This is a genomic window from Aeromicrobium phoceense (assembly GCF_013868155.1).
GTDB lineage: Bacteria > Actinomycetota > Actinomycetes > Propionibacteriales > Nocardioidaceae > Aeromicrobium > Aeromicrobium phoceense.
Map to the genome: position 1 here is coordinate 328,817 of NZ_JACEOG010000002.1, position 111,964 is coordinate 440,780.

At 72.0% G+C, this 111,964-nt stretch carries 106 protein-coding genes, 3 tRNA genes, 1 other RNA gene and 1 riboswitch (2 of these 111 cut by a window edge); of the genes, 70 read left to right on the plus strand and 40 right to left on the minus strand.

Going from position 1 to position 111,964, the window contains the following annotated elements:
• The 8 genes from H1W00_RS14925 to H1W00_RS14960 all read left to right on the plus strand — a co-directional run.
• Window positions 1–411, plus strand: the final stretch of a protein-coding gene (locus H1W00_RS14925) for a DNA polymerase Y family protein (protein ID WP_181756603.1). Its footprint begins 1,161 nt before the window's first position; the window shows 411 of its 1,572 coding nt (coding positions 1,162–1,572); its start codon lies beyond the left edge, outside the window; it ends in the stop codon at window positions 409–411.
• A 153-nt stretch (window positions 412–564) separates the two neighbouring features.
• Window positions 565–3,936: an error-prone DNA polymerase gene (locus H1W00_RS14930; protein ID WP_181756604.1), complete on the plus strand. Its 3,372-nt coding sequence runs from the start codon at window positions 565–567 to the stop codon at window positions 3,934–3,936.
• Window positions 3,937–3,958: 22 nt separating this feature from the next.
• Window positions 3,959–4,846: a GNAT family N-acetyltransferase gene (locus H1W00_RS14935; protein ID WP_181756605.1), complete on the plus strand. Its 888-nt coding sequence runs from the start codon at window positions 3,959–3,961 to the stop codon at window positions 4,844–4,846.
• A 65-nt stretch (window positions 4,847–4,911) separates the two neighbouring features.
• On the plus strand, window positions 4,912–5,553 hold the full coding sequence (locus H1W00_RS14940; RefSeq protein ID WP_181756606.1) for an NUDIX hydrolase: 642 nt from the start codon (window positions 4,912–4,914) through the stop codon (window positions 5,551–5,553).
• Window positions 5,550–6,794, plus strand: coding sequence for a quinolinate synthase NadA (gene nadA / locus H1W00_RS14945; protein ID WP_181756607.1), 1,245 nt, complete (start codon window positions 5,550–5,552; stop codon window positions 6,792–6,794). The genes H1W00_RS14940 and nadA overlap by 4 nt, the downstream gene beginning before the upstream one ends.
• A gap of 1 nt (window position 6,795) precedes the next feature.
• Window positions 6,796–8,310 (plus strand): L-aspartate oxidase, encoded by a 1,515-nt coding sequence (gene nadB / locus H1W00_RS14950; protein ID WP_181756608.1) that lies wholly within the window; start codon window positions 6,796–6,798, stop codon window positions 8,308–8,310.
• Entirely contained in the window at window positions 8,303–9,139 is an 837-nt protein-coding gene (gene nadC / locus H1W00_RS14955; protein ID WP_181756609.1) for a carboxylating nicotinate-nucleotide diphosphorylase, read from the plus strand. The genes nadB and nadC overlap by 8 nt, the downstream gene beginning before the upstream one ends.
• On the plus strand, window positions 9,136–10,251 hold the full coding sequence (locus H1W00_RS14960) for an aminotransferase class V-fold PLP-dependent enzyme (RefSeq protein ID WP_181756610.1): 1,116 nt from the start codon (window positions 9,136–9,138) through the stop codon (window positions 10,249–10,251). Before nadC ends, H1W00_RS14960 begins: the two co-directional genes overlap by 4 nt.
• A gap of 16 nt (window positions 10,252–10,267) precedes the next feature.
• On the opposite strand, the gene H1W00_RS14965 is transcribed toward H1W00_RS14960, so the two are convergent.
• From H1W00_RS14965 to H1W00_RS14975, 3 genes are read right to left on the minus strand one after another with little or no spacing between them, the layout of a single operon-like run.
• Window positions 10,268–10,858 (minus strand): hypothetical protein, encoded by a 591-nt coding sequence (locus H1W00_RS14965; protein ID WP_181756611.1) that lies wholly within the window; start codon window positions 10,856–10,858, stop codon window positions 10,268–10,270.
• A 2-nt stretch (window positions 10,859–10,860) separates the two neighbouring features.
• A complete protein-coding gene (locus H1W00_RS14970; protein ID WP_181756612.1) occupies window positions 10,861–12,849 on the minus strand; it encodes a DUF6571 family protein in 1,989 nt (662 codons plus the stop codon).
• A gap of 9 nt (window positions 12,850–12,858) precedes the next feature.
• Window positions 12,859–13,203 carry a hypothetical protein gene (locus H1W00_RS14975; RefSeq protein ID WP_181756613.1) on the minus strand — a complete coding sequence of 115 codons (345 nt, stop codon included), beginning with the start codon at window positions 13,201–13,203 and terminating at the stop codon, window positions 12,859–12,861.
• Window positions 13,204–13,406: 203 nt separating this feature from the next.
• Here H1W00_RS14975 and H1W00_RS14980 point away from each other — a divergent pair, with 203 nt between their 5' ends.
• From H1W00_RS14980 to H1W00_RS14990, 3 genes are all read left to right on the plus strand, one after another.
• Window positions 13,407–13,712 (plus strand): WXG100 family type VII secretion target, encoded by a 306-nt coding sequence (locus tag H1W00_RS14980; protein ID WP_181756614.1) that lies wholly within the window; start codon window positions 13,407–13,409, stop codon window positions 13,710–13,712.
• Between the two features lie 63 nt (window positions 13,713–13,775).
• Entirely contained in the window at window positions 13,776–14,351 is a 576-nt protein-coding gene (locus tag H1W00_RS14985; RefSeq protein ID WP_181756615.1) for a DUF6318 family protein, read from the plus strand.
• Window positions 14,321–15,280, plus strand: coding sequence for a hypothetical protein (locus H1W00_RS14990; protein WP_181756616.1), 960 nt, complete (start codon window positions 14,321–14,323; stop codon window positions 15,278–15,280). Before H1W00_RS14985 ends, H1W00_RS14990 begins: the two co-directional genes overlap by 31 nt.
• Before the next feature lie 27 nt (window positions 15,281–15,307).
• Here the strand turns inward: H1W00_RS14990 and H1W00_RS14995 are convergent, their stop codons facing one another.
• On the minus strand, window positions 15,308–15,544 hold the full coding sequence (locus tag H1W00_RS14995) for an Lrp/AsnC ligand binding domain-containing protein (protein WP_181756617.1): 237 nt from the start codon (window positions 15,542–15,544) through the stop codon (window positions 15,308–15,310).
• An 81-nt stretch (window positions 15,545–15,625) separates the two neighbouring features.
• Between H1W00_RS14995 and H1W00_RS15000 the strand changes: the two genes are divergently transcribed.
• Window positions 15,626–16,570: a thiamine-phosphate kinase gene (locus H1W00_RS15000; protein ID WP_181756618.1), complete on the plus strand. Its 945-nt coding sequence runs from the start codon at window positions 15,626–15,628 to the stop codon at window positions 16,568–16,570.
• 30 nt (window positions 16,571–16,600) lie between these two features.
• Here H1W00_RS15000 and H1W00_RS15005 read toward each other — a convergent pair whose 3' ends face one another.
• Entirely contained in the window at window positions 16,601–18,010 is a 1,410-nt protein-coding gene (locus H1W00_RS15005) for an amidase (RefSeq protein ID WP_181756619.1), read from the minus strand.
• 111 nt (window positions 18,011–18,121) lie between these two features.
• Window positions 18,122–18,307, minus strand: coding sequence for a 50S ribosomal protein L28 (rpmB, locus tag H1W00_RS16660; RefSeq protein WP_078701430.1), 186 nt, complete (start codon window positions 18,305–18,307; stop codon window positions 18,122–18,124).
• Window positions 18,308–18,416: 109 nt separating this feature from the next.
• On the opposite strand from rpmB, the gene H1W00_RS15015 reads away from it, so the two are divergent.
• From H1W00_RS15015 to coaD, 4 genes are read left to right on the plus strand one after another with little or no spacing between them, the layout of a single operon-like run.
• Window positions 18,417–20,012: a DAK2 domain-containing protein gene (locus H1W00_RS15015; RefSeq protein WP_181756620.1), complete on the plus strand. Its 1,596-nt coding sequence runs from the start codon at window positions 18,417–18,419 to the stop codon at window positions 20,010–20,012.
• The gene (locus H1W00_RS15020) at window positions 20,009–22,186 is read left to right on the plus strand and encodes an ATP-dependent DNA helicase RecG (RefSeq protein ID WP_181756621.1); all 2,178 of its coding nucleotides are present in this window, start codon (window positions 20,009–20,011) and stop codon (window positions 22,184–22,186) included. The genes H1W00_RS15015 and H1W00_RS15020 overlap by 4 nt, the downstream gene beginning before the upstream one ends.
• A 34-nt stretch (window positions 22,187–22,220) precedes the next feature.
• Window positions 22,221–22,760, plus strand: a complete 540-nt coding sequence (rsmD, locus tag H1W00_RS15025) for a 16S rRNA (guanine(966)-N(2))-methyltransferase RsmD (RefSeq protein WP_181756622.1) — start codon at window positions 22,221–22,223, stop codon at window positions 22,758–22,760.
• Between the two features lies 1 nt (window position 22,761).
• Window positions 22,762–23,238 (plus strand): pantetheine-phosphate adenylyltransferase, encoded by a 477-nt coding sequence (gene coaD, locus H1W00_RS15030; protein WP_181756623.1) that lies wholly within the window; start codon window positions 22,762–22,764, stop codon window positions 23,236–23,238.
• 12 nt (window positions 23,239–23,250) lie between these two features.
• Here the strand turns inward: coaD and dinB are convergent, their stop codons facing one another.
• Window positions 23,251–24,441, minus strand: coding sequence for a DNA polymerase IV (dinB, locus tag H1W00_RS15035; RefSeq protein WP_181756624.1), 1,191 nt, complete (start codon window positions 24,439–24,441; stop codon window positions 23,251–23,253).
• A gap of 173 nt (window positions 24,442–24,614) precedes the next feature.
• Here dinB and H1W00_RS15040 point away from each other — a divergent pair, with 173 nt between their 5' ends.
• The 9 genes from H1W00_RS15040 (at window position 24,615) to H1W00_RS15085 (ending at window position 31,151) form a co-directional block, all read left to right on the plus strand.
• Window positions 24,615–25,133 carry a YceD family protein gene (locus H1W00_RS15040; RefSeq protein WP_286929072.1) on the plus strand — a complete coding sequence of 173 codons (519 nt, stop codon included), beginning with the start codon at window positions 24,615–24,617 and terminating at the stop codon, window positions 25,131–25,133.
• A 2-nt stretch (window positions 25,134–25,135) separates the two neighbouring features.
• Entirely contained in the window at window positions 25,136–25,321 is a 186-nt protein-coding gene (gene rpmF, locus H1W00_RS15045) for a 50S ribosomal protein L32 (RefSeq protein ID WP_181756625.1), read from the plus strand.
• A complete protein-coding gene (gene rnc, locus H1W00_RS15050; RefSeq protein WP_338072921.1) occupies window positions 25,299–26,063 on the plus strand; it encodes a ribonuclease III in 765 nt (254 codons plus the stop codon). The genes rpmF and rnc overlap by 23 nt, the downstream gene beginning before the upstream one ends.
• A complete protein-coding gene (mutM, locus tag H1W00_RS15055) occupies window positions 26,047–26,892 on the plus strand; it encodes a bifunctional DNA-formamidopyrimidine glycosylase/DNA-(apurinic or apyrimidinic site) lyase (RefSeq protein ID WP_181756626.1) in 846 nt (281 codons plus the stop codon). The genes rnc and mutM overlap by 17 nt, the downstream gene beginning before the upstream one ends.
• Window positions 26,893–26,927: 35 nt before the next feature.
• Window positions 26,928–28,136, plus strand: a complete 1,209-nt coding sequence (locus H1W00_RS15060; RefSeq protein WP_181756627.1) for a deoxyguanosinetriphosphate triphosphohydrolase — start codon at window positions 26,928–26,930, stop codon at window positions 28,134–28,136.
• A 62-nt stretch (window positions 28,137–28,198) separates the two neighbouring features.
• Window positions 28,199–30,082, plus strand: a complete 1,884-nt coding sequence (dnaG, locus tag H1W00_RS15065; RefSeq protein ID WP_181756628.1) for a DNA primase — start codon at window positions 28,199–28,201, stop codon at window positions 30,080–30,082.
• Window positions 30,083–30,409: 327 nt separating this feature from the next.
• A complete protein-coding gene (locus tag H1W00_RS17200; RefSeq protein ID WP_420826887.1) occupies window positions 30,410–30,949 on the plus strand; it encodes a sigma factor in 540 nt (179 codons plus the stop codon).
• A tRNA-Asn gene (locus H1W00_RS15080) sits at window positions 30,912–30,984 on the plus strand. Before H1W00_RS17200 ends, H1W00_RS15080 begins: the two co-directional genes overlap by 38 nt.
• Window positions 30,985–31,074: 90 nt before the next feature.
• Window positions 31,075–31,151, plus strand: a tRNA-Met gene (locus H1W00_RS15085).
• A 21-nt stretch (window positions 31,152–31,172) separates the two neighbouring features.
• Here the strand turns inward: H1W00_RS15085 and H1W00_RS15090 are convergent.
• Window positions 31,173–32,372 carry an RtcB family protein gene (locus tag H1W00_RS15090; RefSeq protein WP_181756629.1) on the minus strand — a complete coding sequence of 400 codons (1,200 nt, stop codon included), beginning with the start codon at window positions 32,370–32,372 and terminating at the stop codon, window positions 31,173–31,175.
• A gap of 141 nt (window positions 32,373–32,513) precedes the next feature.
• On the opposite strand from H1W00_RS15090, the gene H1W00_RS15095 reads away from it, so the two are divergent.
• Together H1W00_RS15095 and H1W00_RS15100 are read left to right on the plus strand one after the other, a co-directional pair.
• Window positions 32,514–32,960 carry a phosphatase domain-containing protein gene (locus H1W00_RS15095; RefSeq protein WP_181756630.1) on the plus strand — a complete coding sequence of 149 codons (447 nt, stop codon included), beginning with the start codon at window positions 32,514–32,516 and terminating at the stop codon, window positions 32,958–32,960.
• Between the two features lie 160 nt (window positions 32,961–33,120).
• Window positions 33,121–33,591: a DUF3145 domain-containing protein gene (locus H1W00_RS15100; RefSeq protein WP_462564493.1), complete on the plus strand. Its 471-nt coding sequence runs from the start codon at window positions 33,121–33,123 to the stop codon at window positions 33,589–33,591.
• A 7-nt stretch (window positions 33,592–33,598) separates the two neighbouring features.
• On the opposite strand, the gene H1W00_RS15105 is transcribed toward H1W00_RS15100, so the two are convergent.
• On the minus strand, window positions 33,599–34,111 hold the full coding sequence (locus H1W00_RS15105; RefSeq protein WP_181756632.1) for a hypothetical protein: 513 nt from the start codon (window positions 34,109–34,111) through the stop codon (window positions 33,599–33,601).
• Window positions 34,112–34,170: 59 nt separating this feature from the next.
• Between H1W00_RS15105 and H1W00_RS15110 the strand changes: the two genes are divergently transcribed.
• Window positions 34,171–35,142, plus strand: a complete 972-nt coding sequence (locus H1W00_RS15110) for an alpha/beta fold hydrolase (RefSeq protein WP_181756633.1) — start codon at window positions 34,171–34,173, stop codon at window positions 35,140–35,142.
• On the opposite strand, the gene H1W00_RS15115 is transcribed toward H1W00_RS15110, so the two are convergent.
• Window positions 35,079–36,164: a phosphatase PAP2 family protein gene (locus H1W00_RS15115; protein ID WP_181756634.1), complete on the minus strand. Its 1,086-nt coding sequence runs from the start codon at window positions 36,162–36,164 to the stop codon at window positions 35,079–35,081. The genes H1W00_RS15110 and H1W00_RS15115 overlap by 64 nt on opposite strands.
• A gap of 57 nt (window positions 36,165–36,221) precedes the next feature.
• Window positions 36,222–38,981, minus strand: a complete 2,760-nt coding sequence (gene aceE, locus H1W00_RS15120) for a pyruvate dehydrogenase (acetyl-transferring), homodimeric type (protein WP_181756635.1) — start codon at window positions 38,979–38,981, stop codon at window positions 36,222–36,224.
• A gap of 117 nt (window positions 38,982–39,098) precedes the next feature.
• On the opposite strand from aceE, the gene H1W00_RS15125 reads away from it, so the two are divergent.
• From H1W00_RS15125 to H1W00_RS15170, 10 genes are all read left to right on the plus strand, one after another.
• Window positions 39,099–39,485, plus strand: a complete 387-nt coding sequence (locus tag H1W00_RS15125; RefSeq protein WP_181756636.1) for a DUF3052 domain-containing protein — start codon at window positions 39,099–39,101, stop codon at window positions 39,483–39,485.
• A complete protein-coding gene (locus H1W00_RS15130; protein WP_181756637.1) occupies window positions 39,482–39,946 on the plus strand; it encodes a peroxiredoxin in 465 nt (154 codons plus the stop codon). Before H1W00_RS15125 ends, H1W00_RS15130 begins: the two co-directional genes overlap by 4 nt.
• Window positions 39,947–40,127: 181 nt before the next feature.
• Window positions 40,128–40,204, plus strand: a tRNA-Val gene (locus H1W00_RS15135).
• A gap of 19 nt (window positions 40,205–40,223) precedes the next feature.
• Entirely contained in the window at window positions 40,224–40,823 is a 600-nt protein-coding gene (locus H1W00_RS15140; protein ID WP_181756638.1) for a VOC family protein, read from the plus strand.
• Window positions 40,820–41,152 (plus strand): TfoX/Sxy family protein, encoded by a 333-nt coding sequence (locus H1W00_RS15145; RefSeq protein WP_181756639.1) that lies wholly within the window; start codon window positions 40,820–40,822, stop codon window positions 41,150–41,152. Before H1W00_RS15140 ends, H1W00_RS15145 begins: the two co-directional genes overlap by 4 nt.
• A 47-nt stretch (window positions 41,153–41,199) precedes the next feature.
• The gene (locus H1W00_RS15150; protein WP_181756640.1) at window positions 41,200–43,305 is read left to right on the plus strand and encodes a RecQ family ATP-dependent DNA helicase; all 2,106 of its coding nucleotides are present in this window, start codon (window positions 41,200–41,202) and stop codon (window positions 43,303–43,305) included.
• 17 nt (window positions 43,306–43,322) lie between these two features.
• Window positions 43,323–44,192 carry a murein hydrolase activator EnvC family protein gene (locus H1W00_RS15155; RefSeq protein WP_181756641.1) on the plus strand — a complete coding sequence of 290 codons (870 nt, stop codon included), beginning with the start codon at window positions 43,323–43,325 and terminating at the stop codon, window positions 44,190–44,192.
• Window positions 44,193–44,217: 25 nt separating this feature from the next.
• Window positions 44,218–45,342 carry a Nif3-like dinuclear metal center hexameric protein gene (locus tag H1W00_RS15160; protein WP_181756642.1) on the plus strand — a complete coding sequence of 375 codons (1,125 nt, stop codon included), beginning with the start codon at window positions 44,218–44,220 and terminating at the stop codon, window positions 45,340–45,342.
• 10 nt (window positions 45,343–45,352) lie between these two features.
• On the plus strand, window positions 45,353–46,093 hold the full coding sequence (locus H1W00_RS15165; RefSeq protein WP_181756643.1) for a zinc ribbon domain-containing protein: 741 nt from the start codon (window positions 45,353–45,355) through the stop codon (window positions 46,091–46,093).
• Window positions 46,054–47,265, plus strand: coding sequence for a bifunctional RNase H/acid phosphatase (locus H1W00_RS15170; protein ID WP_286929047.1), 1,212 nt, complete (start codon window positions 46,054–46,056; stop codon window positions 47,263–47,265). The genes H1W00_RS15165 and H1W00_RS15170 overlap by 40 nt, the downstream gene beginning before the upstream one ends.
• Window positions 47,266–47,369: 104 nt before the next feature.
• Here H1W00_RS15170 and H1W00_RS15175 read toward each other — a convergent pair whose 3' ends face one another.
• Together H1W00_RS15175 and H1W00_RS15180 are read right to left on the minus strand one after the other, a co-directional pair.
• Window positions 47,370–48,113, minus strand: a complete 744-nt coding sequence (locus H1W00_RS15175) for a peroxide stress protein YaaA (protein ID WP_181756644.1) — start codon at window positions 48,111–48,113, stop codon at window positions 47,370–47,372.
• A 14-nt stretch (window positions 48,114–48,127) separates the two neighbouring features.
• Window positions 48,128–48,688 (minus strand): TMEM165/GDT1 family protein, encoded by a 561-nt coding sequence (locus H1W00_RS15180; protein ID WP_181756645.1) that lies wholly within the window; start codon window positions 48,686–48,688, stop codon window positions 48,128–48,130.
• A 236-nt stretch (window positions 48,689–48,924) separates the two neighbouring features.
• Here H1W00_RS15180 and rnpB point away from each other — a divergent pair.
• From rnpB to H1W00_RS15195, 3 genes are all read left to right on the plus strand, one after another.
• An RNA gene (gene rnpB / locus H1W00_RS15185) (RNase P RNA component class A) lies at window positions 48,925–49,301 on the plus strand.
• 59 nt (window positions 49,302–49,360) lie between these two features.
• A complete protein-coding gene (locus H1W00_RS15190) occupies window positions 49,361–49,555 on the plus strand; it encodes a hypothetical protein (protein ID WP_181756646.1) in 195 nt (64 codons plus the stop codon).
• On the plus strand, window positions 49,552–51,048 hold the full coding sequence (locus H1W00_RS15195) for a hypothetical protein (protein WP_181756647.1): 1,497 nt from the start codon (window positions 49,552–49,554) through the stop codon (window positions 51,046–51,048). Before H1W00_RS15190 ends, H1W00_RS15195 begins: the two co-directional genes overlap by 4 nt.
• A gap of 3 nt (window positions 51,049–51,051) precedes the next feature.
• Here H1W00_RS15195 and H1W00_RS15200 read toward each other — a convergent pair whose 3' ends face one another.
• Entirely contained in the window at window positions 51,052–51,942 is an 891-nt protein-coding gene (locus tag H1W00_RS15200; protein WP_181756648.1) for a sunset domain-containing protein, read from the minus strand.
• Between the two features lie 75 nt (window positions 51,943–52,017).
• Window positions 52,018–53,142 (minus strand): alpha/beta hydrolase-fold protein, encoded by a 1,125-nt coding sequence (locus tag H1W00_RS15205; RefSeq protein ID WP_181756649.1) that lies wholly within the window; start codon window positions 53,140–53,142, stop codon window positions 52,018–52,020.
• A 44-nt stretch (window positions 53,143–53,186) separates the two neighbouring features.
• Here H1W00_RS15205 and H1W00_RS15210 point away from each other — a divergent pair, with 44 nt between their 5' ends.
• Window positions 53,187–53,888, plus strand: coding sequence for a FadR/GntR family transcriptional regulator (locus H1W00_RS15210; RefSeq protein ID WP_181756650.1), 702 nt, complete (start codon window positions 53,187–53,189; stop codon window positions 53,886–53,888).
• Here the strand turns inward: H1W00_RS15210 and H1W00_RS15215 are convergent.
• From H1W00_RS15215 to H1W00_RS15245, 7 genes are all read right to left on the minus strand, one after another.
• Window positions 53,812–54,654, minus strand: coding sequence for an ABC transporter ATP-binding protein (locus tag H1W00_RS15215; RefSeq protein ID WP_181756651.1), 843 nt, complete (start codon window positions 54,652–54,654; stop codon window positions 53,812–53,814). The genes H1W00_RS15210 and H1W00_RS15215 overlap by 77 nt on opposite strands.
• Window positions 54,651–55,625, minus strand: a complete 975-nt coding sequence (locus H1W00_RS15220) for a FecCD family ABC transporter permease (protein WP_181756652.1) — start codon at window positions 55,623–55,625, stop codon at window positions 54,651–54,653. The genes H1W00_RS15215 and H1W00_RS15220 overlap by 4 nt, the downstream gene beginning before the upstream one ends.
• 110 nt (window positions 55,626–55,735) lie before the next feature.
• Window positions 55,736–56,731: an iron chelate uptake ABC transporter family permease subunit gene (locus tag H1W00_RS15225; RefSeq protein ID WP_206680093.1), complete on the minus strand. Its 996-nt coding sequence runs from the start codon at window positions 56,729–56,731 to the stop codon at window positions 55,736–55,738.
• A gap of 4 nt (window positions 56,732–56,735) precedes the next feature.
• Window positions 56,736–57,521: a hypothetical protein gene (locus tag H1W00_RS15230; protein ID WP_181756653.1), complete on the minus strand. Its 786-nt coding sequence runs from the start codon at window positions 57,519–57,521 to the stop codon at window positions 56,736–56,738.
• Complete coding sequence (locus H1W00_RS15235) at window positions 57,518–59,155, minus strand: hypothetical protein (protein WP_181756654.1); 1,638 nt, start codon at window positions 59,153–59,155, stop codon at window positions 57,518–57,520. The genes H1W00_RS15230 and H1W00_RS15235 overlap by 4 nt, the downstream gene beginning before the upstream one ends.
• Window positions 59,103–59,795 carry a hypothetical protein gene (locus H1W00_RS15240; protein ID WP_181756655.1) on the minus strand — a complete coding sequence of 231 codons (693 nt, stop codon included), beginning with the start codon at window positions 59,793–59,795 and terminating at the stop codon, window positions 59,103–59,105. The genes H1W00_RS15235 and H1W00_RS15240 overlap by 53 nt, the downstream gene beginning before the upstream one ends.
• Window positions 59,792–60,775, minus strand: a complete 984-nt coding sequence (locus H1W00_RS15245; protein WP_181756656.1) for an ABC transporter substrate-binding protein — start codon at window positions 60,773–60,775, stop codon at window positions 59,792–59,794. Before H1W00_RS15245 ends, H1W00_RS15240 begins: the two co-directional genes overlap by 4 nt.
• Before the next feature lie 157 nt (window positions 60,776–60,932).
• Between H1W00_RS15245 and H1W00_RS15250 the strand changes: the two genes are divergently transcribed.
• Both H1W00_RS15250 and H1W00_RS15255 read left to right on the plus strand, forming a co-directional pair.
• Window positions 60,933–63,419 (plus strand): NHL repeat-containing protein, encoded by a 2,487-nt coding sequence (locus H1W00_RS15250; protein ID WP_181756657.1) that lies wholly within the window; start codon window positions 60,933–60,935, stop codon window positions 63,417–63,419.
• A gap of 88 nt (window positions 63,420–63,507) precedes the next feature.
• Window positions 63,508–64,347 carry an aldo/keto reductase gene (locus tag H1W00_RS15255; RefSeq protein WP_181756658.1) on the plus strand — a complete coding sequence of 280 codons (840 nt, stop codon included), beginning with the start codon at window positions 63,508–63,510 and terminating at the stop codon, window positions 64,345–64,347.
• An 18-nt stretch (window positions 64,348–64,365) separates the two neighbouring features.
• Here the strand turns inward: H1W00_RS15255 and panB are convergent, their stop codons facing one another.
• Window positions 64,366–65,217, minus strand: a complete 852-nt coding sequence (gene panB, locus H1W00_RS15260) for a 3-methyl-2-oxobutanoate hydroxymethyltransferase (RefSeq protein ID WP_181756659.1) — start codon at window positions 65,215–65,217, stop codon at window positions 64,366–64,368.
• Between the two features lie 84 nt (window positions 65,218–65,301).
• Between panB and H1W00_RS15265 the strand changes: the two genes are divergently transcribed.
• A complete protein-coding gene (locus H1W00_RS15265; protein ID WP_181756660.1) occupies window positions 65,302–66,996 on the plus strand; it encodes a hypothetical protein in 1,695 nt (564 codons plus the stop codon).
• Window positions 66,997–67,002: 6 nt separating this feature from the next.
• On the opposite strand, the gene H1W00_RS15270 is transcribed toward H1W00_RS15265, so the two are convergent.
• Window positions 67,003–68,754 (minus strand): NAD+ synthase, encoded by a 1,752-nt coding sequence (locus tag H1W00_RS15270; RefSeq protein WP_181756661.1) that lies wholly within the window; start codon window positions 68,752–68,754, stop codon window positions 67,003–67,005.
• A 91-nt stretch (window positions 68,755–68,845) separates the two neighbouring features.
• On the opposite strand from H1W00_RS15270, the gene H1W00_RS15275 reads away from it, so the two are divergent.
• The 3 genes from H1W00_RS15275 to H1W00_RS15285 are packed head-to-tail and all read left to right on the plus strand — an operon-like array spanning window position 68,846 to window position 74,026.
• On the plus strand, window positions 68,846–70,183 hold the full coding sequence (locus tag H1W00_RS15275) for a glutamine synthetase family protein (RefSeq protein WP_181756662.1): 1,338 nt from the start codon (window positions 68,846–68,848) through the stop codon (window positions 70,181–70,183).
• A gap of 5 nt (window positions 70,184–70,188) precedes the next feature.
• Complete coding sequence (locus H1W00_RS15280) at window positions 70,189–73,080, plus strand: bifunctional [glutamine synthetase] adenylyltransferase/[glutamine synthetase]-adenylyl-L-tyrosine phosphorylase (protein WP_181756663.1); 2,892 nt, start codon at window positions 70,189–70,191, stop codon at window positions 73,078–73,080.
• Between the two features lie 52 nt (window positions 73,081–73,132).
• Window positions 73,133–74,026 (plus strand): DUF3152 domain-containing protein, encoded by an 894-nt coding sequence (locus H1W00_RS15285; RefSeq protein ID WP_181756664.1) that lies wholly within the window; start codon window positions 73,133–73,135, stop codon window positions 74,024–74,026.
• A 27-nt stretch (window positions 74,027–74,053) separates the two neighbouring features.
• On the opposite strand, the gene H1W00_RS15290 is transcribed toward H1W00_RS15285, so the two are convergent.
• From H1W00_RS15290 to H1W00_RS15305, 4 genes are all read right to left on the minus strand, one after another.
• Window positions 74,054–74,596 carry a hypothetical protein gene (locus H1W00_RS15290; RefSeq protein WP_181756665.1) on the minus strand — a complete coding sequence of 181 codons (543 nt, stop codon included), beginning with the start codon at window positions 74,594–74,596 and terminating at the stop codon, window positions 74,054–74,056.
• A gap of 86 nt (window positions 74,597–74,682) precedes the next feature.
• Complete coding sequence (locus tag H1W00_RS15295) at window positions 74,683–76,077, minus strand: DUF6801 domain-containing protein (RefSeq protein ID WP_181756666.1); 1,395 nt, start codon at window positions 76,075–76,077, stop codon at window positions 74,683–74,685.
• A gap of 374 nt (window positions 76,078–76,451) precedes the next feature.
• Entirely contained in the window at window positions 76,452–77,729 is a 1,278-nt protein-coding gene (locus H1W00_RS15300; protein WP_181756667.1) for a fatty acid desaturase family protein, read from the minus strand.
• A gap of 11 nt (window positions 77,730–77,740) precedes the next feature.
• The gene (locus H1W00_RS15305; protein WP_206680094.1) at window positions 77,741–78,832 is read right to left on the minus strand and encodes a ferredoxin reductase; all 1,092 of its coding nucleotides are present in this window, start codon (window positions 78,830–78,832) and stop codon (window positions 77,741–77,743) included.
• A 171-nt stretch (window positions 78,833–79,003) separates the two neighbouring features.
• On the opposite strand from H1W00_RS15305, the gene H1W00_RS15310 reads away from it, so the two are divergent.
• The 4 genes from H1W00_RS15310 (at window position 79,004) to H1W00_RS15325 (ending at window position 82,632) form a co-directional block, all read left to right on the plus strand.
• On the plus strand, window positions 79,004–79,630 hold the full coding sequence (locus H1W00_RS15310; RefSeq protein ID WP_181756668.1) for a TetR family transcriptional regulator: 627 nt from the start codon (window positions 79,004–79,006) through the stop codon (window positions 79,628–79,630).
• 35 nt (window positions 79,631–79,665) lie between these two features.
• A complete protein-coding gene (locus tag H1W00_RS15315; RefSeq protein WP_181756669.1) occupies window positions 79,666–80,370 on the plus strand; it encodes a GTP pyrophosphokinase in 705 nt (234 codons plus the stop codon).
• Window positions 80,371–80,418: 48 nt separating this feature from the next.
• A complete protein-coding gene (locus H1W00_RS15320; protein WP_181756670.1) occupies window positions 80,419–82,212 on the plus strand; it encodes an acyl-CoA dehydrogenase in 1,794 nt (597 codons plus the stop codon).
• A gap of 249 nt (window positions 82,213–82,461) precedes the next feature.
• Window positions 82,462–82,632 (plus strand): hypothetical protein, encoded by a 171-nt coding sequence (locus tag H1W00_RS15325; RefSeq protein WP_181756671.1) that lies wholly within the window; start codon window positions 82,462–82,464, stop codon window positions 82,630–82,632.
• Here the strand turns inward: H1W00_RS15325 and H1W00_RS15330 are convergent, their stop codons facing one another.
• Window positions 82,633–83,178 carry a MarR family winged helix-turn-helix transcriptional regulator gene (locus H1W00_RS15330; protein ID WP_181756672.1) on the minus strand — a complete coding sequence of 182 codons (546 nt, stop codon included), beginning with the start codon at window positions 83,176–83,178 and terminating at the stop codon, window positions 82,633–82,635.
• 48 nt (window positions 83,179–83,226) lie between these two features.
• On the minus strand, window positions 83,227–83,820 hold the full coding sequence (locus H1W00_RS15335; protein WP_181756673.1) for a TetR/AcrR family transcriptional regulator: 594 nt from the start codon (window positions 83,818–83,820) through the stop codon (window positions 83,227–83,229).
• A 187-nt stretch (window positions 83,821–84,007) separates the two neighbouring features.
• Here H1W00_RS15335 and H1W00_RS15340 point away from each other — a divergent pair, with 187 nt between their 5' ends.
• Together H1W00_RS15340 and H1W00_RS15345 are read left to right on the plus strand one after the other, a co-directional pair.
• The gene (locus H1W00_RS15340) at window positions 84,008–85,120 is read left to right on the plus strand and encodes a ScyD/ScyE family protein (protein WP_181756674.1); all 1,113 of its coding nucleotides are present in this window, start codon (window positions 84,008–84,010) and stop codon (window positions 85,118–85,120) included.
• Between the two features lie 132 nt (window positions 85,121–85,252).
• Complete coding sequence (locus H1W00_RS15345) at window positions 85,253–86,965, plus strand: AMP-binding protein (protein ID WP_181756675.1); 1,713 nt, start codon at window positions 85,253–85,255, stop codon at window positions 86,963–86,965.
• Between the two features lie 127 nt (window positions 86,966–87,092).
• Here the strand turns inward: H1W00_RS15345 and H1W00_RS15350 are convergent, their stop codons facing one another.
• Entirely contained in the window at window positions 87,093–87,830 is a 738-nt protein-coding gene (locus tag H1W00_RS15350; RefSeq protein WP_181756676.1) for an MBL fold metallo-hydrolase, read from the minus strand.
• A gap of 114 nt (window positions 87,831–87,944) precedes the next feature.
• Here H1W00_RS15350 and H1W00_RS15355 point away from each other — a divergent pair, with 114 nt between their 5' ends.
• Both H1W00_RS15355 and H1W00_RS15360 read left to right on the plus strand, forming a co-directional pair.
• Window positions 87,945–88,781 (plus strand): sulfurtransferase, encoded by an 837-nt coding sequence (locus tag H1W00_RS15355; RefSeq protein WP_181756677.1) that lies wholly within the window; start codon window positions 87,945–87,947, stop codon window positions 88,779–88,781.
• Between the two features lie 61 nt (window positions 88,782–88,842).
• Window positions 88,843–89,817: an NAD-dependent epimerase/dehydratase family protein gene (locus H1W00_RS15360; RefSeq protein ID WP_181756678.1), complete on the plus strand. Its 975-nt coding sequence runs from the start codon at window positions 88,843–88,845 to the stop codon at window positions 89,815–89,817.
• A gap of 6 nt (window positions 89,818–89,823) precedes the next feature.
• Here H1W00_RS15360 and H1W00_RS15365 read toward each other — a convergent pair whose 3' ends face one another.
• The gene (locus H1W00_RS15365; RefSeq protein WP_181756679.1) at window positions 89,824–90,660 is read right to left on the minus strand and encodes a glycosyltransferase family 2 protein; all 837 of its coding nucleotides are present in this window, start codon (window positions 90,658–90,660) and stop codon (window positions 89,824–89,826) included.
• Window positions 90,657–91,613, minus strand: a complete 957-nt coding sequence (locus tag H1W00_RS15370) for a glycosyltransferase family 4 protein (RefSeq protein WP_181756680.1) — start codon at window positions 91,611–91,613, stop codon at window positions 90,657–90,659. The genes H1W00_RS15365 and H1W00_RS15370 overlap by 4 nt, the downstream gene beginning before the upstream one ends.
• Window positions 91,614–91,712: 99 nt before the next feature.
• On the opposite strand from H1W00_RS15370, the gene H1W00_RS15375 reads away from it, so the two are divergent.
• Genes H1W00_RS15375 through H1W00_RS15410 form a run of 8 tightly spaced genes read left to right on the plus strand, consistent with a single transcriptional unit; the run spans window position 91,713 to window position 100,645 of the window.
• Window positions 91,713–93,341: a carbamoyltransferase family protein gene (locus H1W00_RS15375; RefSeq protein ID WP_181756681.1), complete on the plus strand. Its 1,629-nt coding sequence runs from the start codon at window positions 91,713–91,715 to the stop codon at window positions 93,339–93,341.
• On the plus strand, window positions 93,338–94,810 hold the full coding sequence (locus H1W00_RS15380; RefSeq protein ID WP_181756682.1) for an HAD-IIIA family hydrolase: 1,473 nt from the start codon (window positions 93,338–93,340) through the stop codon (window positions 94,808–94,810). The genes H1W00_RS15375 and H1W00_RS15380 overlap by 4 nt, the downstream gene beginning before the upstream one ends.
• On the plus strand, window positions 94,807–95,877 hold the full coding sequence (locus H1W00_RS15385; RefSeq protein WP_338072922.1) for a glycosyltransferase family 9 protein: 1,071 nt from the start codon (window positions 94,807–94,809) through the stop codon (window positions 95,875–95,877). The genes H1W00_RS15380 and H1W00_RS15385 overlap by 4 nt, the downstream gene beginning before the upstream one ends.
• The gene (locus H1W00_RS15390; RefSeq protein ID WP_181756683.1) at window positions 95,874–97,070 is read left to right on the plus strand and encodes a glycosyltransferase; all 1,197 of its coding nucleotides are present in this window, start codon (window positions 95,874–95,876) and stop codon (window positions 97,068–97,070) included. Before H1W00_RS15385 ends, H1W00_RS15390 begins: the two co-directional genes overlap by 4 nt.
• Window positions 97,067–97,654: a D-sedoheptulose-7-phosphate isomerase gene (locus tag H1W00_RS15395; RefSeq protein ID WP_181756684.1), complete on the plus strand. Its 588-nt coding sequence runs from the start codon at window positions 97,067–97,069 to the stop codon at window positions 97,652–97,654. Before H1W00_RS15390 ends, H1W00_RS15395 begins: the two co-directional genes overlap by 4 nt.
• Window positions 97,651–99,024, plus strand: a complete 1,374-nt coding sequence (gene rfaE2 / locus H1W00_RS15400; protein WP_181756685.1) for a D-glycero-beta-D-manno-heptose 1-phosphate adenylyltransferase — start codon at window positions 97,651–97,653, stop codon at window positions 99,022–99,024. The genes H1W00_RS15395 and rfaE2 overlap by 4 nt, the downstream gene beginning before the upstream one ends.
• Before the next feature lie 34 nt (window positions 99,025–99,058).
• Window positions 99,059–99,739 (plus strand): SDR family NAD(P)-dependent oxidoreductase, encoded by a 681-nt coding sequence (locus H1W00_RS15405; RefSeq protein WP_181756686.1) that lies wholly within the window; start codon window positions 99,059–99,061, stop codon window positions 99,737–99,739.
• A gap of 3 nt (window positions 99,740–99,742) precedes the next feature.
• On the plus strand, window positions 99,743–100,645 hold the full coding sequence (locus H1W00_RS15410; RefSeq protein WP_181756687.1) for a glycosyltransferase family 9 protein: 903 nt from the start codon (window positions 99,743–99,745) through the stop codon (window positions 100,643–100,645).
• Here H1W00_RS15410 and H1W00_RS15415 read toward each other — a convergent pair.
• Complete coding sequence (locus tag H1W00_RS15415) at window positions 100,636–101,997, minus strand: aldehyde dehydrogenase family protein (RefSeq protein ID WP_181756688.1); 1,362 nt, start codon at window positions 101,995–101,997, stop codon at window positions 100,636–100,638. The two genes, H1W00_RS15410 and H1W00_RS15415, sit on opposite strands and share 10 nt — an antisense overlap.
• A 68-nt stretch (window positions 101,998–102,065) precedes the next feature.
• Here H1W00_RS15415 and H1W00_RS15420 point away from each other — a divergent pair, with 68 nt between their 5' ends.
• Window positions 102,066–102,653, plus strand: a complete 588-nt coding sequence (locus H1W00_RS15420; RefSeq protein WP_181756689.1) for a UdgX family uracil-DNA binding protein — start codon at window positions 102,066–102,068, stop codon at window positions 102,651–102,653.
• A 44-nt stretch (window positions 102,654–102,697) separates the two neighbouring features.
• A complete protein-coding gene (locus H1W00_RS15425; protein ID WP_181756690.1) occupies window positions 102,698–103,174 on the plus strand; it encodes a TspO/MBR family protein in 477 nt (158 codons plus the stop codon).
• Between the two features lie 32 nt (window positions 103,175–103,206).
• On the opposite strand, the gene H1W00_RS15430 is transcribed toward H1W00_RS15425, so the two are convergent.
• From H1W00_RS15430 to H1W00_RS15450, 5 genes are all read right to left on the minus strand, one after another.
• Window positions 103,207–103,509, minus strand: a complete 303-nt coding sequence (locus H1W00_RS15430) for an addiction module antidote protein (RefSeq protein WP_181756691.1) — start codon at window positions 103,507–103,509, stop codon at window positions 103,207–103,209.
• Window positions 103,493–103,858 carry a type II toxin-antitoxin system RelE/ParE family toxin gene (locus H1W00_RS15435; protein WP_194956562.1) on the minus strand — a complete coding sequence of 122 codons (366 nt, stop codon included), beginning with the start codon at window positions 103,856–103,858 and terminating at the stop codon, window positions 103,493–103,495. The genes H1W00_RS15430 and H1W00_RS15435 overlap by 17 nt, the downstream gene beginning before the upstream one ends.
• A gap of 78 nt (window positions 103,859–103,936) precedes the next feature.
• Window positions 103,937–105,001 carry a helix-turn-helix domain-containing protein gene (locus H1W00_RS15440; RefSeq protein WP_181756692.1) on the minus strand — a complete coding sequence of 355 codons (1,065 nt, stop codon included), beginning with the start codon at window positions 104,999–105,001 and terminating at the stop codon, window positions 103,937–103,939.
• Between the two features lie 106 nt (window positions 105,002–105,107).
• A complete protein-coding gene (locus H1W00_RS15445; RefSeq protein ID WP_181756693.1) occupies window positions 105,108–106,157 on the minus strand; it encodes an FUSC family protein in 1,050 nt (349 codons plus the stop codon).
• Window positions 106,158–106,218: 61 nt separating this feature from the next.
• Window positions 106,219–107,175 (minus strand): alcohol dehydrogenase catalytic domain-containing protein, encoded by a 957-nt coding sequence (locus H1W00_RS15450; RefSeq protein ID WP_181756694.1) that lies wholly within the window; start codon window positions 107,173–107,175, stop codon window positions 106,219–106,221.
• Window positions 107,176–107,263: 88 nt separating this feature from the next.
• Between H1W00_RS15450 and H1W00_RS15455 the strand changes: the two genes are divergently transcribed.
• The 4 genes from H1W00_RS15455 (at window position 107,264) to H1W00_RS15470 (ending at window position 110,980) form a co-directional block, all read left to right on the plus strand.
• A complete protein-coding gene (locus tag H1W00_RS15455; protein ID WP_181756695.1) occupies window positions 107,264–107,902 on the plus strand; it encodes an alpha/beta hydrolase family protein in 639 nt (212 codons plus the stop codon).
• A 36-nt stretch (window positions 107,903–107,938) separates the two neighbouring features.
• A riboswitch (TPP riboswitch) is annotated at window positions 107,939–108,031 on the plus strand.
• Entirely contained in the window at window positions 108,022–108,831 is an 810-nt protein-coding gene (thiM, locus tag H1W00_RS15460) for a hydroxyethylthiazole kinase (protein WP_181756696.1), read from the plus strand. It overlaps the preceding riboswitch by 10 nt.
• A 20-nt stretch (window positions 108,832–108,851) precedes the next feature.
• Entirely contained in the window at window positions 108,852–109,478 is a 627-nt protein-coding gene (thiE, locus tag H1W00_RS15465) for a thiamine phosphate synthase (RefSeq protein ID WP_206680095.1), read from the plus strand.
• Window positions 109,475–110,980 (plus strand): bifunctional hydroxymethylpyrimidine kinase/phosphomethylpyrimidine kinase, encoded by a 1,506-nt coding sequence (locus H1W00_RS15470; protein WP_181756698.1) that lies wholly within the window; start codon window positions 109,475–109,477, stop codon window positions 110,978–110,980. The genes thiE and H1W00_RS15470 overlap by 4 nt, the downstream gene beginning before the upstream one ends.
• Here the strand turns inward: H1W00_RS15470 and H1W00_RS15475 are convergent.
• Window positions 110,975–111,964, minus strand: the 3' portion of a protein-coding gene (locus tag H1W00_RS15475) for an FtsX-like permease family protein (protein WP_181756699.1). It continues 1,449 nt past the right edge of the window; 990 of the gene's 2,439 nt are visible here — the last part of the coding sequence; the start codon falls outside the window, past its right edge; its stop codon occupies window positions 110,975–110,977. The genes H1W00_RS15470 and H1W00_RS15475 overlap by 6 nt on opposite strands.

Here is a 111,964-nt window from a genome sequence, read left to right on the forward strand (position 1 = left end):
GTGCAGGGCGGCCGGGGACCGTCCGACCGCCGGCTGTCGGCCGCGTGGGGCGAGCGTCCCGTCGCCCAGCGGCCCCGCGACCGGCCGTGGCCGGGCAGCGTGCCGCCGCCGGCGCCGGCCACGGTGTTCGCCGAGCCCGCGCCCGCGCAGGTGGTGGGCGCCGAGGGGATGCCGGTCAGCGTCAGCGGGCGGGGCGCGCTGTCCGGACGGCCGGCGCGCTTCCGGGCCGGCGTCGACGCCGCCTGGCAGCCCGTGGCGGCCTGGGCCGGGCCGTGGCCGGTCGACGAGCACTGGTGGGACGAGGCCGCCGCCCGGCGCGTCGCCCGCTTCCAGGTCGTCGGCGTCGACGGCAGCGCCTGGCTCATGGTCGTCGAGAACGGCCACTGGTGGACCGAGGCCCGCTATGACTGACCGGGTCGGCGGTGGGCTCGCGGGAGGGTCGGGAGCGGTGGTTTCGATACGCGGCTCCTTCGTCGCCTGCTACTCAACCACCGGGCGCGCTGCCGGTGATCGAGTGACGGCGAGCGCAGCGAGACGTCGTATCGAGATCATGGTGGTCCACTGATGGGCTGGAACAACCCCGACATCTCGTGGCGTGAGCTGGAGGCGCGGCTGTCGGGCCGGTGGCGCGACCCCGCGCAGCCGCTGCCCGACGGCGGCGACGGTCCGGCGTTCTCGCGCAAGCGCGGCGCGTACCAGGCCCCCGAGGTGCCCGCCGCGCCCGATGCGGTGGTCCCGTACGCCGAGCTGCACTGCCACAGCAACCACAGCTTCCTCGACGGGGCGAGCCACCCCGAGGAGCTCGTGCGCGAAGCGGTGCACCTGGGGCTGTCGGCCCTCGCGCTCACCGACCACGACGGCTTCAGCGGCGCGGCCCGGTTCGCCGAGGCGGCCCAGCTGCACGGCCTCCGCACGGTCTACGGCGCCGAGCTGTCGCTGGGCCTGCCCGGGCCGCAGAACGGCGTCCCCGATCCCGAGGGCGACCACCTGCTGGTGCTGGCGCGCGGCGTTCAGGGCTACCACGCGCTGGCCTCGGCGATCACCGAGGCGAACCTCGCGGGCGACGAGAAGGGCCGGCCGGTCTACGACCTGCCCGAGCTGGCCGAGCGGGGCCGCGACCAGTGGGTCGTGCTCACGGGGTGCCGCAAGGGCTGGGTCCGGCGCGAGGGCATCGCGGGCCTGCACAGGCTCGTCGACCTGTTCGGGGCCGAGCACGTGGTCGTCGAGCTGACCGACCACGGGGGGCCCGGCGACGGACCCGCCAACGACGCGCTGGCCGGGTGGGCCGCCGACCTCGGCCTGCCCACCGTCGCCACGGGCAACGTCCACGCGGCCCGGCCCGCCGACGCCCGGCTGGCCCAGGCCTTCGCCGCGGTCCGGGCGCGCCGCAGCCTGGCCGAGCTCGACGGCTGGCTCGCCCCGCCGGCGTTCCTGCGCTCCGGTGCCGAGATGGCCCAGCGGTTCGCGCGGTGGCCCGGGGCGGTGGCCCGCTCGGTCGAGATCGCCGACGCGTGTGGCTTCGACCTGCGCAAGGCCCCGCCGCGGCTGCCCAAGCAGCAGGTGCCCCGGGGGCCCACGCCGATGACGTGGCTGCGCGAGCTCGTGCGTCGCGGCGCCGACCGCCTCTACGCCGCCGACCGCGACACCGCCGAGGCCCGGCTCCAGCGCGAGCTGGCGGTCATCGAGGAGAAGGACTTCGCCGGCTACTTCCTCATCGTCCACGACATCGTGGCGTTCGCCCGCAGTCGCGGGATCCTGTGCCAGGGCCGGGGCTCGGCGGCCAACTCCGCGGTCTGCTACGCCCTCGAGATCACGGCGGTCGACTCGATCAAGTACGGCCTGCCCTTCGAGCGCTTCCTGTCGGCCACCCGCGACGAGGAGCCCGACATCGACGTGGACTTCGACTCCGACCGGCGCGAGGAGGTGATCCAGTGGGTCTACGAGAAGTACGGCCGCCGCAACGCCGCCCAGGTCTGCAACGTCATCAGCTACCGGCCCAAATCGGCCGTGCGCGACATGGCCCGGGCCCTGGGCCACTCGGTGGGCCAGCAGGACGCCTGGAGCAAGCGGATCGACTCGTGGTCGTCCGTCCGCACCGACGCCCCCGAGCAGGAGGCCGACGCGATCCCCGAGCCGGTGGTGCGCCTGGCCGAGCAGGCGATGAAGTCCCCGCGCCACCTGGGCATCCACTCCGGCGGCATGGTGCTCACCGAGCGTCCCGTCGGCGAGGTCGTCCCGATCGAGCGCGCCCGGATGGAGGGCCGCACCGTGCTGCAGTGGGACAAGGACGACTGCGCCTACATGGGCCTGGTCAAGTTCGACCTGCTCGGGCTGGGGATGCTCGGCGCCATCCAGCACACCTTCGACATCGTCGCCGAGCGCGTCGGCGAGCGGTGGAGCCTGGCCACGATGCCCAAGGAGGAGCAGGGCGTCTACGACATGCTGTGCCGGGCCGACTCGATCGGGGTGTTCCAGGTCGAGAGCCGGGCCCAGATCGGCACCCTGCCGCGGCTGCGGCCGCGCCGGTTCTACGAGCTGGTCATCGAGATCGCGCTGATCCGCCCGGGCCCGATCCAGGGCGGCGCCGTGCACCCCTACATCCGGCGCAAGCTCGGCGAGGAGCCGATCACGTACCCGCACCCGGTGCTCGAGCCCGTGCTGGAGCGCACGCTGGGGGTCCCGCTGTTCCAGGAGCAGCTCATGCAGATCGCGATGGTGCTCGGCGGCTGCACCGGCGACGAGGCCGACCTGCTGCGCCGGGCCATGGGGTCCAAGCGGGGGATCGAGAAGATCGACCGTCTCCGCGACCAGCTGTACCGGGGGATGGCCGAGAAGGGGATCACCGGCGACCTCGCCGACGACATCTACGGGCGGATCCAGGCGTTCGCGAACTTCGGGTTCGCCGAGAGCCACGCGATCAGCTTCGCGCTGCTGGTCTACGCCAGCAGCTGGCTCAAGCTGCACCACCCGGCGGCGTTCCTGGCCGGACTGCTGCGCGCCCAGCCGATGGGGTTCTACTCGCCGCAGTCGCTCGTGGCCGACGCGCGCCGCCACGGGGTCGAGGTCCGCCGTCCCGACATCGTGCGGTCGGGCGTCCACGCCGACCTCGAGCCGCTCGGCGACCCGACCGGTCCCACCGGCCGCGCGTCGTGCGCGCATCCTGAGCAGCCGCCGGTGGGGGAGTTCGACCCCTCCGCCGCCCCCGACTTCGCCAATCACCGGCGCGACGGTCACCACGCGGTGCGCCTCGGGCTGACCTCGGTGCAGGGGATCGGCTCGGCCGACGCCGAGCGGATCGTGGCCGCGCGCGAGGAGCGCCCCTTCGCCGACATGGCCGACGTGGTGCGGCGGTGCGGTCTCACCCGGGCCCAGCAGGAGCAGCTGGCCACCGCCGGCGCCTTCGACGACTTCGGCCTCACCCGGCGCCAGGCGATCTGGAACGCGGGCTACACCGACGGCCAGGACAGGCTGCCGGGCACGGCCATCGTGGCGCCGCCGCCGATGCTGCCGGGGATGAGCGACGTCGAGCTGACGCTCGCCGACCTCGAGTCGACGAAGATCTCGCCGAGCGAGCACCCGTTCGCCCACCTGCGCGCCATGCTCGACGCCGCAGGAATCCTGGCGGTGAGCTCCTTGGCCGATCACGAATCGGACCGCAGGATCAGGGTGGCAGGACTGATCACCCACCGCCAGCGGCCGTACACCGCCGGGGGCGTCACGTTCCTCAACCTCGAGGACGAGACCGGGATGCTCAACGTGGTGGTGTTCGACGCCGTGTGGCAGCGGCACCGCACCGTGGCGCGGTCCAGCGCCGCCGTGGTGATCCGCGGCCGCCTCGAACACCAGCAGGGCGCGGTCAACCTCGTCGCCGAGACCCTCGAGCGGCTGATCGACCCGGCGGTGCCGAGCGGCCACCGGTCCCGCGACTATCGCTGAGTGCTCGCCTAGGGTCGGGTCCATGGACATCCGCAGACTGACCGAGGACGACCGCGACGCGCTGGTCGCCGTGCGACTTCCGGCGTTCGGGACGGCGACGCTGGGTGGCGACCGGGTCGAGGACCCGGCGTACGAGCGTTGGGGGCTGTTCATCGACGGGCGTCTCGCGGCCACCACCACGCGCAAGCCGTACGCCTCGTGGTTCGGAGGGCGCGAGGTGCCGACGTGCGGCGTCGGCGGCGTCGCGATCGCGCCGGAGTTCCGCGGGCGCGGCCTGCTGCGTCCGCTCATGGAGCGCCTGCACGACGACGCCCGGTCGCAGGGTGACGTCGTCGCGACGCTGTTCGCCAGCGCCCCCGGGATCTACGCGAGCCTGGGGTACCGGACGGTCGGCGCGATGGACACGATCGAGGTCGACGCGTCCACCCTGCACCGGTTCGAGCGGCGGCACGAGCTGCGACGGGCGACCACGGACGACGTGCCGACGCTCCAGCGGATCTACGCCGAGTGGGCGAGTCGCCATGACGGTCCGCTCACCCGCACGTCGGTGGAGTTCGACCACGACGCGTGGCTGGACGACGCCACGGGTGTCACGCTGGCGCTCGACGAGGGCGGTCGTGCCGTCGCGTACGGCGCCTGGAACCGGTCCGCGGGGGTCGGCGGGGACGCCCACGTCGAGGTCGAGGACCTCGTGTGGACCGACGACGCGGCGCGCGACTCGCTGCTGTGGATGTTCGGCACCTTCTCGAGCGTGACCCCGACGATCCGCTTCGACACCTCGGGCACCGAGCTGACGGACGTCCTGCCCGAGCACCGCGTGCGCGAGCACCGTCCCTACGACCTGCTCGTCCTGCAGCCCGAGGCGTTCGAGCCGCCGTCGGGCCCGGTGCTCATCCGCGACTACTTCTGAGACTTAGGGTTGACATGACCATAACCACCCCTTAGTGTCGCACTGACCCTAAGGAGGTGGGTGTGATGGAGCAACGCATCGAGCTGGCCGTGTCCACGGTGATCTTCGCGCTGCGCCCGCACCCCACCACGGGGCGCGACACGCTGTGGCTGCCGCTGGTCAAGCGCATCCGCGAGCCGTTCCTCGGCCAGTGGGCGCTGCCCGGTGGCCCGCTCAAGCCGGCCGAGGACCTCGTCACGTCGGCGCGCACGACCCTGCGCCGCACCACCGGGCTGGAGCCGTCGTACCTCGAGCAGCTCTACAGCTTCGGCGGCATCGACCGCTCGCCCGACCGGGTCGTCTCGATCGTCTACTGGGCGCTCGTGCGGCCCGACGAGGACGCGCGGGCGATCGACGGCGAGAACGTGGAGTGGTTCGTCGCCGACGAGGTTCCCGCCCTGGCCTTCGACCACAACGCGATCGTCACGTACGCGCTCGACCGCCTGCGCGCCAAGATCACGTACTCCGACATCGCGCACGCGTTCACGGGCGAGGAGTTCACGATCGCCCAGCTGCGCGAGGTGCACGAGGCCGTCCGCCAGGTGCGCCTCGATCCCGCCAACTTCCGCCGTCAGGCACTCGCCCACCCGCGCATCGTCGCCACGGGCCGTCACGTCACCGGCACCAGCCACCGGCCGCCGGCGCTCTACCGACTGGAGACAGCATGACCCTCTCGATCAACGACCTCATCGTCACGGCGCCCGGCGACACGTGCGACGCCGAGCTGGCGAAGCAGCCGTGGGAGTTCGACCGGTTCCCGGGCTACGGTCCGGGCGCGTCCGAGGACGACGTCATCCCGGCTCCGGTCACCCGCCCGGGCCAGCTGCCCGCGGCGTACCAGCGCATGCCGGAGGCCGAGCTGCACGCCCGCATCCGTGCCGCCAAGGAGACCCTGGGCGACCGCCTGGTCATCCTCGGGCACTTCTACCAGCGCGACGAGGTGGTCCAGTACGCCGACTTCGTGGGCGACTCCTTCCAGCTGGCCAACGCCGCGCTGACCCGCCCCGAGGCCGAGGCGATCGTCTTCTGCGGCGTGCACTTCATGGCCGAGACCGCCGACATCCTGGCCCGTCCCGAGCAGCGCGTCATCCTGCCGAACCTCGCGGCGGGCTGCTCGATGGCCGACATGGCCGACGAGGAGTCGGTCGAGGCGGCCTGGGAGGCGCTGACCGAGTTCTACGGCGACGACGACACCGTCCCGGTCACGTACATGAACTCCTCGGCCGCGCTCAAGGCGTTCTGCGGCCGCCACGGCGGGATCGTGTGCACCTCGTCCAACGCCTCCACCGTGCTGGAGTGGGCCTTCGAGCAGGGCCGCCGCGTGCTGTTCTTCCCCGACCAGCACCTGGGCCGCAACACCGGCAAGGCCATGGGCGTGCCGCTGGAGCAGATGCCGATGATCAACCCGCGCCGTCCCGGCCTCGGGGTGGAGGAGGACGTCCTGCGCGACGCCCGCGTGCTGCTGTGGCCGGGGTTCTGCTCGGTGCACAAGCGCTTCACCGTGGCCCAGATCGAGCAGGCCCGCGCCCAGCACCCGGGCGTCCGCGTGATCGTCCACCCGGAGAGCCCCATGGCCGTGGTCGACGCCGCCGACGCCGCCGGGTCGACCGACGCGATCAGGAAGTTCGTCGCCGCGGCGCCCTCCGGCTCGGTCATCGCGATCGGCACCGAGATCAACCTCGTCAACCGGCTGGCGGCCGAGCACCCCGACAAGACGGTCTTCTGCCTCGACCCGGTCGTGTGCCCCTGCTCGACGATGTACCGGATCCACCCGGGCTACCTCGCGTGGGTCCTCGACGGCCTGGTCGAGGGCGAGGTCCGCAACGAGATCGTGGTGACCGACGACGTCGCCGTCCACGCCAAGATCGCGCTCGAGCGGATGCTCGCCGCCCTCCCGAAGGCCGACTGACATGACGCACGTCGTCGTCGTGGGCAGCGGCGTCGCGGGACTGACCACGGCGCTCGAGCTCGTCTCCCGTTCGGGCGTCGAGGTGACGCTCGTGGCCAAGGCCCGGCTCGACCAGTCCAACACCGCCGTCGCCCAGGGCGGCGTGGCGGTGGTGACCTCGGCCGAGGACACCCTCGCGTCGCACGTGGCCGACACGCTCGTCGCCGGAGCCGGCCTGTGCGAGGAGGACGCGGTGGAGGTGCTGTGCGCCGACGGGCCCTCCGCGGTGGCCGCGCTCATCCGGCGCGGTGTGCCGTTCGACCGCGCCGGTGGGAAGCTGGCCCTCGGGCTGGAGGCCGCGCACTCCCACGAGCGGATCCTGCACTCCGGCGGCGACGCCACCGGTGCGGCGATCGCCTCCGCCCTCATCGCCCGGCTCGCCGACTCGCCGGTCGCCGTCCGAGAGAACACCACGGTCGTCGACGTCGTGGTCGAGTCGGACCGGGCCACCGGCGTGCGCCTCCTCGGCGGCGAGGTCCTGTCCGCCGACGCCGTGGTCCTGGCCACCGGAGGCGCGGGACAGCTGTTCCCGTGCACCACCAACCCCGCCGTCGCGACCGCCGACGGTGTCGCCATCGCGCTCCGGGCGGGTGCCGTCGTCGCCGACCTCGAGTTCCACCAGTTCCACCCCACGTCGCTGGCCACCCCGGGCAACCACCTGGTGTCCGAGGCGGTGCGCGGCGAGGGCGCGGTCCTCGTCGACGCCGCGGGCCACCGGCTCATGACCGACGTGCACCCCGACGCCGAGCTGGCACCGCGCGACGTGGTGGCCCGGGGGATCGCCGAGCAGATGCAGCGTCAGCGCGGGGCCCCGGTTCGTCTCGACGCCACGCGGCTGGGCGCCCGGTTCCTGGCCGAGCGCTTCCCGACGATCGACGCCGTCGTGCGGTCGCAGGGCCTCGACTGGTCGCGCGACCCGATCGAGGTCACGCCCGCGGCGCACTACGTTATGGGCGGCGTGCGCACCGACGTCTGGGGCCGCACCAGCGTCCCCGGCCTGTATGCCGTGGGCGAGGTCGCGTGCAGCGGACTGCACGGCGCCAACCGGCTGGCGTCGAACTCGCTGCTCGAGGGCGCCGTCTACGGCAGTCGCGTGAGCGAGGCGATCCTCGGACGCGCCGAGGCGCTGGCGGACTTCGACAGTGACTGGGCCGAGCCGATCGCGCTCGATGTCGAACCGGGTGACGAGGCGTTCGGCCGCACCGACCTGCAGCAGCTCATGTGGGACTCCGCGGGCCTGTCGCGCGACCGTGCCGGTCTCGAGGACGCGGCCGCGGTGCTGGCCGCCTGGGCGCCGCCGGCACCGATCGACGCCAAGTCCGCAGAGGACGCGAACCTGTGGTGGGTGGCCCGGGCGGTGGTCGCCAGCGCCCTGGCCCGCGAGGAGTCGCGCGGCGGGCACTTCCGCCGCGACTTCCCCGAGACGCACCCCGTTGAGGCGCGCCACTCCACGCTCGTGGCGGTGCGCCATGCTTGAGCGCCGCCAGATCCTGCGCGTCGTCGAGGCCGCCCTCGACGAGGACGCCCCGCACGGCGACCTCACCTCCGAGGTCTTCGTCCCGCGCGATGCCACCGCCACCGCCGACCTCGTGGCCCGCGAGCCGGGCGTCTTCGCCGGCGGGGAGGTCGTCGAGGTCGCGATGACCGCCCTCGACCCCCGGGTCGAGGTCACGCTCCACCTCCGGGACGGTGCCCGCTTCGCCGCCGGCGACCGCCTCGCCACGGTGCGCGGCAACGCGCGCGCCGTGCTGCGCGGCGAGCGCATTGCGCTGAACCTCGTGCAGCGGATGTGTGGCATCGCCACGCTCACCGCCGCCTATGTGGAGACTGCGGGACCCGGAGTGCGGGTGGTCGACACCCGCAAGACCACGCCGGGCCTGCGCGCGCTCGAGCGCCACGCCGTGCGGTGCGGCGGCGGCCACAACCACCGCTTCAGCCTGTCGGACGCCGTCATGGCCAAGGACAACCACCTGGCGCTCGTCGACGACGTCACGGCCGCCATCCGCGCGGCCCGTGAGAAGCTGCCGCACACCACCCACCTCGAGGTCGAGGTCGACCGGATCGACCAGATCGAGCCGGTGCTGGCCGGGGGAGTGGACACGATCATGCTCGACAACTTCGCGCTCGACGACCTGCGCGCCGGGGTGGAGCTGGTGGCGGGTCGGGCTCTCGTCGAGGCCTCGGGCGGTGTCGACCTCAGCACGATCGCGGAGATCGCGAAGACGGGCGTCGACGTAATCAGCGTCGGGGCGCTGACGCATTCGGTCAGCAACCTCGATCTCGGCCTGGACGTGCGGCTCTCGTGATCTACCTCGACCACGCCGCCACGTCGCCGGTGCGCCGCGAGGTGCTGGAGGCGATGTGGCCGTTCCTGACCCGCGATTTCGGCAACCCGGCCAGTCACCACGAGGTCGGGGCCACCGCGCGCCGGGCTCTCGACGACGCGCGCCGTCGCGTGGCCTCGGTGCTCGGGGCCCGGTCCGGTGAGGTCACGTTCTGCAGCGGCGGCACGGAGTCCGACAACTCGGCCATCAAGGGCATCGCCCTGGCCGACCCGCGCGGACGTCACGTCGTGGTCAGCGCCGTGGAGCACCCGGCAGTGCTCGAGTCCGCCGCCTGGCTCGGCCGGCTCGGTTTCGAGGTCACGCAGTTGCCCGTGGACGCCGACGGGCTCGTCGATCCGGATCAACTCGGCGCGGCCCTGCGCGACGACACCACCCTCGTGAGCATCCAGTACGCGAACAACGAGGTGGGCACCGTCCAGCCCATCGCCGCACTGGCGGCCGTCGCCGCCGAGCGGGGCGTCCCGTTCCACACCGACGCGGTGCAGGCGGCCGGCTGGCTCGACCTCGACGCACGTGCCCTCGGCGTCACCGCCCTGAGCCTCAGCGGGCACAAGCTCGGCACGCCCAAGGGCGTCGGGGTGCTGTGGGTCGACCGGCGCCAGGCGTGGGAGCCGCTCGTGCACGGCGGTGCGCAGCAGGACGGCCGGCGCTCCGGGACCGAGGACGTCGCCGCCGCCGTCGGCATCGCCACCGCGCTCGAGCTCGGCCACGGCGATCCGGTGGAGGTCGCCGCGCGACGGGATCGCTTCGTCGCGCTGGTGGAGGAGCTCGTCCCGGGCGCGGAGCTCACCGGCCACCGCGAGCACCGCCTGCCCGGTCACGCGTCGTTCGTCCTCACCCAGTCACCCCGTAGCGGCGAGTCGATCCTGGTCGATCTCGACGCGCGGGGAATCGTCACCTCGAGCGGCTCGGCGTGTGCCGCCGGCAGCGACGAGCCCAGCCACGTGCTCACGGCGATGGGCCACGACCGCGAGACCGCCCAGACCGCGGTGCGCTTCACGTTCGACGCCTCGGTGGACGACGACGCGCTTCACACCGCAGCCGAGGAGTTCGCCCAGGTGGCGAAGGCCTGACTGAGTCCTGCCTGACTCAGCCCTGGGCGCGCTGCACGGCCTGCGGCAGCAGCTCGGCCGCCGTGACCGACGGCTCGCCCTCACCGACGTGGTCGACGGTGACCACGACGGCCGTGTCGTCGTCGGCCGGGGCGTAGACGCGCTCGGTGGTCTGCGGGCCCTCGGACGTGTCCTGGACCGTGCGGAACCCGATGGCGCCGTGCGGCAGGCCCTCGATGCGCTCGAAGCTCCCGCTCGGGATCTCCGCGGTCAGGCACTCGGTGATGGCCGTGTCGACCTGGTCGATCGTGCGATCGATCGTGGTCTGGTTCTGCGCGGGTCCCTGCAGCGACGACCTGACCTGGTCGCCGTCGGCGAGGACGTAGAGGGCGCTGACGTCGTCGGAGTCGGTGATGGTGAGGTTGTACTCGCCCTCCATCGCCGCGCAGTTGGTCTTCGTGAGCACCGACCGGTCGTCGGTGGAGACCTTCTCGACCTCCGGCAGGTCCTCGCGCTGGAGCAGCGTGGCAGGCACGTCGTCGCGGTCGGTGCCGCCCTCGGGCTCCTCGTCGGCGCAGCCCGCCAGGAGGGCGGCGGCCGCGACGGCGCCGATCAGCAGTCGTCGCACCGTCACTCGCCCGCCGGCCCGTAGTACTCGAGGAACTCGTCCCGGTAGGGGCCCTCGAGGTCGTTGTTCGACGCGTAGGAGCTGACGCCCGACATCGCGGACTGGGCGTAGCTGGACATCTCGTCGGCCGGGATGTCGCCGGCGTTGATGAGCCGCCCGTTCTCGAAGAAGCTGTCGGGCACCTCGTCGCGGGGGATGACCCCGGACTCGACCAGCGCGAGGTAGGCCTGGATCTTGACCCGGTTCGTGCCGGCCGCGGCACGGTCGTTGGCGTTGTCCGTGGCAGCCGCGCCCTCGGAGGTGAAGGCGTCGCCGCCGGCGTCCTTGCCCAGGTCGACCGCCTGGCTGTAGCCGAAGTCGATCAGCTTGCTGCCCCAGTCGCCGACGACGTCGGCCCCGGGCAGCGGGACCATGCCCGCGGCGTCGCCGACGAGGTCGATGAACGCCTGGCGCTGGGCGTCGCGGCTCTCGGCGCCCTCGATCTCGACCTGGCCCACGGAGTACTCGGCGAAGCCCTGCAGAGCGGCCGAGCGCTGGAGCACGTCGCGCAGCTGCATGCGCAGGTCGGGATCGTCGGGGTTGGCCTCGAGCGCCGCGGCGATGTTGTTGACCTGGGTCTGCTGGTAGGCGCCCGTGCCCTCGGCGATGCTCTGCATGCCGTCGGGCGTGCCCATCGCCACCTGCATGAGCGAGTCGAGGTCGTCGCTGAACAGGATCGGGTAGTGCTCGAACGTGCCCAGGTTGTCGATCGTGAGGCTCTTGGAGCCGCCGTCGCCGTCCTCGTTCGGGAAGCGCAGCGCGGTGTCGACCGCCGGCATGTAGAACTTCAGCAGGTCGGCGATGTGCGGCGACGCGGCCTTGGCGTCCTCGGGGTTGAAGCCGTCGCTGTTCGCCACCTGGTCGAGGAAGCGCGAGACCAGGCCCGTGGTGGCCTCGGGATCGCTCGTGAGGTTGGCCTCGGAGGTGCCGATGCCCTCGACGGCGTGCGAGATGCCGCCGTAGCCGTCGGCCTTCCACTCGCGGTCGTTGAAGTAGTAGGTCTGGCGGTTCCAGCCGTCCTCGGTGGGCTCGGTGAAGAAGGTCAGGCCGGCCTCGGGGTTCTCCCCGAAGTTGTGCATGATCGCGGCCATCGGGTCGTCGTACCAGCCGTCGTACTCGTCCTTCGTCGGCAGCGGACCGTGACCGTTGTGGTTGTACCAGTCCTGCGCGGTGAGCGGGCCGTCCTGCGCCATGCGCTCGAACCCGTCGAGCGTGCGCGCCGCACCGAGCAGGAAGTCGTCGTCGTAGGTGGTGTCCTGCATGAGGTACGTGAGGATGTTGGCGCCGTTCATCCCCATGCCGAACTCCTCGGAGAAGGCCTGCTGCTCCTCGTCGGTGAGCAGGGGAGCGCAGCTGTACCGCACGATCTCCTCGCCGAACGACTCGGCGGGGAAGCCGGGCGCGTTGGAGGCGGTGGACAGGCCGGTGCGGAACTCCTCGGCCAGCGAGGTGTACTTCTCGGGGTCGGCGACGCCGCCATAGCCCATCGCCGAGGAGATGTTCGCCATGAAGCCGACGGTGCCGTCGGGCCCGAGCTCGGTGAACATCGCCGCCATGACGTCGGGATCCTCGTTCCACGTCTCCAGCAGGCCGGCGATGTGGTCGAGGTCCTCCTCCTCGGAGTTGGCATCGATGTCGGCAGCCGCCGAGGCGAGCTCCTGGCCGAGCATCTCCTTGACGCTGGAGAGCGTGTCGCTGGTGACCGAGTAGGTGGCCGAGCCGGTGCCCTCGCGGTCGAGCAGGATCGCCAGGTCACGCCGGGTGGTGAGGTCCTCGAGGTGGTCGTCGAGCCAACGGGTCTTCTTGCCCAGGGAGCTGTCCGACAGGCTCGGCAGGCCGATGGGTGAGGCGGATCGCGCGACGGCGGCCTGCGACTGGACCTCCGTGGAGAGGTCCTGCATCGCGGTGATCGCCGCGCCGATCTCGTCGATCTTGATCGTGACGGTGGTCATGAGGGCCTCTCAGTACATGCTCTGCATGCGCCACTGGCGGGGCCAGTTGTTGCCGCGCCAGTCGTTCTCGGGCACCTTGTCGGGCTCGGAGCCGATGCGGGCCTGGATCGTGGAGACGGCGTCGTCGAAGGCCTCGGGGATGCCGGTGCACTGCTCCTTGAGCTCGGCGATCCAGGAGTCGGCCTCGGTGCAGACCCAGCCGCCGTTGGCGAGCGGGTTCGCGATCGCGTCGAGCGGTGACCCGTAACCGGAGTAGACGTTGTTCCCGCACGTCGTCACGGTCGTCTTCGCCGACTGCAGCGTGTTGCGGAACAGGTTCGGCTCGGTCTTGTCCTCGGTGTCTTCAGGTGTCATCGTTTCCCCCGGCGATGGTTGCTTCGGCGTGGCCCAGCGTAGCGCCGATCGCCGACGCCGTCAGCCCGACGTGGTCACAACGGGCTATGGCCAATGGTCGGGTAGGGCTGCCATCGGGCGAACTGTCCGATACGCTCGTGGCCAGCATCCTGGTCCCTGCGTTCGAATAAATCGGGGGACGAACTCACGAAGGAGACAAACCCATGGTGCAAGCTCGGATCGAAGATCTCTACGCGCTGTACAACACGCTCAACAAGTCGATGCAGGAAACGGACACGATGATCACCAACGTGGACTCGTCCCTGAACCAGGCGAATGAGGAGTGGCAGTCCACCGGCGCCAAGGAGTTCAACGAGGCCTGGATCCAGTTCAAGCAGGCGCTGACGCAGCTGTGCCAGGCGTTCTCGAACGCCGGAACCGACGTCGCCTTCCAGCACAACAAGTTCGCCGAGGGCGCGAAGGAAGCCGATCAGCACCCCGTGCTGACGCCCCTTCAGTCGCCTCGCTGACCTGACCTCGACGCCCGGCTCCCTCGTGGGGCCGGGCGTCTCGGTTCGTGCCGAAGGAGTTCCATGCGCCAGACCCTCGCCGGTGCTGCCCTCGTGCTGACGCTCGGCCTGACCGCCGCGTGCGGCAGTGACGACAGCGACCCCGCGGACCCGAAGCCCAGTGCCTCGGCCACGACCTCCGCGCCCACCACGGAGGCGGCGTGGTCCGCCGACGTCAAGCCGCAGCGACCCGCGGACGAGCAGTCCGAGGCCGGCGCGCTGGCGTTCGCCGAGTTCGCCGCCGACACGGTCTTCTACATGATGGCCACCTCGGACGTGCCCGCCCTGACCGAGATCGCCGAGCTCGGCGCCTGCGAGACCTGCCGTGAGTGGGCCGACAACCACGACAACGGCAAGATCAACAAGCAGTCGATCCTGTCGGGCCCGGTCACCTACGAGTTGGCCGAGAAGCCCGTGATCAACGACGATGTCTTCTACCAGGTGAAACTGGCCATGGACGTGCCGGCGGGCAAGTCCGTGGTCACCACCGACGGCGAGAAGAAGACGACGAGAATCGACGCGGCCAAGGCACTGCCCTTCACGGCCGATCTTCAGTGGAAGGACGACCAATGGGTGCTGCTGCGCTACCAGCTGGGCTGACCTCGTTCGCGCGCCGCGTCGGTGCGCTCCTGTCCGCCACGGTCCTGCTCGCAGGCCTGGTGGCAGCGCTCCAACTGTCCACCGCTGCGCCCGCGGCGGCCGACGACTGCCCCGGTGGATGGGGCGGTGAGGCCGGCTCCGGCGGCGTCGACGTCTGCGGCTCCGAGGGCGGCGAGCAGGGCAACCCGGGCAATGGGGGAGGCGGCGGTGGTGGCGCCATCAGCGTGCCCGTGCCGTGGACGCAGCGCGTCTACGTTCCCTACTGCAGCATCAACTCCGTGACCGCCACCGGTCGGGGCGTGGATGACTACGAGACGATCGCCGACGTCGCGTGCACGGGCTTCTCCTCAGGGTGCCCCGAAGGAGATTTCCGGTACTGGGCCTTCGAACGCCGGATGGGCGCCGACAACCTCGCCATCGACGAGCAGTTCTCCCGAGGGGGCGTCGCCTGTCGCGGCTCGGACGACCCCGACGAGAGCCAGCCCCCGACGATCACCACCGAGGACATCATGGAACGAGCCCTGGCTCTCGCGCCGACGCCCACGTTCGTGATCGAGCCGGCCGAGCGGTCCTACGTCAACATCCCGACGAACTTCGCCGCGGAGGCGCAGGCCACCGCCGTCACGGTCGACATCCTCGGCCTCCAGATCCCGGTGGAGTTCACCCCGGGCACGGTGTCCTGGTCGTTCGGCGACGGTCGCTCGGGCAGCGGTGTCGGCATCGAGGGCGCCTCGGTCGGCCAGTCTGGCGCGGTCGAGCACGCGTACGCCCGTTCGGGTGCGTTCGACGTGTCCGTGTCGGTCGCGTACGACGTTCGCATCACGACGCCCGCCGGCACGATCGACCTACCGGCCCCGATCGACCGAACCTCGGCCCCGCAGAACCTCGAGGTCGGCGAGATCCAGTCGGTCGTCACCGAGGTCGACTGACCCTCGCGGACTCAGGTCCGCGAGGGATCAGATCCGCACGACGGGGCAGGTCAGCGTGCGGGTGATGCCCGGCACGCGCTGGATCTGCGAGACCACCAAGGTGCCGAGCTCGTCGACCGAGGGGCCCTCGGCCCGCACGATGACGTCGTAGGGACCGGTGACGTCCTCCGACAGCGCGACCCCCTCGATCTGGGCGATCGCGGCGGCGACGTCGGCGGCCTTGCCGACCTCGGTCTGAACGAGGATGTAGGCGTGAACGGCCATCGGGGAACCTGCTTTCTTTCGGCCCGGGACACGCTATCGCAGTCGCCTCGGTCCGACGCGGTCGGCTGAGACAATGACCCTGTGAGCGAGCAGACGATTGCGGAACTGGGCGAGTTCGGGCTGATCGACCTCGTCAGGGGGCGACTCGGCACCAGCGACTACGTGCTGGTGGGTCCGGGGGACGACGCCGCGCACATCGCCACGGCGGACGGCACCTACGTGACGGCGACCGACATCCTCGTCGAGGGCCGCCACTTCCGCCGCGACTGGTCCACCGCCGCCGACATCGGGCGCAAGGCCGTCGCCGCGAACCTCTCCGACATCAACGCCATGGGCGGCGTGGCCACGGCCCTGCTGGTCGCCTTCGCGGCACCGGGCGACCTGCCCGTCTCCTGGGTCGCCGACCTCGTCAAGGGGATGGTCGAGGAGTGCGACAAGGTCGGCGCCAAGATCGTCGGCGGCGACATGTCGGCCGCTGAGCAGGTGATCCTGTCGATCACGGCCCTCGGCGATGCCGAGCGTCCCGTCACCCGTGCGGGCGCGAAGCCCGGCGATCAGGTCGCCTACGCCGGCACCCTCGGGCTCGCCTCGGCCGGGTACGGCGCGCTGAGCCGCGGCTTCCGGTCGCCCAAGGCGGCCGTCGACGAGCACCGCGCACCCCACCCGCCGTACGCGGCGGGTCCCGCGGCCGCCGCCGCCGGTGCGACCTCGATGATCGACATCAGCGACGGGCTGCTGGCCGACCTCGGCCACGTGGCGCGCGCGAGCAAGGTCGCCATCGACCTCGACCCCGACGCCTTCACGATCCTCGACGCCGTGCAGACGGTGGCGGGAGCGCTCGGCGGCGTCGACCCGCTCACGTTCGTGCTGACGGGCGGCGACGACTACGCGCTGGCCGCCACCTTCGCGGCCGGGGCGACCCTGCCCGACGGCTGGACGAAGATCGGCACGGTCGGCGCAGGGGAGGGCGTCACCGTGGCCGGCGCCCCGTACGAGGGCGGCACCGGCCACAAGCACTGGACCTGAGTGCTTGAAGCCGAGGGGTGACCTGAGGCGTCAGTCCTGGATCCGTGCGAACGGCGACGCCGCCTCCAGCTCGAAGGCGAGCTCGAGCAGCGTGCGCTCGTCGCCGTGGTCGGCCGAGAAGTGCAGGCCCAGCGGCAGGTCGTTCGAGGTACGACCCAACGGCAGGCTGATCGCCGGGCCGCCCGAGGCGTTGTTGAGCGGTGTGTACGCCACGTAGGTGCGCAGGCGGTCGAACGCCTCCGTGAACTCGACGCCCGGGTCGAGCCAGCCCAGCTCGGGCGTGGTGTGTCCGAGCGTGGGGCTCAGGACGACGTCCCAGTCCGCGAAGATCTCGCTGTACGACCGCGCCGACCGCTTGAGCGCCCTGATCGCGCCCGGGGTGCGCCAGAAGCTGCGGAGGAATGCCTGGGCCAGGCCACGGGTGAACGGATCGACCTTGCTGCGGTCGAAGTCGCGGGAGACGACGAATCGGCCGGCGTAGTCCAGGGAGAAGGCGATCGTGCGCCAGTACTGGACGAAGTGGCGCTCGAAGGCCGCGTCCACGGGGATCGGCATCTCGACGACCACGTGCCCCAGGGAGGCGACGAGCTCGGCGACACGGCGGAGCTCGCGCGTGCTGTCGGCGTCGAGCGGCACACCGTTGAGCGTCTCGGTCACGAGGCCGACCCGAAGCCGGCGCGCCGAGGGACCCTCGACCAGGCCGACCCGCGGAAGGCGGGGGACCGGGCGGTACCTCTCGGCGGCGGCCAGGAACACGGCGGTGTCGCGCACGCTGCGCGTGAGGACGCCGTTCGCCACGATGTCGAGCGGGGCGTCCTTCATCTCCTTGGCCGGGGCCAGGCGGTTGCGCGTGGTCTTGAGGCCCACGAGGCCGCACGCCGCGGCGGGGATCCGGATGGAGCCGCCGCCGTCGTTGCCGTGGGCGATCGGCACGGCGCCCGCGGCGACGAGGGCCGCCGAGCCACCCGACGAGGCGCCGGAGGAGTAGGCCGGGTTCCACGGGTTGCGGGTCGGCTCACGGTCGACGAACTCGGTGGAGGCGGTCAGCCCGAAGGCCGGGAGGGTGGTGGCGCCGAGGACGGTGACGCCGGTGGAGAGGAACTGCTCGGTGAACTCCTCGTGCGACTCCGCCGGCTCGGGCGGCACCGCCGCGGAGCCCTGCTGGGTGGGCAGGCCCTTGTAGTCGGTGTTGTTCTTGATGAGGCTCGGCACGCCGGCGAGGGGCCCTCCGTCGCCGGAGACGTCCTCGGCGCGGATCGTGGCCCGGGCCCGGTCGTCGTGGCTGATCCCGTTGAGGACCGGATTCACCCGGTCGATGCGGGCGAGGGCGGCCTCGAGGACCTCGGTGCGGCTGGCTTCGCCCGAGGCGATGAGCTGGGCCACGGCGACGGCGTCGTGATCGGCGAGGACGTCGTCGGTGAAGGCGTGGATTCGGGTCACTCCGCGAGGATAGACCGACGCGGGGTGCGGCGCCGACGATGCGCGAGGGCCGGGCAGAAACGAACAACGGCGGCCCGAGGGCCGCCGTTGTTCACGAAAGATCTGAGCGTCTCAGCGCGAGACCTTGCCGGCCTTCAGGCAACCGGTGCAGACGTTGAGCCGCTTCGGGGTGCCCTCGACGACGGCGCGGACGCGCTGGATGTTCGGATCGAAACGACGCTTGGTGCGTCGGTGCGAGTGGGACACGTTGTGGCCGAAGCCCGGTCCCTTGCCGCACACATCGCAGACGGCTGCCACGGCGACCACTCCTGAACTCGTTCGGGGGAAAAATACAACCTCTCGAGCATACCTGACGCGACACGACCAGCGCGAATCGAGTCCGGCGTCGGCCCGATAGTCTCGACCCATGGCCCTGCGTATCGACACCGAGCGCTTCGACGCGTGGGCCCGGCTGTGCACCGAGATGCTGGCCGTCGCGCGGGACGAGATCGACGCCATGAACGTCTTCCCGGTCCCCGACAGCGACACCGGCACGAACGCCTACTTCACCTTCGTCTCCGGGGTCGAGGCCATCGACGCGCTGCCGGCCGAGCGGTCGTCGGTCGACGTCATGCGCGCCTTCGCCGAGGGCCTGCTGATCGGGGCGAGGGGCAACTGCGGCACGATCCTGGCCGAGCTGGTGCTCGGCAGCCTGCGCGTCCTGCGCGAGTGCCTCGACGGACTCAGCTCCCACGACATCGCCGACGCGCCCGAGGCCGCCTCCACCGCCGCCTACGCCGCGGTGGGCCGCCCGCAGGAGGGCACGATCCTCACGGTGGCGGCGTCGGCGGCGCGAGCGGCGCGCGCGGCCGCGTCCACGGAGGACGACCCCCGACGCGTGCTCGACGTGGCCGCCGGGGCGGCTCGCGAGGCGCTCGCGCTCACGCCCACGCAGTTCGAGAGACTCGCGCGGGCGGGGGTCGTCGACGCCGGCGGTCGCGCGCTCGTGGTCGTGCTCGACTCCGTCGCCTTCGCGCTCACCGGCCGCGCGCCCACACCGCGGTCCGCCACCGTCCCGGTGCCGATCGCTGAGCCCGGGTCCGACCTCGGCGAGGACGGGCCCTCGTACGAGGTGATGTACCTGCTGCGCACCGCCGACGACCGGATCCCCGGACTCCGCGACGCGCTCGAGCCGCTCGGTGACTCGCTGGTCGTGATCGGCGGCGAGGGGCTGTGGAACGTGCACGTGCACGTCGACGACGTGGGCGCGGCGATCGAGGCCGGCATCGCGGCCGGCTCGCCGTTCCGCATCTCCGTCACGCACTTCGCCGAGCAGATCGCCCGTCCCGTCGCGCCGGCGGGCGGCCGCGTGATCATCAGCGCGGTCACCGGTCCCGGCCTGGCCGAGCTCACCGAGCGGGCGGGCGGCACCGCGCTGCACTTCTCGCCCGGCTCGTCCCTTACGGTCGCCCAGGTCGCGGGCGCCATCGCCGACAGCGGCGCCGACGAGGTGATCCTCCTGCCCAACCGCGCCGGTCACATCGCGATGTTCGAGGCGGCCGCATCCGCGGCACGTGACGCCCGCGCCCGGGTCGCCGTGCTGCCCACCACCGTGCAGGTCCAGGCGCTCACCGCCCTCGCGGTCCACGATCCGGGCCGTCCCTTCGACGTGGTGGTCGTGGCGATGTCGAACGCCGCGGGCGCCACGCGGCACGGCGCCGTCACGATCGCCGTCGAGGACGGCATCACGATGGCGGGCCCGTGCTCGGCCGGTGACGTGCTCGGCGTGGTCAACGGCGACTTCGCGATCATCGGGTCCTCGGAGGTGGACGTCGCGTTCGAGGTGCTGCAGCGCCTCGATCTCGCGACCGCCGAGATGGTCACCCTCGTCACCGGACGCGACTGCGACCCCGCCACGAGCGAGCGGATCGCCGCGCGGGTCCAGCAGGAGGCGCCGCACGTCGACGTCGAGACGATCGACGGCGACCAGGGCACCTACCCGCTCTTCCTGGCGGTGGAATGACCGCGATCGACTTCGACACCCGCCTGTCCAAGGTGGTGGGGGACTCGGCCAAGAAGCTGGAGAAGGCGTTCGGCCACCGCACAGTCGGCGACCTGCTGCGCCACTTTCCGCGCCGGTACATCGACCTGGAGCACCCGGACTCGTTCAACGAGCTCGAGGAGGGCCAGGTCGTCGCGTTCGTCGCCACGGTGCTGGACGTCAAGAAGCTCTCGTTCCGCAGCAACCCGCGCAAGTTCCGCGTCGTGGTGACCCTGTCGGACGGGCGGGCCACGATGGAGGCGGTGTTCTTCAACCAGTACGTCGTCTCCAAGACGCCCGTCGGCAGCCAGCAGCTGCTGTCGGGCGAGGTCTCGGTCTACCAGGGACGGCTGCAGCTGGCGTCGCCCCACATGCGCGAGCTGCCCGAGGGCAAGACCCTCGCCGACCTCGGTCGCGGCGGCGGCGCGCTGCCGATCTATCCCCCGGGCGGGGGGCTCACCACGTGGGACGTCGAGCGAGCCGGCCCGGTGGCGCTCGACGTCGTCGACGTCTTCCCCCAGCCGATCCCCGAGCAGGTCCGCAGCGAGCGCGGCCTGCTCGACGCCCCCACGGCCTACGAGTACATCCACCGCCCGCGCAAGCGCGCCGACTGGGTGTTCGCCCAGACCCGGCTGCGCTTCGAGGAGGCCTTCGAGGTCCAGGCGGTCTTCGCGCGCCGCCGCACCGACTCGCAGCAGCGGCGTGCCCTCGCGCGGCCCGGTCGCGGCGACGGGATCCGGGTGGCGTTCGAGCAGCGACTGCCGTTCCAGCTCACGGCGGGCCAGGCGCAGGTGGCGGGCGAGATCGACCAGGACCTGGCCGACACGCACCCGATGCACCGGCTCCTGCAGGGTGAGGTCGGCTCGGGCAAGACGATCGTCGCCCTGCTCGCCATGCTCCAGGTCGTCGACTCCGGGGGACAGGCCGCGCTGCTGGCGCCCACCGAGGTGCTGGCCACCCAGCACCACCGCAGCATCGAGCGGATGCTCGGCGACCTCGCGAAGGGCGGCATGCTCGGCGGCGCCGACGAGGCGACGCGCGTGCGCCTGCTCACCGGCTCGATGGGGGCGAAGGCCCGTCAGCAGGCACTGCTCGACATCGTGTCGGGCGAGGCCGGGATCGTCGTGGGCACCCACGCGCTGCTGGAGGAGACGGTGAAGTTCGCCGACCTCGGGCTCGTGGTGATCGACGAGCAGCACCGCTTCGGCGTCGAGCAGCGCTCGGCGCTGTCCGACCGGGCGGCCGCGGCCGACGGCGTGAGCCCCCACGTCCTCGTCATGACCGCCACGCCCATCCCGCGCACGATCGCGATGACCGTGTTCGGCGACCTCGAGGTCTCCACGCTGCGCGAGCTGCCCGCGGGCCGCCAGCCGATCCAGAGCAACGTCGTGCCCGTGGCGGAGCAGCCCACGTGGCTCGAGCGCGCGTGGCAGCGGGTGCACGAGGAGGTCGCGCGCGGGCGCCAGGCCTACGTCGTGGTGTCGCGGATCGGCGAGGCCGTCGCGGAGGACGACGTCGAGCCGCCCGAGGACGACGACGAGGAGCAGAAGCGGCCCACGGTCGGCCTCGTCGGGCTGGCGGAGGCGCTCGAGCAGGGGCCCCTCGCCGGCCTGCGGGTCGGCCGCCTGCACGGGCGCATGGCCGCCGACGAGAAGGACGCGGTGATGTCGGCCTTCGCCGCGGGCGACGTCGACGTCCTCGTCGCCACGACCGTGGTCGAGGTGGGCGTCGACGTCCCCAACGCCACGATGATGATCGTGATGGACGCCGACCGCTTCGGCGTCTCGCAGCTGCACCAGCTGCGTGGCCGGGTGGGCCGTGGCTCCGAGCCGGGGCTGTGCCTGCTGGTCACGGGGTCGCCCGCCGGCACCCCGGCCCGCGAGCGCCTCGCCGCCGTGGCCGCCAGCACCGACGGCTTCGAGCTCTCGAAGCTCGACGTCGAGCTCCGTCGCGAGGGCGACGTGCTGGGTGCGCGTCAGTCCGGTGTCCGGTCGAGCCTGCGGCTGCTGTCGGTCGTGCGCGACGAACAGGTCATCGCCGACGCGCGCGACGCCGCCGTGGCCGCGCTGGCGTCGGGCGACGTGCCGCCCGACCTCGAGGCGTCGATCCGCCGGCTCGAGGAGTCCGAGCGCGCTGACTACCTGGAGCGGGCATGAGCGGGCTCCAGCGACGGATCGGTGGGTTGGTGGCATGACGCGGATCATCGCCGGGCGGTGGGGAGGCCGCCGCATCACGACGCCCCCGGGCGACGGCACCCGCCCCACCTCCGACCGCGTGCGCGAGTCGGTGTTCGCCTCCCTGAACTCGCTGCTGGGCGGCTTCGACGGACTCCGGGTCCTCGACCTGTTCGCCGGCTCGGGGGCGCTCGGGCTCGAGTGCGTCTCGCGCGGGGCCGCGCACGCCGACCTCGTCGAGTCCGACGCGCGCGCCGCGCGCACGATCCAGCGCAACGTCACCGAGCTGGGCGCGTCGGCGCGCGTGCACCGCGTCACGGCCCAGCGCTACGTGGCTGCGAACAGCGGCCCGTGGGACCTCGTGTTCCTCGATCCTCCGTACGCCGTGCCCACCGAGGAGGTGGCGTCGATCGTCGCCGCGCTGCGCCCCTCCCTGGTGGAGGACGCCGTCGTGGTGGTCGAGCGCTCGAGCCGCGACGAGTTCACGTGGCCCGAGGGGTTCGACGCGCTGCGGGACAAGTCCTACGGCGAGACGCGCCTTTGGTACGGTCACTGACATGACGCGCGTGGTGTGCCCCGGCTCCTTCGACCCCATCACGAACGGCCATCTCGACATCATCGAGCGAGCCTCGTTCCTGTTCGACGAGGTCGTCGTGGTCGTGCTGGTGAACGAGAGCAAGGCGGGGCTCTTCCCGATCGAGCGCCGCATCGAGCTGATCGCGGAGGCGACCTCCGAGCTGGAGAACGTCACGCTCGACTCCTACGCCGGACTGCTCGTCGACTACTGCGCGCAGAACGACGTCCAGGCCATCGTCAAGGGCCTGCGCGCCGTCTCGGACTTCGACTACGAGCTCCAGATGGCCCAGATGAACGGGAACCTGACGGGGATCGACACGGTCTTCATCCCCACCTCGCCGGACTACACGTTCATCGCGTCGAGCCTGGTCAAGGAGGTCGCTCGCCACGGCGGCGACGTCAACGGCCTCGTGCCCAAGCACGTGATGAACGCCCTCGACGCGGCCTTCGGGCACTGACCCCCTGACCCGTCACTGCACGGGCGACCGAGGCTCCCAGCCGCGCCCGAGGTGACTCCCTCTCCGGACGGCGGCGTTCCCGAACCGCGCGGCGACGCGATCGAGGGTCTGGTCGAGCACGGGATCGGCCTCGTCGTCGAGCGGCAGCACGAGCTGGGCACCGTGGTCGTCGAGCCCCGACAGCGCGACGCCCACCAGCGTGATGCCGTCCCGCTCGATGTCGGCACGGCGCGACGTCAGCAGGGCGCGGGCGACCTCGGAGATCACCGAGGTGCTCTCGGTGGGCCGGGGGAGCGTGCGCGACGACGTGGAGCGACGGAAGTCACCGAACCGCAAGCGAATCGTGACTGTCGCGGCGGTCCGGCCCGCCCGGCGCATGCGGCGCCCGACCTTGTCGCACAGCGCGAGCAGCGCGAGGTCGGCCTCGGCGAAGGAGGCGCGGCCCAGCGCGTGCTGCGCTCCGATCGACCGGCGTGAGGGGCCGGGCTCGACCCGGCGGGCGTCGTGCCCGTTCGCGAGCGCGTGAAGGTGGTGACCCGCGGCGCGTCCGACGATCGCGGACAGCTCGCCGGGGGTCAGCCGCGCGACGTCCGCCACCGTGCGCAGGCGGGCGGCGTGCAGCTTCGCCGCGGTGATGTCGCCCACGCCCCACAGCCGCTCGACGGGCAGTGCGTGCAGGAACTCCAGCTCGCCGTCGACCGGTACGACGAGCAGCCCGTCGGGCTTGGCGAGCGTGCTGGCGACCTTGGCGAGGTAGGGAGTGCGGGCGAGGCCCACGGAGATCGGCAGACCCGTCTCGTCCTGCACCCGGCGCCGCAGCTCGCGCGCGATCGGCAGGGCGGGGCCGCGTAGCCGGCGCAGCCCGGAGACGTCGAGGAACGCCTCGTCGATCGACAGCCCGCGGACGAGGGGAGTGGTGTCGCGGAAGATCGCGAAGACGGCCTTGCTGGCCGCGACGTACGCGTCGAATCGCGGCGGCACGACCACCGCCTCGGGGCACAGCCGCAGCGCCTGGCGGCCGCCCATGGCCGTGCGCACGCCCCGCGCCCGGGCCTCGTAGGAGCCCGACAGGACGACCCCACCGCCGACGATCACCGGGCGCCCGCGCAGGGACGGGTCGTCGCGCTGCTCCACCGACGCGTAGAACGCGTCGAGGTCGGCGTGGAGGATCGACCCGAACCGGTCGTCGTCCTTGGCCTCCATGGGGCCAGCGTCCCACCCGGGACCGACGCTTCCGGTGTCGCTTCTCCCGGCCGGTCCGCCATGATGAGGAGGTGACCGACACCGATTCGCCTCCCCGAGGCGCGGCGAGGTAGGATTGACGCTGGCCCGTTTGCTGGCCGTGGTTCTTCGGTGCACTCGATGAGGGGTTTGACGTGGCTTCCCGACCGTTCGTGTTCGACACCCAGGTGTTGGGACGTCGACCCGGTACGGAGAAGTCGTACGATCTCGTCCTCGAGGCACCTGCGGACCTCGGTCTTCCGGTCTTCGGTGTTCCCGAGGGCTCGCCCATCGGTCTGGAGCTTCGGCTCGAGGCAGTGATGGACGGTGTTCTCGCCACCGGAACCGCCTCGGTCCACGCCGTCGGCGAGTGTGTGCGCTGCTTGAGGGACGTCGAAGAGGACTTCGACTGCGACTTCCAGGAGCTCTACCTCTACGAGGACGCGGGCGAGGACGAACTGGCCCTCGAGGACGAGTACCTTGACCTCGAGCCCGTCCTGCGGGACGCGGTGGTGCTCGCACTGCCGCACAACCCGTTGTGTGATCCGGACTGTCCGGGACTGTGCCCCGAGTGTGGGGCCCGGCTCGCGGACGATCCCGACCACACACACGGTGACGCGATCGACCCGAGATGGTCGGCGCTGACCCACCTGACCGAACGACCTGAGGAGTAACCGTGGCCGTCCCGAAGCGGAAGATGTCGCGCAGCAACACCCGGCACCGCCGTTCTGCGTGGAAGACGACGGCTGTCGCCACCGTCGACTGCGCGAACCCGGCATGCAACGGCAGGGTGATTTCCCACCGTGCCTGCGCCGAGTGCGGCCAGTACGGCGCGCGCGGTGAGCGTCGTCAGGTCCTCTGACCTGCACGACGTGCCCGAGCTCGCGGCACTGAGTGAGACGCTCGGGGTCCCTGATCTGGACCCCGAGCTCCTCACGCATGCCCTGACTCACCGGTCGTACTCCTACGAGAACGGCCAGATCCCGAACAACGAGCGCCTGGAGTTCCTCGGCGACTCGGTGCTCGGCCTCGTGGTCACCGAGACCCTGTTCCGTGGCCACCCCGACCTGCCCGAGGGCCAGCTGGCGAAGCTGCGCGCGGCGGTCGTCAGCGCGAAGGCCCTGGCGGAGGTCGCGCGCACCCTCGGCCTCGGCGACCACCTGCGTCTCGGTCGTGGCGAGGAGGCCTCGGGCGGCCGGAACAAGCCCTCGATCCTCTCCGACGCCATGGAGGCCGTGCTCGGCGCGGTCTTCGTCGAGTTCGGCATCGAGCGCGCCGCCGACGTCATCCACGCGATCTTCGACCCGGTGATCGCCGACGCCGCCCAGATGGGTGCCGGCCTCGACTGGAAGACCTCGCTGCAGGAGATCTCGGCGCTGCACGGACTCGGCGTGCCCGCCTACGTCCTCGAGGGCACCGGCCCCGATCACGACAAGACGTTCACCGCCTCCGTCGTGCTGGGCGCCGAGCGCTTCGACGGCGGCACCGGCCGATCCAAGAAGGACGCCGAGCAGATGGTCGCCGAGATCGCGTGGCGTGCCATCAGCGAGCGTGCCGCCGCGGCCGCCCCAGCCCCGAGCCCCGACGGTGCCCGAGCTTCCTGAGGTCGAGGTCGTCCGGCGCGGCCTGGACGACCACGTGGTCGGGCGCACGATCACCGCGGTGGAGGTGCTCGACTCGCGTTCGGTGCGCCGGCACGGCCCCGGCCCCCCCGACTTCGTCGCCCGCCTCGTCTCCCGCCGGGTCGAGTCGGCCCACCGCCGCGGCAAGTACCTGTGGCTGGCGCTCGACGACGGCTCCAGCATCCTGACCCACCTCGGGATGAGCGGTCAGGCCCTCATCTCCGATCCCGACGCCCCGCCGCCGCGTCACCTGCGCATCACCTTCGACCTGGACGACGGACGTCAGCTGCGCTTCGCCGACCAGCGGATCTTCGGGGGCATGTCGGTCAGCGAGACCGATCCGCCCACCGAGATCGCCCACATCGCGCTCGACCCGCTGGATCCCGCGTTCGACGACGCGGCGTTCGTCGCCCGCCTGCGCCGCCGCCAGACCGGCGTGAAGCGCGCCCTGCTCGACCAGGGCCTGGTCTCTGGGGTGGGCAACATCTACGCCGACGAGGCGCTGTGGCGCACCCGCCTGCACTACGCGCGCAACACGAAGGGGCTGCGGATCGCCGAGGCCACCGAGCTCATCGGGCACGTGCGCGACGTGATGACGCTGGCGCTCGAGCAGGGCGGCACGTCGTTCGACGCGCTGTACGTGAACGTCAACGGGCAGAGCGGCTACTTCGACCGCTCGCTGAACGCCTACGGCCAGGAGGGCCGGCCCTGCGACCGCTGCGGCGACCTCATCGTGCGTGAGCCGTTCATGAACCGCTCGTCCTACCTGTGCCCCACGTGCCAGCCGCGGCCTCGCAACGGTCGCTGGTGAGCCCCGGGATGCGCGCGGCTCGCTAGGGTGACCGCGTGGACCGGTACGGGAGCGAGGCGCGCGAGCGGGTCGTGCCCGAGCCGGCGAAGCGCTCGGGACGCACCTCGTTCGAGCGCGACCGTGCCCGGATCCTGCACTCCTCCGCACTGCGGCGCCTGGCCGGCAAGACCCAGGTGATGGGCGCCGGCACCGACGACTTCGTCCGCAACCGGCTGACCCACTCGCTCGAGGTCGCCCAGGTCGCCCGCGAGCTGGGAAAGAGCCTGGGCTGCGGCCCCGAGATCGTCGACTCCGCCGCGCTGTCGCACGACCTCGGGCACCCGCCGTTCGGGCACAACGGCGAGACGGCGCTCAACGAGGTCGCCGCGTCGATCGGGGGCTTCGAGGGCAACGCCCAGACGCTGCGGATCCTGTCGCGCCTCGAGGCCAAGACCTTCGACGCCAGGGGCCGCAGCGTGGGCCTCAACCTGGCCCGCGCGACGTTGTCTTCGTGCGTGAAGTACCCGTGGCGTCGCGGCGAGCGGGACACCCCGAAGTTCGGCGTCTACGAGGACGACCTGCGCGTGTTCGAGTGGCTGGACATGAAGGGCCGGCTGACGATGGAGGCGCAGGTCATGGACCTGTCGGACGACATCGCCTACTCGGTCCACGACGTGGAGGACGGGGTCGTCGGGAACTGGTTCAGCCTCGTCGGCGACCTCGACACGCCGGGCTCCTGGCGCGTGGCGCGTGACTGGTACGACGCGAGCGCCACCGACGACCGGCTCGACGCGGCGCTGGAGCGGCTGCGGGCACTGCCCGAGTGGCCGGCGTCGGCGTTCACGGCCGACCGGTCGTCCCAGGCGGTCCTCAAGAGCCTGACCAGCGCCCTCATCGGTCGGTTCGCCGGCGCCGCGTACGAGGCCACCGTGGAGCGATGGGGGACCGGTCCGCTCGTGCGCTACGAGGGCGAGCTCGAGGTGCCGCGCGACACCCTCGACGAGATCAACGTGCTCAAGTCACTGGCGGCGCACCACGTGATGCGGGCCGACCCGCGCGTGCGCGACCTCGCGCAGCAGCGCGACCTGCTGCACGGGCTCGTGGCCCACCTGCGACTCAAGGGCGAGGGCGAGCTGGAGCCGGAGTTCGCCACCGACTTCCGGGCCGCGGCGGACGACGCCCAGCGCCTGCGCGTGATCGTCGACCAGGTGGCCAGCCTCACCGATGCCTCGGCGCACGCGTGGGCGCGCCGGCTGCTGGGCTGACCCCGGCCGCCGGGACGCCCGTATCCAGATCGGGCGTGGGTCGCAGCACCTAGGATGACCTCATGGCGCGCATCAAGGACGAGGACATCCAACTCGTCCGCGAGCGGGTCCGCATCGACGAGGTCGTCGAGCAGTACGTCACGCTGAAGAACGCGGGCGGCGGAGCCCGCAAGGGACTGTGCCCGTTCCACGACGAGAAGAGTCCGTCGTTCAACGTCCGCCCGGCCCAGGGCTTCTACCACTGCTTCGGCTGCTCCGCGGGCGGCGACGCCATCAAGTTCCTCATGGAGATCGAGGGTCTGTCCTTCGCGGAGTCGGTCGAGCGGCTGGCCGACAAGTACGGCATCCAGCTGCGCTACGAGGAGACCGGCGCCCCCACCGGGCCGCGGCGCGATCCCGGCCAGCGCCAGCGCCTCCTGCTGGCCCACAAGGCCGCCGAGCGGTTCTACGCCGAGCAGCTGATGTCCTCGGGCGAGGCGGCCCCCGGTCGTCGCCTCCTGACCGATCGTGGCTTCGACCAGGCCGCGGCCGAGGTCTTCGGCATGGGCTGGGCGCCCAGGTCGGGGGAGGCGCTCGTGGCGCACCTGAAGGCCAAGGGCTTCGCCGAGGACGAGCTCATCGTCGGCGGGCTCGCCCGGCGATCGGCCCGCGGCCTCTACGACGCGTTCCAGGGCCGCCTGCTGTGGCCCATCAAGGAGATCTCGGGCGAGGTGATCGGCTTCGGCGCCCGGCGGATGTTCGACGACGACTTCATGAAGGGCAAGTACGTCAACACGTCCGAGACCCCCCTCTACAAGAAGACGCAGGTCCTCTACGGGATCGACCTGGCCCGCGACCCGATCCGCAAGGAGAGTCAAGCCGTCGTCGTCGAGGGGTACACCGACGTGATGGCGTGCCACCAGGCCGGCGTGCTCACCGCGGTGGCCACGTGCGGCACGGCGTTCGGCGAGGGTCACGCCCGGGTGCTGCGGCGCCTCATGCTCGACCACGACGCCTTCCACGGGGAGGTGATCTTCACGTTCGACGGCGACGAGGCCGGCCAGCGGGCCGCGCTGAAGGCCTTCGAGGGCGACCAGGAGTTCGTCGGCCAGACCTACGCCGCGGTGGAGGAGCGGGGCATGGACCCGTGCGATCTGCGGCTCGCCGACGGAGACGCGGCGGTCCGCGACCTCATCGGCGCGCGCATCCCGCTCTACCGCTTCGTGCTGGACAACACGCTCGAGCGGTACGACCTCGATCGCGGCGACCAGCGGATCGACGCCGTGCGCGAGGCGGTGCGCCTGGCCTCGGCGGTGCGCGACACCTCCAAGGTCGACGAGTTCCTGCGCGAGATCGCCAACCGCGTCGGGGTCGACATCGACCTCGTGCACTCCGAGCACCGCAAGGCGGCCGGCCAGAAGCCCGCCGCCGCCCGCGCTCCGCGCGGTCCCGCCGTGCCCGAGCCGCCGCGACCCGAGCCGACGGTGTTCGCCAGCTTCGGCGCGCCCCAGTTCGGCGACGAGCGCGAGGCGCTCAAGGCGCTCGCGCAGTACCCCCACGTGGCCCGCACGGTCGCTGCCGACCTCACCGACGATGACTTCGTGCATCCCGTGGCTCGCGAGATCTGGCGTCACATGGTGGCGCAGGGGCTGCCCGAGCAGGCTGACTCCGGATGGCTGCCGGCGGTGGCCGACTCGCTGCCCGGCGACGACCTGCGCCGCGTGCTCGGCGTCGCGGCCGTCGAGCCGATGCACGCCTCCGAACAGGGTGCGGTCTCGGTGGTGCCCGCCGTCCTGGCCCGCCTCCAGGAGCTCTCGCTGGCCCGGCAGATCAGCGACGTGAAGTCGCGCCTGCAGCGCACCGAGCCCACCGCGCCGGAGTACGCCGAGGTGTTCGGCCGGCTCGTCGAGCTCGAGCAGCGTCGCCGCAGCCTGCGCGAGCGCGCCCTCGGCGCCATGGCCCCCTGAGCGCCTGAGCACCTGAGCAGCGCGCGCCGCCGCGCCGATCCTCCGCGAGTGGCGCAGATTCGCCCGGCCGACCCATCGAGAGTGGCGCAGATTCGCCCGCCACTCGCCGAGTGGCGGGCAACTTTGCGCCACTCGGCGTCGGGGGAGAGGGCGGGTCGGGGGCTCCAAGGCGTCGCGGTCGCACCGGCCCTGTGGGCGAGCGGTGCGTCGTCCACAGCGCGGCGCGCGCCCCTGTCGCGGGGGCGCCTTGACCGGGAGGTTGGGGTGGTGTCGCCCTTCGTGCTCCATGCCCTGGCCCAGGTCCCGATTCCCGCGGACGCCGAACGGATGCTGGCGCGCGCCGCCGCGGACGGTGACCGCGCCGCGCGCGAGGAGCTGATCTGCGCCGGGCTGCGCAACGTCGCCCTGCACGCGCTCCGGCTGGGGCACCGGGGCGAGCGCCTCGACGAGGCCGTGGCGGCCGGGGCCGAGGCCCTCATCCTGGCCGTCGACCGCTTCGATCCCGAACGCGGCACGCGCCTGTCGACCTACGCCTGGAGCTGGATCGCGCGGGCCATGACCCCCGACCGCGAGGCCCCCGCGGTCGAGCACCGCACCAGGTCCGTGGGCGGGAGCGACCTGCTCGACGAGCTTCCCGAGCACCTCGCCGCGGTGGCCGGTCTGCGGTACGGACTGCTGTGCGAGGACGGCGTCGGCCTCACCATCGACGAGGTCGCCGCGCACCTCGGACTGACGCGCTGGCAGGTCCGCGATCGAGAGGGGAGGGCCCTTTCGCATCTGCGCGGACGACTTGCTAGAGTTGGTCGCCGTGCTCCTCTTGGGGAGCCGATCCCCCGTAGCTCAATTGGCAGAGCATTCGACTGTTAATCGAAGGGTTATTGGTTCGAGTCCAATCGGGGGAGCGCGCGAGGCCCGGTTCTCACTCTGATACGAGCGAGAACCGGGCCTTCTTCCTTGTCCGGGCGGGTCAACTTGTACGCTCGGACGGCGACGGGGAGGTAGCTCAGCCGGTCAGAGCAGAGGACTCATAATCCTTGGGTCGTGGGTTCGAGCCCCACCCTCCCTACCAAGGTTCGACAGGGCGCCGCCGTCAGTCGCCCTTCACGTTGACGATCTGGCGAAGGGTGTGCCGGATCTCGACAAGATCCTTGGCATCCTCCATCACCACGTCGATGTCCTTGTAGGCCGCGGGGATCTCGTCGATGAACGCATCGGTGTCGCGGTACTCGATGCCGACCATCGCGGTCCTGAGGTCTTCTGCGGTGAACGTCTTGCGCGCCTTGGACCGCGAGTACTCACGGCCGGCACCGTGCGGGCTGCTGTTGAGTGACAGCGCGTTGCCCTTGCCGACGACGACGTAGGAGCGCGTTCCCATGGAGCCGGGGATGAGCCCGGGCGTTCCCTCGGACGCGTCGATCGCGCCCTTGCGGCTCAACCAGACCTCCTTGCCCCAGTGCTGTTCCTTCGTCGTGTAGTTGTGGTGGCAGTTGATCTCCTCCAGGCGCTCCAGCTCGGCGAACGAGCCGTGGGCGCTGCTCGCGCCCAGCCAGTCGTCGAACGAGGCGACCACGCGATCCATCATCTCCTCGCGGTTCAGCAGCGCGAACTCCTGCGCCCACCGAAGCTCGCTGATGTACGCCCAGAACTCCTCCGTGCCTTCGACGAGGTAGGCCAGGTCGGGATGAGGTAGGTCGATCCACCACTTCCGACAGAGGTCCTGAGCCACTTTGATGTGGTGCTGGGCGATCTTGTTGCCGACGCCACGCGAGCCCGAGTGCAGGAACAGCCAGACCGTGTCGACCTCGTCGAGGCTGACCTCGATGAAGTGGTTGCCAGAGCCGAGGGTGCCCAGCTGCATGTCCCAGTTCGTGGCGAAGTGCCCCTTGCCGCTCAGGCCGATCTCGTCGGCCTTCTGGCCGAGTGCGTTGACCCGATCCTCGGTGTGCTTGCCGAAGTACTCGGTGTTGTAGTTGCCGGCGGACAGCGGGATGGCCCGCTCGATGCGCTCACGCAGGCCCCGGAGCGGGATGCCCGCGATGTCGCTGGAGCGGAACTGCGTACGGACGGCGATCATGCCGCAGCCGATGTCGACGCCGACCGCCGCGGGAATGATCGCGCCCAGCGTCGGGATCACGCTGCCCACCGTCGCGCCCTTGCCGAGGTGGGCGTCGGGCATGAGGGCGAGGTGCGGATGGATGAACGGCATCCTGCTCGTCATCTCGGCCTGCGCGCGCGTCTCCTCTTCGAGGATGGACGCCCAGTTCATGAATCGCTTGCTGATCCGCTCCACGGTGATCTCCCTCTTGGTCCCGAGCAAGCGTAGCCATGGTGCAGCGTTCACGGTGGTGCGCGGCGCACCGCGCTCGGCCGGAGGCTCACCGAACGCCGGGTGCTGCTGACTTCGGGCTGAGCGGCACGCCAAGATGGGCGCATGACGCGTGAAGCCGCCCTGTTCGACCTGGACGGCACCTTGTGCGACACGTCGGGCATCGACCACCTCGTGACCGGTGAGGATGCGGACTACCGGGCGTTCCACGCGGCCGCGGCCGGATGCCCGCCGCGCTCCGACGTCCTGGAGGCCCTCGAGGACGCGCGTACCCGGGGACTGGCGGTCGTGCTGTGGACCGGCCGCGAGTTCATCTGGCGCGACCTGACGCTCGACTGGCTCGACCTCCACGGCATCGCCCACGACGGGCTCTACATGCGCTGGGCGGCCGACTACCGGCCCGCGACGGTCGTCAAGACCGCGCTGCTGGCTGACGTCGAGGACGACGGACTGCGGATCGTGGAGGCCTGGGAGGACGACGCCGCCATCGTCGCGCTGCTGCGCGACGCGGGGGTCCCGACGGTCCACGAGGTCGGGGGAGCGGCCTCGTGAACGCGATTCGGCGCCCAGTCCTTGTCGCGGACCCCCGCATGGGCCACAATGGAGCCAGGTATCACCCGAGATCGCTGGGGAAGGCGCACCTAGGGAGGTACCGATGAACACGGTGAATACGGTCCGATCCGGCACCCCACTGACGCGGGGTGTCCTTTTCGTGCACTCTTCGCCCTCGGCGTTGTGCGCCCACATCGAGTGGGCGGCAGCCGGAGTTCTGGGCGGCAAGGTCGATCTGGCCTGGACGCCCCAGCCTGCCGAGCCCGGAACCTACCGCGCCGAGCTGTCGTGGCAGGCCGCTGCCGGCACCGCCGCGTCCCTCGCCTCCGTGCTGCGCGGCTGGGACCTCCTGCGCTTCGAGATCACCGAGGAGCCCACCGCCACGAGCGAGGGCGCCCGCTACTCGTTCACGCCGAGGCTCGGCATCTTCCACGCCATGACCGGGCTCCACGGCGACGTGCTCATCCCCGAGGACCGGATCAAGGCGTTCCGCGTCAAGGCCGCCCAGGGAGACATCTCGATGGACGAGGCGCTCGACGGGCTGCTGGGCGTCAAGTGGGACGCCGAGCTGGAGCCGTTCCGTCAGGCCGGCGAGGGTGCGCCCGTCCGCTGGCTGCACCAGGTGATCTGAGGCTCGCTCAGCCGATCGTGACGGTGATGTCGGGCGTGGAGTCGCCCGACGACTTGTCGGTGACCCGGAACTTCCGCTCGCCGGTGCGCGACGTGTAGATCTTCGTCTCGAACCGCCCGCCGTCGCCGGCCGCGACGGTGACGGGGAAGTCGTCCCACGGTCCGTCGCCGTCCTTGACCTGGATCTGCAGCTGAGCGCCCTTGTCGGCGGTGGGCAGGACGCCCACGATGTCGAAGCGCTCGCCCGGGGCCGCACGGTTGCCCGCGACCGGCGTCAGCTTGGGCTTGGGGCCCTGGTCCTCCGCTTCCGGCTCCGGCGTGGGAGTCGGTGTGGGGGTGGGTGCCGTCGTCGGCTCGCTGGTGGGCGCCGCCAGGGGAGGTAGGTCAGCCGACGTGACGCCGGTGGCGGTCAGGCCGCCCGCCGCGAAGAGTCCGATCCCGACGCCGAGGGCCACGCCGATGAGTGCGAGCCAGCCGAAGGCGCGCGCAGCGGGATGGCGCAGGTCGGGTCGAGACGTCACACCCGAAGTCTACGGGGCTTCTACGAGAAACCGGCGACGCCCTGACCTAGGATGAGCAGATGGTGCTGCCCCCGGAGCGCGGAGCGGTGGACGACGTCGACTACGTCGTGGTCCACGGTTACCGCCGCGCCTACCGGATGCGCGGCTCGGGCCCGCCGCTGCTGCTGCTGCACGGCATGGCGTGCGACTCCACCACATGGTTCCCCGTCATGGACCAGCTGGCCGAGCACTTCACGGTCATCGCCCCCGACCTGCTGGGCCACGGCGAGTCCGACAAGCCCAACGCCGACTACTCGCTGGGCGGATTCGCGAACGGCATGCGCGACCTGCTGACGATCCTGGGCATCGACAAGGTCACCGTGGCCGGGCACAGCTTCGGCGGCGGCGTGGCGATGCAGTTCGCCTACCAGTTCCCCGAGCGCACGGAGCGCGTCGTGCTCGTCTCCAGCGGGGGACTGGGACCGGAGGTCACTCCGCTCATCCGCGCCCTCACCCTGCCGGGCGTGGGCCTCGGGATGCGCCTGGCCACGCTGAAGCCGTGGCGCGGTGGCGTCGCCGGCACGATGCGCGCCCTGTCCCGCGTGCCCGCCGCCCGCGACCTCGACGAGGTGGCCGCGATCTACGAGCGTCTGGCCGACCCCGCCACCACGCTGGCGATCCGTCGCCTGACGCGGACGGTGCTGGACTGGGACGGCCAGTTCGTCACGATGGCCGACCGCGCCTACCTGACCCGCCTGATGCCGCTGCTCGTCGTGTGGGGGCGCAACGACCGGGTCATCCCCGTCGAGCACGCCCAGCGCCTGCCGCTGATGGAGAACTCGCACGTGCACGTGTTCGAGGACTCCGGGCACTTCCCGCACAAGGACCATCCCGACGAGTTCGCGCGCGTCGTGATCGACTTCTGCCGGATCCAGGCCCCGGCCCAGTACCACCGTGGCAAGTGGCGTGCGCTGCTGCGGCGCGGCGATCAGGCCGGGTTGGCCAGCGTGTCGCTCTCCGACGGACGTGAGTCGCCCTCCGCCGTGAGCTGAAGCTTGTGGTGCCGCTGGTGCCAGAACCCGTTGCCCGTCGCCCACCCCGCGAGCGCCACCGAGATCCAGCCGATGAACGCTCCGGCGATGTCGTCGGCGATGAAGTGCCAGCCGAAGTAGATCGTGGCGATGACGGTGAGGACGAAGTAGACCCACGCGGTGATCTGCAGGTAGCGCGGCTGGTCCGTGCGCTGGAAGAACAGCACCGCGGTCAGGGTGACCGAGACGTGCAGCGAGGCGAACGCCCCGATGCCCCAGATGGGAGCCTGCGTGGGGTTCTCGTAGTTCTGTGCCGCGTTCACGAACAGCGAGTACTGCAGCTGGGTGACGCCCGTGGTGGGCAGGTCGTCGAACAGGGTGGCGGCGGAGTAGGCCGGACCAAGCGAGGGGAAGACGTAGTACGCCGCCGCGCCCAGCACCCAGTTCAGCGACAGGGCCGTGGCGTACCAGGCGCCGAGCGAGAAGTCCTTGTTGAGCACCAGGAAGGCGGCCAGCGTGACCGGGATCAGCGGCAGGTAGCTGACGTAGACCGTGGCCAGGATCTGGGCGGCGAAGCCGGTGCCCAGGACGCTGTGCAGGATGTCCGCCGGGTGGTTGCCGAACATCAGCCAGTAGTCCCAGCGCGACAGCATGGTGTCGAAGTTGACGCCCTCGCGCACCGTGGGCAGGAAGCCCTTGATGTTCCGGTAGCTGACGTAGCAGATGTAGAACGTCAACAGGCCCGTGGCGATGTGGAACACCCGGTTCCACGACCACTCGTCGCGAACGATGTCCTTGACGCCGCGCCAGAAGTGACGCACGCCGGCGCGCCGCAACGCCATGGGCACGATGCCCAGGGCGAAGAACGCCAGTCCCATCACGGGCAGGCGCACGTACGCGGGGCCGAGGAAGCCCTCGGGGTCCTTCAGAGCGATGCCCAGACGGGCCGACATGACGATCGCCGTGATGCCGATGGCGGCCGCCAGGGCGACGCCGAAGGTGTACGGCCACGCGCGCAGCACGCCCCACCATCGTCCGAACATGCGGACCAGTCTACGGCGCGCTCGCTGAGAGCATCCTGAGGTGTCGGCCCGTCCGGGTCAGGCGGGACTGCCCTCCTGCTTCACGCCTGCAACGGCAGTGGGATCGTCGATCCGCAGCGAGTCGAACGCCTCCTGGGCGACCTTCGGGTCGATGCGACCCTCACGCCCGAGCGACGCCAGCACCGCCACCACGATCGACTCGGCGTCGATCTGGAAGTAGCGGCGAGCACCCGCGCGGGTGTCGGCGAAGCCGAACCCGTCGGCACCCAGCGACATCCACGAGCCGGGGATCCAGCGCGAGATCTGGTCGGGGACGGCCCGCATGTAGTCGCTCACCGCGATGGTGGGTCCGCCCTCACCCAGCTTGGTGGCGATCCACGGGGTGCGCGGCTCCTCGCCCAGGTGGTTGAAGTTCCACCGCTCGGCCGACTCCGCGTCGCGGGCCAGCTCGTTCCACGACGTGACGGACCAGACCTCGGACGCGACGCCGTACTGCTCGGCCAGCGTGGCCTGCGCCTGGAGTGCCCACGGCACCGAGACGCCCGACGCCAGGATGCGGGCGGGGGAGTCGCCCTCGACCGGGGACGCGGCGTAGCGGTAGGCGCCCTTGAGGATGCCCTCGACGTCGACGCCCTCGGGCTCGGCCGGCTGGTTGATCGGCTCGTTGTAGACGGTCAGGTAGTAGATGACGTCCTCGCCGAAGCCGCTGGCCTCGTTGTCGCCGTCGCCGTACATCCGGCGCAGGCCGTCGCGCACGATGTGGGCGATCTCGAAGGCGTAGGCCGGGTCGTAGTGGACCACGGCGGGGTTCGTCCGGGCGATCAGCGGCGAGTGGCCGTCGGCGTGCTGCAGGCCCTCGCCGGTGAGCGTGGTGCGGCCGGCGGTGGCGCCCAGGAGGAATCCCCGGGACAGCTGGTCGGCCATGGCCCAGAACGAGTCACCGGTGCGCTGGAACCCGAACATCGAGTAGAAGAGGTAGACCGGGATCATCGGCTCGCCGTGCGTGGCGTAGGCGCTGCCCGCGGCGATCGCCGAGGCGGCGGCACCGGCCTCGCTGATCCCCTCGTGCAGCAGCTGACCCTTCTCGCTCTCCTTGTACGCCAGCAGCAGCTTGCGGTCGACCGACTCGTACGTCTGGCCGTGCGGGCTGTAGATCTTCGCCGACGGGAACATCGAGTCCATGCCGAACGTGCGGTACTCGTCGGGCGCGATCGGCACGATGCGCTGACCGATCTGCTTGTCCTTCATCAGCTCGCGCAGCAGTCGCACGAACGCCATCGTCGTGGCGATCTGCTGCTTGCCCGAGCCCTTGCGCAGGTCGGCGTACGCGTCGTCCTGCGGCAGGTCGAGCGGCTTCGCCCGCACGATGCGCGAGGGCAGCGAGCCGCCCAGCTCGCGGCGACGCTCGAGCATGTAGCGGATGTCCTCGTGGTCGGCGCCGGGGTGGTAGTACGGCGCGCCGTCGGGGGAGTCGATCTGCTCGTCGGTGATCGGGATGCGCAGACGGTCGCGGAAGGTCTTCAGGTCCTCGTTCGTCAGCTTCTTCATCTGGTGCGTGGCGTTGCGCGCCATGAACGACTCGAGCAGCCAGCCCTTGATCGTGTGCGCGAGGATGACCGTCGGCTGGCCCTTGTGCTTCGTGGCCGACTCGAATGCGGCGTAGACCTTGCGGTAGTCGTGGCCACCACGCGCCAGCTTCTCGATGTCCTCGTCCGACAGGTGCTCGACGATCTTCGCCAGCTCCGGGTCGGGGCCGAAGAAGTGCTCGCGGTTGTAGGCGCCCGTCTCGATCGAGAGGGTCTGGAACTCGCCGTCGGGCACGCGGTTCATCTGGTTGACCAGGGCGCCGGTGGTGTCGCGCGTGAGCAGGTCGTCCCACTCGCGCCCCCACACCACCTTGATGACGTTCCAGCCGGCGCCGAGGAAGAACGACTCCAGCTCCTGCATGACCTTGCCGTTGCCGCGGACCGGGCCGTCGAGCTGCTGGAGGTTGCAGTTGACGACGAACGTGAGGTTGTCGAGCTGCTCGCGCGCGGCCAGGCCGATCGCGCCGAGCGACTCGGGCTCGCCCATCTCGCCGTCGCCCAAGAACGTCCAGACGTGCTGGTCGCTGGTGTCCTTGATGCCGCGGTTCTGCAGGTAGCGGTTGAACCGCGCCTGGTAGATCGAGTTGATCGCCGCGAGGCCCATCGAGACCGTGGGGAACTCCCAGTAGTCGCTCATCAGCCGCGGGTGCGGGTAGGACGGCAGGCCCTTGCCCTCGCCCTGCGACTTCTCCTGGCGGAAGTTGTTGAGCGCCGACTCGTCGAACCGGCCCTCGAGGAACGAGCGCGCGTAGATGCCCGGCGCCGCGTGGCCCTGGTAATAGATCTGGTCGCCGCCGCCGGGGTGGTCCTTGCCCTTGAAGAAGTGGTTGAAGCCGACCTCGTAGAGGCTCGCCGCCGACTGGTACGTGGCGATGTGGCCACCGACGCCGAGGCCGGGGCGGTTCGCGCGCGACACCATCACCGCGGCGTTCCAGCGGATGTAGGAGCGGATGCGCCGCTCGATGTCCTCGTCGCCGGGGAAGTCGGGCTCCCGCTCGGGCGGGATGGTGTTGATGAAGTCGCTGCTGCGCAGCGCGGGGATGCCGACGGCCCGCTCGCGGGAGCGCTCGAGCATGCGCAGCATCACGTACCGCGCGCGGTCGCGTCCGCGTTCGTCGACCATCTGGTCGAGCGAGCTGAGCCAGTCCTGCGTCTCGTCGGGATCGACGTCGGGCAGCTGTGTGGGCATGCCCCCGTGGATGATGGGGCGGTCGGGGCCGGATGAGGCCATGGTGCACTCCCTGGGGTGTCGGGATGGACCCTTCCATCAAACCACCCGGAGTTCGCTAGTGTGAGTCCGGCAAGCAACCGATAGGCCTTACTGAGCAGTAGGGCAGAAGGAGGTGCGGTGGACGCGGGGAAGCTGGGCTTCGAACCTGACTCCGTCATCCAGGAGCTCGGCTGGGACGAGGACACCGACGAGGAATTGCGGTCGGCGATCGAGTCCCACACGGGCAACGAACTGGTGGACGGCGATGTCGGCGAGGTCGTCGACGGCGTGATCCTGTGGTGGCGCGAGGACGACGGCGACCTGACGGACGCACTCGTCGACGCGACGCAGGACGTCGCCGAGGGGGGATCCGTGTGGCTGCTGACCCCCAAGGTCGGCCGGGACGGACACGTCTCCGGCGCTGACATCGGTGAGGCTGCCCCCATTGCGGGTCTGTCGATCACCACCACCTCCGCTGTCGGTCCGAACTGGGTCGCCACCAAGCTCTCGACGCACAAGCGATGAGCGCGCTCGTCGAGGTCGGCTCCGCCGCACCGGACTTCACGCTCAAGAACCAGCACGGCGAGGACGTCTCGCTGTCGGGGCTGCGTGGGCGGAACGTGCTCGTCGTGTTCTACCCCTTCGCCTTCAGCGGCATCTGCACCGGCGAGCTGTGCGAGATCCGCGACAACCTGGCCGTGTTCAACGACGCCGACGCCGAGGTGCTGGCCGTCTCGTGCGACCCGATGTTCGCGCTGAGGGCCTGGGCGGACCAGGACGGCTACGACTTCAGCCTGCTGAGCGACTTCTGGCCGCACGGCGCGGTGGCGAAGGCCTACGGCATCTTCGAGGAGGGTCCCGGCGCCGCCGCGCGGGGCACCTACCTCATCGATCGCGAGGGCATCGTGCGCTGGAAGGTCGAGAACGGACTCGGTCAGGCTCGGGATCTCTCTGCGTACCGTGAGGCACTTGCGTCACACGGCTGAGTTCTGAGCAAATTTTCAGGGCGGAACGCGGGGAAATCACTCACGTCGGCCATGGGGATCTGGTTTGATAGGACTACCGCGCCGCCGGGGACCCGAGACCCCGGCGGCGCGGCTTTTCTGTGCATGGGCTCGGCACGGGGTCGTTGCGTTACCGTTCTCGTGCACTCGACGCGTGCAGACGGGGCGAATAGCTCAGTTGGTCAGAGCATCCGGTTTACACCCGGAAGGTCGGGGGTTCGAGCCCCTCTTCGCCCACCATCGGTGGCAGTCTGGGTCCATGACGCCGCCCCGGGTGATCGCGATGCTGCCGTGTGGCGACATCGACGAGATCTCCGCGTTCTTCGACGTGCTGGGCTTCGCCGTGACCTATCGCCAGGTCCGGCCCAACCCGTACGTGGTCGTGGGCGGCCACGGGTTCGAGCTGCACTACTACGGCATGCCGGGGCACGTCCCGGAGGCGTCCCACAGCACGTGCGGGGTCATCGTCGAGGACACCGGTGAGATCTTCGAGGCGTTCGCGGCCGGCCTGCGTGCGAAGTACGGGAGACTGCCGGTCGCCGGCTTCCCGCGGATCACGCGCCCGCGCCCGCGCAAGAACGTCGGAGGCGTCACCGGCTTCAGTCTCGTCGACCCGGCCGGGAACTGGATCCGGTTCTTCCGCGATCGAGCCGAGCCTGCCGAGCCGGGCAGCCCGCTGCGGGAGAGCATGCTGAACGCGATCGTGCTGGCCGACAGCAAGGGCGACGTCGACCAGGCCGCCAAGATCCTCCGCGGGGCGATCGCGCGCGCCGCGACCGGCGACGACGCGATGGCGGAGGCGCAGGACTTCCTCGGCGAGCTGGACGAGCGCCGCGCGGGGCAGAGCGACGCGACATGACCGCACAGACGCCGCAGGAGGCGCTGGCGCGCCGGATCCGCAGGGTGCTGGCTGGTCGGCAGACGCGCGAGGTGTCGATGTTCGGCGGCCTGTCGTTCATGGTCGACGAGTCCCTCGCCGTCGCTGCCCGCCGTGACGGGAGCCTCCTGGTGCGCGTCGATCCCGCCGAACGGGACGAGGTGATGCAGCGCCCCGGCGCGGGACCCGCGCTGATGAAGTCCGGTCGCGCGATGGGCGACGGGTGGCTGGCGGTCGCGCCGGACGCCGTGGTCGACGACGACGCCGTGGGGTTCTGGGTGGACGTCGGCCTGGCCGCTCGTCCACAGTGACGCGGCGGGACGCAGCGGTTGTCGGAGCCGCCTGACACGATCGGGGCATGACGACGATCGCCACGACCACCGCCGACGAGGCCCTCGAGCGCCTGCGCGCGCTCACGGGCCGGCCCGATGCGCGCTTCCACGAGGGCCAGCTCGAAGCGATCGCCGCGCTCGTCGACCAGCAGCGGCGCGCTCTCGTCGTCCAGCGCACCGGCTGGGGCAAGTCGGCCGTGTACTTCGTCGCCACGGCGCTGCTGCGCTCGCGGGGAGCCGGTCCCACGGTCCTGGTCTCGCCGCTGCTGGCCCTCATGCGCGACCAGGTGGCCGCGGCCGAGCGCGCCGGGGTGCGGGCCGCGGCGATCAACTCCGCCACGGTCGAGGAGTGGGACGACATCGAGGCGCGGCTGGCGGCCGACACGATCGACGTCCTGCTGGTCTCCCCGGAGCGGCTGAACAATCCCACGTTCCGCGAGCAGCAGCTGCCCCGACTGCTCGACCGGATGGGCCTGCTCGTCGTCGACGAGGCGCATTGCATCTCCGACTGGGGCCACGACTTCCGCCCCGACTACCGCCGGCTGGCGCACGTCATCGAGTCGCTCGGGCCCCAGGTGCCCGTCCTGGCCACCACCGCCACCGCGAACGCCCGCGTCGTGGCCGACGTCGCCGACCAGCTCGGTGGCGACGTGCTCACGCTGCGCGGCTCGCTGGCCCGCGACTCGCTGCGTCTCGGGTCGCTCACGCTCCCCTCAGCGAAGCAGCGGCTGGGCTGGCTGGTGGCGCACCTGGGTGATCTCACCGGCAGCGGCATCATCTACGCGCTCACCGTGTCGGCCGCAGAGGACACCGCGCGGCTGCTGCGCGAGGCCGGCTTCGAGGTCCGCGCCTACACGGGTCGCACCGACCCGTCCGAGCGCGAGGAGCTAGAGCAGGCGCTGAAGGACAACCGTGTGAAGGCCCTCGTGGCCACCAGCGCGCTGGGGATGGGGTTCGACAAGCCAGACCTCGGCTTCGTCGTGCACCTCGGGGCTCCGTCGTCGCCCGTGGCGTACTACCAGCAGGTCGGCCGAGCCGGACGCGCCACGGATCGCGCCGACGTGCTGCTCCTGCCCGGCCCCGAGGACCGCGACATCTGGCGCTACTTCGCCACCGCCTCGATGCCCGACCCCGAGCGCGCCGACCGAGTCATCTCGCAGCTGGGCTCCGAGCCGATCTCCACGCCGGCGCTCGAGGCGCTCGTCGACATCAAGCGCACCCAGCTCGAGCTGCTGCTCAAGGTGCTCGACGTCGACGGCGCCGTGCGCAAGGTGCGTGGGGGATGGATCGCCACGGGGCAGCCGTGGGTGTACGACGCCGAGCGCTACGAGCGCATCGCGGCGGCGCGCGAGCACGAGCAGCAGGCGATGTTGACGTACGAGCGCGGCCAGACCTGCCGGATGGAGCTGCTCCAGCGCGATCTCGACGACCCGTCGGCCACCGCGTGCGGCCGCTGCGACGTGTGCACCGCTGCCTGGTACCCCACCGACGTGCCGGAGGCCACGGTCGGACGCGCCACCGAGGCGCTCGACCGGGTGGGCGTGCCCATCGAGCCGCGGGGGCAGTGGCCCACGGGCGCCGACCGGCGAGGGGTCGAGGTCAAGGGCCGGATCGCCGCCGAGGAGCGGGCCGAGACCGGTCGGGTGATCGCCCGACTCACCGACCTCGGCTGGGGCGGCACCCTGCGCGAACTGTTCGCCGCGGGTGCTCCCGACCGCGAGATCCCCGAGCCGCTCGTCGGCGCGGCCGTGCGTGCCCTGCGGGACTGGCCGTGGGAGCAGCGGCCCGTCGCCGTTGTCGGGATGCCGTCCGTCACCCGGCCCACCCTCGTCGCATCCACCGCCGAGACCATCTCCCGACTCGGCCGGATGCCGCTGCTCGGCACCCTCGACCTCGACCCTCACATCCCGCGCGCCGAGACCGGGGGCAACAGCGCCTTCCGGCTCGCCTCGGTGTGGGGCCGGTTCAGCGTGGGTCCCGAGCTCGCCTCCGCCCTGCGGAACGCTCCGGGGCCGGTGCTGCTGGTCGACGACCTCGTCGACAGCCGATGGACGATCACGGTGGCCGCGCGCGAGCTGCGCCGAGCCGGCGCCACGGCGGTGTTGCCATTCGCGCTCGCCACGGTGGCCTGACCCAGGGGTGTGCTGGCATGGATGACATGACGACGCGGGGGAGCGGGCGGTGGCGGCGAGCGATCAGCGGGCTGTTCCCGCTCTGGGCGTGGCTGTTCCTGGCGTCCGTGGTGGCCGGGTTCGTCCTCGACGTCCCGATCGGGGTCACGAGCCTCGCCGTCCTGGTGTTCTTCGCGCTGTGCCTGGTCCGGCCGGCGCGTCAGGACGACCGTGGGCCCGTCGTCGTCGACTGTCCCGTGCGCGGCACGTGGACGGTGGTGCACAGCCCCGCGTCGTCGGTGCCGAGTCACGGCGTCCGCGGCTACGGCCAGTCGCACGCGATCGACATCATCCACCCGCGCGCGGATGGCACCGAGCCCTCGTACCCCCTGTTCGGCGGCTTCGAGCGGCCCGAGTCGTTCAGCTCGTTCGGTGAGTCCATCCATGCTGTCGCCGGCGGCACCGTCGTGACGGTCCTCGAAACCCGGCGCGACCACCTCTCGCGCACCTCCTGGCTCGCGTTCGCCTACATGATGGTGATCGACGGGCTGCGCGACCTCGGGGGAGCGGCGGCCGTCGTCGGCAACCACGTCGTGATCGACCACGGCGAAGGCGTGTACTCGCTCTACGCGCACGTCCGGAAGGGCAGCGCGGCGGTGGCGGTCGGCGATCGCGTCGTCGCCGGACAGGTGCTCGGTGAGGTCGGCAACTCCGGCAACACCTCCGAGCCGCACCTGCACGTGCAGCTGATGGACCACGCGGCTCCGCTGCGGGCGGCGGGCCTGCCGATGCTGTTCAGCGGCATCAAGCAGCCCGAGGGCGCGGTCGACCGCGGGTGGACGAAGAAGGAGCCCGAGACGGGGATCGAGCCGGGGATGCCCGCCAACTTCCAGGTCTTCGAGGCCTGACGGACGGGCGTGACAGACTCGCCCCATGCCTTCGCTGCGTGACGTGATCGCCGTTCTCGACGGTCTCTACGACCCCCGCTGGGCCGATGACTGGGATGCCGTCGGCACCGTCGTCGGCGACCCGAGTGCGGAGGTCTCCTCGATCCTGTTCGCGGTCGACCCGGTGCAGGCGGTCGTCGACGAGGCGGTCGGGCTGGGGGCCCAGCTTGTGGTCACCCATCACCCGCTCTTCCTCAAGGGGACCACCTCGGTGGCCGCGACCACGCCGAAGGGCCGGGTCGTCCACACGCTCATCTCGCACGGGATCGGGCTGCACACGTGTCACACCAACGCCGACTGCGCGCCGCGTGGCGTCAGCGAGTGCATGGCGTCGACGCTGGGCCTGACCGACCTGCGACCGCTCGAGGTCGACCTCGATCCGCCGATGGACAAGTGGGTCGTGTTCGTCCCGCGCGACGACGCCGACCGCGTCGTCGCGGCGATGCACGAGGCCGGCGCCGGGAGCATGGGCGACTACGACCGGGCGCAGTTCCAGAGCCCGGGTCGCGGCTCGTTCCGGCCGCTCGAGGGTGCCGATCCGGCGATCGGGTCCATCGGCGAGGTCGAGTGGGTCGACGAGGTCCGCGTGGAGCTCGTCGCCGACCAGTCGATCCGCGAGGAGGTGCGCTCGGCGATGCTCGCCACGCACCCGTACGAGGAGGTGGCCTACGACCTGTGGCCCCTGGCGGCACGGCCCAGCGAGCGCGGCTCCGGGCGCATCGGGCGCCTGCGCGAGCCGATGACGCTCGGCGCGTTCGCCGAGCACGTGCGTGGCTGCCTGCCGGCGCACGCGGGCGCCACCCGGGTCGCCGGCGACCTTGAGCGCACGATCGAGACCGTGGCCGTCTGCGGGGGCTCGGGCGACTTCCTGCTCGGCACGGCCGACGCCGCCGGGGCCGACGCCTACGTCACCTCCGACCTGCGCCACCATCCCGTCAGCGAGCACCTCGAGCGCGCCGGTGCGTGCGCCGTGATCGACGTGCCCCACTGGGCCGCCGAGTGGACCTGGCTGCCCACCGTGGCGGCGGCGGTGCGCGAGGAGTTGGGCGATACGGTGAAGACCCACGTCTCCACGATCGGCACCGATCCCTGGAGCCGGACGTTGTCATGAGGAGTCGCACGTGAAGGCTGAACCGGTCGCCCAGCAGGCGTTGCTGGACCTGCAGGAGAAGGACTCGGCGCTGGCGCAGCTGACGCACCGCCGCAACACCCTGCCCGAGCACGCCGAGATCGCGGCCGTCGACGCTCGGATCCGCGAGATCGACGCCCGTCGGATCGAGGCGCAGACGCGGGTCGCCGACCTCGAGCGCGCGCAGGCCAAGGCCGACACCGAGGTGGAGCAGGTCAAGGCCCGCCGCACCCGTGACGAGGAGCGGATGGCCTCGGGCGCCATCTCGAACCCGAAGGACCTGTCGAGCATGCAGAGCGAGCTCGAGGCCCTCGCGCGCCGGATCTCCACGCTCGAGGACGAGGAGCTCGAGGTCATGGAGCAGCTGGAGACCGCCCAGGCGGAGCTGTCCCGGGCGCTCGCCGAGCTCGAGGCCGAGAACGCCACCCGCGACACCCTCGTCGCCGCGCGCGACGAGAAGGTCGCGGCGATCGACGCCGAGGCCGCCGAGGCCTCGGCCGGTCGCGAGAAGGTCCGTCCGCAGGTGCCCGACGACCTTTTCACCCTCTACGCGAAGCTCGCCGGGAGCCATGGCGGTCTGGGGGCGGCGGCCCTGCGGGCTCGTCGCTGCCAGGGCTGTCACCTCGAGCTCAACGGCGCCGACGTGCGCGAGCTGCTCGCCGAGCCGGCCGACACCGTCCTGCGCTGCCCCGAGTGCAGCCGCATCCTGGTGCGCACCGAGCCCGGCGCCTGATGGGCTGGGTGGCCGAGGCCGACGGAGGATCGCGCGGGAACCCCGGACCTGCCGCCTACGGGTCGGCACTGCTGAAGGACGGCGCCCTCGTCGCCGACCGCGGCGAGACGATCGGGATCGCGACGAACAACGTGGCCGAGTACCGCGGTCTTATCGGTGCGCTGGAGCTCGCGCTCGAGCACGCCGGTGGTGAGCCGCTCGAGGTCCGCATGGACTCCAAGCTCGTCATCGAGCAGATGGCCGGCCGCTGGAAGATCAAGCACCCCGACATGAAGCCGCTCGCGATGCGCGCGCAGGCGATCGTGCGCGAACTCGGTCCGGTCACCTGGACGTGGGTGCCTCGCGCAAAGAACGCTCGCGCCGACGCGCTGGCCAACGCCGCGCTCGACGCCGAGAAGGCCGGCCGGTCGGGCCTCGTGTCGTCCTTCGACTCCTCCGAGCCGGTGCAGCTCGCCGACGAGCCGCCGGAGCCGCCCGCGCTGTTCACCGAGCCGCGCGACGCCGCCCCGCTCGACGCGAAGGCCAGGAAGCCGCAGGTCGGATGGCGTGGTTCGATGCAGGGCGACCCGACCACCGTCATCCTGCTGCGCCACGGCGTCACCGCCCACACGCAGCGCAAGCTGTTCAGCGGCACGGGCGGCGAGGACCTGCCGCTCGTCGACGAGGGCGTCGAGCAGGCGCGCCGCGCCGCGGCGTGGATCGCCGAGCGTGGGGGAGCCGACGCGATCGTGGCGTCCCCCCTGCAGCGCACTCGGCAGACGGCCGCCCAGGTGGCCGAGCGGCTCGGCCTGCCGGTCGAGATCGAGGAGGGCTTCGCCGAGGCCGGCTTCGGCGAGTGGGACGGCTTCTCGTTCGGCGACATCATGAAGCGCTGGCCGCAGGAGCTGGACTCGTGGCTCGCGTCCACGGCCGTCGCGCCCCCGGGAGGCGAGTCCTTCGACGCCGTCGCCACGCGCGTCGAGGCGGCGCGCGACCGGCTGCTCCAGCGTCACGCGGGGCGGACGGTCGTCGTGGCCAGCCACGTCACGCCCATCAAGCTGATGGTGCGGCTCGCGCTCGGCTCGGACATGGGGGTCATCCACCGGATGGAGCTCGCGCCGGCCTCGATCACCACGATCACGTGGTGGCCCGACGGCACCCCGAGCCTGCGGAACTTCTCCGTCACGCCCTGATCTCGATAGGACGTCTCGCTGCGCTCGCCGTCACTCGATCACCGGCCCGGTGATCGAGTAGCTCGGCGAGGTACGAGCCGGCGTATCGAGATCACGCCGTCAGATCAGCGCAGGATGACGTCGAGCCGCGTGGGGCCCGAGGCCTCGACCGTCCAGCCAAGGTCGCGCAGGGCGTCGGCGAGCGTGTCGGCGTCCTTGGCCTCGACGTCCTCGGCCAGCACCTGGCGGACGATCCGGCCCTTCGTGGCCTTGTTGCTGTGGCTGACGATCGAGCGCTTCCCGCCCGTCTCGGTCAGCACGCGCATCGTCACCGAGCCGGTGGGCGCTTGGCCCAGCGCGACGTAGGTGCCGGACCTCAGGTCGAGCACCAGCTCACCCTCGGCGAGATCGGTCAGCGCCCGGGGCACCACGGGCTTCCAGCGACTGGCGACGGTGCCGAGTCGTGGCAGCGTCACCGATCCGCTCAGCCGGTAGGCCGGGATCCGGTCGTGCGGACGCACCAGACCGAACAGCGCCGAGGCGATCGCCACGCTGGCGCGGCCGCGCTCCTGCGCCCGGTCGTGGAGGTCCACCCAGCCGAGCTCGGAGTAGAGGACGCCGGTGTAGACCTCGATCGCGGGCGCGGTGGGCTCCTCGTGCAGCCGCGTGTTGCGCGCGATGTCGTCGGCCTGCGTCGGTCCGAGGCCGAGGATCTCCGCGGCGCGCTTCGTCGAGCTGAGCCGGACGAGCGCGCTCAGCAGCTGCTCACGGGTGCGGTTCAGTCTGGGGGAGGAGAGGCTGCCCAGGTCCAGCGCGGGACCGGTCGCGGGACGGGTCTTTCCCTCCGAGGGAGGCAGCACGATCAGCACGTCGCGACCCTATGTCAGCCGAGCAGCAGCCAGATGCCGAGGGCGGCGAACAGCAGCGCGGCCACGGCGTGAACGGCCCGCACCGGCAGCACCTTGAGGATCTGCTTGCCGAGCAGCACCGCGAGGGTGATCGAGACGACCATGCCGATCGTGCTGCCGATCCAGACCCAGAACCACGAGTACTGCGTGGCCAGGGTCATCGTGGCGAACATCGTCTTGTCGCCCAGCTCGGCCAGCGCGAACGCCAGTCCCACGGTGACGAGGGCACGCCCGCTGTGAGGGACGACGCGGATCTCCTCCTCGTGCTCCTCCCCGCGCAGGGACCAGGCGGTGATCGCAGCGAAGACCAGGAAGACGACGCCGGCCACCACCTGCAGGACGTGCTCCGGGATGACGTTCCCGAGCGCCTCGCCCACCAGCGCCGAGGCGAGGTTGATGAGCGCGCAGGCGATCCCCATCCCGAGGATCACCGTGCGGGCGCGGTAGCGCGTGGCGAACGTCATCGCCATCAGCTGACTCTTGTCGCCGAGCTCGGCGACGAACACCAGCGCTGCCGCGATGAACACTGCTTCCATGACAAAGGCTCCTCGTCCACCCGGACGAGGAGCCTTGGGATACGACGAGCCTCGACCGGGCTCGTGTACACGAATCCGGTCGAAAGTCTCGTCCGCCAGATCACTCTGGCCCGCTGCACCGGAGACCGAGGTCTCAGTGTGTCGACGCAGCGATTGGGGACTACTCCCTTTCGATGCCCCCAGCCTACCGGGGCGGCGGTGACCCCCGTCCCGGGGGCATAGGATGGATGCGCGAATGAGTCGGCCGGGCGGCCGCGGCGCCTCCGGGCGTCGAGGAAAGTCCGGACTCCGAAGAGCACGGTGGTGGCCAACAGCCACCCACGGTGACGTGCGGGACAGTGCCACAGAGAACAGACCGCCAGCGGCCACCTCCGGGTGGTGCGGGTAAGGGTGAAACGGTGAGGTAAGAGCTCACCAGCGCGGCGGGTGACCGTCGCGGCTAGGTAAACCCCACCGGGAGCAAGACCAAGTAGGCCCTCCGGGGCCGTGCCACAGGGCTGCTCGTCCGACGTGGCAGGTAGGTCGCACCGAGGTGTCCAGCAATGGGCATCCCAGATGGATGGCCGCCCCTGTTTCGACAGGACAGAATCCGGCTTACAGGCCGGCTCATTCGCACCCCGCCCCTGCGCGAGCCCGCGGGCGCCGCCGCCGCGGATCGGGCACGATGAGCCCATGGCGTACTTCTACTGCTTGAAGCACAAGACCGTCGAGGGCGACGATGGGTGCAAGGCGTCCGACCGCCTCGGCCCCTACGAGTCGGAGGCGGAGGCCTCGCGTGCGCTGGAGACCGCGCACGAGAAGTCGAAGGCGTGGGACGAGGACCCGAAGTGGAACGACGACGCTCCACCGGCCGGCTCACCTGAGTGACGCTTCCCGATCGGCTCGGCCGCGCCGGCTGGCCGGTCGCCTGGGTCCTCCTGGCGCTGCCGCTGCTGTGGTGGACGGTCGGGCTCCTCTCCGACGGTTGGCTCCCGCACGGTGACACGGCCGTGGCCGCCGTGCGGATCCACGACGTGTTCGGGCCGCACACGCCCCTGCTGGGCATGCCCTCGACCGGCGGACAGATCGTCGAGGGCGCGCACGCCCACCACCCCGGCCCGATGCAGTTCCAGCTGCTGGCCCCGCTCTGCGCGCTGAGCGGCTTCGCTCCCTGGGCGCTGGTCGTGGGGTCGTTCCTGCTGCTGACCGGGCTCCTGGGCCTCGCCCTCGCCGCGGCCTCACGGGCCGCCGGGCGCCGCGGCTGGCTCACCGTCGCGGTGGTCCACCTCGCCATGATCGTGGGTGTCGGCGCCGCCCTCGTCACCCCGTGGAATCCGTGGGTTGCCATGTTCGCGCTGGGCGCCTCGGTCTCGGCCGCCTGGGCCGTCCTGACCGGTCACGGCCGCTGGTGGCCGGTCTTCGTCGTCGTGATCTCGCTGGCGGCGCAGACCCAGCTCGCGATCGCTCCGCTCGCCCTCGTGCTGGGACTGGTCACGCTCGGCGTCTCGATCGCGCTGTGGAGGAGGGGACGCCTCGAGGTCACGCGGGGAACCCTCGTGCTCGCCCTCGTGCTGGGGCTGGCCTGCTGGGCCGCTCCGCTCGTGGAGGTGGTGCGGAACGAGCCGGACAACCTCGACCTGCTGGCGCGCATCGCCGGGTCCGGCGGCGGACTGCTGCCCGCCGTCCTGCTCGCCGCAGTCATCGGAGGGCTGCTGTGGTGGACCCGGCGGCGGCGCACGGGCCTGACCTCGGGCGATCCCTCGAGCCTGGTGACGTGGCTGTGGATCGGCACGCTCGTGCTGCTGGCCTCGGCGACGAGGGCGGGGGAGGGCCGCGGCTTCTACGTCGTCTACGGCGCCGCCGTCCCGCTCACTCTCCTCGCGTGGCCGGTGGTCGGCTGGGCGCTCCGGTCACGGCACCGACGTGCGCTCGGCGGGGCCGCTGTGGCCTGCGCACTCCTGGCCCTGGCGTTCCTGCCGCAGAACATGGCCGACACCGCTCAGGGGGACAGCCGTCGTGCCGCGCCGGTGATCCGGGCGGCGCAGGCGATGGCGGGGACGGTCGACGGCTCCATCGTGGTCGAGACCAAGGGCGGGCTGGCCTGGCTCGACATCGGCCCGGGCGTCTACGCGGCGCTGCTGGCCGATGGCCACGACGTGTACTTCGATGCGCGGGTCGACGGCGAGCGCGAGGACGACTTCCGCGATCCGCGGCAGGCGGAGGGTCCGGTGCGCCGGCTCACCGTGCACAGTCATCCGGGAACGGCCGATCCGCCGCCGGAGGGCGCGGTGGTCGACCGGATCGAGCTGCTGCAGCCGGCGGGAGCCACCGTCGTGCCGGGTGCCGAGCGGTACGTCGACCTCGTGCTCGAGGAGCGCTGAGCGTCAGGCCTGCGAGGCGCGGTACCCGGCGGCCTGGGCCGCGGACTCCGTCGCGAAGCACTCCTCGGGCTTGGTCACGTCGTAGTAGCGACCGCTCGGGAGGTGGTAGATCATCGAGTTCGCGTTGCCCTTGATGGGGTGGCTGCTCGGGCAGTCGTAGGCCGAGACGGGCGGGACCCCGCCACCGGGCTTCGTCCGCTTCTTCTTCTTCTTCTTCTTCTTGCCGCTCTCGGCCTTGCCCTTCGCGGGCAGGTCGACCATCGTGCGGGCGTCCCCGCAGCGCGCGAGCCGACGACTCAGCACCCGGTGCTCCGCCCGGTCCACCGTCAGGTTCCAGCGGTACTTCACGGCCACCCAGCGGGCGACGTACGTGCAGGTGCGGTGGCGCGGCAGCCAGCTCGCGGGATCGTGATCGGACTTGGACTGGTTGGAGTGGCTCGAGACGGCCAGCAGCGAGTGCCGGTAGGAGGTGTCGTTGGCGAAGCCGCGGCGCCGGTTCGTGCTCCACGTGGAGGCGCCCGAGCGCCACGCCTCGGCGAGCGCCACGCGGTGGTCGATCTGGAGTCCGCGCGGCTTCGTGATGGTGCGGCCCGTGTACTCGTTGACCCAGCGACCGCGCTTCACGCGGCACCACCGGTCCTTGGAGACCTTCTTGCGGGACTCGGCGATCAGCACCGTCTCGCGCACGTTGCACTCGCCCTTGCGCATCGTCCAGTGGTCGAACGCGTCGCGGTCGTAGGTGCTCCGGTTCTTCTCCTGCGCCACCCGCAGCTTCTTCAGCAGCTTCGCTGCGGCCACCTTGCGGGGTCCGGCCTCCGCCGGAGCCGAGGTGAGCGCGAGGGTGCCCAGCGCCAGCGTCAGGGCGAGCAGGATCGAGGAGAGACGGCGGGGCATGCTCCCGACGGTAGGCAGTCACCTCGGCCCCGTCCGGCGATTCAGTCACATTGGTCCCATCGGGCCATGGGGGCCTCAGGAAAGTGCACGAGCGACCAGGTCGACGAGGCCGCCGCGCCAGCAGGCGTAGTCGTGGCCGCCGTCGAACTCGGTCAGCTCGACCGTCGTCTCCGCGCCGGCGAGGTCGTCGGCGAGCCGCCGGTGGAGGGGGAGCAGGGTCCACTCCTGCAGCCCGACCTCGAGCAGGACGCGCCCGCCGCACCGGGCCAGCGCGCGCGCCGGGTCGGCCTTCCAGAGCGAGGCGGACTGGGCGATGGCGACGCCCACGCGATCGGGGTGCAGCGCGGCGGCCCACAGGGCCGAGAGCCCGCCGAGGCTCTGCCCCGCGACCACCGTCTGCTCCGGCGAGCGCGTGACGTCCTCCCGCGCGTGCAGCCACGGCAGCACCGAGGTGGCCACGAAGGCCGTCACGCCGTCGGGAGTGCCGATGTCGGCCCACCGGTCGGCCACGCTGCCGGAGGCGACGAACACCGCCACGTGCGCGGGGAGGGCACCGTCGCGGTGGGCCGCGTCCAGGGAGCGGTGCAGGCCGTGGTGATCGAGCCAGGCCTCGCCGTCGAGGACCACGAGCACCGGCAGGTCGCGGCCCGAGCCGACCCGGTGGACCCACACGTCCCGCCCGTCGATGCGATGGACCGGCGGACGAGCAGTGAACGAGCCACCGCGCCACGGCTGCGACGGCGCGTCCGGCAGGGACACCACCGACATGGCGGTGCCCGCGCGGTTCAGCGCGCGATCGCGCACGTGCGGGTCGGGTACCCCGCGATCGAGCAATGCCCGGAGCCCGACGTGACCGCCGGCCCGTCGCCACGGGGGCTCGTCCGGCCCCTCGTGGACGATGAAGGAGTACGACGCCCGCCACGTCGGTGCCATGCGCACGCTCAGCGCCCACGGCCCGCCCGGGCCGACCTGCTCCATCGTGGTGGCGTCGGGGTCGGACTCGTCCGTCAGGCGGTTGGCGAACAGCAGCACCGCGGAGGCCCGGGGCGCGTCGTGGACGAACGTCGCCACGCACGTGTCGGGCTCGACGTCGACGATGGGCCCGCGCGCCGCGCGCAGGACGTCGGGGTCGCGCAGACGCTCGGGCACGGGCACCCGCGGGACGGGCGACGGACGAGGAACCTTGGGCGGTTGCCTCATGACGGCCCCGGATCGGCGCCGCCCGGCCCTAGACTCGACGGACCATGACCACGCACGTCCCCCGAACACCGCGAGCGTCCACGGCGCGCGGTTCGGAGCGATCGCGCGAGACCCTGCGCATCCTGACCGAGAACATCACCTCGGGTCGCTGGCCGCTCAACAGCCGGATCCCCACCGAGTCCGAGCTCATGGCCGAACTGGGCGTCGGGCGCAGCACCCTGCGCGAGGCGGTGAGCTCCCTGACCGCCCTCGGGATGCTCGAGCCGGCCCGCAGCCGCGGCACGTTCGTCCGCTCGCTCAGCCCCGTCAGCGCGGTGCTGTCGGACTTCATCGGCAGGCACGAGAATCCCGAGATCCTGCAGGTGCGACGGCTGCTGGAGGTCGAGTCCACGCGGCTGGCCGCCCTGCTGCGCACCGACGAGCAGGTCGAGCGGCTCGCCGCGGCGCACGAGCGCGACCTCAACGACGACCAGTCGCAGGGCGTCGTCCGCGGCGCGACCCCGGGAGAGTTCCACGCCATCATCCTCGAGGCGGCCGGGAACTCGCTGATGGCCGACCTCCACGCCGGGCTGATGCGCGGCGTGCGCACGGCGATGGCACGGGGCGAGATGGTGCCGCAGATCTCCGCGGCCGAGCGCCTGGCCGATCACGGTCGGATCCTCGACGCCATCAGGGAGCAGGATCCGGTCCGAGCCGCACAGGCTGCCGCGGACCACGTCGATCATGACCTGACGACCGCGGGATGATCATCGGCGTCCCGGTCTCCGGATCGGGCAGCAGCCGGCAGGGCACGTCGAACACGTCCTCGACCAGCTCGGCCGTGACGACTTCGGTGGGCGCGCCCTGGGCCACGATCCGACCGCCCGACAGCACGACCAGGTGGTCGGCGTACCGGAACGCCAGGTTGAGGTCGTGCAGCACCGCCACCACGGTCGACCCGTCCTGCTGCAGCGACCGGCACAGGTCGAGGACCTCGAGCTGGTGCGACAGGTCCAGGTACGTGGTGGGCTCGTCGAGCAGCAGCATCGAGGTCTGCTGGGCCAGCGCCATGGCGATCCAGACCCGCTGGCGCTGACCGCCGGAGAGCTCGTCGATCGACCGGTCGCGCAGGTCGCTGACGCCTGCCCGGGCGAGCGCCTCGTCGACGGCACGCTCGTCCTCGCGGGTCCACTGGCGTAGCCACGTCTGGTGCGGGAAGCGACCGCGGCCGACGAGATCGACGACCTCCAGGCCGCTGGGTGCGACGGGGGTCTGGGGGAGGAGTCCCAGGATGCGGGCGACCTCCTTGCTGCCGTACTCGCCGATCGGGCGGCCGTCGAGCAGGACCTCGCCCGTGGTCGGCACCAGCATCCGGGCGAGGGCGCGCAGCAGGGTGGACTTGCCCGAGGCGTTGGGGCCGACGAGCACGGTGAAGCACCCGTCGGGGATCGCCACGTCGAGGTCGGCCAGGACGGGCCGGCCGTCGTAGCCGGCGGACAGGCCGCGGGCCTGGAGTCGGGCGGGGACGGTCATCGCTTCTCCCTCGTGAGCAGCCAGATCAGGTAGAGGCCCCCGAGGGAGCCGGAAACGACGCCGACCGGCAGCTGAGTCGGGGCGAAGAGTCGTTGGGCGACGATGTCGCTGGCCAGCGTCAGCGCCGCGCCCATCAGCGCGGCCGAGGCCAGGCCCGAGCCTGCCGTGCGCGTGATCCTGCGGGCCAGCTGCGGCGCGGCCAGCGCGATGAAGGCGATCGGCCCGGCGACCGCCGTGGCCGCCGCGACGAGGACGACGCCGCACACGACCAGCGCCAGCCGCGAGCTCTCGACCGGCACGCCGATGCCCCGGGCCGCGTCGTCGCCCAGCGCGAGGACGGGCAGGGTCCGGGCGAGCGCGGCGGTGAAGGGCGCGACGACCGCGAGGACCAGGCCCAGGCGCGCGACGTCCTGCCACGTCATGGCGTTGAACGAGCCCGCGAGCCAGTGGGCGGCGTCCTGTGCGGCCGACAGGTCGGCCCGGACCACGAGCAGCGTGTTGACGGCCTGCAGGACGGCAGCGACACCGATCCCGACCAGGACGAGCCGCACGCCGGGGATGCCGCCGTGCCTCCCGCCCTGCCACGCCAGCGCCCCGACGACCGCGGCGGTGACGAGACCTCCGACGAGGGCCGCCGGCGCGGTCGCGTCGGGCCCGCCGCCCAGCACCGTGATCTGGATCAGGGCACCGGTCGCCGCACCGATGGTGAAGCCGACGATGTCGGGGCTGCCCAAGGGGTTGTCGGAGACCTGCTGGATGATCGCGCCGGACACGCCCAGCGCGGCGCCCACGAGCAGGGCGCACACCACGCGCGGCGCGCGCTGCTCGCGCACGAAGAACTCGGCCAGCGGGTCGCTCCCGTCCCCGGCCAGGGCACGCAGCACCTGGGAAGGACTGAGTCCGTAGTCGCCGATCGTCAGGGCCATTACGGCGAGGCCAGCCGCGACGAGCGTCGCGACGAGGGCGAACATCGCGACCCGCCTCTCGAGCCGCCACGCGACGAGCCGGTTGCGCAGCACTAGCCGCGGAGTGGGACTCGGCGCGGGCTCCCGAGCCACGGGTGTGCGCGTCAGTGTGCGGCTCACAGGGCCTCGATCCGGCGGCGACGCACGACCGCGATGAAGACGGGTCCGCCGAGGATCGCGGTGACGATGCCGGCCTGGACCTCGGACGTGCCGCCGAGGACGCGGCCCAGCACGTCGGCCACCAGGAGGAACGCCGCGCCCAGGAGCACCGAGCACGGCAGGACCCAGCGTTGGTCGGAGCCGCAGAGGGCTCGCGCGACGTGAGGGACGCCGAGGCCGACGAAGGCGATCGGTCCGACGGCCGCGGTGGCGGCGGCGCACAGCAGGGCGACGGCGACGACGGTGAGCAGCCGGGTGCGGCGGACGTCGAGGCCCAGCGACCGCCCCGTGTCGTCGCCGAGCGCCAGCGCGTTCAGCCGCGGAGCCAGCGCGGCGGCCAGGGCGACCCCCGCCGCGACGAACGGCAGGATCGTGCCGGCCGTGCCCAGAGCGCGCCCGTCGAGCGAGCCCGCCGCCCAGAAGCGGAACTCGTTGAAGACCTCCTGGTCGGCCAGGATCACCGTCTGGACGATCGCGGACGGCGCGGCGGGCACCGCGGCGCCCGCCAGCGCGATGCGCGCCGGGCTGCCTCCCGTGCTGCCGGTGTCGCCGAGGACGTGCACCACGCCGACGGCGAGGAAGGCCCCGACGAGCGCGGCCCACAGCGAGGAGCCGACCGACGTCACCCCGGTGAGGGCGCTGGCCACCACCACGGCGAGGGCGGCCCCCGCGTTCACCCCGAGCACGCCCGGGTCGGCGAGGGGGTTGCGCGTCAGGGTCTGCATGAGCGCACCCGCCAGACCGAGGGCCGCGCCGGCGACGAGCCCGACGACCGTGCGCGGCCAGCGCAGCTCGTGGACGGCGACCGAGGCCTGCGTCGTGTCGGGGGTCCACCAGACCTCCCACACGCGCGCGGGGGACAGGGGGTGCGAGCCCACGGCGACGCTCAGCACCATCGCGACGACGACGGCCGAGGACGCCAGCGCGAGGGCACGGGGTCGCGTCAGGGTCACCGGCTCACCCGCGGCGGGCCAGCGTGAGGCGCGTGCCCACGAACGACAGGGCGACGAGTCCGACGAGACCGAGTGCCCCGATCCACGGGAACCCCGAGTCGCTCGTCGTCGCCGTCTGCTGGGTCGGCGCCGCGGCGACAGGGGCCTGCGTGGGGGACGCCGTGGTGGGCGCGGCGGAGGGCTTCGCGGTGGTCGCAGGTGCGACCTTCACGACCTGGCCGGGCGTCGCTGCCGCGCTCCCGGCGGGCCCGGCCGCCGCTCCCGTTTCGCCGGCCACGGTGCCCGCCGTCGAGCCCTTCGTCGCTCCGGACCCACTCGATCCCTTGGCGCCGCCACCGGCGGAGGCGGCGACGACGGTGAAGTCGGAGCGCCCCCGGGCGGTGTAGCCCCGGACGCCCACCTGCTGCCCGTCGCGCAGGATCGGCTCGCTGGCCAGGAACCGCAGCCAGTGCGCCCCGGGATCGAGGTCGGCCGGGACCGTGAAGGAGCCCGAGACGGTGCCCGACGACGAGATCTTCTGCTGGTGGTAGACGCAGGCCCCGTGGACGGCGGCCGCGTCGCACTGCGTGCCGTCGTCGATCTTCACGAACACCGTCTCGCCGGCCGGGAAGCCGGTGACGGTGAAGGACAGCCGGTCGCCGGGCGCGACGAGGGCCGGGCTCGCGCTGGCGGAGGTGCTCGGGGTGTCCGGATCGGCACCGCCCGGAGGCAGAGCCGTGGCGGTTCCGGCGTGACCGAGGGCGACGAGCGCGATCACGGCCGTCGCGAGCAGGCGGGCGAGGTGCTTCATGCGATCTTCTTCCTGGTCGAGAGGGTGCCGCCGGCGATGCCGAGGGCGAGTGCCACGCCGGCACCCAGCAGCCACCAGTCGGCCGCGGAGAGCAGTGCGTCCCCCGCGGGGACGACGCCCGCGCTCACGGGTGGCAGGACGGGGGAGTCGTCGGTGGAGGGAGGCGTCGACGCCACGGCTCCGACCACGAGCCGGTCCCAGCCGGCCAGGCTGCCGTCGGCCCGGACGAGGGCGATCGTGAGGTCCCCGTCTCCGAAGGCCGACAGGTCGAGGCGGATCCGTCGCTCGGCGTCGAGCTGGAGCCAGCCGGCGCCGACGGGGGCCGAGCCGTCGAGGTACACGAAAGGGTGCACCCAGTCGCCCGGGTTGCCGGTGGCCACGGTCACCGTGGCGATGCCGTCCTCGATCTCGGCCTCGACGCCACCTCGCACGAGCGTGGTGAGGTCGGCGGCGCGCTCGGCCGGGGGAGCCGGCGCGAGAACCGGCGGTCCGGTGACCGCGGTCGCGGGCGGCGTAGTCGTGCGGCTGGCCGCCTTCGTCGTGGGCTTCGTCCACACGCGGGCGACGTCGGCCGGCTCCTCCGGCTCGGGCGTCCGCGGCGCGAGGGAGGCCGTGGTGCCCCACCACGTCCAGCCGAGCAGGTCGCCGAAGGCGTCCCGGTCACCGGACTGGGCGACGAGCTTGACCCGGGCGTCCGGCAGGACCGCGGCGGGCACGCTGAGGCGCCCCCGGGCGTCGGTGCGGAACCACGTGCCGCCCCACGGGTACTCGGGCGAGCCGTCGTCGCGGTAGGTGCTGAGGGCGACGAACGAGCCGGCCGACGCGCCCGGCACCGCGACCTCGAGGCGTCCGCCCGAGCGCACCGCGGTGAGGCCGCGGCGCGTGGACGAGGTGAGGTCCTCCGTGTACTCCACGGGGTCGGGCAGGGCGGTCGGGCGGTAGGCGCCGATCACGAAGGCGTCGGTCTGCAGCGTGCGCACGGTGTCGCCGGACTTCAGCGATCCGCTGAGCAGCCGCAGCGAGTGGGCGCCCTGCCCGAAGGCGGGGGTCGAGCCGAGGTCGCCGGACGTCGTGCCGTCGGGCAGCCGGAACCGCGCATCGAGCTCGCCCGTGGCCGGATCGGCCTCGGCGACGGCCCAGATCGTGCGGTTCTGGTGGACCGACGTGTCCGTGCGGCTGTAGGCGCCCTCGTCGATCTTGATGCCGACGGCCGAGCCGCCGCGTCCCGCGGCGGGGTGGCACCAGCCCGAGCCGGTGAGGTGGAGCGTGCCGCCGAGACCGTCGGTCTCGACCGTGGCGCGCGCGGTGGTCACCGGCGAGGTGGGGACGCACGTCACTGACTCGCCGGGGCCGCCTCCGCCCTCGTGCGGCACACCGCCGACCACGAGCAGGCCGGAGGTGGCCGTCCGCTGCACGTCGGCGGCGTCGAACCGCCCGCTGAGCACGGTGGCCGAGAGGTACTGGCCGGCGACGGGCCGGGGGGGGGCGTCGAGGGTGGTCGAGAACGTTCCGTCGGCCTGCGCCGTGACGAGCGCCCAGATCGGGTCGTCGCCCGCCGCGGACGGGTGGTCGACGATGGCGTCACCCGAGCGGGTGTACTGCGCGGTCGCGCTGCGGTTGAGCTTGACGGCCACGGTCGAGCCGCGGCCGTCGCGCGTCGACCACCCCGAGCCGGCGAGGCGGATGCTGCGCCCGTCGCCCGCGTCGATCCGGTTCTCGACCCATGCCGTGGCCGAGCCGGCGGTGAGGGTCTCGTGGGACCAGGAGGGCGCACCGGCTCGGTGGGGGGGGCGTCGTGGGGGACGTGGGCGTCGGCTCGGGCTCGGCGGGCTCCTCCTCGACGTCCACATGCACGAGCTCCGAGCGGTTCGCGTCGCCGGCCAGCATCGAGCCGGAGAGGACGCGCACGCTGTGGCGACCCGCCTCCCACGTGCCGGTGCCGTTCTCGGTCGTGGGGAACGGCAGGTCGACCTCCCAGTCGCCGTCAGCGTCGGCGCGCACCGCGGCCCACACCGTCTTGTTGCCGATGACGGCGTCGGTCACGGGATGGCGGACCTCGCGGCTGGTGCTGATGGCGCCCTCGTCGAGCTTGAACGCGAGCACCGAGCCGGCGGTGCCGTCGGTCGTGGTCCAGCCCGTGCCGGACAGGGTGATGGTGTCGCCGGGGCGGATGGTGCCGGGGCCCTCGACCGACGGGATCGCGGCGTGCGACGGAGCGGCGACGACGAGCCAGGGCAGGGCCAGCAGCGCCGACAGGAGGAGGCGGACGATCACGGCAGCAGCTCGCTCTCGACGTCGTCGACGATCCGGTTCATCAGCCGAGGTCCTCCGGTGGACGTCCAGGCCGATCCGTCGACCGCGATCACGTGGTCCTCGCGCTGGGCCTCGAGGCGGTCGAAGCCGGGCGTCGCCGCGGCCTCGGCCAGCGCGGCACGGGAGCCGGCCGCGTCGGCGCTGCCCCCGGCCTCGGGGTTGTCCACGCTCGCTCCGCCGAGGGTGCCGAAGAACAGGTAGTCGGCGTCGATCTGGTCGAGGTTCTCCAGCGACACCGGCTCGGAGTGCCCCCGGCCCTCCCGGTCCTGCGCGGGCGGTCGGCGCAGGCCCAGGTCGCTCAGGGCTCGGCCGGCTGGCAGCTCCTTGAGGATCAGCGAGGGGGCGCCGCCCTGCCAGCGAACGATCGAGAACGTGGCGTCGGCATGGTCCTGCGCGAGCCTGGACTTCAGGTCGGCGACGCGGGTGTCGTACGCGGCGATCACGTCGGCGCCCTCGTCGGCCTGGCCCAGGGCGTCCGCGGTGATCTCGAAGTTCGTGCGCCAGTCGCCGCCCGCGTAGCCGGTGTACACCGTGGGGGCGATCCGCCGCAGCGCCTCGAGGGCGTCGGCGTTGTTGTTGATGCTCGTCCCGTCGACGAGGATCAGGTCGGGGTCGGCCTTGCCGATCGCCTCGTAGTTCGGCTGGGCGATGCCGCCGAGGACGGGCACGTCGGCGAGCTCGTCGGCCAGGTACGCCGGGACCGTGCCCTGGCCGCGCCCGGTGACGGCGCCCACCGGGGTGACGCCGAGGGTGACGAGGGCGTCGAGGGTCGGTTCGCTGAGGGCGACGACCCGCTCGGGCTTCTCGGGCACCTCGACGGGCTCGCCGTCGATGTCGGTCACGGTGCGGACGGGGCCGGCGGTGGCGGTGTCGTCCCCGGCCGAGCACGCGGCGAGCGCGAGCACGGAGGCGGCCAGGAGCGCGAGCAGGCGCTGGGTCATCACGAAGCTCCTCGATGTAGGTCAGGCTCACCTTAATCTGACCAAGTGACGGACCCGGCGACGGGTGGGGGTCCGTGTGCGGTAGCGTCCTGCGTCAGATGAAGGCAAGCCTAACCTGATTGCCAGCCCCGAAGGAGCACCAGTGAGCATCACAGCCATGTCGCGAGCATCACGCCGCGGCGGCCTGCGCACGATCGTCGCCGGACTCGTGACCGCCTGCGCGGTCGCCGGTCTGTCGGCCCCCGCGCACGCCGCAGAACCCCGTCCCGACACCGGCGACGGGGCCGTCACGATCACGTCCCCGCTGACCACCAAGCCCGGCGCGGAGGTCGCGTTCGAGGGGAGCGGCTTCACCGCCGGCACCTCCGGTGGCGCACCGACGTGGCAGACCGTCTCGGTCAAGCTCGACGATGTCGGCGATGTCCTCGCCACGGTCCAGGTCGACTCCGACGGCACGTTCGACGGAACGGTCGACCTGCCCGACGACGTCGCCCTCGGCGAGCACTGGCTGCGCTTCCTGGGCTCGAACCCGGTCGTGTCCAAGCACACGCAGGCGCTCACGGTCCTGGACGAGCTGCCCCAGGGCGCGGAGGTCACGACGACCGTCAGCACCGGTGGCCGCGGCGTCCCCGCGGGCACGACGACGATCACCGTCGCCGGCACCGGCTTCGAGCCGGGGGAGGCCCTGGGCGCGAGCGTCGACGGCGCCGCCACGCCGTGGGGCGCCGCGGGAGCCACCACACCCACCGTCGCGGCAGCCGCCGACGGCTCGGTCGCCGGCGCGCGACTGGTCTTCGCGCCGGGCACCCTGCGTGCCGGTGCGCACGAGCTCGTGATCGAGCGCAGCGCGCCCGGTGCCGCCGACATCGCCAAGGACGTCAACGTCCCGCCGGTGACGTCCTTCAGCACCCTCTCGGCCGGCTCCGAGGGCACCCTGACGCTCTCGAACCTGCCTCCGGGCGCCACCGTGCCGGCGATCGATCTCGGCGACGTCGACTTCACGCTGCCGGTGACGGCCGACGAGGCCGGGTCCGCCACGGTCGCCTACTCGATCCCCGCCTCCGCCACGCTCGGCACGCAGCCGCTCGTGATCACGCAGGCCGGTCCGTCCGCGACGTACGAGCTCTCGGTCAAGATCTCGCCCAGCACCACCGTGTTCGGCACCGAGGCCTTCGACCGGGTCGAGACCGCGCCCGGCGCCATCCAGCAGGGCCTCTACCAGAGCGACTACAGCGCCGCGAGCGATGCGCTCTTCGCGACGTCGGCCAGCGTTCTCGCCACGTCCACGATCTACAAGCTCGATCCGTGGACGCTCGCCGTCGAGGACTCGACCGTGCCGGCCGAGGAGACGCCCGGTGCACTGTGGGCGGCCTACGGCGTCGGCGTCGACGACAGCAACGGCACCGTGTGGGTCACCAACACCCGCCAGGACACCGTCGCCGTCTACGACCAGGACGACCTCTCGCTCGTGAAGCAGTTCCCGCGAGGCACCGCGGCGCATGCGCGTGACGTCGTCGTGGACGAGACCCGCGGTCGCGTCTACGTCAGCGAGGCACTGCGCTCGCGGACGACCAACCACGTCGTGGTGCTGGACACCGAGACCCTCGAGGTCGTCGACCGGATCGAGATCCCCGGCGTCCCGATGAGCCTCGCGCTGGACGAGAAGAAGGGCAGCCTCTACACCGTCGACATCTCGGCGCCGAAGGCGTACGCGATCGACGTGGCGAACCCGGCGCACGACGTCCGGACGATCAACCTCGGTCTCGGTGAGTCGGCCAGCGCGTCGGGTGTCGACTACGACCCGGGGACGGGCCGCCTGTTCGTGGCGAGCCAGGGCGCCGACAACCTGCTGGTCGTGGATGCGCGCACGGGCAAGCAGCTCGCGGACGTGCCGACGGGTGCCGGTGCGCTCAACGTCCAGCACGACGCCGTGAACGGTCTGACGTACCTCGCCAACTTCGGTGGCCTGACCGTCTCGGTCGTGGACGACTCCTACCGCGTGGTGGCCAACCTGGATCTCCAGCGCAGCAACCACATCGCGACGGACGGCAAGGGCTCGGTCTTCGCGGTCGACAAGGCCGCCGAGAACCAGGTCGTGAGGCTGACCCCGAAGGCGCTGCAGGCCGGCACCGTCAAGGTCACCGGCACGGCGCGTGTGGGCACGACCGTGAGCGCCACCACGGCGTCGTGGGCCAGCGGTGCCCGGTTCACCTACCAGTGGCTGCGCGCCGGGAAGCCGATCGCGAGGGCGACCGGCCGTACCTACACGCCGACCCCGGCCGACCGGGGCCGCGCGCTCGCGGTGCGGGTCGCCGGCACCAGGGCGCCGTACGCGGCGTCCACGAAGCAGTCGTCCGCGGTCACCGTGCGAGCCGGTGCCCTGCGCGCCGGCACGCCGAGGATCTCCGGCACGCCGAAGGCCGGGAAGCGCCTCGTGGTGAAGCGCGGCACGTGGACCGCGGGCACGACGGTCCGCTACCGCTGGTACGTCGGCGGCAAGGCGGTCCGGGGCGCGACGAAGTCGTCGTTCGTCCTGCAGAGGAAGCACCGCGGCAAGAAGGTGACCGTCAAGGTCACCGGAAGCAAGGCGGGCTACGCCTCCGTGACCCGGACCGCGAAGGCGGTCAAGGTCAGGCGGAAGTGAAGTGGTGCGGGGCGTGCCGGCTCGAGGGCCGGCACGTCCCGCTCCGTCGGGTGTGCGGCGTGTGGGCGCAGCCCGTAGCGTCGAGGACATGACGGTTCCCACGCTCACGCTCAACAACGGTGTCCAGATCCCGCAGTTCGGCTACGGCACCTGGCAGGTCCCGCCGGAGACGGCCCAGGACCGGGTGACCGAGGCGCTCGACCTCGGCTACCGCCACATCGACACGGCCCAGATGTACGGCAACGAGGCCGGCGTCGGTGCGGCGATCGCCGCGTCCGGCCTGGCCCGCGACGAGGTCTTCGTCACCACGAAGCTCAACAACAACCGGCACGACCCGGCCGTCGTCGCCGGCTCCCTCGACGAGTCGCTGGAGAAGCTCCAGCTCGACCGGGTCGACCTCTTCCTCATCCACTGGCCGCTGCCGACCACCGACATCGACTTCGTCGACACATGGCGCGCGATGGAGGAGGTCTACTCCGCCGGCAAGGCGCGCGCGATCGGCGTCTCCAACTTCCAGCCCTCGCACCTGCGCCGCGTCGTGCAGGAGGGCACGGTCGTCCCGGCCGTCAACCAGGTCGAGATCCACCCCTACTTCACCCAGGACGACCTGCGCGCGGTGAACGCCGAGCACGGCGTGGCGACCGAGGCCTGGTCGCCCCTCGCGCAGGGCCAGGTGTTCGACGACTCCGCCCTGCAGGCCATCGCGGCCAGCACCGGACGCAGCGTGTCGCAGGTGGTGCTGCGCTGGCACCTGCAGCGCGGCGACATCGTCTTCCCGAAGGCCTCGTCGGTGGACCGGCTGAAGCAGAACTTCGACGTCTTCGACTTCGAGCTCTCGCCCGCCGACATGGGCGCCATCTCCGCCCTCGACGCCGGGCGACGCATCGGGCCCGACCCGGACACCATGAACTGGATCCCGAAGGACTGACCGAGACCTCCCCGCGGCTCAGCTCTCGAAGGAGTGCTCGGCCGCGGGGAAGGATCCGTCGGCGACCTCGCTCTGGAACTGGTCGACGGCCCCGCTGATCACGCTGCGCAGGTCGGCGTACTTCTTGACGAAGCGCGGCGCCCGGCCCGAGCGCAGGCCCAGCATGTCCTGCCAGACGAGGACCTGCGCGTCGCAGCCCGCGCCGGCACCGATGCCGACCGTGGGGATCTGCAGCTTCGAGGTCACCTCGGTGGCGACGGGCGCGGGGACCATCTCCATCACGACGGCGAAGGCGCCGGCCTCCTGGACCGCGAGCGCGTCGTCGATGAGCTTCTGGCTCGCGTCGCCGCGGCCCTGCACGCGGTAGCCGCCGAGGTTGTGCTCGGACTGCGGCGTGAAGCCGATGTGCGCCATCACGGGGATGCCGCCCTCGGTGAGCTTGCGGATCTGCGGCGCCATCTCGGCGCCGCCCTCGAGCTTGACGGCGTGCGCCAGCCCCTCCTTCATGAAGCGGACGCTCGTGTCGTAGGCCTGCTCGGGCGAGCGCTGGTACGACCCGAACGGCAGGTCGGCGACGACGAGCGAGCGCTGGATCGAGCGCGTGACCGCCTTGACCAGCACGAGCAGCTCGTCGACCGTGACGGGCAGCGAGGACTCGTAGCCGTAGACGTTGTTCGCGGCCGAGTCGCCGACGAGCAGCACCGGCACGCCGGCCTCGTCGAAGAGCTGGGCGGTGTACTGGTCGTAGCTGGTGAGCATCGCCCACCGGTGACCCTCGGACTTCCACTTCGCCAGGTGGTGCGTGCGGACCTTGCGCACGTCGGGGGAGGCGGTGGGACGGGAACCGTACGGTGCGGGCTCTTCAGTCATGCAGCACAGGGTAGTCCCCGGCGCGGAGCCGCTCGGGGCCCGTAGACTGCTCGCGACCTCGAACCCGTTTGCCGCAAGGAACCCGTGTCGACCTCGCCCGCCTCGATCCCCACGCGGATCGGCCGACGCCTCGGCCTGAGCGAGCACCGGTGGTTCTGGACGGTCTTCGCCGTGCTGCTCGTCCCGATCGTCGTCTGGTACGTCGCCCGGCACGGCGAGGGCTGGCTGCCGCAGGGCGACGACGCGATGATCGCCATCCGCGCCCATGACGCCTGGTCCGGTCACTGGCCCCTCGTGGGCATGCGCTCGACCAGCGACCAGACCGTCGAGGGCGTCTACGCCTACCACCCCGGGCCGCTCGAGTTCTACGTGATCGGGCTGCCCTACCTGCTGTCCGGCTGGCACGTGTGGGGCCTGCTGCTGGGCTGCGCCCTCGTGACGGCGGCGTTCGTCGGGGTGTCGCTCTGGTCGGGCTACCGCGCGGCGGGCCGCCCCGGACTGCTCGCGATGGCCGGCGCGACGATCACGCTCTACGGGCTGTTCGGATCGGTTCTCGTCCTGCCGTGGAACCCGTGGCCCACCGTCTTCGGGCTGCTCGCGAGCCTGGCCGTGACGTGGCGGATGCTGCTGGGGCACCGGGGCCTGTGGCCGTTGTTCATCGTGTGCGTCAGCTGGACGGGACAGGCCCACCTCGGCGTCACGCCGATCGTCGGCCTGCTGGGCGTGTGGATGCTGCTCCTGACGATCCGGCGCTGGTGGCGGGGGTTCCGCAGCAGGCCCGGCGAGGTCGGGCGCACCCTCCTCGTCGCCTTCGTCTGCTGGCTCGGCCCGATCGTCGAGGCCCTCACGTACTCGCCGAACAACATCGGGGAGATCGCCGCCCTCACCACCGCGGAGAAGACGCAGGACACCTCCGTCGCCGACTCGTGGATCCACGTGACCCACATGGTGTTCCCCTGGCTGCGCCAGTGGCGCGACGCCGAGCAGGTGACGTACCCGGCCGTCGCCCTGCTGGTCGCCGGCGTGGGGGCGGTGGCCTGGCGTTCCCGCGACCACCGTCGCCGGCGCCGCATCGACCGCGACGTCGACATCGCCACGAGCGCCGTGGTGGTCGGTCTGTTCGCCGTGGCGGCCACCTTCTGGGCAGGCACCCGGACCGGTGGCGACCTGCGCATCGTGTACCTCGACTTCACGATGGCCGGGCCGGTCTTCTTCACCGCGGCCCTCACGCTGTGGGCGTTCCACCGCGTCCGGCTGCGGCTCGAGCGCCGTGGCGCCGACGCCGACCGGATCCGTCGATTCACCGTCCTGGCCGCCGCGGGCGCCGTCCTGCTGCCGGCCCTGGGCACCCTTGCCGGGTCGGCCTCGGTCCGCACGTTCGTCGAGGCGGGCAACGAGGTCAACGTCGAGCAGGCGCGGCTGGTGCTCGACGAGGTGGTCCCCGCCCTGCGCGAGACCCCGTACGCCGACCTGCCGGTCGAGGTCGAGGGCGTCGGCTTCACGGCGTGGGGGAGTGTCGGGCCCGCCCTGTCACACCGGCTCGTGGTGGACGGCCGGCCGGTGTACTACGAGTCGTGGTGGCCCAAGTCGGCCGACGACGACCACCGCCGCCCCCGCGACATCGAGGGGACCCGCGTGGTCGTGCGGCTGGAAGAGCGCGCCGGGGACGCTTCGTGGGAGGAGCCCGCGGAGCCGGTGGACGAGACCCTCACGTTCCCGCTGCTGACCGACGAGGACGGCGGCGAGATCCGCGTGCTCCTGTCGGTGCGCGACGACTGAGCGCGGCTACAGGCTCTCGCGCCAGCGGTTCGTGATCGGCACCCGGCGGTCGCGACCGAAGTTGCGCTTGCTGACCTTGGGGCCCGGCGGGTACTGGCGACGCTTGTACTCCGCGCGGTCGACCAGGGTGATGACCTTCTCCACCACGGCGGGGTCGAAGCCCTCGCCGACCACGTCGGCCGAGCCGAGGTCGCGCTCGACGTAGGCGTCGAGGATGCCGTCGAGCACGGGGTAGGGCGGGAGGCTGTCGGAGTCGCGCTGGCCGGGGCGCAGCTCGGCCGACGGCTCCTTCGAGATCGTGTTCGGCGGGATGGGCGGCGTCTGGCCCTGCGACTCGGCCCAGGCGTTGCGCCACTTCGCGAGCTCCCACACGATCGTCTTCGGCACGTCCTTGATCGGCGCGTAGCCGCCGACGGCATCGCCGTAGATCGTGGAATAGCCGGTGGCGAGCTCGGACTTGTTGCCGCACGCGAGGACGAGGTGGTTCTCGGCGTTCGACAGGCCCATCCAGATCACGGCGCGAATGCGGGCCTGGAGGTTCTCCTCGGCGATGCCCTCGAGGTGCAGCGCCTCCTGGTAGGAGTCGAAGATCGGCGCGATGGCGATGGTGCGCACGTCCAGGCCGGTGCGCTCGGCCTGGTCGGCGGCGTCGGAGCGCGAGTGCTCGGTGGACCACGCGCTCGGGTTCGAGACGCCGAACACGCGGTCGGCGCCGAGAGCGTCCACCGCGAGCGCGGCGACCACGGTGGAGTCGATGCCGCCGGACATGCCGAGCAGCACCGACGGGAAGCCGTTCTTCTCGACGTAGTCGCGCAGGCCCAGCACGATCGCCTGCCAGCGCTCGCCGAGGTCGTCCCACCGCTCCGCGATGCTGCCGGTGACGGGCTCGTACGCGGGCAGCGGGTCGCTGCTGATGACCGTGCGCTCGACCAGCAGACCCTCGAACCGTGTTCCGGGCTCGGGCATCTGCGCCGTGGCGGCCTGCAGGTCGAGGTCGGCGATCAGCAGCTCGGGCTCGAACTGCCTCGCGCGGGCCACGACCTCGCCCTGCGCATCGACCACGAGCGAGTCGCCGTCGAAGACCAGCTCGTCCTGGCCGCCGACGAGGTTGGCGTAGGCCACCGCGCACTCGCCCTCGACCGCGCGCCGCGCGCACAGCTCGAGTCGCTCGTCGTCCTTGGCCGCCTCGTAGGGCGAGCCGTTGAGCACGACGAGCAGGCCGGCCTCGGCGGACTTCGCGGCCTTCGAGGGGCCCTCCTGCCAGATGTCCTCGCAGATCGCGATGGCGACGTCGACGCCGTGGACCTGGATGATCTGGGTGCGGTCGCCGGCGACGAAGTGGCGGAACTCGTCGAACACCCCATAGTTGGGCAGGTGGTGCTTGTCGTAGCGGGTGACGACCTTGCCGCCGGTGATCACCGAGGCCGCGTTGACGGGCGCGTTCTTTGGCACCCCGAGGCGGTCGGACACGTCGGTGGCGCGGTCGAGGTGGCCCACGATGACGACGAGGTCGCCCAGGTCCTCCTGCGCGAGGCGCTCGGCCAGCGACGTGACGGCCGACTGCGAGCGCTCGATGAACGACCGCCGGTAGGCGAGGTCCTCGATCGGGTAGCCGGTCAGCACCATCTCGGGCGTGACGAGCACGTGCGCCCCGGCGGCATGCGCGTCGCGCGCCTGCTGCAGGACGAGCTCGAGGTTGCCCTCGACGTCTCCGACGACGGCGTTGATCTGGGCGAGGGCGAGGCGAAGTTGCGGCACGGTTCCCACCCTAGGGCGTGCCGCGGGGCGCAGCCGGGTGGCGGCAAACGGCCGCGCGCGGCTCGCCCGAGCGCGGCCCTACACTGACCGCATGGGTAAGCAGGAGGACTTCGTCCTACGCGCGATCGAGGAGCGGGACGTCCGCTTCGTCCGGCTGTGGTTCACCGACGTGCTCGGCTCGTTGAAGTCGGTGGCCATCGCCCCGACCGAGCTCGAGGGCGCGTTCGAGGAGGGCATCGGCTTCGACGGCTCCGCCATCGAGGGCTTCGCCCGCGTCCACGAGGCCGACATGCTGGCCAAGCCGGACCCGTCCACGTTCCAGATCCTCCCGTGGCGTGGCGAGACGCCCGCCACGGCGCGCATGTTCTGCGACATCGCCATGCCCGACGGCAGCCCGTCGTACGCCGATCCGCGCTACGTGCTCAAGCGTGCGCTGGCGAAGGCCGCCGACGCGGGCTTCACGTTCTACACGCACCCCGAGATCGAGTTCTTCGTCTTCAAGTCCAAGCCCGAGCCGGGCACGCGTCCGGTCGCGGTGGACGACAGCGGGTACTTCGACCACACCGCCCAGGGCGCCAGCCAGGACTTCCGGCGCGAGGTCATCACGATGCTCGAGGCGATGGGCATCTCGGTGGAGTTCAGCCACCACGAGGGCGGCCCGGGCCAGCAGGAGATCGACCTGCGCTACGCCGACGCGCTGTCGATGGCCGACAACATCATGACGTTCCGCACGATCGTGCGCGAGGTCGCGCTGAGCCAGGGCAAGTGGGCCTCGTTCATGCCCAAGCCCTTCACCGACCACCCCGGCTCGGGCATGCACACGCACGTGTCGCTGTTCGAGGGCGACGAGAACGTCTTCTACGAGGCCGGCGCCGAGTACCAGCTGAGCAAGACGGGCCGCGCGTTCATCGCCGGCGTCCTCGAGCACACGCCCGAGATCACGGCCGTCACGAACCAGTGGGTGAACTCCTACAAGCGCCTCGCGTGGGGCGGAGAGGCGCCGAACTACGTGTGCTGGGGCCACAACAACAGGTCCGCCCTCGTGCGGGTGCCGATGTACAAGCCGCACAAGTCCGGCTCGGCCCGGGTCGAGCTGCGCGCCCCCGACTCGGCGTGCAACCCCTACCTCGCGTACGCGCTGATCCTCGCCGCGGGCCTCAAGGGCATCGAGAACAGCTACGAGCTGCCGCCCGAGGCCGAGGACGACGTCTGGTCGCTCAGCGAGAACGAGCGCCGTGCGATGGGCATCGCCCCGCTGCCGCGCAACCTCGACGAGGCGATCCGCACGATGGAGAACAGCGAGCTCGTCGCCGAGACGCTGGGCGAGCACGTCTTCGACTTCTTCCTGCGCAACAAGCGCGCGGAGTGGCAGGACTACCGCTCGCAGGTCACGCAGTTCGAGATCGACCGACTGATGCCGGTCCTGTAAGTCCCGTGACCCGCACCCGCTTCTCGGACCCGGAGACCGCCACCGCGAACCTCGCACGGCTGGGCTCCGTCTCGCCCGAGTTCGTCGACCAGATCGCCGCGGTCGCCGATCCCGACGGCGCGCTCGCATCGCTCGTGGCGCTCGCCGAGACCGACGAGGGGCCGCGGCTCATGGCCGCGCTGGAGGACGACCCCGTCCTGCGTGAGCGCGCGATGATCGTGCTCGGCACCAGCCGCGCGATCGGCGAGTTCTGGCGACGGCACCCCGAGTACGTGCTCGACCTGGTGGGGGAGCGCCTGCTGGAGCGGCTGGCCACCGAGCCCGAGTACCGCGAGTGGCTCGCCGACGTGACCGATCCCGATGCGCTGCGCGTGCGCTACCACCGTGAGCTGGCCGCGATCGCCGCACGCGACCTCAACGCGCACACCACCTTCAAGCAGTCGTCGGCCGAGTTGTCCGACCTCGCGGTCGCCACGCTCGACGCCGCCCTGCGGATCGCCGGCGACGAGGAGGAGGACGCCGACCTCGTCCGCCTGGCCGTCATCGCGATGGGCAAGACGGGCGGCCACGAGCTGAACTACGTGAGCGACGTGGACGTCATCTTCGTGCACGAGCCCGTCGAGGGCGCCGACGAGCAGCGCGCCGCCGCCGCCGCCACGCGCATGGCGGGGGCGATCATCCGGATCTGCGGCGACCACACCGCCGAGGGCACGATCTGGGAGGTCGACCCGAACCTGCGCCCCGAGGGCAAGCACGGCCCGCTGAGCCGCACCCTGGGCAGCCACGTCGCCTACTACGACCGCTGGGCGGTCACGTGGGAGTTCCAGGCGCTGCTCAAGGCGCGGTATGCCGCCGGCGACCGCGAGCTGGCCGAGGCGTACCTCGAGGCCCTGCAGCCGATGGTGTGGAAGGCGGCCGAGCGCGACGACTTCGTGCCCGAGGTCCGCCGGATGCGCCGCCGCGTCATCGAGAACATCCCGGCGGCCCACCGTGACCGCCAGCTGAAGCTCGGCAGCGGCGGCCTGCGCGACGTCGAGTTCGCCGTGCAGCTGCTGCAGCTCGTGCACGGCCGCGTCGACGAGCAGATCCGCAGCCCCAACACGCTCGAGGCCCTGCGGGCGCTCACCGACAAGGGGTACGTCGGACGCCGCGACGGCTCGGCGCTGGAGGAGGCCTACGAGTTCCTGCGTGCCCTCGAGCACCGGATGCAGCTGTTCCGGCTGCGTCGCACCCACCTGGTGCCCGAGGACGTCGACGACCTGCGGCGGATCGGCCGCAGCATGGGCTTCACCACGAACCCGTCCGACAACCTGGTCAAGGAGTGGCAGGCGCACCGGCGGATCGTCAGCCGCCTGCACGAGAAGATCTTCTACCGGCCGCTGCTCGAGGCCGTGGCGTCGCTCCCGGAGGACCGTCTGCGGCTCAGCACCGAGGCGGCGCAGGACCGGCTCGCGGCGCTGGGCTACAGCGACCCGAAGGGCGCGATGGCCCACATCGGTGCGCTCACGTCGGGGGTCACGCGACGGGCCGCCATCCACCGCTCGCTGCTGCCGGCGATGCTCTCGTGGTTCGCGGAGTCCCCGCAGCCCGACGCGGCGCTGCTTGCGTTCCGTCAGATCTCCGAGGAGCTCGGCGACTCGCCCTGGTACCTGCGCAAGCTTCGCGACGAGGGCACCGGTGCGCAGCAGTTCGCGCACATGCTGGCGTCCAGCACGTACGTCACCGACCTGATCCGCCGGGCGCCCGACGCCGTGGCGCTGCTCGGCGATGACGAGGCGCTGGTGCCGCGCGACCTCGACCGGCTCGACACCGAGATGACCCTCGCCGCCAAGCGGCACCAGATCCCGGACGGCGCCGTGCGCGCCGTCCGCCGGATCCGGCGCCGCGAGCTGTCGCGTGTGGCGATGAGCGACGTGCTGGGCCGGCTCGACGTCACCGAGGTCGGCGAGGCGCTGACGTCGATCAACACGGCCACCATCTCGGCCACTCTCGCCACGGCGGAGGCGGCCTGGACCCAGGACCACGACAAGCCGTTGCCGACGCGCAACGCCATCGTCCTGATGGGCCGGCTCGGCGGGCACGAGGCGGGGTACGGCTCCGACGCCGACGTGATGTTCGTGCACGACCCGGTCGAGGGCGCCGACGGCGACGAGGCGAAGGCGTGCGCGCTGTGGGTCGCCCAGCTCATCCGCCAGATGCTCGGTGCCGCGGGCGCCGATCCCGCGCTCGAGATCGACGCCGGACTGCGTCCCGAGGGCAAGAACGGCCCGCTCGTCCGCTCGTTCGACGCCTACGCGGCGTACTACGCCAAGTGGTCGGACACGTGGGAGGCGCAGGCGCTGCTGCGCGCCGAGGCCGCCGTGGGCGATCCCGAGCTGTGCCGCCGGTTCACCGAGCTGATCGACCCGCTGCGGTACCCCGAGGGCGGCCTGTCGGCGTCGCAGGAGCGCGACATCCGGCGGATCAAGGCCCGCGTGGACTCCGAGCGGCTGCCGCGCGGCGCGAACCCGAACACCCACCTCAAGCTGGGGCGCGGGGGACTGGCCGACGTCGAGTGGACCATCCAGCTGCTGCAGATGCAGCACGCCCACCGGGTGCCGGCGTTGCGCACCACGCGCACGATCGACGCCCTGGAGGCGGCCGCCGACGCCGAGATCCTCTCGGCCGAGGACGCCCAGGCCCTCATCGAGTCCTGGCGCTTCGTGACCCGCATCCGCAACGGCGTGGTGCTGTGGCGCGCCAAGCCCGCGGAGTCGATGGTCGAGACCACCGCCGACCGCGTCGGCCTCGCGCACCTCCTCGGCATCGGGCAGGACCACACCGAGGAGATGGTCAACGACTACATGCGGATCACCCGCCGGGCCCGCCAGGTCGTGGAGCGCGTCTTCTACGAGTGACCGCCTGCCCCGAGGTGCAGGGCGGCGGATGAGCGCGGGTTAGCCTGAAGGCATGCTCTCGCGTCTGCTGCTGCCCCTCGTCCTGGCCGTGGGGCTGCTCTCGGCGGCTCCGGCGACGGCCACCGGTCCCACTCCGGTCGCGCCGGCCGTGGCGCCGACCTCGCAGCCGGCGCCCCAGCAGATCGTCGTGCGCGAGGGCCCGAAGGTGAAGGGCACCCACCGGTTCGGCAAGACGCTCACCCGCTCGGTGGGCCGCTACTCCGTCGGAGGCCTGCAGATCCGCACCCAGTGGCTGCGCGACGGCAAGCCGATCAAGGGCGCCACCCGCTGGAAGTACAAGCTCGGCGTGCGCGACGTCGGCCACACGGTGCGCGTGCGGGTCACCGTCAGCAGGCCCGGCTACCGCACCCTCACGCACCGCTCGCCGTGGCGCAAGGTCAAGCACGTGCGCGACGTGCGCCGCACGGTGAAGTACTCGATCGCGACGAACGGCAAGATGACCACGAGCGTCGCGACGTTCAAGCGCCAGGTCGCCGAGATCCTCGACGACCCGCGGGGCTGGCGTGCCGGCGGCATCCGGTTCAAGCGAGTGAAGTCGGGCGGCTCGATGACGATCGTGCTGGCCCAGGCCTCGCGCGTGCCCACGTACTCGAGCGCCTGCTCGTCCACCTGGAGCTGCCGGGTGGGGCGGCACGTGATCATCAACCAAGAGCGCTGGAAGCACGCCTCGCCGGCCTGGAACGCGGCGAAGGGCACGACCCTGCTGGGCTACCGTCACATGGTGGTCAACCACGAGACCGGCCACTGGCTCGGCTGGCACCACAAGTCCTGCGGCGGCAAGGGTCAGAAGGCCCCCGTCATGATGCAGCAGTCGAAGGGCCGCAACGGGTGCACGTTCAACCCGTGGCCGAAGCCGTCGGAACGCAACGTGCCCCGGTACCGCTGAGGCACCGGGGCACGAGCGACGTGCGGATCAGCTCATGATCGACGCGCAGGTCTCGTCCTTCTCGAACGCCTTCTTCAGCCCCTCGTCGCTGGCGCTGAGCTCGGCGAGCGGTCCTTCGTAGCTCGACGACTCGGCCAGTGACTCGCTGACCTGCAGCAGGGTCGCCTGCATCTGGTCGGCGCTCGCCGTGCTGGCCGCCTTGAGGTTCTTGATGACGCCCTGGAGCGTCTGGGCGCCCGTGTCGAGCGACTTCTTCGCCTGGTCGTAGGCGGCCGCGTCGACCTCCGGGGGAGTCCCGGCGTCCTGCAGCACCTGGGCCTGCGCCTCGAGCCGGTCGCGCAGGGTGCGCAGGAAGGTCATGATGGCCTCCTTCGACTCCGCCGCGCTGCCGTCGGTGGCGGGCGGCTCGACGGGCGCCGTGGTCGGCTCGAGCGCCTGGCACAGCGACTGGGCCCACTTCTCCTGGGGAGTCGCCGCGGCCGCTTCGGGCTCGTCGCTGGAGCCGGTGCAGCCGCCCAGCACGAGACCCGCTGCCGCACCGGCGAGCATCAACCGGATGGTCCTGTTCATGGTGTTGCCTTCCGATCGGAACGAGGGAGGGCCCCACCGCGGCTGCGGCAGGACCCTCCCCGGTGTTCAGTTGATGATCACGCAGCTCACGGAGCGAGCGTCGCGGTCAGCTTGTTGCCCGGACCCGAGGCGAAGAGCGACAGGATGTCGTTCAGCGGGCCACAGCCCTGCAGCTTCGCGATCGAGTAGGTGCTGGTGACCGTACCGCCCGCGAGCGGGTCGAAGCGGCCGTTGGACGCCAGGCGGATGTCGGACGGCTTCGACGTCTGGCACTTGGTGCCGCCGCCGAGCTTCAGACCGAACGACTTGATCGAGGTGATCTGGATGTTCACCTTCGAGTCGGCGGTCAGCTGGCCGGTGGAGAGGTTGATGCCACCGTTGGTCTTGCCCACCGAGGTGAAGGCGAGGTCAGCGTCGACCGGAAGGAAGCCGAGAGCCTTCAGCTTCGCCTTGGTGTTGTCCAGCGTCAGATCGGCGACGAACTGGCCGGTGGCGAGGTTGAAGTCAGCCGCGACCTTGCCGTTCAGCGGGGCGGTGCCGTTGCCGGCCTTGATGGTCGTGCTGCCCTTGAGCTTGAACGGCACCTTGATGACCGGGTCCGGGGTCGGCTCCGTGGTCGGCTCCGTGGTCGGTTCCGTGGTCGGCTCCGTGGTCGGCTCCGTCGTCGGCTCCGTGGTCGGCTCCGTCGTGGGCTCCGTGGTCGGCTCCGTGGTCGGCTCCGTCGTGGGCTCCGTCGTGGGCTCCGTCGTCGGCTCCGTGGTCGGCTCCGTGGTCGGCTCCGTGGTCGGCTCCGTGGTCGGCTCCGTCGTGGGCTCCGTGGTCGGCTCCGTCGTGGGCTCCGTGGTCGGCTCCGTCGTGGGCTCCGTGGTCGGCTCCGTCGTGGGCTCCGTCGTGGGCTCCGTGGTCGGCTCCGTCGTGGGCTCCGTGGTCGGCTCCGTCGTGGGCTCCGTGGTCGGCTCCGTCACGCCGATCGAGCCCAGCGCCAGGTCGGCGGGGCCGTTGCAGGCGAGGGTCGACGGGATGGTGGAGTTGTCGGCCTTGAAGATCGTCGCGGTGATGTTGAACGAGGCCGGCATGCCGATGACGACCGAGTCGACCGCGTAGTCCGGGGTCGTGATCGGGGGAACGAGTCCGGTGGCGGGGATGAGCCACGGCTCGTTGGCCACCTGCGGGATCGGCGTGCGGGGCGCACCGAGGTTCGGGATGGCGATCGTCGTGGTCTGTCCACCCGTGGTCAGGGTGACGGCCGAGTTGGTGGACGCACCCGAGGCCTCGCGGCCACCGAGCAGCAGCGCGGTGGACTGGCGGAGCAGCTCCGGCATGGTGAGGGTGATGTTCACGGGGGTCTCGGGGATCACCTGACCGGGGGTCACGGTGTCCGGGACGCTGGTCGACGCGAGCACGCCGATGTCCTGGATGCCGAGGTTCAGTCCGCCGGCGACGACCTCACACTTGTAGAGGAAGTTCTTCTCCAACGTCACGTCCGCAGCGCTCGCGCTGGCGGCTCCAATCACACTGATGGCCCCGGCGCTGAGGGCTGCAGCTGCCCCTGTTGCCAGGACCTTTCCGGTCTTCGTCATCTTCTTCACAAGGGTGTCCTTCTTTGGGAGTTGAGCCGACGCGTCGAGAGCGCGAGAGGTGCCCTCGTGAGAGCCGGCTGTGACAGACACCACACAACCTAGAGCCACGAAAACGAAAGTGCAACTAGTGGTTACAAAGTCAGTGACCACTTACGTCACACCCGCCACACAACCCGGTTGGCCCCTGGAATGACGGTCGAAACTCTGGGTCACATACACGACAGAGCGCACCGAATCAGTGATTCGGTGCGCTCTGTGGCGGGGTCGGGCAGGCGTCAGGCAGCCTGTGCGGCCTCCTTGGCCTCGCGCTTGGCGCGGCGCAGGGCCTTCGACTCGGGGGACTTGCCCACTTTGTACGGGTCGGACGGCTTCTTGGAGTAGATCGCCAGCTGGCGCGCCACGCTCATGAGCTGCTTGGACAGCCGGCCCTCGTTGTAGCGCAGGCCGTACTTCTCGACGAGACGCTGCACGTCCACCTTGACCTCGCGGTAGCGCCGCGCCGGGATGTCGGGGAACAGGTGGTGCTCGATCTGGTGGCTGAGGTTGCCGGTCATCACGTGGAAGGGCTTGGAGCCGGAGATGTTCGCCGACCCGAGCAGCTGGCGCAGGTACCACTGGCCGCGGGTCTCGTTCTGCGCGTCCTGCTCGTCGAACGTCTCGACGTCGGCCGGGAAGTGACCGCAGAAGATCACCAGGAAGGTCCAGATGTTGCGGATCAGGTTGGCCGTGAAGTTGGCTCCGAGCACCGCGAGAGGGGCCCACCAGCCGACGAACGGGATCGCGGCGCAGGCGATGACCGGGTAGACGACGTAGTCCTTGAAGAGCTGGCGCCGGACCTTGACGTAGGCGCGCTTCTTGCGGGCGACGAACTCCTCCTTGCTCATCTTGCCGCCGAGGTACTCATCGAGCTCGATGCCGTGGTACATCACGCCCCACTCGAAGAAGAGCATGAGCAGGAACGCCAGCGGGAGGTTGAACCGGTGGTTCGGGTACCACGGCTGGCCATCGTCGATCCGCAGCAGGCCGTAGCCGATGTCGCGGTCCATGCCGTGGATGTTCGTGTACGTGTGGTGGATGAAGTTGTGGCCGTGCTTCCAGTCCTGCGCAGGGGCCACGTTGTCCCACTCGTAGCGCTTGCCGTCGATCATCGGGTCGTTCATCCAGTCGTACTGACCGTGCATGACGTTGTGCCCGATCTCCATGTTCTCGATGATCTTCGAGAGCCCGAGGAAGATGACGCCGGCGATGAAGGCGGGCGGGAAGATCGGCAGGAAGATGCCGATGCGGCCCAGCACCTCGAACCATTTCTGCACGCGGATGACGCGACGGATGTAGTCGGCGTCCTCCTGGCCGAGGTTGTCGAGCACGCGCTGGCGCACGGCGTCGAGCTCCTGGCCGAACTCCTCGAGCTGCTCGTACGTCATGAGGTCGAGGCCGACCGTGGACTTGCGGTTCGGGTCATACGCGTCGACCAGGGGGACGGGCGCCTGGTTGTGGGCCGAGGCGCTGAGCGGCTCGATCGGCGCGTGCTTCGTGCGCTGGAAGAGGGACATGTTCTTCTCCTTCACAGATCCACCGCGACATCGCCCACCGGGACGTTGACGCAGACCTTGATCGTTTCGTCGGTGTCGGCACTGACCTCACCGCTGATGACATGGCGCACCGCGCCGTGGAGCTTCTTGACCGCGCAGGTGTTGCACACGCCCATGCGGCATCCGTAGACGGGGGAGAGCCCGGCGGCCTCGGCCTGCTCGAGGATCGTGGCGCCGGAGTTCGGGGCGTCGACACCGCTCGCGTCAAAGCTGACGGCGCCGGTCGCGTCCTCGGCGTCGAGGTCGACCGACGGGACCTTGAAGTACTCGGCCGTGAGCTGGTCACGCGCGTCGAGGTCGGTGTAGAGCTCGGTGACCGTGGCGATGAGGCCGGCCGGGCCACACACCCACGTGGGGGTGGTGGCCGGGTCGAGGCCGAGTCCGTGCAGGTGGTCGAGCGTGATGCGGCCGTTGAGCCGCGCGTCGGGCTCGGGGTCGCGCGTGTAGACGCGGACCATGTCGACGAAGGGCAGCTCGGCCATCGCGTCCAGCTCGATCGAGAACATCTCGTCGTCGCGCGAGCGCGCGTAGTGCAGGAAGGTGACGCGGCCCCGGTGGCCGCGGTCGGCCAGGGTGCGCAGCATGCTCATGACGGGAGTGATGCCGGAGCCGCCGCTGATGAGCAGGATGTGCTCGGGCACGCGCTTGGGGAGGACGAACTCGCCCGAGGCGGGGGAGAGGTACACGACCGTGCCGGGGCGCAGGCTGCCCGCGTGCAGGAACTGGGAGACGTAGCCGTCGGGGTGGGCCTTCACCGAGACGCTGAACATGCCGTCCTTGCGCTCGGCCGAGCTCGAGACGCTGAAGACGCGGACCCGTCGGGTGCCCTCGACCTCGACGCCGAACTCCACGTGCTGGCCGGGGGTGAACCCTGACCAGGCGCCGTTGGGACGCAGCACCACCGTGCTGGCGGCGCCGGTCTCGCGGATCACGTCGACGACGCGGCCGCGGACGGCCTCGACCGTGAGCATGGGGTGCAGGAGAGTCAGGTACTCGTCAGGATGGTGAGGAGACGTCACCTTGGTGACGACCGGTGAGGCCAAGGCCTTGCGGATCAGTCCCATGGGACTCCTGTCGTGAGCGGCGCGGCGAGCGGGGCGGTGTCCACCAATGTCAGTGAACATCTGTTCACCCAAGGATGACAGGTGGGGCCGGGGTCGGTCAACACGACGTGCCGTGTCGTGGAACACGTGTTCACCCAACCGTGGCTGGAGGCCACGCCCTAGGCTGGGCGCGTGTCCGAGGCCGCCAACGCGCGTCAGCTCCAGAAGGAGCGCACGCGCGGTGCGTTGCTCGACGCCGCGCTCGAGCTGAGCAGCGAGCAGGGATTCGCCCAGACCAGCCTGCGGCAGGTGGCCAAGCGCGCCGGAGTGGTCCCGGCGGCGTTCTACCGGCACTTCGCCTCGATGGACGAGCTCGGCCTGGCCCTCGTCGAGCGCTGCTTCGGGACGTTGCGCACCATGATCCGCGACGCCTCGCGCGATCCCGAGGTCTTCCTGCAGATCATCGACGCCGCGGCGCAGATCCTCATCGATGCGGTCAAGGAGAACAAGGCCGACTTCGCCTTCGTGGCGCGCGAGCGTGTCGGGGGGTCCGAGGCCGTGCGCCGGGCCATCGGCCACGAGCTGGACCTCTTCGTCTCCGAGCTCGCGGTCGTGCTGGCGCGGCTGCCCAACATCGAGACCTGGAGTGCCGACGACGTCCAGATGGTGTCGCGCCTCTTCGTCCGCAACATGGTCGCGAACGCCGAGGAGGTCGTGGAGATGCCGGCCGGGCGGCCCGACCTCGAGGAGAAGATCCGCGAGGGCGCGCGGCGCCAGATGCGCCTCATCGTGCTCGGCTTCAAGGACTGGCGCAGTTGAGCGGGGGCTCACCAGCGCCCGGGCACGATGGACGCATGACGAGTTCCGAGGCGTCCGAGTCACTGGACCTCGGGGTCCTGCGCCAGCTGGCCGGGACCCCGCACGGCCCGGTGGAGTTCCGGCGCCGCCTGCGCGAGGCCCAGCAGCAGATGTCGGGCTTCCTGATGGAGTACAAGTTCGCCCTCGACGAGATCGAGACGAAGATCTCGATCCTGCGCGAGGAGTTCGAGCTCGCCCACGAGTACAGCCCGATCGAGCACGTGAAGTCGCGGCTGAAGACGCTCGAGAGCCTCGTGGCCAAGGTCGACCGCACCGGCTGCCCCCGTGACCTGCCGACGATCCGCGAGCGGATCCGCGACATCGCGGGCATCCGCGTGTCGTGCGTCTTCGTCGAGGACACCTACCGCTTCGCGCGGATGCTCACGCAGCAGCAGGACCTGACGGTGCTGGAGACCAAGGACTACATCGCCGAGCCCAAGCCCAACGGCTACCGCAGCCTGCACCTGATCCTGCAGCTGCCGGTGTTCCTGTCCGACCGCACGGTGCACGTGCCGGTCGAGGTGCAGATCCGCACGATCGCGATGGACTTCTGGGCCAGCGTCGAGCACCAGATCTACTACAAGTACGGCATGCACGTGCCCGAGCACCTGAGCGACAAGCTCACCGAGGTGGCCGGCACCGCGGCCGACCTCGACGCCCAGATGGGCCGTCTGCGCGAGGAGATCCGTTCCCTCAGCTGACGGACGTCGGCTAGAGTGACTAAGCAAGCGCTTAGTCAGGAGTTCTCCATGTCCGTGGTCCTGTCCCGTCGGGACGTCGATTTCCTTCTCTTCGACTGGCTCCGTGCCGCCGATCTCGCCGAGCGCGAGCGGTACGCCGAGCACTCGAGGGACACGTTCGACGCCGTGCTCGACCTGTCCGAGACGATCGCCACCGAGCGGTTCGCGCCGATCAACCGGCTGCTCGACACGCAGGAGCCGGTCGTGGGCGAGGACGGCAAGGTCGTCCTGCCGGCCGAGCTCAGCGCCGCGCTCGCGGTCTACCGCGACTCGGGGATGCCCGCGGGCGTGTTCGACGCCGAGCTCGGCGGCATGCAGCTGCCCTTCGTGGTGAGCCAGGGCGCCTTCGCGTTCTTCCAGGCGGCGAGCGCCGCGGCGTCGTCGTACCCGTTCCTGTCCACCGGCAACGCCAACCTGCTGGTCGAGCACGGCTCGCCGGAGCAGGTCCGCGACTACGCCGTGCCCGTGATCGAGGGCCGCTGGTACGGGACGATGTGCCTGTCGGAGCCGCAGGCCGGCTCGTCGCTCGGCGACATCACCACGCGCGCCGTGCGCCAGGACGACGGCACCTACCGCCTGTTCGGCACGAAGATGTGGATCTCCGGCGGCGACCACGAGCTGACCGAGAACATCGTGCACCTCGTGCTGGCGAAGGTCGAGGGAGCGCCCCCGGGCGTGAAGGGCATCTCGCTGTTCATCGTGCCGAAGTACCTCGTCGAGGACGGGGCCATCGGTGAGCGGAACGACGTCGCACTGGTCGGCCTCAACCACAAGATGGGCTGGCGCGGCACCACGAACACGCTGCTGAACTTCGGCGAGGGCCTCGCCACGCCCGGCGGCGCGCCCGGCGCGATCGGCCACCGCGTGGGCGAGGAGGGCCAGGGCCTGGCCCAGATGTTCCACATGATGAACGAGGCCCGGATCTCGGTGGGCATGGGCGCCGTGGCGCTCGGCTACACCGGCTACCTGCACGCGCTGGACTACGCCCGCACGCGCACCCAGGGCCGCGTGCCCGGCGCGAAGGACCCGTCCGCCCCGATGGTGCCGTTGACCCAGCACGCCGACGTGCGCCGCATGCTGCTGGCACAGAAGTCCTACGTCGAGGGTGGCCTTGGCCTGCTGCTGTACTGCTCGCGGCTCATCGACGAGCAGCTCACCGGGGCCGACGAGGCCGCCAGGACGCGGGCCCACGAGCTGCTCGAGGTGCTGACCCCGATCGCCAAGTCTTGGCCGTCGCAGTGGTGCCTGGTCGCGAACGACCTCGCCATCCAGGTGCACGGCGGGTACGGCTACACGCGCGACTACGCGGTGGAGCAGTTCTACCGCGACAACCGGCTGAACCCGATCCACGAGGGGACGCACGGCATCCAGAGCCTCGACCTGCTGGGCCGCAAGGTCATCGCCGGCGGGGGAGCCGGGCTCGCGACGCTCGTCGGCGCGATCAAGGAGACCATCAAGCGCGCCGCCGACGTGGACGGCCCGGCGGCCGCCTACGCCGCGCAGCTCGACGCCCGGGTCGACCGTCTCGTCGAGGTCACGTCCCAGCTGTGGGCCGGTGGTGACCCGGCGCTGGCGCTGGCGAACTCCGCGGTCTACCTGGAGGCCGCCGGTCACGTCGTGGTCGCGTGGATCTGGCTCGAGCAGCTGCTGGCCGTGGGCGATCGCTCCGACACGTTCTTCGACGGCAAGCGTGCCGCGGCCCGGTACTTCTTCGCGTTCGAGCTGCCGAAGGTCGACCCGCAGTTCGACCTGCTGGCCTCCCTCGACCGGACCGTGCTCGACCTGGATCCCGCCGCGCTCTGACGGCGACGCCGTCGTCCGGCGGGCGACGTCACACGCGATTTGTGGACCCCGGCGGTCCGGCCTAGACTGGAATCAGAAAGTTGTACCTACAACTATTTTCCCAGGAGGAAAGTCATGGGTGCGTCGGAGACCCCGGATCTCCGCCACGACGGCGGTCACGGTGTTCAGGATCGAGCCAGCGAGCGGAACACCGATGCCGTTGCCCCGGGTCAGCCGACGAAGCGCGGCGGTCAGTTCCTGAGGGGTCTCATGGTGCTGACCGCGGTGGTGTGGGTGTTCTCGTTCGTCCAGCTCGTGCAGCAGCCCTCCCAGCAGGGCTCGACCACCACGTCGTGGGACCTGGCCTTCTGGGTCGCAATGGCACTCGGGTCCGCGATCGCGACCTTCATCCTCGGCTTCTGGAAGGTCCACCGGACCTGATCAGTCGGTGACCTCGGGCCGCTGGGGGAGCCGCGAGAGTCCCTGACGTCCCCGCGTGGAGTCGCGCGTGCCCGCGAGCACGCTGCCACCGGGATCGAGCACCGCGAGGATGCGGCTGCCGATCCGGCGGGCCTGCCCGAGCTGCTCGCGTGTCAGCGGCCCGACGAAGATCTCGCGCACCAGGTCGACGTGTCCGGGGGAGGCGGTCTCCAGTCGCTGCCACCCGGCGTCGGTCAGGTCCGCGTGGCGCGACCGCGCGTCGTCAGAGTCCGCAGTCCGCGTGACCAGTCCGTCCTTCTCCAGCCGAGCGATGACGCGCGAGAGGCGCGGTGGCGAGGTGTGGGTGGCGGCCGCGAGGTCGGACAGGCGCATCGGCTCGTCACCTGCCTCCGCCAGCTGCACCAGGACGAGGAACTCGAAGAACGTCAGGTCGGCGTCCCGGAGCAGCTGGGCGTCCAGCGCGGCCGGCAGGACCTCCAGGATGGAGACGAGCGCGAGCCACGCCTCGGCCTCGTCGTCGTCGAGCCACGGCCCGCTGTGCGTCATGGCGCCGACGCTAGTGGGCACTCAGGGACGGGCCAAGCAGGATCGCCGTCAATTCGCCGGGGGTCGACCCGAGAGCCCGTGCAACGTCATCGCCGCCAAGGTCTCCGCGACCTCGTCGGCGTCCAGGTCGATGCCTCGGAAGTGCGCGTCCATGGCGACGCCCCAGCACATGCCCACGCACATCGGGGCCGTGAGCTTCGGGTCCGCCTTCTGCGACCACAGCTCGTCGGCGCTTCGGACCTGGTCGACGAGGGAGTCGATGAACGGCGCGATGCGACGCAGGTAGAACTCCTGGCCGCTGTCGCGATCGCGGAACAGCACCACGTTGAAGAGGTCGAGGTACTCCACGAACACCAGGAGTAGCGAGCGGTAGAAGATCTTGACCGCCTCGGACGACCCGTTGATGCTGCCGGCGATCGTCTGGGCGAGCACGTCCTGCAGGAGGTGGTCGATCGGCTCGACGATCGCCTCCTCGAACAGCTGCTCCTTGGAGTCGAAGTAGCGGTACAGCAGGGCGACGTTCACCCCGGCGAGCCGGGCGATGTCGCTGATGCGCGCGCCCTCGGGCCCGACGCGCGCGAACTCCTCGCGCGCCACAGCCAGCAGCTGCTTGCGTCGTTCCTCCGCGTGGAGCCTCACCACGTCCGTCACCTCCGTCCCGTGAGCCTAGGTGGGATCCCCTCGGGCTTCGTGGGGAACACCCGGTTACAGTCCCCCCGCCACTCACAGGACGGCCCGAGCGGGGGGTTCACCGAGCGCGCCTTCCATGCTAGGTGTGATGTAGGTCACATTATCTCGGGAACCCGTCCCCCCTCGTAAGGAGTCCGAGATGCGCCCAGCTGTACGAGTCGTCGCCACCGTCGCGACCGCGACCTGCGTCGCCCTGGCGTTCGCGCCGTCCGCTTCCGCCCACGGGAAGCACCGCCCCGCGCCCCGCCCGATCACCGTCGTGGCCGGTGGCCTCGAGGGCCCGTTCCAGATCTCCCAGGACGGCCACCACCGGCTGCTCGTCATGGAGTCCGGGGCCGGCCGCGTGATTTCTGTCGATCCGAAGAGGCGGGGAAGCGTGCGCACCCTGGTGAGCGGCCTCGGGCCCGGTGCCGCCAGTGGCGCCGTCAGGGTCGGCAAGCACATCGCCATCGTGACCGGAGAGGCCGATCCGTCGGCACCCGCCGGGCCGTACCCCGGCTCGTCGGTGCTCGTGGCCTCGAAGGGCAAGGTCAGCGGGTTCGCCGACCTGATGGCGCACGAGCTGAGGTACAACCCCGACGGCCAGACCCAGTTCGCTCCCGACGGCACCACGCCGCTCGACGCGCTGTCGAACCCGTTCAGCCTGCTGGCCGAGCGAGGACGACACCCGGGAGTGCTCGTCGCCGACGGCGGCGCGAACGCGGTCCTGCGCGTCAGCTCGAAGGGCCGGGTGTCGACGTTCTTCGTCCCGCCGACGGTCAACACCGGCGCCTGCGAGGGCCGGCCGAACAACGACGCCGCCCACACGGGCTGCGACGCCGTCCCGACCGGTCTGGCCTACGGTCCGCGCAACACGATCTACGTGTCGGCGCTGACCGGTGAGGCACCCGGCGAGGGTCGCGTCTATGTCCTCGACGCGCGGACCGCGAAGGTGCGCAAGGTGATCAAGGGCTTCACCTCGCCCACCGGCATCGCGGTGGGCAAGGACGGCACGATGTACGTCACCGAGGTCCTGGAGGGCATGCCCGAGGGTGAGCCCGGACCGGAGTTCGACCCGTCGACCGTCGGCCAGATCGTCAAGGTCTCGCCGTGGGGCAAGCGGACGTACGCCCAGGTGACCATGCCGACCGGCGTGGTGCTCTCCGGTGGGTCGCTGTACGCCACCGCGTGGTCGATCGCCGGCTTCCTCGGGATCGAGGGCGCCGGACAGGTGGTGAAGGTCTCGGACCGCGCGTTCCGCAGGGCGTCCTGACCGGACGTCACGCGGGTCGTGCGCGGCGGGCGCCGGTACTCGGACCGGCGCCTCTCGCCGCGCCCCACGACTCCTAGACTCGGGAGGTCGGAGCCCGACGGCGTCCGACCCCCGACCCCGCTAGGCAGGAACATGCACGAGCACGGTGAGCGCCCCTGGTCCGTCCACTACGGACCCGGTGTGCCGACGCAGATCGACATCCCCGACGAGCCGATCACCGCCGGCCTGGAGCGAGCGGCGCAGCGGTGGCCCGACCGGATCGCGACGGACTTCCTCGGCGCGACGGCGACGTATGCCGAGACCGACCGGGCGATCCGCCGCGCGATGGTCGTGCTCCGCGACCTCGGTGTCGGGCCGGGCGAGACCGTCGCGCTGGTGCTGCCGAACAGTCCGAGCCACCTGGTGGCGTACCACGCGGTGCTGCGGCTGGGGGCGGTCGTCGTGGACCTCAACCCGACGTACACCGAGGCCGAGCTGGCGCACCTGCTGGTCGACTGCGGCGCGCAGCACGCGCTCGCGTGGCACAAGGTCGTCGCGACGGTGCTGGCCGCGAGCGGGGACTCGTCGCTGCAGGTCGTGAGCGTGGACATCAGCCGCGACCTGCCGACCTCGGCCCAGCTGCTGCTGAGGCTGCCGGTGAAGGCGGCGCGGGCGAAGCGCAGCGCGCTGCGCGGCACGGTCCCTGAGGGCGTGCCCGTCTGGCACACGCTTCTGAAGCAGGCCCGGGGCGACGTCGCGGCCGCTCCGGTGGGGGCCGACGACCTCGCCCTGCTGCAGTACACCGGCGGAACGACCGGCACACCGAAGGCGGCGATGCTGACGCACCGGAACCTGGTGGCGAACGTCGTCCACGGCCAGGCCTGGGCGTCGTTCCGCGAGGGCGAGGAGACGGTCTACGGCGTGCTGCCGTTCTTCCACGCGTTCGGGCTGACCTTCTGCCTCAACCTGCCCGGCCACATCGGCGCCACGCTCGTGATGTTCCCGAACTTCGAGCCCGAGACGGTGGTGAAGGCGTTCGGGAGGCGGCCCGCCACGTTCATGGCCGGGGTCGCGCCGATGTTCGAGCGCATCGCCGCCGCCGTGGAGGCCTCGCCGAAGCCGCCGCTCGAAGGACTGCGGCAGGCACGGCTGGGGTTCGCCGGCGCCATGCCGATCCCGCCGGCCACGGTGGAGCGCTGGGAGCGGCTCACCGGGGGACTGCTGATCGAGGGCTACGGCATGACCGAGTGCGCGCCGATCGCGCTGGGGAACCCGTGCCTGCCGACCCGCCGCCCCGGGACCCTCGGGGTGCCGTTCCCGAACACCGACATGAGGATCGTCGACATCGACGACCACACGCGCGAGGTCGAGCCCGACGAGAGCGGTGCGCGCCGCGGCGAGCTGCTCGTGCGCGGGCCCCAGGTGTTCGCGGGCTACCTCAACCGGCCCGAGGAGACCGCGCACCAGCTGCTCGAGGGCGGGTGGCTGCGCACCGGCGACGTCGTCGAGGTCGATCCCACCGGCTGGGTCACGCTCGTCGACCGGGTCAAGGAGATGATCATCGTCGGCGGCTTCAAGGTGTACCCGTCCACGGTGGAGGACCACCTGCGCCTGATGCCCGGCATCGTCGACGTCGCGGTGGTCGGGGTGGCCACGGCGGGTGGCGACGACCAGGGCCTGGCGGCCTTCGTGCTCGGGCCCGGGGCCGGGGCTCCCCCGGTCGAGGTCGTTCGTGCGCACGGCGAGCAGCGCCTCGCCCGCTACGCCCTCCCGCGCCGGGTCGAGGTCGTGGACGAGCTGCCGCGCTCGCAGATCGGCAAGGTACTGCGACGACAGGTGCAGCACCTGTTCACGCCCGGGGAGTAGCCCGGTCCCGCTTGTACCCCGCCGGCCTCCGCCCACTTTTGGAACGGGATCAACCTTCTCGAGATGGTCCGACGTTGATCCCGTTCCAAAAGTGGCACGTGGGGGAGCGGGAGGCGTGCCGAGGCGGTCAGGCGACGCCGGCGGTGCGGGCCGAGGCGACCGCGGAGTCGACGCCGTTGAGCCACGGCTCGCCGTGGCCCGGCAGCACGGTGCGGGCGCCCGTAGCGGCGATCCGGTCGAGGGACTTCAGCGCCCAGCACGCGTCCTTCGTCCCGGCCCGAGCGACGATCCGCGGACCCTCGCGACCGGTGTAGGGATCCAGCGTCACGAGTGCGTCACCAGTGAAGACGGCGTCGGCGTCGGGAAGCTCCAGGACGCAGTGCCCGTCCGTGTGGCCCGGCGTCGTGACGACCCGCAGCCCCGCCGGAAGACCCTCCACGCACGGGTGCAGGCTCTCGACGGACTCGACCCCCTCGACCCGCAGCGCGCCCGCCGCGACCATCCGGGTCAGGATCGGGACGGAGCCCGGGTGCAGGAGGGGGTACAGCAGCCGCGGCCGGCCCGGGCGGTAGCGGTAGGGGTGGGCCGCGATCCGGTGGTCGCCGACGTGCGCCCACACGCACGCGCCCGCCTTCGCTGCGTGTGCCGCGAACCCGAGGTGGTCGAAGTGGGCGTGGGTGAGGATGACGTCGCTGACGTCGCCCCAGCCGTAGCCGGCCTCGCGTAGTGCCTGCTCGGCCAGCTCACGCGTTCGGGGCAGGCCCGCGTCGATGAAGTACGGTGCCTCGCCGCGCGTCACGAGATAGCAGTTGGTGCCGGCCTGCTCGATCCGCACGATCCCCTTGTCGACCTCAGTGATGCCCATCGATTCCCCCTCGCGCGTGTGGACTTCCAGTACCCCGCGGGGAGGCCCCGCATTCGTGCCGCGCACCAGGTGAGACGAGGCGTCAGGTCTCCGGTGCCGACCTAGGCTCGGAGCATGACCTCCTCGCACCCCCGCCTCGTCGACGTCCCGTGGCTGAAGGACCGGCTCGACGACCCGTCGATCCGCGTCGTCGACGCCACCGTCCACCTGACCTTCGACGAGAACGGCGCGCACACCGAGTCCGGACGCGCGACCTACCGGGAGGGGCACGTGCCGGGAGCGGTCTTCGCCGACCAGCTCACGGACCTCACCGTCCATGGCGGCGAGGCGCCGTTCGAGGCCGCTCCGTCCGAGCAGTTCGCGCGAGTCGTCGGGGACCTCGGCGTCGGCAACGAGCACACCGTCGTCGTGTACGACACGGTCAACGGCATCTGGGCCACGCGCCTGTGGTGGCAGTTCGCGTTCGAGGGTCACGAGGACGTCGTCGTGCTGGACGGCGGGCTCGGGGCGTGGCAGGACGCCGGGCTGCCGGTGGAGTCGGGCGACATCTCGCCCGCCCCCGCCACGTTCCGGGCCGAGCGGCACCCCGAGCGCAGCGTGGCCACCGCCGACGTGGAGGCCGCGACGCAGGGCTCCTCGGTGCTGCTCATCAACTCGCTCGACCGGGAGGACTTCGCCGGCGGCCGGATCCCCGGCAGCGTGAACGTGCCGTTCTCCGAGCTCGTGGACGACCGGGGCCGGCTGCGCAGCCTCGACGAGCTGCGCCCCCTGTTCGAGTCGGTCGGTGCCCTGGACCCGGAGGTGGCGCCGGTGACGTACTGCGGCGGCGGCATCGCCGCGACAGCCGTGGCCTTCGCGCTGAAGGGCCTGGGTCGCGACGACGTCGCGATCTACGACGGCTCGCTGAACGCGTGGACCGCGGACCCCGCGCGGCCGCTCGAGCGGGACTGAGCGCCGACCGAACTCCCGGCCGGCGGGGTTGACCCCTGACGCCAGTGGGTACCGACCCCTCATGACGGCGCACGACGGGCTGGCGAAGGACTTCCACGGGCTTCACGCGGTCGTGACGGGTGGCTCGGGCTTCCTCGGTTCGCACGTGTGCGAGTCCCTGCTGGCGCGGGGAGCGCGGGTCACCTGCTGGGACAACGAGAGCACGGGCGCGGAGGCGAACATCGCCCACCTGCTCGGGCACGAGCGCTTCACGTACCGCCTGTGCGACGTGGCTGAGCCGCTGCCCGCGGTCGACCGCGCCGACGTGGTCCTTCACCTCGCGTCGATCGCGTCGCCGCTGGCTTACGGGCGGCGCCCCATCGACACGTTGCGCAGCGGCAGCGCCGGCACGCTCCAGCTGCTCGAGCTGGCCGCGAAGCACCAGGCCCGGTTCGTGGTCTCGTCGACCTCGGAGGTCTACGGCGACCCCCAGGTCCACCCCCAGCACGAGGACTATTGGGGCCACGTGAACCCGGTCGGGCCGCGCGCGGTCTACGACGAGTCCAAGCGGTTCGCCGAGGCGGCGGTCGTGGGGGCCCGCCGCGAGTGGGATGTGGACGCCGGCATCGTCCGAATCTTCAACACGTACGGGCCGCGCATGGCGGTGGACGACGGGCGCGTCGTGCCGACCTTCATCGACCAGGCCGTCCGGGGCCTGCCGCTGACGGTCGCCGGCGACGGCAGCCAGACCCGGTCGCTGTGCTACGTCGACGACACGGTCGAGGCGATCGTCCGGATGGCCTCCAGCGACGTCCAGGGCCCCGTCAACGTGGGCAACCCCGACGAGTACACCATCCTCGAGCTGGCGCGGGTGATCGTCGGGCTCACGAACTCGTCCTCGCCGATCGAGCACGTGGCGAAGCCGCAGGACGACCCGTCGCGCCGCAAGCCCGACATCGCCCGGGCACGTGCCGCGCTGGGCTGGGAGCCGACCGTGGGGCTCCGGGACGGACTGCGCCGGACGCTGGGCTGGTACCTCGCCCACTCGTCCGTCTGAACCTCGTCAGTCGCCGAGGACGCGGATCTGCTCGCGCACTGCGCGGGGGAGGACGCGCCGTCCCGCCAGCGCGGGTCCGAGCCGGACGACGGCGGCGCCCACGCCCGCCCGGTCGGGTCCCGAGGCCCCGAGTCCGTGGAGCACCGTCCGGCCGACGTCGGGCCAGGGCCGCCGCAGGAGGCCCGCGATCACGGCCGAGCGGCGCAGCGCCTTCGTCCGTCGATCGCCTCGCGTGCCGGAGGGGCGCGGCTCGTGGTGGACGAGCAGGGACGGCTCGTACCGCAGGTCCCAGCCGCGGGCAGCCAGGTCCCACGCCAGCACCTGCTCCTCGCCGCCGACGCCCAGCAGCGGGTGGAAGCCACCCGCCTCGAGGAACGGCTCCCGGCGCACCATGGCGGCACAGGCCATGAAGCCGAGGATCGGACGGCCCGGGACGTCGGGCGATCCGGCCAGCGGGGACGTCGCGAGCACCTCGTTGAACGGGTCCTCGCGGCCGCCCGGTTCCACGACGACCCGTGCGGCCAGGACGGCCAGCGAGGGATGGTCGGCCATGATCTCCGCGGCGCGTGCGAGCGACCCGGGATCCCACCACGAGTCGTCGTCGGAGAACGCGACGAACGGCGTGGTCGCCGCCTCGACGCCGATGTTGCGCGCGGCGCCCGCCACGTTCCTCGGCAGGACGATGACCCGCACCCCGGGGCACCGGGCGAGCGCCGCCGCGGCCGTGCCGTCGCTGGAGGCGTTGTCGACGACGATCACCCGACCCTCGTGGCGCGGCAGGGTCTGCAGCAGCTGGTCGACCCGGTCGCGCGTGATGACGACCGTCGTCACGAGATCCGTCATCGCAGGGCCCGCTCGAGGACGTCGTCCCAGTCGGACAGGAACCGCTCGAGGCCGAACCGGTCCAGGGCGTGGACCCGACCCCGGTGGCCCAGGTCCGCGGCGAGCTCCGGGTCCTTCACCAGCGCCTCGACGTGACGCACGAGGACGTCGAGGTCGGCGGTCACCAGTCCGGTGCCGGGCGGAACGGCGGTGGGCACCTCGGTCATCGCGAGCGCCACGACGGGCAGCCCCAGCTGCATCGCCTCGATGAGCGACAGGCCCAGCGACGTCCACCGCGCGGTGTGGACGTAGAGGCGACGCCGCGCGAGCTCGTCGTGCATCCGGTCCTGCGGGAGGTCGTCGTAAGCGGTGATGTGCAGAGCCGGATCGGCGACACCCTCGGTCCTCATGCCGAAGACGTCGACGGGCGCGGCCGTGGCGAGCAGGGGGAGGAGATCAACTCCCACGGCCCGACCGCGGCGGACGGGATCGTTCATCGCGACCGCCGCGTGCGGCACCTCGCCCGTGTAGCGGTGGCCGGGATCGCAGATCCCGTGCTCGATCACGGTCGTGCGCGCCGATCCCGTGTCCCACAGCAGCCGGTTCACGTGGGTCACGTGCACGACGGGGATGCGGTCCTGGTCGGCCATCGGGTGCCGGGTGTACGGGATCTCGCCACCGGGCGTGTTGTGCTCGAGGTAGACCGCCGGCAGGTCGACGCCCGGACGCCGGCCCGTCCACTGCCTGACCAGCTCGGCCTCGTGCGGGCGCTGGAGGACGACGAGGTCGGGCTCGATTCCGGGGAGCTCCTCGCGGGTCCGCTCGACCACGGAGCGCGGCCAGTCCCACGTGCGGGCCCTGCCACGGCCGTCCGGCCCCCGGTCCTCGTCCACCGGGAGGACGTACTCGTGACCGCCCTGGACGAAGGCCGTGGTCCACGAGCCGTGCACGTGCCACAGCAGGATCCTCGCCATGCCAGCGGTGTACCCGGGCCCCTGAGGGACGAAACCACGGGAGAAGCGCTTCTTCGCCGAGAAGCGTTTCATTCGTGCGGCGGTGGGCACTACCCGTTCATGAAGGTGCTGGGGCTGAATGCGCTGTTCCACGACTCCGCAGCGGCGATCGTGGTGGACGGGCGGGTCGTCGCGGCCGCCGAGGAGGAGCGGTTCAGCCGGCGCAAGCACGCGAAGCGCCCCGTGCCGTGGGCCGCGTGGGAGCTGCCCGAGCTCTCGGCGAGGTGGTGCCTCGCCGAGGCGGGACTACGCGCCGCCGACCTCGACGCCGTGACCTACTCGTACGACCCGAGCCTCGCGGCCCCCGCCGAGGAGCTCGGCCTCCACGACCCCTGGGACCACGTCCGTCAGATGTACGCGCAGCGGGCCCCCGGCTTCATCGCCGCGATGCTCGGCATCGACGAGTCGATCGTCCGGTTCGTGCCGCATCACGTCGCACACGCGGCCTCGGCGACCCTCGCCGGCCCGTTCGAGGAAGGCGACGTGCTGGTGCTCGACGGGCGCGGCGAGAGCGCGAGCCATCTCGCCGGCCACTTCCGCGGCGCGGAGCTCGAGGTCCACCGGATCCAGCGCCTGCCGCACTCGATCGGGCTCCTGTACGAGGACGCCACGGAGCACCTCGGCTTCCTGCGCAGCAGCGACGAGTACAAGGTGATGGCGCTCGCCTCGTACGGGACGCCGCGCTTCCTTCCGCAGCTCAAGGAGGTCGTCGGGACGGACGGGTCGGGCGGGTTCTTCGCCGAGTCGCTCGACTGGGCCGCCCTCGTCCCGCCGCGGCGCCCGGACGAGCCGTGGGACCAGGACCACGCCGACCTCGCGAGCAGCGTGCAGCGCGCCGTCGAGGACGTGTGCCTGGAGCTGGCCGGGTGGCTGCAGCAGCGCACGGGGGCGGACCGCCTGGTGCTGGCCGGTGGGGTGGCACTCAACTGCGTCGCGAACACGCGGCTCCTCGACGAGGGGCCGTACCGCGAGATCTGGGTCCAGCCCGCGGCCGGGGACGCCGGGACCGCGCTCGGCGGTGCGCTCACGGTCGCAGCCGAGCAGGATGCCGTCACGCCGCTCTCGACGATGGCGCTCGGGCCCGAGTGGTCCGACGACGAGATCGAGGAGATCCTCACGACCGCGAAGGTGGCCCACGAACGGGTGGACGACGTGGCTGCTGTGGTGGCCGATGCGCTGGCGGACGACCAGATCGTCGCGTGGTTCCAAGGACGCAGCGAGTTCGGTCCGCGAGCCCTGGGGCACCGGTCGCTGCTCGCGCACCCCGGTTCGGCGGCGAACCTCGAGCGGCTCAACGCCGTCAAGGGACGGGAGCAGTTCCGCCCCGTCGCGCCGATGGTGCTGCTCGAGCGGGCACCGGCGATCTTCTCGCGGGGTCCGATCCCGTCGCCCCACATGCTGTTCGTCCACGACGTCGCGCAGGAGTGGAGCTGGCGCATCCCGGCCGTGGTCCACGTCGACGGGACGGCTCGTGTGCAGACGGTGGGGGACGACGAGCCCCTCGTAGCGGCGATGCTGAGGGCGTTCGAGGAGCGCACCGGACTGCCCGTCGTGGTGAACACGAGCCTCAACACCGCGGGCCGGCCGATGGTGGACTCGCCGCGCGACGCCCTCGAGTGCTTCGGCTCGGCGCCCGTCGACCTGCTGGCCATCGGCAGCTTCGTCGTCCGCCGGACGGCGACGCCATGAGCGTCGACACGACCATCGTCGTCCCGACCATCGGCCGAGACACCCTCCGGCGCCTCCTGGAGTCGCTCGACGCGGCCACCGGAGGCACGCCCGACGTCATCGTGGTCGACGACCGGCGCGAGGGCGAGCCTCTGGACCTGCCCGCCCACGTGCGGGTGCTGGCGTCGGGTGGCCGGGGTCCCGCGGCAGCGCGGAACCTCGGCTGGCGCGCCGCGACCACCGAGTGGATCAGCTTCGTCGACGATGACGTGATCGTCGCGCCCGACTGGATCGAACGGCTCACCGAGGACCTGGCGTCGGCCGACGATGACGTCGTCGCCGTGCAGGGCCGGCTGACCGTGCCGCGCCCGGCCGGTCGTCGGCTGACCGACGCCGAGCGCAGCACCGCGAGCCTTGAGACGGCGCAGTGGATCACCGCCGACCTGAGCGTGCGTCGCCGCGCCCTGCGACGGGTGAGTGGGTTCGACGAGCGATTCACCCGGGCCTACCGCGAGGACGCCGACCTCGGTCTCCGGTTGAGCGCCCACGGGCGCATCGTCGCCGGACGTCGCACCGTGGTGCACCCCTTCCGCTCGGACGGAACCTGGTTCAGCCTCCGCCAGCAGCGCGGCAACGCGGACGACGTCCTCATGCGACGGCTCCACGGACCCGACTGGCGGGAGCGCGCGGGAGCACCTCGCGGCACGCTGCGCCGTCACCAGCTCACCGTGATGACGGCCGTGGCCGGGGTGCTGCTGGCGGCCGCGGGTCGTCCGCAGCTCGCCGGGCTCCTCGCCGGCGCCTGGGCGACGCTCACGGCCCGGTTCGCGTGGGCCCGCATCGCCCCCGGGCCCCGCGACCAGGACGAGGTCCGCCGGATGGCGCTGACGAGCGTCGCCATCCCGTTCGCCGCCGTGCGCTGGTGGCTGGACGGCCTGGTCCGCGACCGGGACGCGGTGCCGCGACGCCGCCTTCCGGACGCGGTGCTGTTCGACCCAGACGGAACCTTGGTCCACGACGTCCCCTACAACCGCGAGCCCGCCCGCGTCGCCCCGATCGACGGAGTCCACGAGGCGCTCGCACGACTGCGGGAGGCGGGGGTGCCCACCGGTGTCGTCAGCAACCAGTCCGGCGTCGCCCGCGGCCTCATCGCACCGGACGAGCTCGAGGCGGTCAATCGCCGGGTCGAGGAGCTGCTCGGCCCCTTCGGCACGTGGCAGGTGTGCCGGCACGCGCCCGAGGACGGCTGCGAGTGCCGCAAGCCCCAGCCGGGACTCGTCCTGCGCGCCTGTGACGAGCTCGGCGTCGACGTCGAGCGCTGCGTGGTGGTGGGCGACATCGGTGCCGACGTCGAGGCCGCCGCCGCGGCGGGCGCCACCGGCGTCCTCGTCCCGACCCGCCAGACGCTCGGCGCCGAGGTGGCCGCCGCGCCGCGGGTCGAGCCCGACGTGCTCTCCGCGGTGAGGTCGATCCTGAGGGGGCACTGGTGAGCATCCACGCCCCAGAGGGCCCCGTGCTGGCGGTCCGACTCGACAGCGTCGGCGACATGCTCGTCACCGGCCCGGCGATCCGCGCCCTGGCGTCGCGGGGACGCGGTGTCGTGCTGCTGGCGGGGCCGCAGGGCGCCGCCGCCGGCGCCATGCTGCCGGGAGTGGACGAGGTGATCCAGTGGCGGTGCCCGTGGATCGTCGCGGACCCACCGCCGGTCGACACGACCTCGATCGACGACCTGGTGGCGCCGCTCCGAGCACGCTCGATCAGCGAGGCCGTCGTGTTCACCTCGTTCCACCAGTCCGCGCTGCCGACCGCACTCGTGCTGCAGCAGGCGGGCATCCGCACCGTCACCGCCATCAGCGAGGACTACCCGGGGAGTCTGCTCACCACGCGGGTCGCGCCGCCGGGGGACGTGCCGGAGCCCGAGCGCGCGCTGGCCACGGCGGAGGCGGCGGGCTTCACGCTGCCTCCGGGCGACGACGGACGGCTCCTGATCCGGGCCGACCTGCTGGGCGGCGCGGTCGCGCTGGGCGCCGCGCCCTTCGTCGTCCTGCACCCGGGGGCCACGGCCCCGTCGCGCACGTGGCCTGCCCACCGGTGGGAGGAGGCGGTCGACGTGCTGGTGCGGCGCGGGGTCCGCACGGTCGTCACCGGCGGCCCGGGGGAGACGGACCTCTGTGCTCGCCTGGCGCGTCGAGGCGCGATCGACCTGTCCGGCGCGACCTCGCTGGTGCAGCTCGCCCGGGTCCTGCGCGACGCCACCGCCGTCGTCGTCGGCAACACGGGGCCGGCCCACCTGGCCGCCGCCGTCGGCACCCCCGTCGTCTCGTTGTTCTCACCCGTCGTCCCCGCCGCGCGCTGGGCGCCCTACGGCGTGCCGTCGGTGGTGCTGGGCGACCAGGACGCGCCGTGCCGCGGCTCGCGGGCCCGTGAGTGCCCCGTGCCGGGACATCCGTGCCTGACCGGCGTCACCGCCGGCGACGTCGTCGACGCGCTGGAGCGGCTGGCGCCCGAGGCCCTCCACGAGGTGGCGGGGCCGCAGACCGAAGGAGGGATCGCATGAAGATCGCGATGGTGTCCGAGCACGCCAATCCGCTCGCCGTGGTCGGGGGCGTCGACGCGGGAGGCCAGAACGTCCACGTCGACGCGCTGTCGACGGCGCTGGTCGCCCGAGGGCACGAGGTCACGGTGTTCACGCGTCGTGACTCGACCTCGGCGCCCACGCGGGTCCTCGCGCCCGGCGGCTACGAGGTGCACCACGTCCCGGCCGGACCTCCGGCCGACGTGCCGAAGGACGAGCTGTGGCAGCACATGCCGGCCTTCGCCTCGCGGATGGCCGAGGTGTGGCAGCGCGAGCGCTACGACCTGGCTCACGCCCACTTCTGGATGAGCGGCTCGGCCACGCGGGCCGCCGCCCGTCGCGTCGGCCTCCCGTGGGCCATGACCTTCCACGCCCTGGGGTCGGTGAAGCGACGGCACCAGGCAGGGCGGGACACCAGCCCGCCGGGCCGCATTGACGTCGAGCGCGGGCTGTGCGCCACGGCCGACGTCGTCATCGCGACCTGCCGCGACGAGGTGCGCGAGCTGATGGCCCTGGGCATGCCGCGGTCGAAGGCGCGGATCATCCCGTGCGGTGTCGACGTCAGGCGCTTCCCCGCCACGGAGCACTCCGTGCCCGGTCGCCGGCTGCTCGCGGTCGGGCGACTCGTCGAGCGCAAGGGACTGGCCGACGCCGTCACCGCGCTCGCGCAGATCCCGGACGCGACGCTCACGGTCGCGGGCGGCCCCTCTGCCGACGCACTCGAGCTCGACCCCGAGGTGCAGCGCGTCCGCGCCCTGGCTCGCGGGCTCGGCTGCGAGGACCGCCTGGACTTCCTCGGCGCGGTCGGTCGCGACCGGCTTCCCGAAGTCATGTCGGCGGCCGACATCGTGGTGGTCGCTCCCTGGTACGAGCCGTTCGGCATCGTGCCCCTGGAGGCCATGTCGAGCGGTCGTCCCGTCGTGGGCACCGCCGTCGGTGGTCTGCTCGACACGGTCGTCCCCGGCCGCACGGGCGAGCTCGTGGCGCCGCGCGACCCCGACGCACTCGCGGCCGTGCTGCGCCAGCTCCTCGACGACCCCCGCCGCATCCGCCGCTACGGCCGCGCCGGCGCCCAGCGGGCTCGCTCCCTCTACACGTGGGACCACGTCGCCCGAGCGACCGAGGATGCCCTCGCCCCGCTGCTCAGCCGTGTTCCCCAGGAGGTCACGCCATGACGACCACTCATCCGCACCTCGCCTCGCTCACCGAGGCGCTCGCGTCCCTGGACGACGCCCTCGTCGAGGTCGCCGCGATGGGGCGCGACCTGTTCCGGCGACTCGACGCGGGCCACCGGCTGCTCGCGGTGGGCAACGGCGGCAGCGCCGCGCCGGCGCAGCACCTCACGGCGGAGCTCGTCGGGCGCTACCGCGAGGACCGGGCCCCGTACTCGGCGATCTGCCTGAGCGCGGAGACCTCGAGCCTGACCGCGATCGCGAACGACTACCCGCCCGAGGAGCTGTTCGCGCGGCAGGTCGCCGCGCACGGACGACCCGGCGACGTCCTGGTCGCGCTCTCGACCAGTGGCAGCAGCCGCAACGCGGTGGAGGCGGCGCAGCGGGGCGTCGACGCGGGGCTCGAGGTGTGGGCGATCACCGGTCGCGCGCCCAACCCGCTCTCGCGCATCGCCCACCGGACGCTCGCCGTCGACAGCGCCAGCACGGCGACGGTCCAGGAGGTGCACCTCGTGCTCCTGCACCTGCTGTGCGAGCACTTCGACGAGGCCTGCTTCGAGCAGGTCGAGGCGGTGACGGCCCGATGACGCGCATCGTGGTGGTCGGCGAGGCCATGCTCGACGTCGACCTCGAGGGCACGGCCCACCGGCTGAGCCCCGAGGCGCCCGTGCCGGTGCTCGACGACCTGTCCGAGCACGAGCGTCCCGGCGGCGCGGCGCTCGCGGCGGCGATGGCCGCGCGTGACGGGCCCGACGTCGCCCTCGTGACGCCGCTGGCCGACGACGCGGCCGGGGCCCGGCTGCGCCGGCTGCTGGGGGCCCTGGTCGAGGTCGTCGACCTGCCCGCTCACGGCGGCACCCCCGTGAAGCGCCGCGTGCGTGCCGACGGTCAGAACGTCGTGCGGCTCGACGAGGGTGGGGGCGCCGCGCCGTGCGAGAGCTCACTGGCCCGCGCCGAACTCGTGCTCGCCACCGCCGACGCCGTGCTGGTCGCCGACTACGGTCGGGGCCTCACCCACGACGAGGGCCTGCGGTCGCTGCTCTCCGCCGCGGGGGAGCGCGTGCCCCTCGTGTGGGACCCGCACCCGCGCGGCGCGGCCCCCGTGGGCTCGACGCTCGTGATGACGCCCAACGCCGCGGAGCTGGAGGCGATGGTGGACGCCACGTGCGACGCCGTCGGGCACGCCGTGCGCGAGGCCGCGGTGCGCGCGTCGTGCGCCACGCGACAGCTCGGGGTGCGCGCCGTGGCGGTGACGCTCGGTGCGCGAGGCGCGCTGCTGAGCTTCGGTGACGGGCCGCCCGAGATGTTCGCGGCCCATGCCGTGACGGGCGACCCCTGCGGTGCCGGCGACCGCTTCGCCTCGACGGTCGCCTCCTTCCTCGCGGCCGGCAGCCTGCTCTCGGAGGCCGTGGGGCGAGCCGTCGAGGCGGCGACCGACCACGTCGCGCTCGGTGGCGCCGCCAGCTTCGGCCGCGAGCCGGAGGCGGCGCTCGATCCCGGCCTCGACGCGCTCCAGCTCGCCGAGGCGACGCGCGCGCGGGGTGGCACCGTCGTGGCCACCGGCGGGTGCTTCGACCTGCTCCACGCCGGGCACGTGGCGATGCTCGAGGCCGCTCGGGCCCTGGGAGACCGGCTCGTCGTGCTGCTGAACTCCGACGACTCGGTGCGCCGCCTCAAGGGCGACACCCGGCCGATCGTCTCCGCGCCCGACCGGGCGCGCGTGCTGCGCTCGCTGGAGTGCGTCGACGCCGTGCTGGTGTTCGACGAGGACACGCCGACGCAGGCGATCGAGACGCTGCGGCCGGACGTCTGGGTGAAGGGCGGCGACTACGCCGGCAGGCGCCTTCCCGAGGAGGACGTCCTCAGCCAGTGGGGCGGGCAGGCGGTCGTCGTCCCGTACCTGCGGGGCCGATCGACCTCCGCCCTCGTGCGGGCCATGGCGACCACCACCGACTGACCGACCGACCCGAAGACCACCGAAGGAGCCTTTCGTGAGCCGAACCGTACTCATCACCGGGGGATCGTCCGGGCTGGGCGCCGCCGTCGCGCACGCGTGCCTGGAGGCCAGCGACCGTCCGTTCGTCCTGGACCTGCAGCCCCCGGGGGAGGGCGTCGAGCACCTCCTCGTCGACCTGTCCGACCCGGAGAAGACCGAGCACGCCGTCCGCCAGGTGGTGGAGCTGACCGGTGGGCTCGACGCGGTCGTGACGTGCGCCGGCACCGACGCCTGCGGCCGCCTGGAGGACGTCGCGACGCCCGACTGGAACCGCGTCGTCGAGGTGAACCTCATCGGCACGGCCGCCACCGTGCGAGCCGCCCCGCCGTCACTGCGCGAGCGGCGGGGCCGGGTGGTGACCGTCGCCTCGACCCTGGGCATCAAGGCGCTGTCGGACGCCACCGCGTACTGCGCGTCGAAGTTCGGAGTCGTGGGCTTCACACGGGCGCTCGCCGCCGAGCTGGCGGGTGAGGTCGGCGTGACGCTGCTCGAGCCCGGAGGCATGCAGACGGCCTTCTTCGACGGGCGCCCCGACCAGTACAAGCCGGGGCCCGACGCGGTGCTGACCCCGCCGTCGGAGGTGGCCAGGACGGTGATGTTCGTCCTCGACCTGCCGTTCGGGCACGAGATCCGCGAGCTCGTGGTGACCGCCTCCACCGAGCCGTCCTGGCCGTGACCGGTGCCGGCTGACGTCCTCGTCCTGCGCGCTCTCGGCCTGGGCGACCCCCTCGCTGCCGTGCCGGCCCTGCGCGCGCTGCGCCGCGCCGACGTGGGCCGGATCGTGCTGGCGGGACCGGCCGGTCCGGGGGACCTGATCCGCCGGCGCGGCGTCGTCGACGACGTGGTGCCCGCGGTCGGGCTGGAGAGGCTGGACGTGCGGGCCGCGCCGATCGCCGTCAACCTGCACGGTCGCGGGCCGCAGAGCCACCGGCTGCTGCTCGGGGGAGGACACGGCGAGGTCGTGGCGTTCGCCTCGCGCGAGGCGCGCGTCGACGGGCCGCCGTGGCGCCAGGACGAGGCGGAGCGGGAGCGGTGGTGCCGCCTGGTCTCCTGGCGATGGGACGTCGAGGCGTCGCCGGACGACGTCCGTCTGGCCCACGTGGAGAAGCGTGGTGGCACCGTCGTGATCCATCCCGGGGCCGCGTCCGGTGCACGCCGCTGGCCCATCGAGCGGTGGGCCGAGGTGGTCCGGTCCCTCGGGCCCAGGCCGATTCTCGTCACGGGGGCTACCGAGGAGCGCGAGCTCGCACTCCGGCTCGCTGCCCTCGCAGGGTTGCCCGAGTCGTCCGTCCTGGCGGGACGCACGTCGCTGGACGAGCTGGCCGGGCACGTCGCCGGGGCGGGCCTCGTGCTGAGCGGCGACACGGGGATCGCGCATGTCGCCTACGCGTTCGCGACGCCGTCGGTGACGCTGTTCGGCCCGACGCCGCCGCAGTGGTGGGGCCCGCCCGCGACCGGCCCGCACCTGGCCCTGTGGCACGGGGTGGAGCCGGGGGACCCGCACGGCGACGAGCCGGACCCGGCCCTGCTCAAGATCGGCGTGGACGAGGTGCTGGAGGCCGCGCGGGACGCTCAGGCCTGAGCGCGCGGCGGTGCCAGGTGCACCACCGTCGTCTGCGTCATCTCGTCGAGCAGCTCGGGGCCGTAGCCGTAGCCGTGCCCGCTGGCACCTCGGGGCTCGGCCGCGCCGCCGGGCGCCCCGCCGAAGACGGCGTTGACCTTGACCGTGCCGACGGGCAGCGTCGCGGCGGCGCGCTGGGCGTGGTCCATGGAACCGGTCAGCACCGTGGCGGCCAGGCCGTAGGAGGTCGCGGCGGCGCGGCGCAGTCCCTCCTCGAAGTCCTCCACGACGCACACCGGCGCGACGGGGCCGAACGTCTCCTCGGCCATGACGGCCATCGAGTCCTCGACGTTCGTCAGCACGGTGGCGGGGTAGAACGCGCCCGGTCCGGACGGCACCTCGCCGCCGGCCTCGACCGTCGCACCCTGCTGGATCGCGTCGGCCACCTGCCCGTGCACCGCGTCCCGCATCGCCGTGTCCACCAGCGGCGGCAGCTCGCCGGACTCGTTGCGCGCCTCGGTCGCCTTCACCAGCTCGGCGGTGAAGGCCTGCGCGAGGTCGCGGTGCACGTAGATTCGCTCGACGGAGGTGCAGATCTGGCCGCCGTTGGCGTAGGCGCCGAGGGCGGCCTGCTCGGCGGCCCAGGCGGGATCGACGTCGCGGTCGATGACGAGCGGGTCGTTGCCCCCGTTCTCCCGGATGACCTTGGTGTCGTGCAGGGCGGCGGCCTGCTCGATCGCGCGGCCTGCGGCGGTCGAGCCGACGTGGGCCACGAGGTCGACGTCCGCCTGCTCGGTGAGCGCCCGACCGGTCGTGTGGTCGCCGGAGACCGTCTGCAGGACGCCCTCGGGGAAGCAGGGAGCCAGGATCGAGCCGAGCAACTCGCCGAGGTGAGGGCAGCGCTCGCTGGGCTTGTGGACGACGGCGTTGCCGGTGACGAGCGCGGCACCGAGCAGCCCGCAGGCGATCGCGACAGGGTCGTTCCACGGCGTGATCGCGACGACCACGCCGCGGGGCCGGGGAATGGCGTAGTCGATGGCGGTGAAGGAGCCCTGCAGGGCGCGGCCGCGGTGCACGGGACCGAGCTCGGCGTACTGGCGGAGCGTCCCGATGCCGGCCTCGGCGCCGCCGCGGGAGTCACCCGGCGTCTTGCCGGTCTCGCGGTGGTTGAGGTCGGCGATCTCGTCGAGGCGGGTCTCGAGGGCGTCGGCGGCGGCGTGCAGCGCCGCGCCGCGGTCGGCCGGGGCCGTGGTCGACCACGCGCCGAAGGCCGCACGCGCGCGGCGCACCGCCGCGATGACGGCGTCGAGGTCGCTGACGGCCACGTCGCCGAGATGGCTGCCGTCGTGGGGATCGAGTCGGGTCATCGTCATGCAGGTGGCGTACCCGTTCACCGCGGCGCTACGCGCGTGGACGGGCGCCTTCCGGGTACTCCGCAGTCGTGACGAGGCTGGACGAGCTCCGGGAGAGCGTGGAGGGCTGCCGCAACTGCGAGCTCTACCGCGATGCGACGCAGGCCGTGTTCTCGGCGGGCCGCGCGTCGGCCTCGATCATGCTGGTGGGGGAGCAGCCGGGCGATCGCGAGGACCTCGAGGGCGAGCCCTTCGTCGGTCCCGCCGGCCGGGTCCTCGACGAGGCGCTCGAGCTGGCGGGGGTGGCGCGCTCGGACGTCTACCTCACGAACGCCGTGAAGCACTTCCGCTTCGAGCAGCGCGGCAAGCGCCGCATCCACCAGAAGCCCGGCATCACGCACATCGAGGCCTGCCATCCGTGGCTCCAGTCCGAGCTGGAGGTCGTCAGGCCGAGCACCGTGGTCTGCCTCGGGGCGACCGCCGGCCGCTCGGTCCTCGGCCGCCCGGTGAAGATCGGGGCCGAGCGCGGCCAGGTGATCGACGACGCGCTCCCGGGGGCCGCCGTCGTCGTGACGACCCACCCGTCGTCACTGCTGCGCCTGCGCGACCGCGGCGACTACGCCGACGAGCTGAGGCACCTCGCCGACGACCTGCGGCTCGCCGCCGGCGTCCGGTGAGCACTCGGATCGCGGCGGCTCGGGCCCGCGCCTACCGTGGCTGGATGGAGCCCCGAAGCATCGTCAGCAGCGCGGCACTCCCCGTGGCCGCGGCAGCCCTCGGATCCGTCGCGACCTCGACCGGCATGAAGAGCCTCTGGTACCGGACGCTGCGCAAGCCCTCGATCCAACCGCCGGGACCGGTGTTCGGTGTGGTGTGGACGACGCTCTACGCCTCGATCGGCGCGGCCTCGCTGGACGCGCAGTCGCGGATGACGCCTGCCGAGGCGAGCAGGTACCGGATGAAGCTCGGCCTCAACATGGCGCTCAACGCCGGCTGGTGCTGGGTGTTCTTCCGAGGCCAGAGGCTCGTGCCGTCGATCGCGGTGGCGGGCGCGCTGGCTGCGAGCTCGGCCGACCTCGCGCGCACCGCCGGGGCGGCCTCGCCCCGTGCCGGCTGGGCCCTGGTGCCCTACACGCTGTGGAGCGGCTTCGCGACCGTCCTCACCGCGGCGATCTGGCGCAGCAACCGCGGCCGTTGACCCGAGGTTCCAGGGTTGCTCTCCTGCACGCGCTAGGCGACGGGATGCAGCTCGAATCTCAGCCCGAGCGCTTGGGTGACTTTGATGACGGTCGACCACCGAGGATTGCCGCTCTCGGACAGGGCGCGGTAGAGGCCGTCCCGGCTCATGCCGACCGTGCGCGCGAGCTCACTCATGTTCCGCGACCGAGCGATGACGCCGAGCGCGCGAGGAACCGCCGTCGGGTCCTCACGTGAGGCGTCGAGGGCGATCTGCAGGTAGTCCGTGACGTCGGCGAGATCCTCGAGATGGTCGGCCGGATCGAACCTCTGGAACACCTCAGGGGTGGTCGCCATCGTGTGCCTCCTTCTGTGCCTGCCATTCGCCAGCGAGCCGGTGAGCCCGCTCGATGTCCCTGTGCTGCGAGGACTTGTCGCCGCCGCACAACAAGACGATCAACAGGCCGCCGCTGTGGATGTAGTAGACCCGGTAGCCCGGGCCGTACGTGAGCCGCAGTTCCGCCACGCCCGCGCCCACGGCTCTCGTGTCGCCCGGATTCCCGTGCGCGAGTCGATCGATCCGTTCCAGGATGCGCAACCTGGCGTGTCGGTCCTGCAGTTTCCTGAGCCACGTGTCGAAGGTGGCACTGCTGACCACCTCGGCAATGTGTCGACTATAACCGACACCCGACTTCCGTTCAATCATCGAGGGCAGCATGCGATGCAGCACTGACAAGCCGCTGGGGCCGCTGCGCGCCGCCCGCCCGTCAGCTGAGCGACGAGGTCACGACGCGCCGGGCATGCCGTGCGCGTCCACGGCGGGAGCCGGGCGCCTCTCGCGTGACGCCTGCACGGCGGACACCACGACGAGGACCGCCGCGATCGCGAGGCAGGCGACCAGCACGAGGAGCGAGACGTTGCCGTTGATGTACGGGTCGCGCCAGCGGCTGAGGTCGACGGGCTGGCGGGACTCGCCCAGGATCCGACCGACGGCGGTCTGGAAGAGCCACGTGTAGATCCCGCTGAAGCCGATGATGACGGCGGCGCGGATCAGGCGAGGGGCCGGCAGGTAGCGGACCACGAGGGCGACGACCCAGGGGTAGACCAGGGCCAGGGCGGTGATCGGGACGGTCTGGCTCCACCACGTGTCGAGCTGGTCGGTGGCGAGCATGACCACGAACAGGAAGGCCACGAGTGCGACCGTGTCGAGCGCCAGCGCGATCACGACCTCGTGCCGCGACCACGGAGCGGGCAGGGGAGCGTGGCGCAACGCCAGCGGGCCGAGGACCACCACGACGGCGAGCAGCACCGCCCCGACGGCGATGGGCAGCCACTCGCCGCGCCCGTTCATGGCCCACGCGACGGTGAAGGTCGCGAGCAGGCTGACCAGGAAGGCGCCGACCACGGTCGGGACCCGGCGTTCCGTGACGACCAGCGGGAGCGTCGTGAGGCTGAAGGCCACCCCCACGGACGCCAGGACGATCCAGAACCAGCTCAGGGTCTGCTCGACGGCGAGGTTCACGATGAGGCACGTGACCAGCGCGACGGCGTAGCTGATCGCGGTCGTCCACAGGATCCCCGCGCGCCACCGCCGGTAGAAGCGCGCCTCGCGGTCCACCCGTGCCGCCACCACGTCGTCGCTGGCCCGGATCAGCTCGCCCTCGCTCACGCCGAGGTGCTCGGCGAGCGGCGCGACCATGGAGATGTCGGGGTAGGAGACCCCGCGCTCCCACTTGGAGACCGCTGACTCGGTGACGAACAGACGCTCTGCCAGCCCTGCCTGCGTCAGGCCGGCGGCCTTCCGCTTCACGGTCACGAACTGACCGAATGCCTTCTTCGACGATGTCATGATCCGAGTCAACCAGCGCGGGAGGCGGTCGATGGAATTCGCGGGTCGAATCGCGACTCGACCGTCAAGCCTGTGCCCCTGACCTGCGGCGATGCCCTGGCGCAGGTCAGGCGAAGGTGTCGAGCGCGCGTCGCAGGGAGAGCACGACACTGTGCACGAGCAGCTGCTCGTGGGTCTCGCCGGCCCGGGTCTCGAGCAGCGTGGTGAGCTCGGCGTCGGCCGCCTCGAGCCGCGGGTCCACCTCTGCGCCGTGCCCGTAGGCGTCCAGGGCGTCGGCGACCCGGTGCATGGCCCGGGCGATCGGCTCGCGGACGTCGTCGCTCAGCACGGTCTGCGTCGACGGGTCACCCGGCACGCCGTGAGGACGCAGGAGGAGGTCGCTGATGTCGGACACCAGCAGGGAGATGCGGTCGAGGCCGTCGGCCTCCTCGGTGAGGACCGCGAGGGCGTCGCGGTGGCGTCGCGCCCGCGCGTTCGCGGTGAGCGACTCGTGGACCTGCGAGACGGCGTCGCGCATCTGGGTCCGGGCGCGTCGGAGCTCGGAGTGCTCGCGGTGCCACTGGTCGAGGGTCGGCAGATCGTGCTCGACCATGAGGTCGGCGATCTCGCGCAGCTGCTCCGCGAGCACCTCGCGCGTGCGGCCGACCGCCGCCCGTGCGGGTGCGAGCGGCAGCGGCGGCGCGACCATGTTGACGACGATCCCCACGAGCGCGCCGAACAGGGTGAGGCCCCCGTACGCGCCGATGAACTGCGCCTCGCCGTGGCCGATGATCAGCGTGAAGACCGCGGCCGTGGGTGCCCATCCGCCCATGGCGCCCAGCACGCGCCACCCGGCCACGCTGACCGACAGCGCGACAACGAGCGCCAGGGTGAACGCCGCGACGTTGTCGCCCGTCGCGGTGTCGACCAGCCAGGCGATGACGCCGCCGACGACGATCGCGCCGACCGCCTGCAGCGACTCGCGCACCGAGCCGGCCAGGGTCGACGTCGTCGCGATGATCGCGCCGAACGGCGCGTAGTACGGGTAGTCCTGCGAGCCGGGGACGAAACGCACGAGGATCCAGGCAATCGCGGCGGCGACGGCCGCGCGCAGCGCGAGGGCGATCCGTGGGTGATTCACCCACCGGTCGAGGAGCCACGCGCGCGCTGTTTCCATCCCTTCACCGTGGCACGCGGCGGCAAGACGGGCACGTCGGAATGCCGGGCGGCCCGCTGGATCAGCGCGGCACCACCAGCACGACCTTCCCCACCGCGGTGCGCGTCTCGAGGGCCCGGTGGGCCTCGGCCGCCTCGGCGAGGGTCAGCACCGTCCCGACGTGCGGCACGCGGGTCCCGTCCGCCGCAGCGGTCAGCGCCGCCCGCTCGAACTCATCGATCCGGTCGAGGATCGGCGGACCCAGCACGTCGATCACCCGTCGCTGCGGGTCGGCGTAGTCGTTCTGCACACCCGAGGACCAGCCGAAGCGCACGAGACGACCTCCCGGCGCGAGGCCGCGGTACAGCGCGCGCCCGATGGGTCCCGCGACGCCGTCGAGGACGACGGTGGGGATTCCGGCGTCGCGGAGATGGAGCTGCCAGTCGGGGGAGCGGTGGTCGATGACGAGAGTGGCGCCGAACCGCGAGGCGAGCGCGGTCTTGTCCGGACCGCCGGCCAGCCCCACGGTCCGTGCGCCGACGTTCGCCGCGCCCTGGAGCAGCAGCGGGCCGAGTCCGCCGGCCGCCGAGGTCACCACGACGACGTCCTCGGGCACCAGCTCGGCGAGCTCCAGGATCGCGGTGGCGGTGCGACCCGTCCCGATCGCGGCCACGGCGGTGCCGGCGTCCATCCCGTCGGGGATCGGGTGGGCGCGCCCGGCGTCGACGACCGCCTGCTCCGCGTAGCCACCGCCACCGAAGCCGAGATGTGCCACGACGCGGCGTCCGAGCCACTCCGCGTCGACGTCCGGGCCGATCCGGTCGACCACGCCTGCCGCCTCGCGGCCGGGGACGAGCGGCAGCTCGGGCGCCGGTCCGGCTCCGAACGCCTCCCCGGCACGGATGGAGGTGTCGAGCAGGTGCACGCCGGCTGCCTCGACGGCGATACGGAGCTGGCCTGGTGCCGGTTCCGGATCGGGGAGGGTCTCCAGGCGCAGGACGTCGGCGGGGCCGAACTCGTGGTGTCGTATCGCGTGCATGAGCCCATGAGACAACCTCAACCGGAGTTGAGGTCAAGGGTGCTCGTCGCGCGTGCCGAAGGCGTCCTCCGTGCGTAGGGTCGTGGGCATGACGCCGATCCTGCTGACGTCCGACGATCCCCGCGGCATCCTGCTGTTCGCCCCTGGTGCGGGCGGCGACCCGTCCCGCTACGAGCGGCTGCTCCGCGCCGCCGCCGACGCGGGCTTCATCGTGGCCGCGCCGGCCCATCACCTGACCGAGATCTTCACCGACGACGTGGTGCGTGAGCGCGTGTCCGCGCTTCGGGTGCCGCTGACGGAGATCGGGCGGGATGACCTCCCCGTCGTGGCGGCCGGGCACTCGCTGGGCGGGTGCGCGGCGCTGTGCCTCGCGGGTGCCCAACCGCGGAACCGTCAGGGAGAGGCGTTCGAGGTCCCCACGGAGCCGCGGGTCTCGCGCGTCATCGTGCTCGCGCCGGCGACCGGCTGGTTCGCCGGGCCCGACGCCCTCGACGAGGTCACGGTGCCGGTCACCGCGTTCGTCGGGTCGGAGGACGACGTGACACCCCCGGAGTCGGCCGAGGTGCTGCGCCCGGCTCCGGCCGGACTCGACCTGCGTCGCTACGAGGGCGTCGGCCACTTCGACTTCATGTCGCCGCTGCCGTCGAACAAGGTGCCCACGCCGGGCCTGGACCACGACGCCTTCCAGGACCGCTTCGTCGCGGAGTTCGTCGCAGCACTGGGCTAGCCGTCGCACGACGCAGGCCTGGCGCTAGCCTGTGAGCGCCAAGACACGGGGTGCCCCGCCGGGGCTGAGATCACACCCGTCGAACCTGATCTAGTTCGCACTAGCGAAGGGATGTCGCGATGTCGCGCACGCCTGAAGACCTGCTCACCTCCACCACTGAGGCCCTGGCCCGGGTGCGCGCGGACGCGCCCCTCGTGCAGTGCCTCACCAACAGCGTCGTGGTGAACTTCACCGCCAACGCCCTGCTGTCCGTGGGCGCCGCCCCCGCGATGGTCGACGTGCCCGAGGAGGCCGGACCGTTCGCCACGGTCGCCGGGGGCCTGCTGATCAACCTCGGCACCCCGGCCGGGGAGCAGCGCGAGGCCATGCTCGAGGCGGCCTCGGCGGCTGCGGAGGCTGGCACGCCGTGGGTGCTCGACCCCGTGGCGGTCGGATCCCTTCCGGTCCGCACCCCGTTCGCCCACCGGCTGCGCGACCTGCGGCCGACGGTGATCCGGGGCAACGCCTCGGAGATCATCGCGGTGGCCGGCGCGGGTGCCGGCGGCCGCGGCGTCGACTCCACCGACGACGTCGACGGGGCGCTGGACGTGGCCCGGAAGCTCGCCTCCACCACCGGGGGCGTCGTCGCCGTGTCCGGGCCGGTCGACGCCGTGACCGACGGCGAGCGCGTCGTGCGGATCGCCAACGGGGACGTGCTCCTGACCAAGGTCACGGGTGGTGGCTGTGCGCTCGGAGCGGTGATGGCCGCGTTCGCCGCCGTGACCGAGGACCCGTTCACGGCCACGGTCGCCGCAGTCACCGTGTACACCGTGGCCGCGGAGCTGGCGGCTGAGCGCAGCGCAGGGCCCGGCAGCTTCGCCGCCTCGTTCATCGACGCGCTGGGCTCGGTCGGCGCGGCCGACCTCGCGGCGTGGGCGCGACTGTCATGACGGACCTGTCGGTGTACCTGGTGACCGACAGCGCCCTGGCCGCCTCACGGGGACGCGACGTCGCCGGGACCGTGGCCGAGGCGGTGGCCGGGGGAGTGACGACCGTGCAGGTGCGCGAGAAGGACCTCCCGGCCGCGCGGTTCCTCGAGACCGTGCTGGCCGTGTCGCGGGCGCTGCCCGACGACGTCGCCCTGATCGTCAACGACCGGGTCGACGTGTTCCTGGCCGCGCGTGCCGCGGGTGCCCGGGTGACGGGTGTGCACGTCGGGCAGTCCGACCTCCCGCCCTCGCTCGTGCGTCGGCTGGTGGGGGAGGGCGCGGTGATCGGCGTGAGCGCGGCGACTCCCGCCGAGCTCGCAGCGGCCGCCGCCGACCCCGGTCGCGTCGACTACGTCGGGGTGGGGGTGGTCCGGCAGACCGCCACCAAGACCGACGCGCCACCGCCCCTGGGGGTGGCGGGCTTCGCCGAGCTCGCGCGGTCGACGCAGCTGCCGACCGTCGCGATCGGCGGGATCAGGCTCGCCGACGTGGCTCCGCTGCGGGCCGCCGGTGCGGCGGGAGCCGCCGTGGTCTCCGGCATCTGCGCCGCGGAGGACCCGCGCCGCGCCGCGGCCGAGTTCGCGGCAGCCTGGGGAGGAGCGGCATGAGCGGGGGGAGCAGCGTGCCGCGCGTGCTCGCCATCGCGGGCACCGACCCGACGGGCGGTGCGGGGATCCAGGCCGACCTGAAGAGCATCGCGGCCTCCGGCGGCTACGGCATGGCGGTGGTCACGGCGCTGGTGGCCCAGAACACCCGGGGCGTCCGCTCGGTCCACGTGCCGCCGACCGACTTCCTCGCCGAGCAGCTGGACGCGGTCAGCGAGGACGTGACCGTGGACGCGGTGAAGATCGGGATGCTGGCGGGCCGCGAGGTGATCGAGACGGTCGGGGCGTGGCTTCGCCGGACCCGACCGCCGGTGGTCGTGATCGACCCGGTCATGATCGCCACGAGCGGCGACCGCCTGCTCGACGCGGACGCCGAGCAGGCGCTGCGCGAGCTCCTGCCGCTGGCGCACCTGATCACGCCGAACGTGGCCGAGCTCGCGGTGCTCGCGGGGCGTGCTCCGGCGGCCCGGTGGCCGGACGTCCTGGAGCAGGCGCGGGAGGTCTCGGCGACCCACGACGTCGTCGTCCTGGCGAAGGGTGGGCACGTCGAGGGCGATGCCGTGCCGGACGCGCTCGTCGACGGGGGCGGCACCCGGCTCGGCGGCCGTGAGGTCGTGGAGTTCCCCGGAGCCAGGATCGCTACGACCAACACGCACGGGACGGGCTGCTCGCTGTCCTCGGCCGTGGCAACGCACCGAGCCCGCCTCGGGTCGTGGGAGCCGGCGACAGCCGAGGCGAAGCGGTGGCTGACCGAGAGCATCCGCCACGGAGCGTCCCTCGAGGTGGGCGGGGGCAACGGGCCGATCAGCCACTTCGCCGGGATGTGGAGTCGCGGCGGGACGGCCACCCGGCCCACCGCGGAGGAGGTCCGGGACCAGTGGTGGGACGGCGTGCGGGACGTGCGTGCCGCCATCGCCGAGTCCGCTTTCGTGAGGGGCTTGGCCGACGGCTCACTCTCCAAGGAGGCCTTCGGCGTCTACCTCGCGCAGGACGCGCTGTACCTCCGCGACTACGCCCGCGTGCTCTCCGAGGCCAGCCGGCTCGCGCCCACCCTGGACGAGCAGTCGTTCTGGGCCGCCGGAGCCCACGGTGCGCTGGTCACCGAGCTTCAGCTGCACGCCGACTGGCTCGGCGACATGGAGCCGCCGCCTCCCGGGCCGGCCACCACGGCCTACCTCGATCACCTGCTGGCGACGGCGGCCCGCGGCGACCATAGAGTGCTCGCCGCCGCGGTGCTGCCCTGCTACTGGATCTACGCCGACCTCGGGCGGGACCTGCAGGCCCGTGCGGTCGACGGGCACCCGTACCAGGAGTGGCTGCGCACCTACGGCGACCCGGCGTTCGCCGAGGCGACGGCGCGGGCCATCGACATCACCACCGAGTTGGCGACGTCCGCCGACGACGTGACCCGGGAGGCGATGTGGCACGCCTTCCGGGTCTCCGCGGAGCACGAGCTGGCCTTCTTCGAGGCGCCGCTGCGGATGACCGGTCCGGTTCCCTCATGAGGTGAGCGGCGGCCGCTGCAAGATGCGACGCGTCGCCCCCCGCATCGACGTCAGCGCGGCGAGCATCACGACGGCGCCGATCGCGGGGATGACCCACAGCGGTCCCTGGGGCCACGGCCTCGCGAGGACGCCGAGGCCGAGGATCGACATCGGCAGCACGGAGAGCACCGTTCCCGCCGCGATCGCGAGGCTCCCGAGGAGCAGCGCCTCGCGGGTGACCATCGAGCGGATCTGGCGCGGCGTTGCACCGAGCATGCGGAGCGTGGACATCTCCTCACGCCGGCGCCGCGTGGTCGTGCGCAGGCTGCTCGCCACGGCGACCAGCACATACCCCAGCATCGGGAGCAGCACGATGAGGTTGAGCCAGCGCTGCGGGTCGGACCCGCTGCCGGTCAGCGAGGTCGCCGCGGTGACCGCGTGGTCGGGGTGGCTCGCCGCCCAGCCGTCGAGCGCCGCCGGGTCGCCCGAGACCAGCGCGGCGTCCGCCGAGCGCGCGAGCCCGTGCGCTGCCAGCAGCTCGGTGGACGCCACGACCGTGCCGAAACCGAAGCCGCGCCGGTAGGTCGCAACGACCTCGGGACTGACCGGGTCGCCGTTGGCGAGCCGCAGCTCGACGCGGTCGCCGACGTCGAGGCCCCACCGCCGTGCCGTCGACGCGTCGAGGGCGACGGTCTCGCCGCGGAGGTCGGCCAGGCCGCCAGCGGCGACGTCGAGGTCGACCACACGATCGGCGTCGGGGCCGAGCCCGAGCGCCGGGAACCGCTCCGTCGTCGCGTCGCCCAGCATCCGGCTCGTTCGCACCACCGAGGTGGACACCATCGGCACCGCCGCGTCGACGCCCGCGGTGTCACCGAGGGACGCGACGTCGGCCGCGGTCAGGGCTCCCGTGATGGTCGCGTCGGCTGTCATGCCCGCGGCCTGCTCGGCGGAAGTCGCCCGCTCGAGCGTGGACTGGGCGAACACCTGGGCCACGGTGAGACCGAA

Coding starts and splice junctions, on each gene's coding strand:
- H1W00_RS14930 (WP_181756604.1), top strand. CDS start 565: ATGGGCTGGAACAACCCCGACATCTCGTGGCGTGAGCTGGAGGCGCGG.
- H1W00_RS14935 (WP_181756605.1), top strand. CDS start 3,959: ATGGACATCCGCAGACTGACCGAGGACGACCGCGACGCGCTGGTCGCC.
- H1W00_RS14940 (WP_181756606.1), top strand. CDS start 4,912: ATGGAGCAACGCATCGAGCTGGCCGTGTCCACGGTGATCTTCGCGCTG.
- nadA (WP_181756607.1), top strand. CDS start 5,550: ATGACCCTCTCGATCAACGACCTCATCGTCACGGCGCCCGGCGACACG.
- nadB (WP_181756608.1), top strand. CDS start 6,796: ATGACGCACGTCGTCGTCGTGGGCAGCGGCGTCGCGGGACTGACCACG.
- nadC (WP_181756609.1), top strand. CDS start 8,303: ATGCTTGAGCGCCGCCAGATCCTGCGCGTCGTCGAGGCCGCCCTCGAC.
- H1W00_RS14970 (WP_181756612.1), bottom strand. CDS start 12,849: ATGACCACCGTCACGATCAAGATCGACGAGATCGGCGCGGCGATCACC.
- H1W00_RS14975 (WP_181756613.1), bottom strand. CDS start 13,203: ATGACACCTGAAGACACCGAGGACAAGACCGAGCCGAACCTGTTCCGC.
- H1W00_RS14980 (WP_181756614.1), top strand. CDS start 13,407: ATGGTGCAAGCTCGGATCGAAGATCTCTACGCGCTGTACAACACGCTC.
- H1W00_RS14985 (WP_181756615.1), top strand. CDS start 13,776: ATGCGCCAGACCCTCGCCGGTGCTGCCCTCGTGCTGACGCTCGGCCTG.
- H1W00_RS14990 (WP_181756616.1), top strand. CDS start 14,321: ATGGGTGCTGCTGCGCTACCAGCTGGGCTGACCTCGTTCGCGCGCCGC.
- H1W00_RS14995 (WP_181756617.1), bottom strand. CDS start 15,544: ATGGCCGTTCACGCCTACATCCTCGTTCAGACCGAGGTCGGCAAGGCC.
- H1W00_RS15015 (WP_181756620.1), top strand. CDS start 18,417: ATGGCCCTGCGTATCGACACCGAGCGCTTCGACGCGTGGGCCCGGCTG.
- H1W00_RS15020 (WP_181756621.1), top strand. CDS start 20,009: ATGACCGCGATCGACTTCGACACCCGCCTGTCCAAGGTGGTGGGGGAC.
- rsmD (WP_181756622.1), top strand. CDS start 22,221: ATGACGCGGATCATCGCCGGGCGGTGGGGAGGCCGCCGCATCACGACG.
- coaD (WP_181756623.1), top strand. CDS start 22,762: ATGACGCGCGTGGTGTGCCCCGGCTCCTTCGACCCCATCACGAACGGC.
- dinB (WP_181756624.1), bottom strand. CDS start 24,441: ATGGAGGCCAAGGACGACGACCGGTTCGGGTCGATCCTCCACGCCGAC.
- dnaG (WP_181756628.1), top strand. CDS start 28,199: ATGGCGCGCATCAAGGACGAGGACATCCAACTCGTCCGCGAGCGGGTC.
- H1W00_RS17200 (WP_420826887.1), top strand. CDS start 30,410: ATGCTGGCGCGCGCCGCCGCGGACGGTGACCGCGCCGCGCGCGAGGAG.
- H1W00_RS15095 (WP_181756630.1), top strand. CDS start 32,514: ATGACGCGTGAAGCCGCCCTGTTCGACCTGGACGGCACCTTGTGCGAC.
- H1W00_RS15110 (WP_181756633.1), top strand. CDS start 34,171: ATGGTGCTGCCCCCGGAGCGCGGAGCGGTGGACGACGTCGACTACGTC.
- H1W00_RS15115 (WP_181756634.1), bottom strand. CDS start 36,164: ATGTTCGGACGATGGTGGGGCGTGCTGCGCGCGTGGCCGTACACCTTC.
- aceE (WP_181756635.1), bottom strand. CDS start 38,981: ATGGCCTCATCCGGCCCCGACCGCCCCATCATCCACGGGGGCATGCCC.
- H1W00_RS15130 (WP_181756637.1), top strand. CDS start 39,482: ATGAGCGCGCTCGTCGAGGTCGGCTCCGCCGCACCGGACTTCACGCTC.
- H1W00_RS15140 (WP_181756638.1), top strand. CDS start 40,224: ATGACGCCGCCCCGGGTGATCGCGATGCTGCCGTGTGGCGACATCGAC.
- H1W00_RS15145 (WP_181756639.1), top strand. CDS start 40,820: ATGACCGCACAGACGCCGCAGGAGGCGCTGGCGCGCCGGATCCGCAGG.
- H1W00_RS15150 (WP_181756640.1), top strand. CDS start 41,200: ATGACGACGATCGCCACGACCACCGCCGACGAGGCCCTCGAGCGCCTG.
- H1W00_RS15155 (WP_181756641.1), top strand. CDS start 43,323: ATGGATGACATGACGACGCGGGGGAGCGGGCGGTGGCGGCGAGCGATC.
- H1W00_RS15160 (WP_181756642.1), top strand. CDS start 44,218: ATGCCTTCGCTGCGTGACGTGATCGCCGTTCTCGACGGTCTCTACGAC.
- H1W00_RS15180 (WP_181756645.1), bottom strand. CDS start 48,688: ATGGAAGCAGTGTTCATCGCGGCAGCGCTGGTGTTCGTCGCCGAGCTC.
- H1W00_RS15190 (WP_181756646.1), top strand. CDS start 49,361: ATGGCGTACTTCTACTGCTTGAAGCACAAGACCGTCGAGGGCGACGAT.
- H1W00_RS15200 (WP_181756648.1), bottom strand. CDS start 51,942: ATGCCCCGCCGTCTCTCCTCGATCCTGCTCGCCCTGACGCTGGCGCTG.
- H1W00_RS15205 (WP_181756649.1), bottom strand. CDS start 53,142: ATGAGGCAACCGCCCAAGGTTCCTCGTCCGTCGCCCGTCCCGCGGGTG.
- H1W00_RS15210 (WP_181756650.1), top strand. CDS start 53,187: ATGACCACGCACGTCCCCCGAACACCGCGAGCGTCCACGGCGCGCGGT.
- H1W00_RS15215 (WP_181756651.1), bottom strand. CDS start 54,654: ATGACCGTCCCCGCCCGACTCCAGGCCCGCGGCCTGTCCGCCGGCTAC.
- H1W00_RS15220 (WP_181756652.1), bottom strand. CDS start 55,625: ATGTTCGCCCTCGTCGCGACGCTCGTCGCGGCTGGCCTCGCCGTAATG.
- H1W00_RS15230 (WP_181756653.1), bottom strand. CDS start 57,521: ATGAAGCACCTCGCCCGCCTGCTCGCGACGGCCGTGATCGCGCTCGTC.
- H1W00_RS15245 (WP_181756656.1), bottom strand. CDS start 60,775: ATGACCCAGCGCCTGCTCGCGCTCCTGGCCGCCTCCGTGCTCGCGCTC.
- H1W00_RS15250 (WP_181756657.1), top strand. CDS start 60,933: ATGTCGCGAGCATCACGCCGCGGCGGCCTGCGCACGATCGTCGCCGGA.
- H1W00_RS15255 (WP_181756658.1), top strand. CDS start 63,508: ATGACGGTTCCCACGCTCACGCTCAACAACGGTGTCCAGATCCCGCAG.
- panB (WP_181756659.1), bottom strand. CDS start 65,217: ATGACTGAAGAGCCCGCACCGTACGGTTCCCGTCCCACCGCCTCCCCC.
- H1W00_RS15275 (WP_181756662.1), top strand. CDS start 68,846: ATGGGTAAGCAGGAGGACTTCGTCCTACGCGCGATCGAGGAGCGGGAC.
- H1W00_RS15285 (WP_181756664.1), top strand. CDS start 73,133: ATGCTCTCGCGTCTGCTGCTGCCCCTCGTCCTGGCCGTGGGGCTGCTC.
- H1W00_RS15290 (WP_181756665.1), bottom strand. CDS start 74,596: ATGAACAGGACCATCCGGTTGATGCTCGCCGGTGCGGCAGCGGGTCTC.
- H1W00_RS15300 (WP_181756667.1), bottom strand. CDS start 77,729: ATGTCCCTCTTCCAGCGCACGAAGCACGCGCCGATCGAGCCGCTCAGC.
- H1W00_RS15305 (WP_206680094.1), bottom strand. CDS start 78,832: ATGGGACTGATCCGCAAGGCCTTGGCCTCACCGGTCGTCACCAAGGTG.
- H1W00_RS15315 (WP_181756669.1), top strand. CDS start 79,666: ATGACGAGTTCCGAGGCGTCCGAGTCACTGGACCTCGGGGTCCTGCGC.
- H1W00_RS15320 (WP_181756670.1), top strand. CDS start 80,419: ATGTCCGTGGTCCTGTCCCGTCGGGACGTCGATTTCCTTCTCTTCGAC.
- H1W00_RS15325 (WP_181756671.1), top strand. CDS start 82,462: ATGGTGCTGACCGCGGTGGTGTGGGTGTTCTCGTTCGTCCAGCTCGTG.
- H1W00_RS15330 (WP_181756672.1), bottom strand. CDS start 83,178: ATGACGCACAGCGGGCCGTGGCTCGACGACGACGAGGCCGAGGCGTGG.
- H1W00_RS15340 (WP_181756674.1), top strand. CDS start 84,008: ATGCGCCCAGCTGTACGAGTCGTCGCCACCGTCGCGACCGCGACCTGC.
- H1W00_RS15345 (WP_181756675.1), top strand. CDS start 85,253: ATGCACGAGCACGGTGAGCGCCCCTGGTCCGTCCACTACGGACCCGGT.
- H1W00_RS15350 (WP_181756676.1), bottom strand. CDS start 87,830: ATGGGCATCACTGAGGTCGACAAGGGGATCGTGCGGATCGAGCAGGCC.
- H1W00_RS15355 (WP_181756677.1), top strand. CDS start 87,945: ATGACCTCCTCGCACCCCCGCCTCGTCGACGTCCCGTGGCTGAAGGAC.
- H1W00_RS15360 (WP_181756678.1), top strand. CDS start 88,843: ATGACGGCGCACGACGGGCTGGCGAAGGACTTCCACGGGCTTCACGCG.
- H1W00_RS15365 (WP_181756679.1), bottom strand. CDS start 90,660: ATGACGGATCTCGTGACGACGGTCGTCATCACGCGCGACCGGGTCGAC.
- H1W00_RS15370 (WP_181756680.1), bottom strand. CDS start 91,613: ATGGCGAGGATCCTGCTGTGGCACGTGCACGGCTCGTGGACCACGGCC.
- H1W00_RS15375 (WP_181756681.1), top strand. CDS start 91,713: ATGAAGGTGCTGGGGCTGAATGCGCTGTTCCACGACTCCGCAGCGGCG.
- H1W00_RS15380 (WP_181756682.1), top strand. CDS start 93,338: ATGAGCGTCGACACGACCATCGTCGTCCCGACCATCGGCCGAGACACC.
- H1W00_RS15390 (WP_181756683.1), top strand. CDS start 95,874: ATGAAGATCGCGATGGTGTCCGAGCACGCCAATCCGCTCGCCGTGGTC.
- H1W00_RS15395 (WP_181756684.1), top strand. CDS start 97,067: ATGACGACCACTCATCCGCACCTCGCCTCGCTCACCGAGGCGCTCGCG.
- rfaE2 (WP_181756685.1), top strand. CDS start 97,651: ATGACGCGCATCGTGGTGGTCGGCGAGGCCATGCTCGACGTCGACCTC.
- H1W00_RS15415 (WP_181756688.1), bottom strand. CDS start 101,997: ATGACGATGACCCGACTCGATCCCCACGACGGCAGCCATCTCGGCGAC.
- H1W00_RS15425 (WP_181756690.1), top strand. CDS start 102,698: ATGGAGCCCCGAAGCATCGTCAGCAGCGCGGCACTCCCCGTGGCCGCG.
- H1W00_RS15430 (WP_181756691.1), bottom strand. CDS start 103,509: ATGGCGACCACCCCTGAGGTGTTCCAGAGGTTCGATCCGGCCGACCAT.
- H1W00_RS15435 (WP_194956562.1), bottom strand. CDS start 103,858: ATGATTGAACGGAAGTCGGGTGTCGGTTATAGTCGACACATTGCCGAG.
- H1W00_RS15440 (WP_181756692.1), bottom strand. CDS start 105,001: ATGACATCGTCGAAGAAGGCATTCGGTCAGTTCGTGACCGTGAAGCGG.
- H1W00_RS15445 (WP_181756693.1), bottom strand. CDS start 106,157: ATGGAAACAGCGCGCGCGTGGCTCCTCGACCGGTGGGTGAATCACCCA.
- H1W00_RS15450 (WP_181756694.1), bottom strand. CDS start 107,175: ATGCACGCGATACGACACCACGAGTTCGGCCCCGCCGACGTCCTGCGC.
- H1W00_RS15455 (WP_181756695.1), top strand. CDS start 107,264: ATGACGCCGATCCTGCTGACGTCCGACGATCCCCGCGGCATCCTGCTG.
- thiM (WP_181756696.1), top strand. CDS start 108,022: ATGTCGCGCACGCCTGAAGACCTGCTCACCTCCACCACTGAGGCCCTG.
- H1W00_RS15470 (WP_181756698.1), top strand. CDS start 109,475: ATGAGCGGGGGGAGCAGCGTGCCGCGCGTGCTCGCCATCGCGGGCACC.